Consider the following 112,479-nt stretch of genomic DNA (forward strand, 5'->3'; position numbering starts at 1 on the left):
TGAAGTGGGGAACATTCGCCCAATTATTACTGATGAAGACAGGGAGTGGGTTAGATTGCAGGAGGAACTCGCGCACGGCTCTGACAACGCATGTAGCGAAGAATCGGAAAGCCTATAGCGCAGGCGATATGGCTGCTTCAGGCCGTAGCTGCCTGTCACGATGGGCTGCTTACGGCCCAGGCTGTGTAAAAACGCAGGCACTGTTTTGAAGTCTGCGCTTCTACGTGAAATCTGCCAGCGTATGGTTAATCAGCAGATCTGAAATTTTCATAGAAGCGCGATTTTCGTTCTGATTCAGGCTGCCAAACTTGCTCGAAAACGTTTTTACACAGCCTCGGCCAGAAGCGGACAGCGGACAGTGGACAGAGACACGGTAAAATGACTAGTTTCCGCTGCGCTCCATTCGCGCAGCTTATGGGTGGCGGATGCTGACACATAGTGCAAAGTGCCTAGGAAGGACTACTCTTGTGCTCTCATCGACTGCAACCGGAGCGTCGCTATGAATATCACTAAGTTCGGGCCGCCAGAGTTTCATGGAATCGACCTTGACTGCGATGTCTACTTCACCCTCAACAAGCCGGAAGTGGATACACTGAGCAACCCTGTCACTCAGGCTGCGATCGTGGCAGAGCTGGCTCCCGGCGCGCCGCCATTTGGAGCCATCGCGGCGGCACTGATTCTGAACTACATCAATCTGATGAAGGAGCGTGCTGGTCCCAACGGTGTTTCGGTAAAGTCCACGATCCGACAAGGCGCCGGCGCGCTTATGCAGATGAAGGAGTTCATCGCCGAGCCGATCTGAGGGGCTAGTTAGTGGCAATACGCGTTCAGGATGGCCTTCACCAGGACGGAACGGACGATGTCGTCTTTGGTGAACTCGCCCCCCGGGCCTGGTCCGAGTGGCTCAAAGCCAAAAAGGGACACCCATTAGCCGGTCGCGGCAGGCCGGAGTCGGCCAAAAGCAGACACTGGCCAGACATACAGCGCTGTAGTAGCGTTGTGCCCACATCTTCGTCGAATACCACGACAAACGACCGGCCTCATGCGTGACGTATAACACCCGTGTACCTCCACCGAACCGCTGTAATGTGCAGCCTAGACAGGGATAGACGAGAGAGTGAGGAATGTTATCCACCACGCCCGCAAAAGCGTTATCGCACCATTTGGTGTCTATTTATAGTTAAGCACCACCACAGAACAAGGACGCCCATGAAAGACCTGAACGAGCACAAGAAAATTGCAGTGCTGATTGACGCCGATAACGCACAGCACTCGAAGATAAAGGCAATAATCAGCGAAATATCTGTTCATGGGCACATTGTAATAAAAAGAGCATACGGGGATTGGTCAAAAGACAATTTGAAAGGATGGAAAACATCTTTAAACGAGCTGGCCATACAACCAATTCAGCAATTTGCATACACCACGGGCAAGAACTCTACAGACGCCTCAATGATTATTGACGCAATGGATCTGCTGTACTCGAACAAGTTTGATGCCTTTGTTCTAGTATCAAGTGATAGCGATTTTACAAAATTAGCATCCAGGCTTAGAGAGGCGGAGATAGTCGTTTATGGTGTCGGGGAAAAGAAGACTCCCATTTCTTTTCGAAACGCTTGTGACGACTTCATTTATACGGAGAATATCGGCGTAGAAATAGCTGAAGAAGCACAAGAACAGCAAAGAACTAAGGACTACAGCAACGCTGAAGACCTTGTACCTGCTCTAACTAAAGCCTGGGAACGTTATCAAGACGATGAAGGGTGGGCAAACGTTGCACCTGCCGGAAGTTTTGTTAAACGCGCCATGCCAGACTTTGATCCTCGATCATATAACGCCAGCAAATTTCCAGACATAATTTCACGCCTTACCAGTCATTTCGAAATGAAGAAATTCAAGGGTAAAGGCACAGTTAATATCGTTGCATACAAACCTCTTACAGACGCTTAACAACTGGTTCAAACCGTTCGCTTCGCTCACTGGGACGGGCTAAAGCCCGCCCCTTAACCAAGCGTTAGATTTCCTGGAGCCCCACTCATGGCCGACATACCGAGATCCGAACTGCGCGAAGTACTGCGAGCACTTTCGAACGACGTCGAGCTGTACTTTGCCACCGCTGCTATTGCGCTTCAGCAAGAGGCTGAGTCTCCCTTCCTCTCCAGTTACGAATCGGCCAATCATTACTGGGATCTACTGCCCAAGGAGTTGCAGTCAACTGCAAACACCCTCATCGACCGACTCCTTCCACCTTGCGCGGCACTCGCTGATCTGGCGCGTTCCTCCCCCCTCACCGGATCGGAAGACCTACAAGACGTCAAAATTGCTACGAAGGCAATGCGGGCCGTGCTAAGGCTTCGTCGGTACAGCTATCGTGAACCGGATGCCATACACGATGAAGGCACCGTTCTCGGGTTCCGCCCAGCCGAGCAGTTCGAGAACCAAGGCCTTTCGCCCAAGGCGGCTGAAAGCGAGTTCTTCGAGCACATGTCAACACTCGGAGCAGTCCTTAAGCTTGTTGAAGCCGCCGTGTCGGCCAGTCCAGAAGCCTCTTCGAGCGCCGCAAGCGAGCCGGCAAAGTACCGGACAGGCACCGCCTTCATAATGATGTGGATGGATCCGCAGCATCCCGAACTCACCGATGTCGCCGATGCGGTTAGGTCGGTCTTTCGATCGTTTGGAGTACGAGCAGTACGCGCGGACGATATCGAGCACGAGGGCCTCATCACCGAGCGTGTATTGAACGAAATTCGAACGTCGGAGTTCCTCTTCGCCGACCTGACAGGCATGCGACCGAACGTCTACTACGAAATCGGCTACGCACACGCACTCGGGAAGCGAGTAATTCTCTTCCGCAAGTCCGGCACAGGTTTGCACTTCGATCTGGCCGGGTATAACTGCCCTGAATATGAGAACCTGCGCGATCTTCGAGAGAAGCTGAGCAAACGGCTAGTCAACGTAACCAATCGGAATCCATCCGAGAGCACGGAAATCTAACATGTCGTTCAACAGGACGTCGCCGCCTGTTAACTCAAACGTTAGGTCGCAGAGGGAACATGCACCAGATCAAGTCCAATTTATACCCTTGCGCTCATTGCTCTGGCGTGGGTACCTGCAAAAATGGCATCAATGAGTCTTCTTGCGCTGTTTGTGTAAAAGAATATGAACTAAAAGGCAAAGAATTCGCAGGGCTTCCATGTGGTGTTTGCGGTGGTATCGGGCAAGCAGAACCTCGGACTGAGCGCATCAATAAACGAATGCCTGCCATATTAGGCTTTATGGTTGTTTTCCTTTTAATGTTTGGCGTATTCCTCAGTGCGGCTTTGAAAAGTCCATACTTCAGCGAGGTGTTAGCCTTCTCTGGCACACTCATTGGTACAGTTTTGGGTTTCTATTATTCAGACCGCAGCAAGGCAACCTAACTAGTGGTTCAAATCGTTCGCTACGCTCACTGGGACTGGCTAAAGCCAGCCCCTTAACCAAACGTTATACCCTTACCATCAGGAACTGCGCATGGAATTCAGTGAGCTGACCGTTGACGTAGAATCCGCAATTGCAGCAGCTTACGACTCTAAATTGTCTACCAAAGAGCAAAAGAAACTTATATAAGGGGAAAGCTCAGGGGTGAAAACGCGCTCATCCAGCCAATTGAAGCAGCGATTATTGTTATGCGCCCGGCGAAAGGACAACGACACACGGCAATGGTAACTATCGAGGTTCTTACTTCTAAGCTCGACACTTTCAGAAGTCTCAGCGAAGAGCGCAAGAATTGGGTCGACGAAGCTTTGGCACGCGTCAAAGAGGAAGACTACCACCCTAAATGGTCTGGATTCATACGTTTGTCGGAGCTATCTGTATGAATACTCATGCGATTACATTTTCATCAATTGGGGTTATACATCCGACGAATACGCCATCCTCACCCAATTTCAAACTACCATCATGGCCACCTCCCGCGGACTTTCCAGTAGTGGTAGACCAAGATGGGAACGTGATCAGCAGGATATCTGATCACATTTGGAATATAAGTATCTGGGCAGGGAAATCGCTTCATCTAAATTTTGGAGACGGCCCTCAACGCCGCTCATCGGATCCAGTAATTAGTAAAGAGAATGCGGATATTCTAAGGCTCGTTTCCGCATTTTGGCTTTGGGGCCCTAAACCCTCAATATCAGCCGACTCTCTCAAGGCCAGATTCACGAGCATATTTAACGTGTTTCGTTTTTGCAGCAGCCGGAATATTGTTGCGACTCAGCTTTCAGAGTCTTCGGCAATCGACGAGTTACACACGAGCTTTACAACAGCAGCGGGCGAAAAAGCACTAGTACTTCTTCATGATTTATTTGAACAGAGCAAAGCATTGCAATTTGTGATTCTCAATAAAGAATGCCTGCGTAGGTTTGCTGTCGCGCTCCCTGAACACCAGGTTAAACAAACTGCCTACATACCCCCCCGTATTTGGTCGTACCAAGTAACACGGCTAAAAGAGCTAATCGACGACTATCTCAACCATGAGGAAAATATTAAAAATTGCTACATGGATTGCTTAGCCCAGTACCTCAACAAGAAATCTAAATACACTTCACCCTTTGGTGGGTATAAGCCCGCCGAAAAATTTCAGGATGTCACCGACCGGTATGGAATTTCTCATTTACTCTACAAATGGATACTTCCCCCCGGAAACAATCTCCACGACCGGGGCCGTGGGTTAATCGCTTTTTCATCCTTTTTAACACTCACCAGCCGATCAGCATTAAATTACACCCTTAACTTTTCCTTGATGAGAATTGACGAGGGATGGAACCTTCGAAGTGACTGTTTCAGCAAAGAAGTTGATCCACACTTTGGCCACTTCTGCCTTTTACGTGGCGAAACGACAAAAACCATTCAAGACTCTGACGCAAATTGGATCACTTCCCCGTCGGTGGAGCTAGCTGTAAATGTCATGGCCTCGATAGCCAAACTTCGCATGGCCGCCGCCAAAGCTCGTAATATCAAACTCCCACAGGACCATTTCGATAATCCGTACCTGATTACAAGAAGCTTTGAGCCCTGGAGCAACCACAGACCCAAGAAACACGTCGATTTCCAACCGTCATATGCGTCATACGACGGGATACTAGATACATATCCAAAACTTTTTGATAAGGACATATTAACTATCACGCCAGAAGATTTGCAGATTGCAAAAATCATCACCCCATCTCTAGACCTTAGCACACACAATGTGGGAGCACCGTGGAGGTTTTCATGGCATCAGCTTAGAAGAACAGGTGCAGTCAACATGCAAGCTTCTGGGCTTGTTTCAGACTCGTCAGCTCAATATCAACTGAAGCACAGTACACGCTTTCAAACATTGTATTATGGACAAGGTTATTCACACGTACGCTTAAATGAGAGCGCACGAGTCGAATACCTCACCGCCATGTATAGATTCATTGGCAGAGAGGTTTCGAAACTTCTATCTAATCAATTTGTTAGCCCTTACGGTGAAAACCATAAAAGCGAACTTCTTAAGCTGGTATCTAACTCTGACGACCAGAAACTGACGGCCGCAGCCAAAAATGGCCAAGTGAGTTGGCATCCAATCCTTCTGGGAGCCTGTTGCTACAAAGGAGTATGTGCTCACGGTGGTATTGACAACATTATTAGGTGTGGCGGCGGCGACGGGCAACCGCCGTGTGCGCACACTTTATATGACAAAGAGAAAAGGCCAGAAATTATAGAGCTCCAAAATGAGGTCAGCTCCAGCCTGAAGTCTGCCGAGCCAGGATCACCCTTTTACCAATCTTTGCAAGCTCAATACAAAGCAGCGGAGAATGCTCTAAATGTCATCGCCAAAAGTAAATAACTCATCCCTGAGCAAAGCCGAGCTTAACTTTCGTGATGCTTTCATGCGGCTATGCGCAGGTAAGCCCAGAGTAATTCCAAAAGGGTCGCCTGTTTCTCAGAATAATGTAGCTCGTGAGTCCGGGGCAGACCCATCAGCGCTGAGAAAGTCACGGTACCCCCTTCTAATTAATGAAATTCAGAGATGGATCAGGGACAATGATGTTAATAATGGATCGCCCTCCGCTAGGCAGATCAAGAAAAAACATCAAGATCACACTCGATCTTTGAGAAAAAAAATTGACGATCTTCGAACCCAGCGCGACCTTGCCGCCTCCCTCTTGGTGGAGGCTGACGCAAAGATTCTCGAACTGACCCAAGAGCTGCTATACCTTCAATCAGTTTTAGAGTCGAATGGAATTACACAACCAAAAACTTTCTAACAAACGCTTGTCGTGGCGATGCCCTTCGTTCATGTTTGGCCAGGCGATTTGGCGTCCCCTTGGAACGGTGCTCATTTTAGGCCGTTCAGATTTCCTGATCTTATGGTCTCCCTCGGCCTCGTATGACGAGTATAAGCGAGTCTTTCCGACTGAAGGGCAGCCTGTAGCAAAGACCGAAATAAAGGAGGGCATCCCGCTCTCTATTCGCCTTCCGAACGGTGGCCCTAATGCTACGATCGACCTGCCTAGCTTCGTCGACTACTGGTGCCGTAAAGGCATTCTCAGCATGCCGATCAGTCAGCGCGCTAAGCCTTTCAAGGATTTTGAGCCTCGTGAACGCTTCTCCGTAGAGGCCTTGGTACGGGTGAGCTTCATATCGGAGTCGTACCGCAACACGATGCAGGTGACTACGGAGGTAGCGCAGGAACTGATCGCCACTGGACTCTTTAAACTGGTCAAGTTCGACAGCGCTCGGATGAAAGATGGGTACCCCTTCGTGCGCTCTGAGGCCTTGGTCAAGGAAGAACATGCGGTCCTGGACATCGAGAAGTACTCGCGAGCGGTCAAGTGTTTGGAGATCGTAGAGGATGTTGCGGTCCAGTACGTGAAGGAGCATAAGCCCTCCAAGCCCATCTCCGACAACTGGCACTATCGGATCCCCGGCTAACGGAAGGCCGTTCCGAGCAGATCCCCGCCAGCCGAAGGCTGCCGGGGATTTTTCCGTATGAAGTCAAGACCTCAGGCCAGGAGCAGCGGCTCAGTCACCAACAACTAAGACGCCAGTAAATCCGGATCGTCGTTGCGCGTGTAGTTCACCCGGGTGCTCACCCGATGTCCCATAAAGCCATCACGAGCGCTGGCGATAGCCGCACTGACCTCCTGAGGTGAACAACTTTCGGATAGCCACGGATCAAACTGGTGAGGCGCGAGGTCATTGTTCCAGCGTTCGCCACCACATGCGTACCTAGTCACTCCATACTTTTGGCATGCGTTAGCGTTCCGCCCTCTCCCAGCCTGAAAATGGCTATTCCGCCTTAACCGGCCATAATTGGTCCAACCGGGTTGTATAACTCTGGCTGATCATCTCCCTCCGCATCCCCCAGTCCGGCTCTTCCGGCACACCTCCCGGCCGTAGCGTCCCCCTACCCCATCTCGCATTGATAGCATCCATCACACCCATCACCCGCTCCGACGCCTCCGGCTGCGTCACGGCAAACAGGTCGTCGGTGAACTCGCCGCGCTGGCGCAGATCAAGCAGCAGCAACTCGGCCTTACTGAACGCAAAACCCTCCCGGTAGATCAGCTCCAGCCCATCGGCGGCCGCCTTGCTTATCAGGCGGGTATCGTCAGTTGGGTATGGCAGCTCGACCACCACACCCTTGGCGAATTTCGGTTCGTCTGGATTGAACATGCCGGTACGGATGCTGACCCGCACCCGCTTGCACATCGATTGCTGCGCGCGGAGCTTCTCGCAGGCGCGCGCTGCATAGGTCGCCACTGCTTCCCGAATTGGCGGCAGCTCACGCAACCGCTTGCCGAACATCCGGCTACAACAGATCTCCTGCTTAGGCGGCGTTGCCTCTTCCAGTTCAAGACAAGGCGTGCCGCGTAGTTCGCGAGCGGTCTTCTCCACCACCACGCTGAACTTCTGCCGCAGGGTCCAGGCGTCGGCCTGGGCGAGATCCAATGCGGTGCGGATGTTCATCTCGGCCAGGTGCTCGGTCATACGCCGGCCAATGCCCCAGACCTCGCTGACATCGGTGACCTTCAGCACTTTGTCGCGCCGATCCGGATCGCGCAGATCCACCACCCCTCCGGTCTGTCGCTGCCAGCGCTTGGCAGAATGGTTCGCGAGCTTGGCCAAGGTCTTGGTTGTGGCGATGCCAACGCCGACCGGGATGCCCGTCCAGCGCAACACCCGCGCGCGCATTGCACGACCCAACGCCTCCATATCACCAGGCATGCCCGTCAGGTCGGCGAACGCTTCATCGATGCTGTACACCTCGATAGCAGGCACCATACCTTCGAGCGTTGTCATCACGCGCTGGCTCATGTCGCCATAGAGGGCGTAGTTGCTGGAGAACGCCAGAATGCCGTGGCGCCGAAGTTTGTCGCGGATCTGGAAATATGGCTCGCCCATCTTGATGCCCAGCAGCTTGGCCTCGGCCGAACGGGCTATCACGCAGCCGTCGTTGTTCGACAGCACCACGATGGGGGTATGCGCCAGGTCTGGCCGGAACACTCGTTCGCAGCTCGCGTAGAACGAATTGCAGTCGACGAGCGCCAGTACCTGTTCAGCCATGGTGGCGATGGCGCCGGATGCTGTCGGTCACCACTCCCCAGATACGCAGCTCATCCCCTTCCAGGATGTAGCGCGGCGCATACGCCGGATTTTCGGCATGCAGGATGATCTGCCGGCCATGCCGGTGGAAACGCTTCACTAGCGCCTCGTTATTTAGCGCAGCGATGACGATGTCACCTGAGACCACTTCCAGCGAACGATCGACCACCAGCCAGTCGCGGTCAAAAATACCGACACCGATCATGCTGTCGCCGACCGCCTGGGCGATGTACATGTGTGGCGCGCGCAGGTTGAGCAATTCATCCAGGGAGATTTCGGCCTCGATGTGGTCAGCCGCTGGCGAGGGAAACCCAGCGGAGACCAATGAGGAGTACAGCGGCAGAGCCTGCCCGCCTAGCGCGAGCGGCCCGAGGATGGTACAGGACATGATTCACCCGAACAGAACTGTATATACATACAGTATCCGATAAAATCCACAGCCTACAATAGAGCCAGACAGACGGAATGAGGTATCAGTCATGTGCGGACGTTTCGCCCAGTACCAGGGCATGGCCGACTACCTGCGGGAATTGGACAGCGAGCAGGACGTGATCAGCGGGTACGACAACGTGCCGATCGATCATTACAACGTGCCGCCGACTACGAAGGTTCAGTTGCTGCACGCCGAAGGCGGCGGGCTGACAATCGCCGCTGTGAAGTGGGGATGGGCGCCGCATTGGGCGCAGGGGAGGATGCCGCCACCGATCAACGCTCGGGTCGAAACGGTGGCCAGCGGAAAGTTTTTTAAGCAGATTTGGCCGCACCGCGCGTTGGTCGCTGCAGACGGCTGGTATGAGTGGGTCAAGGATGAGGCGGACCCGAAGCGCAAACAGCCGTACTTTATTCGGCTGCGAGAGGGCGGCGCGATGTTCTTCGCCGCGATCGGCCAGATCCCGCACGAAGGTGAGCTGCGCGAGGGCGATGGATTCGTGATCATCACCGCCGACAGCCAGGGCGGCATGGTCGACATCCATGATCGGCGACCAGTGGTATTGGAGCCAAGCCTGGCGCGAGAGTGGATCGACCCGGATACCACTCTCGCCCGCGCCGAAGAGATCGTGCTGATCTGCGGCCGACCGACCGAAGACTTCGAATGGTATGCAGTCGATAAAGCGGTAGGTAATGTCCGCAATCAAGGTGACGCGTTGATTCATCCCTTGGGCGATAGCGAATCATAGCTACCTCAAGACATCTGCCGATTTTGCCTAAGCGGTAAAATGGAACGGCTGCAATTGGCCGAACTCGGCCAGTTTTAGGATGTCGTAATTGACTCAAATGGATACATTTTTCTCCATCTTGGAGACTCGCCACGAACCGTCTTCCTGCTGCTCGAAATTCAGTTCCTCTCCGATGCTCCAGCCTGACTCTGCCATGAATTCATCTGGAAGAATGAGCATCAAGTCACCGCTGCCATCGCCAGCATCCTGACAAGTAACCAACCATGAGCGTGATTCCACGATGATCTTCCTCAGCAAAATACCTTTTCATCCAGGCGGATAATATTTTAGCAGCCACTCTGATCTTAAACGTTTCCGTTGTTCCCCGGATCATGGCTGAGGAGACTGTTCAAGGCGGGTCGTTCTCTTGATGGGAAGAAGTTGGCCGTTTTTGACCTCATGTGACTGATCGTATAAGCCCTCTGGACAGTTCCAGTAGCTTGCCTACATTCGTATATCCGGCCTGTGTTGGGCGCTACCGCCGGGGCCACTCTGTAGCCGAGAAGGCTGCTTGTCCTGTGTCATTTCTTCCCTTTTGAAATAGCCTCTATCCGCGACCACTGAGAGCTCTTCCGTGCTCATGGCCTCTCGAGCTTTCTTGGCCATGGAACTCAACTGGTCTCGATCAATCCCGTCGTTCGTGACCTCGTGCGCCACGATCAGGTGGTGCTGCGCGTCGACCGCCGTCTGGACGTTGTAGCCGACCATTCCGGTTCCACGCGTTTTCATCGAGCGGGCATCGTTGGCTTTCAAGGTCGCGATTTTTTCGTGCAGCGTTCGGCTTTGGCCTGCGCGACTGCGGGTTCCTGGCGGACTGCGATATCGAGCGCCGTCAGGTAACGGTTGATGCTGGACTCAATCTCCGCCATTCGCCGCTGGAGCTTGTTGCCTGAGTCGGTGAGAGATTGTGATGAATCGTTATTCTTCAGAGGAGTTGTGGGTCAGGTTCGCAATAGTCTCCCTTCGAATTTTGTTCAAGAGGTCGTCCAGAGAGAGGCCGGGCTCTTTAAGTAGAAATCCGGTGGCGAGAATACTCATGGGGTGTACACCCATCACCGTTGCGATCTTTTCTATTTTCTCAAGCGAAGGGCTCTTCAAACCGCGCTCAATACTGCTGATGTAGCTCTGGCTGGCTCCCACCCCCTCCTGGGGCAGTTCTTTGCGTTCCCTCATTCGCCTGATGGCTTCACCAAATGCTTGTTTCAGTTCCATTTGCCGATCTCGCAAAAGGAACGATGAAGCCTTTCGTGCCTGAAAAGCGCTATGCTCTATTGAGCATGATTGCTGAAGCGAAACCATTTACCGAACACCGGAGCGTCGATCTGGCCCCTGGTCGGCTTGTTCGGTGAGTTTTGGCATCGGTTCGCCGTTACTTCCACGTCATAGATTGATGCTTTTGATTCAAGGAGCGCGAATGTCCGACATGCCTCTGGCTGCTAAGGCGCCAATACGTAGGGATCGCAACGGTATCCAAGTGATTGCGCGCGCAGCGGAGATACTTCGTGCATTGGAGGGTGCCGTGGACGGGGTGGGTGTCGGCGAACTCGCGAGCCGCGTGAAGCTGTCCCGGACCACAGTTGATCGAATCGTGGCCGCGCTCTCGAAAGAGGAGCTTCTGATACCCGCAGCGAGAAAAGCTAGTGTGAAACTGGGCCCTGCTCTGATTCGTTTGGGGACTTCGGCCCAGATCTCTGTAGATCAGGTCGCGAAGCCCGTAATGGAGGCGCTCTCGCTCGCTCTGAATGAAACCGTGGAGCTATCCATCTTAGGTAATGGTACGGCCGTGGTTATTCAGCAAATTACGGCGGCTCATCGCCTTCAGGCGGTGTCGGCGGTTGGAGAGAGCTTTCCGTTGCATTGCTCCGCCAGCGGCAAAGCCCTGTTGGCACTGCTCAATGCAGATCAGCTTGTGCGCCATTTGAAACATGCGCTCACTGAGCGGCTCTTCGACAACGCGCAGTTAGAGACGGAGTTGGAGCAAGTCAGGCAGGAACAGGTTGCTTGGGACTTTGAAGAGCATCAGATCGGGGTGTGCGCCTTGGCTACTGCGTTTCTCGATCTGCAAGGGTATGCATACGCACTTTCGATACCAGTGCCGACAGCGCGCTTCAGGGAGAAGATGTTGGAGCTTTCACCTCCATTACTAGCTGCACGCGAGAGTCTGCTGCGCTTGGTAAGCGGTCGCGCACGCACATAGTCATTTCGGCGTGGATACTTGCGGGGAAGGCGGTCTCGCGTGTCGCCGCGAGCTATTCACGGCACGAAATAAGTGACGCTAGTTGAGATCGACCAGAAAACCTCGCGGCAGAGGGATGAATACATGACGATGCCCGATGAGCGTACTAGATCCGTTATCCAGACACGGGAGTTCCTGGTGGAACTGAGCCGGGACTCGACTCTGCCAGAATCTGTGCGGGGCGAGGCACGGAGACTTCTGCGTCACTTTCCTTCAAAGGATGATCTAATTTTGGCGGGTAGGCTCGAAGAGCAACACCCATTTGGACCGGTGTTCAGTTCAACAATCGACGGGTGACAGATGCCCGCAAATCTGTTGCCCGAGCTTTTGCGGGCTGTCTTCTCTGTTGGCCCTGTTAGGGGGTTACTGAATCGCCCCGGGTTTTCTAGACACTTTCCAAGCTCAATAAATGTCGCTTCTCAAACTCTACCGGTGACAGCTGATTGTTGAAACCGTGCCGGCGTTTTGGGTTGTACATCTCGATGTAATCGAACACATCACTGCGAGCATCCTGTCTTGTGCTGTAGGTCTTGCGCTTGATCCGTTCCCGCTTCAGCAGCTGGAAGAAGCTTTCCGCCACCGCGTTGTCATGACAGTTACCTCGGCGACTCATGCTGCCGATTAAGTTGTTGGCTCTTAGAAAACTCTGCCAATCGGTGCTGCTGTACTGACTGCCCTGGTCTGAGTGGATCATCACTTCCTGCTTCGGCTTGCGTCGCCACACCGCCATCAGCAACGCATCAATCGCCAGGTCGCTCGTCATCTGTGGCTTCATTGACCAGCCGATAACCTGCCGTGAAAACAGGTCGAGCACCACTGCCAAATACAACCAGCCTTCATAGGTGCGGATGTAGGTGATGTCCGTGACCCAGACCTTGTTGGGCTCTGTGACGTTGAAGCGGCGCTCCAAACGATTCGGTGAAGCCACTGGCGGCTTGCCACCATAGCGGCCTGGGCGACGCCGATAACCCGTCTGCGAACGCAGTCCCTCCAGGCGCATCAGTCGGGCAACCCGATGTCTGCCGCACGGTTCACCGATCTCACGCAGGTCGTCATGGATTTTGCGGTAACCATAGACGCCGCCGCTCTCCAGCCAGGAGTGTTTAATCAGGCCGAGCAGCCGCTGATCATCCTTGGCTCGCGCTGACTTCGGCTCTGCCAGCCAGGCGTAGTAACCGCTGGCATGCACTTTCAAGGTCAAGCAAAGACGCCGAACCGAATAATCCACTGACAGCTGATTGATGAAGGCGTACTTCAGCCGCACTCCTTGGCAAAGTACGCGGCGGCCTTTTTTAGGATGTCTCGCTCTTCGGTCACGCGCTTGAGTTCAGCGCGCAGGCGACGCAGTTCAGCTTGCTGATCGTCCTCATGCGTTCGCTGTTTCTGAGGCTTGCTGTAGCGCTTGATCCAGGCATACAGGCTGTGCACGGACATGCCTAATCGAGCCGCTACCTCGGCGACGGGCAGGCCTCGTTCGGTCACTTGCTTGACCGCTTCGATCTTGAATTCTTCGGGATAACGCTGGTTGCTCATGGCACCTCCTAATGGGCCTTAGTTTAAGGCTTGGAGGTGTCTACGAAACTAGGGGCGATTCATACCGTCTCCATTTCGTGACCTTTCTCTGTCGCGCCCTCGAAGAGGATTATCCGGTGCTTTCGGGTTCTCGCAGGATTCGTTCCCAGTCTCGGGCCGCCAACATAGTGCACGCCCGGGGTGCGCCGCCAAAACAGCGCCGAGAGACGATCTCCATGTCTGCTTCGGTGCGATACCTGATGGGTTGGCCATCTTGGTCGAGTAGTACACCGGCTGCACCGCGCAGCAGCGCATGCCCCGCGACCACATCGTGTGCCGAAAGAGGGAAGATCGACACGGCGCTGACCCCGTCGCCGGCGGCGACCCTTGCTAGGCGGTAGGCGATGCTCGGCATCGCCACGAAGACGCCGGGTGCGCATAGTTCGGCGTTGAGCCGTGGCTTGGAAGCGGCGGCCGCACTGACCATTACCGGGCTGCCCATCGTGAGGTCTTGCTGGCTGAGATCTACCATGATTTCCTGGTCGTTGCGCAGCAGATGGGGCATTCCTTCTGCCCAGGCGATGCAGTCAGCACCTCGATCCTCTGTCACTGGTGCGAACACCACTCCGAGAATCGGAACGGAATCTTGTAGCAGACCAACCGAAATTGCGGAGCCTTTCAGGCCCCGAAGGAAATCACTGGTTCCGTCATTTGGATCGACTACCCAGCACAGCTGATGACCGGTGAGGCTATGACCGGTTTCCTCGCCCCAGAAGTCGCACTCCAGCAGTTGTAAGAGGTCCCTGCGCAAAACCGCTTCGATCTCGACGTCTATCTCAGCCTTGTCGCCTTGGCCACGCGGACCAGTGGGTCGCTGCCATTCGGCGATAAGCAACTGTCCAGCTGCCCTAACCCTCTCAATGGCCAAAATGAGTAGCTTGGAAAGGTCGATCGAGTGCATGAGCTGCGCCTTGTTTCCCAATGTAAGTAGTGTGGCGGAATACCGCGTCTGGGCGCTACCGCTCTTCTAGCAGGGACTGAAGACCAGATGGGTATTGGTGCAAGTCATGACCCGCGTTGACGTCGCAACACATCCGTAGAAAAGCGGATGCCAAGTACTGCGATCGCTGTATGGCGCGTTATTAGTCAATCTGTGCCTAACATTCTCCCATTGACCGCCCTACTATCGTCTGCTCCGTCTAGGTGCGTACGATGAACGAGATTCCCGGCAACATCGATTTTTCAGGTTTGACGGCCCGTCGGCTTGGGCCGAATGACCGTGAAATAATTTGTGTGCAACGCGAAACAATGTTCCTTGAGGCGGGAGGAGATCCATCGGAGTTGCGGGTGATGACTGAACATTTCCGGCCTTGGTTGCACCAGCGCCTACACGATGGCCGCTACTACGGTTTCGCGCTGATCGACACAGAGCAGCCTGTTGCAGCGATAGGTCTGATGAATATCGACTGGCCACCTCACCCGTCCCATCCGACCTTAGACCAGCGCGGTTATGTACTGAATGTTTTCGTCGAACCCGCCTACCGGCGCCGGGGCCTGGCTTCAGCCCTGATGAAGTTGGCTGAAGCCGAGTTAGCCAAACGCGGAATGAGTTTCGCCGTGCTACACGCGACCAAGGCCGGCAAGCCGGTGTATGAAGGATTGGGTTGGGCGGCTACCTCTGAGATGGCGAAAACCGTTTCGTGACTTGACTGCCTATCTCAGGAGCTTGGTCGCCGCTTCCAGCCGTTGATGAAAGGCTGCTTTGGGTCGACTCCGGCCTGTCGCAAAAGGCAGAAATCAACCAAAATTTTCCGGAGGTGAATGTAGGACGCAAACCTAGACGTGATGCTGGCTCTTTGATAGCTTCCAGATTGGCGCATAGTCCTATGCAAATGGTCAGGAACCGACTGGAAAATCAAGGAAAGAATACTTGAGCAGGCTAATAGTTGAATTTTTAAACGATAGCTTGTTGTTTGACATAACGCTTATCCGAGAAAGCTATCGTGACGTACCGAATGTACGCTTAGTTCAAGAACTGCTCTTGTACCGTGAGCACTGCACAAAGAATTTGCACGCATTAACCCTGGAAATAAAGAAAGAGCCGGAGATTTTAAGTTGCCTCGGCAGCCCAGACATGGGGAAAATAGAGTGCCTGAAGCGCTCAGCCTTGTACCTGGAGCAGATAGTTTTAGCTTGCCCAATCTTCCCGTTTTCTGAGCCTGAACATCAGTTCTCGAACACCATGTCGGAGTACATGGGTCTTGATAAAAGCAGCGAGATCGATAAAGAAAAATTGGCGCGCGCGGTGAAATATGTACTAGATCGGCGGCCGATGATTGCAGGAGGATTCGTTAAATTCTACCCTGTTAGCTACCACACAGAATTATCTATTGAAATCCCAATAACATATTCTGAGTCTGGGTATGCCGACCTGTTGCCAGAAACGATTCTTGAACTGTACCAGCGCAGAAGCGAGGCTCTATCACTAAAGAAAACCCGAAAAGGGCTTCTTGTAGAGGAAGATCTTTATCCTTGCCGCTCTATCTTTGTGCGATTCAAAGGATTAAGAGAGGCCTATGTATATAACTTGCTGCAGCAGAAGGTAATTGAGAGTCACGATGAAACAAGAGTGATGACCGTTGCCATGCATGAGCCAGCTTATCCGCCAACTACTCATGAATTTGAGCACTGGGTCTCGGAGTCAGTAAATCGATCCGCCCTTGCACATTTTAAAAGTCTCACGCAGGAACTAGGTCTGGCGAATCGCCTGGGCTCGGTTTATTCAACATCTTCAAATCTCAATAATGAGATTCTAAGAGCCCCAGTTTTAAATTCTCAGCAGGGCATAAGAGAGCACACGCTGGACTGCGTTCTCAGGATGAACCTTCCCTACATGGATAAAATTAGTGCAGAGGATCTTATGTCGCTTCGCCTAAATGACGGGGAGGAGTTTAAGAGTTTCAGGGTGGAGCTTGAAAAACAGTTCAGAGAGCTCAGGAGTGAAACCGATCCATCTACGATAAAAAAGAGAATCGAAGATGTGGAGCACGAACTTACTGTTGTCCAAGTCAGAAGCGTACAAGAAAAAATAAAGTCCGTAAGAAAATCTGCGCTGGCTGATGTTGGAGTAGCGGTATCTGGTGTGGCGGCTGGCTTTGCTACGTCTGGATTTTCCGTGCTGGGGGCGCTCGCAGGCTTGCTGCATGGATGCAAAACCTACATAGACTATCAAGAGAAGGTTAAAGGTAATCCTTGTTACTTCCTGTGGAACCTAAAAAAACATCAGAAGCCAACTAGTCCCGTCAGCAGTAAAAGAAAACAGATCCTGAGTCAGGCTGGCCGGATATCTAACGTCAAGCCAACAGATGTTTCTGCATTTATTACTCCAAAACAGAGCTAGCGCTATAAGGCAGACGTCCACTCCTGGCCTCATGACCGGCGGCTTCGGGTCGTTAAAGGCGCACGCAGCACGTTCCTATGAGCGAAGCGACCGGACTCGGGAATTCAGCTAGCTTTGATTGACTTGAGCTTTCTATAAATTTGAAACTATCTGGCCCCTTGGCTTGAGCCAACAGCGAGACACACATGCATATTGAAGACCTGAAATTTCAAAATATTACCCAAAAGTACCTGAAACCCTATGCAAAGAGGTCTCCTACAGAGACGATGCAATTTCTCAAGTGGATTCTTGAGAACATCTTCCGGCTGGATGCTCAAGATGCTGACGATGCATGTGTCGACCAAAAGCAAGACAAGGGTGTCGACGCTTTAGTCATCAACGACACATTAGAAACCATTTTTATCTTTCAGTCGAAGTTTAAAAATTCCGACAAAGCCACACTTGGCGACACGGATCTTAAAGAATTTACGGGAACCCTCGCTCAATTCAAAAACCCAGAAGGCATCGACGTACTTCTCGCTGGGAAAGCCCACGAGGGGCTAAAAGCGACTATTCGCCGGATAAACCTGAAAGAAAAGATCGAAGCTGGATATGCTATTGAAGGTGTCTTTTGCACAAACGTCAGCCTCAACGGCGAGGGTATAGATTACCTCAAAAATGTTGTCGATATTACTGTCTACGATTCAAACAGAATAGTCGCCGATTTTGTTGACCTTGATGCAGATGCAGGCGTTGATGACACATTTGAGTTAAACACGTCGGACACCGAGGTAATTGACTACCAGACTGCAGACGGCGTTACTGCGAAAATCTTTCTAGCAAACGCACTGCAATTAACCCACATGAAAGGTATTTCCGATAGCAGACTATTCAGCAGGAATGTCAGATACTCTCTTGGCAACACCAAGGTGAATAAAAGCTTGATTTCTAGTATTAGAGACAAGAAAGAGCATAAGAATTTCCCACTCTACCATAACGGCATAACTATACTTTGCGATCACATGAACGCCCCCAGCGGAGACAAGTTAGAAATCTCGCGCTATATGGTTGTCAATGGGGCGCAGAGCTTAACTTCCCTACTCAACGCAAAAGCTAGTATTTCCGCCGATCTAAAAATATTAGTAAAAATCATTGCGCTTGGTGGCGATGAAGAGCTAACCGACAAGATCACACAAAACAGCAACAACCAGAATGCGATCAAAGCCCGTGATATGCGTTCCAATCACGGCATTCAGCAACGACTTAAGAAGGAGATTTCACTAGTTAAATACGGAAGTTACGAGTTGCAGGTCAAGCAAGGCGAAGCAACCGTAAAAGGTGTTACGACAATATCCAATGAAAAAGCTGGACTCGCCTTGCTAGCTTTAGACTTAGGAGACCCGTGGAGCTGCCACCAAAAATATAAGGTAATGGATGACTCTTACTCCAAGATTTTTGGAAGATCCGATGTCACCGGCGCTAAGATAATTGCCTTTCATTCAGCGCTGGAGGCGATTACTGATTCACTTGACTCATTCGATGATAAATTATTTGGCTACTACACACTGACCACTTACTTCCTTGGATACGTCGTTTCTGAGATCATTAAGGATGACAAGGTGGGCAAGCAAGTCTTTAACAATATTAAGCAGGTCGTTGAAAAAGGGAAGCTCCAAGAATTTCTAGACGTGTTTACGTCTCTCGCGAGCACCACGGTCGCGGATCTCAATGCTGAAATCGAAGAACTCCGCGAAAACGAAGATGGATTCGACTACAAACGCGATCTCAAAAGTCCCAAATGGTGCCGAACCATGTGCGGAAAGCTCAAAGCGTCTTACAACAAAGACGTCAAACGAAAAAAGGCAGAACCGGTTTCCGCTCTGCTAGCAAACATTTTATAAGTCCGAAGCGTATCCCATCTCCTGACAGAGGTGGGTTTTGCAGAATTGCGTGTGTAGCATTACTGCACTGAGGGGAAACGGGAGCTGATAGGTTTTTTCGAGTGCCCGCTTCTGGCCGGTTGTTGCCTCTCGCAACCGGCTAAAGTCGACCCATCGAGGGCGTTACGTCCAAGTAATCATCAACTTGCATCAAAAGTCTCACGCTCTTGGTCGGCGGCCTGACTCCGCCCGACCATGAAATCGGCGCTCACGCTATCACCATCAAACCAACCATCCCAAGACTCACCCGCAGGAGTGATAACGAGAGAGCGGCCTATGGCTACCACGTCAACCCGTTTCACGTGGTCAGGTAAGGCTACCGCCTTGGGCAGGCGGATAGCCTGACACCGATTGCTTTTGAATACCGAGCCTTGCTTCATGATTACCTCCCTATTCGGGCGCTAGCCCAAGGATGCCACAGGATCGAAGCTAGCGACTGCTGACTGCCCGCTCTTGGGCCGATTTCTGCGACTCACAAACATGATGGTCAGATCGGGTGCAAATAGGTGGTCAGAATGAATGCAAATGCATGGTCAAGTCATGCAACTTCGCACTGCCGGTGTGGATACTTTTTGGTCTACCCTTCCCTTTCCAGTCTTGCTTGAGGATTGCGCCATGTGCGGGCGCCTTTCCCAGTACCATGGGCTGCATGAATTCGCCGCGGTGCTGAACACCAGCCCGGAAGAAGCCACCCGGTTCAGTGATCAGCCTATAGGCAGGTACAACGTCGCGCCCTCCACTCAGGTGGCACTATTCCACCAGGATGACGACGGCCTGCATGCCGAGCCAGTTGTCTGGGGCTGGGCGCCGCACTGGGCCACAGGCAAGGCACCCGCGATTAATGCCCGGGTGGAGACGGTGTCAACCGGCAACTATTTCCGCAGCATTTGGAAGACCGGGCGTGCCCTGGTGCCGGCCGATGGCTGGTACGAGTGGAAGACCAGCCCAGACAACCCCAAGCTCAAGCAGCCCTACTTCATTCGCCTACAGGGTGACCAGCCGTTGTTCTTCGCGTCCCTTGGCCAGTTTCCTCGAGGTGGCGCTGAGGCGCGCAAGGGTGACGGCTTTGTGATCCTTACCGGTGCCGCCGATGCCGGATTGACCGAAGTCCACGACCGCAAGCCACTGGTTCTGCTGCCGGAACTGGCCAGGGCCTGGGTAGACCCAGCCACCTCTCTGGCGGAAGCCGAGGACATTGCCCGCTATCACGTGGCGCTAGCTGACGCTTTCGAGTGGTTCCCGGTCAGCAAGGAAGTCGGCAACGTACGCAACGACTATCCGGGCGTGATCGAAGTCCGACAAGCGCGGGCTTTGTGTTTTCCGGCGATGAGCTCTACCAGAAGGCGCTGCATGCAGTGGTGACAGAACAACGCGCGACTGTCGGCTGGCTCCAGGGCGTCCTGGCGGTGACTGAGGAGCAGGCCGGCGTGTTGCTTGACCTTCTGGAAGACCAGGGCGTCGTCGGGCCCGCCAATGACCTAGGCGGCCGCTCCGTTCTCTGGGCAACGGAATAAAAGGCCCTCTTATCCCCAACTTCGACCATCTGGAGTATCGCCCCGAACGCCAGCACGTACTGTCCCGGCGACTGATCAGGTCCTGGAACGAGAACCGCCAGGCGTTGCGCGGTCCGCGCGCGGGCGAGACAAACCCGGCTACGATCAGGGAGCGGATGGTGCTGCGGGCAGGCGAAGCAGCTTCTCGACGTCACGCACGCCGTATTGGTGCATATGCGCCTACTTCGCCCGCTTGGCCGGCTCGGCTTCTTCCGCTTGCTTGGGCGGCATCGCCGGTTTGGTCTCGGCCGGCGCCCTGCGTGCGGACGCACCTTTTTTCTCGAGGCTGGCGCGCAATGCTTCCATGAGGTCGATGATCTGGGCTCCGCCCTTGGGCTCCTCGGCCATGGTGATCTCATGGCCGTCGACCTTTTTCTGCACTGCCGCTTCGATGCGCGCACCCACCTCGTCCGTGTAGGCGCTCGGGTCGAAGGTGTCGGAGGCCTGCTGCTCGATCAGCAGCTGCGCGAGCTTGAGCTCGGCGTCCTTTACTTCGGTCTTGGGGATGTCGATGTCCTTGATCGAACGAACCTCCTCGGCATAGAGCAGCTGCTGCATGACCAGGCCGTCCTCAACCGGCCGGATCATCACGATGTACTGCTTGCCGTGTGCCGCCCAGCGCCCAAGCGCGCAGCGCTTGGATTCGCGCAGCGCCCGTGTGAAAAGCGCATAGGCCTTGGCGCCGCCCTTGTCGGGGGCAAGGTAGTAGGCCTTGTCGAAGTACACCGGGTCGATCGTTTCGATCGGTACGAATTCGGTAATGTCGGCGCTGTGCGTGCCGGCTTCCTCGAGCGTCTTCAATTCTTCCGGCTCGAACATCACGTACTGGTCCTTGGCGAACTCGTAGCCCTTGACCATGTCCTCGCGCGCGACCGGGATGTCTTCCTTCGCGCAGAGGTACTGTTGCTTCAGGCGCGACCCGCAGCCCTTGTGCAGGAGGTTGAAGGAAATCGTGTGGCTCGCCTCGGTGGCCGAATACAGCTTCACCGGGATGGACACGAGACCAAACGAAACGGTCAGCGATGCAATCGAACGTGCGGTCATGACTACCTCCGACATCTTCAGGCCGTGCGGCCCGCCAAGGCGCGCGCGAGGTCCTGCTTGCGTTTCAGGGCGTCGCGCCAGCGATCGCCCGCCTGGGTTAGTTGCATTATCACATTCGTGACCCGGAAGTCGAGTGGATGGGCGCCGGCCAGCTCCTCCCAGGTCAGCGGCATCGACACTGGAGCACCCGGCTCGCCGCGCGGGGAATAGACCACGTTCAGCGTCTTCCCGCGCGCATTCATGTTGTGGTCCATGAAGATCTTGCCGGTGCGCTTGGGCACGCTCCATTCCATGGTGATGTCCTTGGGATGCAAGTGCATCAGGTGGCGGCTGACCAGTTCGGACACGTGGCGCGCGGCGTCGAAATCGATCGTGCGCTTGATCGGGACGAACACGTGCAGGCCGGTCTTGCCGGAGGTCTTGACGATGGACTCCAGCGACATGTCCTGCAGCAATTCGCGCAGCCGGAACGCGATCTCCTTGCCCTTCTCGAACGCGACCACGTTGAGCTCCGGCTCCGCGCCCGGCGCTTCCTTGCCGGAGTAGATGTAGGGATCGATGTCGAACACGACGTAGTCGGGATAGTTAAGCACCGAACTTTCCATTGCTTCGAGCGAGCTGGCATAGTCCGTGGACTTGGAAATGGCGTCGGGTCCGAGCCTGGCGCGCGAATGCCAGACGTGGAATTCGAGGGTCCCCGACTGCGCCAGCCACATCAGCGTTGGCAGATTGTTGCAGAGCAGGTACTCGTGCTTCTCGTCCTTGTGTCCCGAGAACACGGTGACGGTCTCGACGAACGCGGGACGTTCCTGCGTCCAGTGCTTCTGGAAGAAGCGTTGCCCTCGGATGCCGTCGGGCATGCGGATCATGGTGAGCGGGCGGTCTGCCAGGTGCGGCAGCATCAAGGGCGAGACCTGGGCGAGATAGCGCAGCAGGTCGCGCTTGGTCTGCGCCGGCTGCTGCAACGCTGGATCGGCGGGCCAGTAGACGCGATCGAGGTGGGTGAGGCGGATTCGATGAGGACCTACGGCGAGTTCCAAGGCGTTCTTGCTTTCCAGCTGCACCAGAATCTCTTCGACCTCAAGAATTCCAGAATCCGTTTTTGCTTTTTGTCCGTCATTCCCGCGAAGGCGCGGGAATGACGAGCTTGAGAGTTTCGGTTCTGCGGGGCGCCGCACCGTCTTCGGATCGATGTCGTCGCGTAGCCTCAGGAAAACCGGCGCACGCAGGGAGCCACCCTCAGTCCACTGCTGGAAGTTCACTTCGGCGACCAACTCCGGTTTCACCCAGGTGACGGGTACATTGACCTCGGGCTTGTCGGTGAAGGGGCAAGTGGGGGTTTGCAGCGGCGCCAGGCGCGCCCGCACATGTGCCAGCGTGCGATCGTCGAAGCCGGAACCGACGTGCGAGGCGTAGCGCAGCTCGCCCTTGTCCCAGAAGCCGATCAGCAGGGCGCCCAGTGGCGCGCGCGATCCTTTGCCCTGCGTGTAACCGCCGATAACGAAGTCGGCGCTGCGCATCGGTTTGACCTTCAGCCACAACGGCGAGCGCCGGCCGGCCTGGTAACGGCTGTCCATGCGCTTGCCGATCACGCCTTCGAAGCCGCTGGCGAGCGCCGCCGCCAGCAACGCAACCCCGTCCTGCGCGGCATGCACGAGCTGCACCAGGGGCGATGACAGCAGGCATTGCACGAGATAACGGCGGCGCTCGCGATAGGGCATGTCGCGCAGGTCGATACCGGCGAAGTACAGCAGGTCGAAGCAGAAGAAGACCGCGGGCGTACTGCGGTCGGCCGCCGCGAGTTCACGGGGCGTCTTCAGCTGGACGCGATTTTGCAGCGCGTTGAACGACGGCTTGCCGCTGGCGTCGAATGCGACGAGCTCGCCGTCGAGGATCATGCCGTCCACAGCCTGCTGGCCGAGTTCCGCCACCAGGGTCGGGAAGGCGCCGACCAGGTCCAGGCCCCGACGCGATCGCAGCCGCACGCCGTGCCGGTCGATGAAGGCGAGCACGCGATAGCCGTCGAGCTTCGGCTCCCACATCCAGTCGGCATGGTGGAACGGCGTGTCGCCGACTTCCGCCAGCATCGGCGCTAGCTTGGTGGGCATTGGTGCGACCTCGCCGGCAGGGACGAGCCGGGCGGCGGGGATGCGGTGCGCGGGAACGACCTTGAGGTCCGCGACCGCCACGCCGGAGAGCACCGAACGGTTCTGCGCGGTGACGTCATTCGTCGTCGTGAACCGGTCCTTGTGCTTGATCAGCAGCCAGCTCTTCGCGTCCTTGGTGCGCACCAGCGCGAACGATCCCTTCAACTTTTCGCCACGCAGCTGGATGCTGAGCTTGCCGGCAGCGATTCCGTCGCGAATCCGGCGCTCGGCTTCGGCGCGATCGTGGAACCAGGTGCAGCCTTCGTCCGGGCTGTAGACGCCGCAATCCCACACGATTACTTCGCCCGCGCCGTATTGCCCAGGCGGAATCACGCCCTCGAAGGAGGCGTAGTCGTACGGATGGTCTTCCACGAATACGGCCAGGCGCTTTTCGCCCGGATCGAGCGATGGCCCCTTGGGCACGGCCCAGGACTTCAGCACGCCATCGCATTCGAGCCGGAAGTCGTAGTGCAGCTGCCGCGCTGAATGCTGCTGGACGACGAAGAGCAGCGGCCCGGCCCCACCATCCGGCAGCACCGGGGCTGGCTCGGGGGTGGCTTCGAAGCGGCGCTTGGCGGAATATTCGCTGAGCTTCGACATGTCGGACTATTTACCAGTGATCAAGCATTTGCATACGGAAAGACCGCTTCCGCGAGCCACCCGGCCGGCTCACGTTTGACGGACTAGCTCTGGGGTGAAGCGGACTGTCGTGGTTCGGCTGCCAACTAAATGTAGCGTAATTGGCAGTCCGAGTTGATGCGGCTGTTAGGCAGCGACGGTGGGCAATGCTTCGCTTGCTCTTGCTTGGTGGCGTTGTACCGACCAATCGCGGGGCATTTGGTGCAGGCTATGTGGCGGGGAGCAGGGCGCACCCATGCCTTCAAACGCTGGAAGGGCGACGCCCCGGCAGTTTCGGACGAAGCGCACTTCTTGACCCTGGCATGGTGCCCGTAGCGCTACGTCCGAAGCAAGAGAAGAGACGATTGAGTACTTTTTGACCGAATACAGGAAAATGCTGGAAGAAAACCTGGATGACTACATTAATAATTTCAGTTCTTATATGCAGCTCCCAGATGAAAATGCATAACAAGTCGCTCAAATCGTTCGTTTCGCTCACTGGGACCGCGTTCCGCGGCCCCTTAGCTTAATTGTTGGGCACTAATGTAGGAGGCACATATGGACGAGGACCTTGAGCGAATGTCGCGCGAACAACTCATGGCCGAGGTTAGAAAGCTGCGGCAAGGAGTGCGTGCGCATCGTGATTGCTCCGGCCATGACCTATGCTGGCACCATCCGGCGCTCTGGGCTCTTCTACCGGAGAAGTCAGATCCTCTTCCCAAAGTACCAAGCTGGCCGCAGTTCCTGCGTGGGTGCATCAAGTATCGACAGTCCCTTGATGAGCAGGCGGCCAACGCTCCCAGAACCGATGAACCATATTCCGAGTAAGCAGCGTGCCCAACAAGCGGCAGCAGACCCACATTTCGTGTAAACAATAGCCATCAATTCCAACGGAAAGGGGAGAATCATCATGGCGGGAAATACTGTTCGTCTGCACCGAGTACTGCACGCACCGCCGGAGCGGGTGTATCGCGCATTCCTTACCGCCGAGGCACTGGCGAAGTGGATTCCACCAAATGGCTTTACCGCTACCGTCCATCACATGGAGCCCAGGGTTGGTGGAACATTCAAAATGTCATTCACAAACTTCACCACCCAGCAGAGCCATTCTTTTGGTGGTGAGTACCTTGAACTGGTTCCAAACGAGTTACTTCGCTACACCGACAAATTTGACGACCCAAATCTTCCTGGCGTCATGCAGGTCACGGTTGCGCTGAAGGCAGTTTCCTGCGGCACCGACTTGAGCATTGTGCAGGAAGGTATTCCCGACGTAATTCCGGTTGAAATGTGCTATCTCGGGTGGCAGGAGTCGCTAGTTCTGCTCGCAAAGCTCGTTGAGCCTGAAATTCAGCAGTAATGGGTGCGTCGGCGCCCAACAATTCGTTGAAGGCCGACGGTCCTGACGGCCCGCGGCCTTAACTCAAACGTTAGGCAGAAATGGAGTTCGCATCATGACCGAAGATACAAAAATAAAAGGACCAGCGTCGTACTTCCCTTCAATTGAAAAGAAGTATGGGCACCCAATAACCCACTGGCTAAATCTGCTGGAAACAGTAAGCGGCAAGAAGCATATGGAAATGGTGACCTGGCTCAAAACTGTATACGGTATGGGTCATGGTCACGCTAACGCTTTAGTTGCGCATTATCTAGCCACTGCTAAAAGCGCCTAACAATGCGCAAATCGTTCGCTTCGCTCACTGGGACCGGCGCCGGCCCCTTAGCTTAAGTACGGAGCGCCAGATTATGAGCCGCCGAAGAACACCCATTACCAAGGAGCTGCCTAAGGGCTTCGCGAACGATACGTACCGCAAGGCCTGCGCGGAGCCCTTTCCGTGGCTTGTCAAGGCAAGGGAGATGCGGCGAGCCGCCGATCTCGTCTGGGCTCAGTTCTCCTCTGAACTAACGGCATTCGCATCGGGTGGCGATGACAGTGGGGAACCGTTCACCGGTAGTGTTGCGGTGATGCTCTATGCCTTCGCCTTAGAAAACCTACTCAAGGCAGGCCTTGCGGCAAAGGGAGTAGCAGTCGGTCCGAACGGCAACTTTGCTCTCAAGTCGCACAAACTCGAAGACCTTGCGGATGATCTTGCTCTCACTCTTGAGCCAGACGAAAGAGAACTCATGGAGAGGCTCGAGCACTTTCTTGAATGGGCCGGGCGCTATCCGATTCCGCTTCTTGCCGAGGCGCTCTACCCTCGTGCCATGCTTGATGGTAGTAAGGCAGCCATGTATGGTCTTTCGAGCGGCGATCGAGTGCGAGTTGACGCTCTACTCGCCAAAGTCCATGCAACCCTACCAACAGAAGAGGAAGCGCTGGTTCGGTATGTGCGAACGATCGGCGCCTAACCCCTCCATCGAGCGAACAGCCATAGGCGGGCTTCGCCTACCCGCGTCTGCCGCTCATGTCGAAAGTTAGGCCTATGAAACGACACTCGGAGCACTCGCCTATTCTTGAAGTCGACGCGTCCGGCTTTGCCACGCAGGTTGGCACAACGTCGGCCTTCACAACTGTCGATAGCTCACCGTATGCCGGCATCAAGGCGAGGGCATTGTCCCTTGTTGATGTAATCAAGTCCCACGGGCTGAACCCGAGGAAGAGTCAATCGCTGCAGCAGCTCATCGATATGACGGTTGCAATGTCGGATTCGTGGGACAGTGGCTCCAAAGAGGATGTCACCTTCGCGCAGTTGCTGGCTGCAGCTCAAGTCGAACGAATTTCCACGGCAGTGCTGTCGGCAGCGCGCTGTGAAGCACCGAGTAGCACCTTGCGAAGCCTGTTGACGGGAAGCCTCGACCTCCTTGGTCGCGAACAATCGAAGGCGAAAGATACGCTCTGGGAACTTGAACTACTCCGGATCCTCGTCGGCCACAAGATCGACGCAAGACTGGACGAGCCTGATCTCTCAGTTCGCTTCTCCGGTGCACCCGTGGGGTTCGCCTGCAAGAAGATCTACTCCGAAGGCAACGTTTCAAAGGTTCTCTCAAACGCCGTGGCGCAGATCGAACGGGAGGGTGAGTTCGGAATCATTGCCCTCAATCTCGATGACCTGCTGCCTGAGAATGCGATCTTGAAAGCGCCCACGCTGGCGGTCATGTCGTCAATGCTGGAGGAAAGAAACAACGCATTTCTTCGGGCCCATGAACGCCACCTACGCAAATACCTGACTCCGGGCCGCGCAATATCCGCTCTGGTTTCCTGTGCCGCTATCGCAGACGTGGAGAATGCGGAGAATAGATTCATGAATGCGAGGCAAACCACTCTGTGGCAGATACCAGGGATACCGGACGCGAAGGCTGAGCAAATGAATCAATTCCTTGCTGCCATGAGCGCTCGGCATAGGCCTAACCCTTCCATCGAGCGAACGTTCAAAAGGCCGCGCGACTAACCGCAAAGGGTCGACTCCGGCCTGTCGCGAAAGGCAGAAGTCGACCCTTTGCAGACGGTCGAATCTGCCTACGAAATCAGGGGTGATTCACTGCTACCTCAACCGCCCCATATGCGCTCGCTGGTAAATGTCCTGACCCTGCCAAGTTGCGAATCGTAATAAACCTCGTCGCCACAGAAGATATCTTCTTCATGTGGGCCATATGCTTTGTCAATTTCGTCTTCAGCTCCTGGTTGGTTGTAGCCAAGGAAAAACGAGTCTTGAATAACGGCGGAAAGCGCAAATTTTTTATTAGGGCGCCTTTTTAAGTAAGACAGCAATTGCTCAGATGACGAAAAATATCGTGGCGGGTCATTAGTGCCTATCGCCGAGCAATGTGTTAGCTTCACCTCAAAAAGTTGGCGACCACTGTATGTTAGTATCATTTCGATTCACCTGATTTCTAAATTTTTCATTATTACTCACAGCTGAATTAAAAACACTTCAGCAAGAGCCAGTTGTAATCCTCAATATCAGACATTGCTATAGGAGAGCTAAAAGCTTCCATTCCCATTCAGCGAGAAATAACCATAGCCCAAGTGCAGAAATTCCTGTGGTTCGATTGTAGTTTTCGTATCTACGTCGACAATCAGATCGATATCAACGTAGTGAATCATACAATCACCTCCGCATGTACACTCATGACTCAATCAAAAAGGTTAGTACATAGAAAATATGGCCAGAGATTGTTTCGCGATTATATATAAAGCAAATAGCTGTTTAGGTAGGCGCGAGACAACGGATGGAATTTTTAAGCGTCAGCATAAAAGCTCCGCATATCAGACTGAGTGAAAACCTAGCAGTCTAAGGACGGCCTGAAGACAATGCCCGTATCGACCGATACGGGCATTGTCGTTTATGCGCTACATCCACGGAGAGGGGCGCCAGCAGAGCAGCCTGTTTCCGCCGTTGTTGGACGAGCTGGTTCCCGAGGACCATCTGGTGCGGGTGGCCTGCTGTGAATTTTCGCAGTAGTAGCGCGCATTTGTATGTCCGATTCTGGCCGATTTCTGCCTGTCTTGACGGGCAGCAATCCAATTCAGCCAGTCATCAGTTGTTTTCGAGCCACTCATAGGCTTGGTATGGAAGAGAGTAAATCGCCTCACTCAACTGGCCAGCGGGTCAATGCGGCTGACCGTTACCTCGCCTGTCGAGGCATGCCAGGCAATTTCTTTGTTTTGGGCCAGAAGCCATTCGCTCAAATCAATGCAGACGACCGGACAAATTTATTTTCAAAAAACGAAATGTTAGGAGGGCGTGGAGGCTGTTACTGCTGCTCATGCAGAAACGGTAGGTTTGTCTCCAAAATGAAATTGTACGCCAGGAGCGTCACACATGAATGCGTCCCCAACTGATCACACACCTGACCTCATGGCTGCGGCGGAGGACGTCCTCGTCGCCGAGCAATGGGCTTCCATCTCGTTGTTACAGCGCAGACTCAAGCTAGGCTACAGTGTTGCCCGTTCATTGATGGACGCACTCGAGAGAAACGGAGTGGTCAGTACCCTGCATGTCCATGGTTTTCGCACCCTTACCCCGACGTATATGAGGAAAACAGAGTCTGCACCGCAGATGTCAAGGCGTGAGAAATATACTCGCAAGGTTTTTGAGACGGCACTTTTTCTCTGGGAGACTCACGAGGAAGACGGATATGGCGATACACGAGCCATTAATTTTCTCTCGCCCGCCGGAAGAGAGGCAGTAAAACAGCGCAACGCTGTATTTAAGGTGCTTGATGGCGCACCCAATGCGTCGCTGTTTAGTGCCGCTGGCGCGCTTGCTGGGTGGCTGCTAGAAAATTTTCTCCCAGCTGTGGAGTACGGGGATATCAAGGCTGAGCTTGCGACGTTGTGTGCTGCCCAAGAATGGAGATACCAAAAGGTCACGGATACCGAAGAAAAATTGGAACGGTCTTATCTTCGCCTCGCTAGATACATTCGACGGGTATTAACTGAAGAGGCTCCGCCGAACACAAATATATTTATATATTTCATTTGGGATGGCTTCATTCCTAAAGGGCACGGAAAGAACGGTCCGGGTAGGGGGGAGCATGTGGTGCCACGAAAGTTTTTATTACACGCGGGTGTTGGGTTGTTCAAAGCAGGTTGGCCGATTGAGGGCGTGGCACGCGTGCTGAGGCACAGCCTGGCTATCGTACATATCACATTGGATGAAAGTAAATTTCTGGATGCCAGCAGGATAAACGGCGGCTTGGGGCTCAAAGAGCTGATGCCAGAGGGTTGGCGCATAGGTGTTGACTGTATATACGAGCGTCTCCACAAGGCCGGGATTGCTTTTGATCCGCCAGCGGAACACGATGTATGCACGTGTGCCTTGTAAATAATGAATCGCCACTCGTTTGCTAGACCTCGCTCCCGGCTGTTTTGGGTCGACTGTCGTTTAATGCCACCGGCAGAAGTCCACCCTTTGCAGACATTCATAACGTCCTCTCGATTGAAGGGTTAGGTGCCCGCATCGGTTTTGGGACTTGATAGTGCATTTCGCACAAGCTGAGAAACAGATTCTTCGTGTATGCCCTTACGCCAGCAGTACTTTGACTGAAGCCACAACTTTAGCTCCTTGGCTCCTTTGCTCGCATTGCAGGACATGCAGCACCTGGCGATGTTTCCGCGGGTAACGATTCTAGCGTCGTTGATGATGTGTTCCCAAGAGGGCTTGTTGCCACGAGTTTGTGCTGGAAGCAAAAAATCTACGCCGCAGTAAACACAGGCTGTATCTCGCGCCAACACCTCTTGTTCGAGCCAGTCCGGGATGTTCCATCTGTTCACAGTGAGCCTCCTTGCGGCATCTGTTACGAGGCGCCTAACGATCAGGTTAAGGGGCGGGCTTTAGCCCGTCCCAGTGAGCGCAACGAACGATTTGAACCAATTGTTATACGCTTTAGCTAAACAGTATCGGTAACGCCTTTTTTAGAGGCTGCAATTCTTCTATCGTTGTCGGCAGCAGCTTCGTTAAGTAGCTCCCGTATAGCACTTACATGCCAAACTATCCCAAGGTCAGATTCGGAGTTTACTCGGCCTGAGTAGACCCCAAGAAACTCCCACACCTTATTTCCCGATAGCGTGCTGGAAGTTTTACCGTCTTTTGTAGACCTATAACCTGACGGGCGAAAGGCAATAACTGGTGAGCCTGATTGTCCCTGGCGTGTTCTACAATCAATTAAAAATACAGGCTTATCATGGTTTATTAGGCTTAGCTCCTGAGCCAAATAACCAGTAGCCCAAATAGGTAATTTTCCATAGGATGACAATCCAAATGGAAACCCAATGACACTAATGTTTTCGGCTGGACTTATGACCAAATTAAAATTATCAAGATTAGTGTCAAAATAGTATGGGTACTTGGCTACATCACTGGCCCAGGTTAGATTGAGCGCCACAACATCTGCGCTTTCGCCTAATCTTGGGTGCTCAATCCAATATGGCGTTCCGTCATTCCGATACAGTGGAAGCTTTATTTTTACCCACTCTTTTCCAATATCTTCAAAATTTTCAATATTTTTGTGAAAGTGGATGACTATATTGTCGGGCACTGCTGCATGTGGAGATATGCATTTTCCTGTTTCTTGGTTTCGCCCGGTAACATTGTGTCTATTGGTAATTAGTGCGCAATGTGACTCCCTGTCGTTGGCTGCTAAAAATGCAGTTCCAGAGCTAAGTAGTGTCTCTCCAAAATACATTTCTATATACAGGGATTTCGCGGTGGGGATTTCGATTTCCATATTGCGCTCTGATGATCGCTTGATTTTGATGTGTCGTATGGGGAAGCGTATAACTACTATTAGAGGACATGCCATGTCGCGTTTCTTGTCGTGATGGCGCGTCGTATAACGTTTCTTGTCGTCCTGTAAGTCCTCGTCTAGCTTAGAGGTGGTCGCGGCAAACGCGACATCGCCCAGAGAGAAACACGACAATGGTGACGGCAAGCCCTGCGGCCTTCTAGATTCGAAAGCAGCGTCGGTGACGCTACCCATTTGCCTTCTCTGTGTCCACCGTCCGCTCCTGGCCGGTAGCTGCCTGTCACGATGGACTGCAATCGACCCACTGCGGTCGTTCAATTCGAAAGTTACCTGCCTTCGTCTATGAGCGCTTGGCCCCCAGCCCGTTTACAAGCGGAAGTCTATGGGGAATGATCTTCGTTGATTTGAGCAGATCAGATTTATGTAAAGCTCTTTTATCAATAGCTGCGCCGCCATAATACAATAGGGGCTCTAACGTCCAGGGAACTTCTCGGAGACCATAGTGAACGCCGGGGAATGTAAGGTCTGGGATTTTGGTTCGCATGGCCGTGACCAAATGAGGCTGATGCTAAAGATTTTCATCTTGCTTTGAGACTAGCCCAAGGAACTCCGTGGTGAACTCATTTGCGGCCTCTTCTTTTATTGGGCTTTTCTCAAGGAACTTTATGTATTTAAGCGAGGAGGATTCGCTGCGGTGCAGGAGCGCTTCCTTGACGATGGCTATGGCATGAATCGCACCGCCAACCCTAATGGCGAGTCTTGCAAGCTCGGTTGCAAATGTGCAGCGTGACTGGTGAAAATGGAAATTCTGCAAAACGCTTAACTGACGGTTCCTTGCCTTTTCTCTGAGATGAAAAAGCTCCACATTTATTGCAGGGCTTTTGTCGCTTGCGCGCCGCGCATATGGATTTCCAAAGCGAGTCAGAAACAGAAGGTCCTTGTTATTGGTGTCTGCAAGAGCTTCACGTTTCAACCGTCGGGTGTCATATGCATATTGCTTTAGACGCTCCAATAGTGATTTAGTAATCCAAACGAAGCCGGATACGTTATATTTGGTTGCTACTCTAGGTGTCGCGTCTGGGCCAACATGTATTTTATAAAGTCCGCTAACACCAGGCTCCGGCAATGCATTATTTATAGTTTGAATTTTTAAGTCGGAAATAGTCTGTATGCGCAGGCCGCTGAAGAATCCGAGCAGCAGCATAAGATATAATTCTTGTGACCCGTGAGTACGAGAAAACTCTAGAAGAGAATCCCGATCATTTGCGGAAATGGGAAGAAGGCCATCCTCGAGGCGATCTGAGGTAGATCTCCGATTCGGTATCATAAGATCAGTTGAAACGCATTCGATTGCACGCTTGAACCCGAAAACGTCGTGAACATGAATTCCGATGTTGCGCTCGGTCCACAGCGGCCAGTCGGAAGATATGATCTTATTTGTTTGAAGCCAACGGTATAGCTGTATGGCTACTCTCATTCTTTGGGTGACGGTTGCAGGGGCAAGGTGTCCGTCACCACGCTGTTTGATTAGAAAGCCGCGGTATCTATTCAGACATCTGTCGGCTTTTCTAACTGGAAAATGCCACCAGTCAACGCATGAAAACTCTAGCCAGTTCGCGTAGGACAATAGCGATACGGCTTTAGCATCGACTGTGGCGAGCGTAAGGTCTCGATCTAAAGCCTGCTCCATGAGCCATAAGTTGACTTCGCGCCAGGGCTTCCCGTCAGCCCAAAATAACTGCGGTAATGAATTAATCGGATTTGTGTGTTGAACCGCTGACCAAGTTACTTGTTTGTCCAGAACTACCGCTCTGTGCTGTTTGAAATTAATCGCTTCGATAGTCGCCATAGTTGTCTGCCTCTGATCAGGCGCGGCCCTGATCAAACGACGGATGTAGGCCAGCCTCTAAGGAGTCTTTCTACGTTAGGCGATATCGACGGCCTGTCCATGGTTGTACGATGAACGGTGCGCTGCGATGTGGGTAACTAATCCGTACCCGCCATCCTTGGGTAGGTCGGCGGGCGCCAGGTTCAAGGTGATGCGGCGCGGGGGGAAGTCGAAGCCGGAATTGAGGATGGCGCTGCGCACCCGATCCTTACTTTCCTTGACCGCCGTTTCCGGCAAGCCGACCAGTGCCAGCGACGGCAGGCCGTTGGCCAGATGGGCTTCGACGGTGACCGCCGGGGCTTCGACGCCGACTTGTGCGCGGCTATGGACGATGGCCAGAGACATGGATCATTCCTTGATCACATGCCGCTCACGCCGAGTGCGTTACTCGGTGGGCGGCGAAAGTTTGGCTTCGAGCTCGGTGACTTTGGCTTCCAGGGCCTCCAAGCGCGCGCGAGTGCGCGCCAGCACGGCCATCTGGCTGTCGAACTCTTCCCGGCTGACTAGGTCCAGCTTGCTGAAACCGCTCTGCAACAGGGCTTTGAACTGAGTTTCAAACTCGCTACGCGGCAACGGACTATCGCCGTTGAACAGACGGGAGGCGTGAGCGCTGAGGGCATCGAGCAAGGCTTTTGGCGGCAGCATGGCGGGGTTCCAGACAAGACGGTCGGCAGTGTAACACGCAGCGCCCGGCCTAAACGGGCGCGGCGTTTTGCACGATTTTGAGCGCTGGCGGGGCGCACCGTGCACTGTTGTTGTGCGTGACTCGCTTGCGCAATCCGGTCACGACACGGTTTTCAGGCAGTAAATGCCTGAAAACTATGCTTTTCATTGAGCTGGCAAGCTTTCTGCTTAGTGACCTATGACGCATGCACCGATGCAGTTCGGTGCGTAAGGCGAAGCGGGGAGTTGTTTCGCCAAGAGCGATTGGCTGTTGTCGGAGTAGCCACAGCGAGGGAGCCCGACGCGTTACAAAGCCAGACACTGCGCTTAGACTTGAGTCGGGTTCGTTTTTCCTGGGGCAAGTCCACCAATACGGGAGAGAGTTTCATGAAGTTAGTCACTGCCATCATCAAACCGTTCAAGCTGGACGATGTGCGCGAGTCGCTGTCGGAAATCGGCGTGCAGGGCATCACTGTTACTGAAGTTAAAGGTTTCGGGCGGCAGAAAGGCCATACCGAGCTGTATCGCGGCGCCGAATACGTGGTCGACTTCCTGCCCAAGGTGAAGATCGACGTGGCCATCGCCGACGACCAACTGGATCGCGTGATCGAGGCCATCACCAAGGCTGCCAACACCGGCAAGATCGGTGACGGCAAGATCTTCGTGGTCAACCTGGAACAGGCCATCCGCATCCGTACCGGCGAAACCGGCACCGACGCAATCTAAGCCGCCGAACCCAACGCCCCAGGAGAAAACAATATGACTCTGCGTAAGCTCGCAGGGCTAGGAGCCCTGTTGTCCCTCGTTACCCCCACCCTGGCCATGGCCGCTGACGAGGTTGTGTTGAATAGCGGTGATACCGCGTGGATGCTGACCGCCACCGCACTTGTACTGTTTATGACCGTCCCCGGCCTGGCGCTGTTCTACGGCGGCATGGTTCGTTCGAAGAACGTCCTCTCGGTGATGATGCAGTGTTTCGCAATCACCGGTCTGATCAGCATTCTGTGGGTCATCTACGGCTACAGCATCGCGTTCGACACCACCGGCATGGAACAAGGGGTGATCAACTTCAACTCCTTCGTTGGCGGCCTGTCCAAGGCCTTCCTCGCCGGCGTCACGCCCGCCAGCCTGACCGCAGCCTTCCCGGAAAGCGTGTTCATCGTCTTCCAGATGACCTTCGCGATCATCACGCCAGCGTTGATCGTTGGTGCCTTCGCAGAGCGCATGAAATTCTCCGCCATGCTGATCTTCATGGCCGTGTGGTTCACCCTGGTGTATGCACCCATTGCCCATATGGTGTGGAGCGGCAACGGCGGCTTGATGTGGGACTGGGGCGTGCTGGACTTCGCCGGCGGCACCGTGGTGCACATCAACGCTGGTGTCGCCGGTCTGGTCGCCTGCCTGGTGTTGGGCAAGCGTAAGGGCTACCCGACCACCCCGATGGCGCCGCACAACCTCGGCTACACCCTGGTCGGCGCCGCCATGCTGTGGATCGGCTGGTTCGGCTTCAACGCCGGCTCCGCGGTCGCGGCCAACGGCACCGCCGGCATGGCCATGCTGGTGACCCAGATCGCCACCGCTGCCGCTGCCCTGGCTTGGATGTTCGCCGAATGGCTGACCCACGATAAGCCGAGCGCTCTGGGCATCGCCTCGGGTGTGGTGGCCGGTCTGGTGGCCATCACTCCGGCGGCCGGCACCGTTGGGCCGATGGGCGCCCTGGTGATCGGTCTGGCGGCTGGCGTGATCTGCTTCTTCTGCGCCACCAGCCTGAAGCGCAAGCTCGGCTATGACGACTCCCTGGACGCTTTCGGCGTGCACGGTATCGGCGGCATCGTCGGCGCTCTGCTGACCGGCGTGTTCGCGGCGCCGGCGCTGGGTGGCTTCGGCACGGTAGAAGACATCGCCGCACAAGTCTGGATCCAGTTCAAGGGTGTTGGCTTCACCGTGGTCTACACCGCCATCGTTACCTTCGTGATCCTCAAGGTGATCGACCTGGTGATGGGCTTGCGCATCAGCGAAGAGGAAGAGACCGTCGGTCTCGACCTGGCTCAGCACAACGAGCGAGGCTATAACCTGTAAGCGTTCGGCGCTGCAAAAAAATGCCCGGCACTGCCGGGCATTTTGCTTTTTGCGGCAAGCTTGAGGATCGCTTTCGCGTCGAGCCGTGGCTGCCGCATGGCGGAACTCCGGCAATAAGACAAAAGCGTCTAACAAGCACTCTTTGCTTTTTCTCGCAGCGCGCTAGAATGCGCGCCGAAACTGCGGAGATCCGTATGTGGCAGCAAAGCGTGATCACCTTGCGTGCACGGCCGCGCGGCTTTCATCTGGTGACTGACGAAGTGCAGGCGGCTTTGCCGGAACTGCGCGCTTGTCGGAGAGGTCTGTTGCACCTCTGGTTGCAGCACACCTCGGCCTCGTTGACCATCAACGAGAATGCCGACCCGGCGGTGCGCCGCGATTTTGAGCGTTTCTTCAACCGTCTGGTGCCGCAAGGTACGAGCGGTTATGAGCACGATGATGAAGGCCCGGATGATCTACCGGCGCATTTCAAGGCCAGTTTGCTCGGCTGTCAGTTGAGTCTGCCGGTGGCGGATGGGTGCTTGGCGCTGGGCTGGTGGCAAGGGATTTATCTCGGCGAGCATCGCGATCACGCGGGTTCGCGCCGAGTGCTCGCCACCTTGCAGGGCGAGACTCTTTGAATTTTTTCCGGCAATGTTCGAAAGCGGACGCAGCTGGGCTATAACTAACCTGCTTTTCGCAAGTCATGAGGTTAAACATGAGCGACGAAGATCTGGAACAAGACGAGCTGGAAGGTGGCGCCGAGGATGAAGGCGAGGAACTGGCTGCCGCGGATGACGGCGCCGATGATGACGGTGATAGCGATGGTGAGCCGCTGGTCAAGTCTGGCAAGAAAGCCAAGGCGGCGGTCGACATCGACGAGCTGCCGAGTATCGAGGCTAAGCAGAAGGAACGCGATGCTCTAGAGCGGGCCATGCAGGAGTTTCTCTCGCGTGGCGGCAAGGTGCAGGAAGTCGAGCCGAACGTGGTGGCCGACCCGCCGAAGAAGCCGGACAGCAAGTACGGCAGCCGGCCTATTTAAGTGTCCGGATGCTGACGAAAAAGCCCGCCGTTTGGCGGGTTTTTTCTTTGTGCGCCAGGCATGGCGCGTTGCGCGTAAGCGCAGCCAGCTTGGCTGTGGTGGCCACGCTGGTGACTTGGAGGTGAAAGTCCTCTGCACACCCGGCAAGGGGAAGTGTTAGTCGAAGGCAAGGGTGTCGCGGGCGACTGCGAATCTGAAGGAAGCCCTAGGCAAAATGCTGGCCTGACGAACAGGAAGCGGATAGAGGCGGCGTGGTGGGGTGAGGTGGCAAAGATCACTAAAGCCCAATACTTGCACGGAACGCTACGACGTAGATCCGACAGGCATAAGCAGGAAGGTCGCGCGAATTACCCTGGGAGATCTGTACGTTTGCCACTGTGCTACCTCGCGCCGCGAGGCGCCGGGATGAGCGTGCAGAAGTCAGCCGAGGCCATAGTAAGTGGCGAATAACCGCGCCACCAAGGGCCGAACAGGTTATGCCGCCAGTAGGCGTCAGAGTCTCGTTGAATACCGAAATGCAGAAATTTCTCCCAGAGAAGACTGTTACTCCGAGTCCCGGACAAAATCCGAGGGCAACGACTGACAGCGTGCAGGTATCGACGGCGTCTGTGGCGTGGACGAAAGCGGAGCCGGACACGCTGATGGCGCGGGTACTTGCACCGGCCAACCTCAAGCGTGCGTATCACCGCGTGGTCAGCAACAAGGGCGCGCCGGGTGCCGATGGCATGACGGTCGACGAATTAGCGGGCTACGTGAAACAGTATTGGCCAACCCTCAAGGCAAGGCTGCTGGCCGGCGAGTATCACCCACAAGGTGTACGCGCCGTCGAAATTCCCAAGCCCAAAGGCGGCACAAGACAGCTGGGTATCCCCAGCGTCGTGGACCGCTTGATCCAACAGGCACTGCTGCAACAGCTCACGCCGATCTTCGACCCACTGTTCTCAGATTACAGCTACGGCTTCCGTCCGGGCAGAAGCGCTCACCAAGCTATCGAAACAGCCCGTGCCCATGTGGCGGCGGGTCACCGCTGGTGCGTGGAACTCGATCTGGAGAAGTTCTTTGATCGGGTCAGCCACGATGTGTTGATGGCCCATGTGCAGCGTCAAGTTGAAGACAAACGGGTGCTCAGGCTTATTCGCCGTTATCTCGAGGCCGGAGTGATGTCGGGCGGGATCGCCAGTCGACGGCAGGAAGGGACGCCGCAAGGCGGCCCGCTCTCGCCGTTGCTGTCGAACATTCTGCTCAACGAGCTCGACCAAGAGCTGACGCGGCGGGGCCATCGCTTCGTGCGTTATGCCGATGACGCGAACATTTACGTGCGCAGTCAGCGGTCTGGCGAACGAGTGATGGCCAGCGTTGAGCGCTTCCTGAGTCAGCGACTGAAACTGGTGCTGAACCGGGATAAGAGCCGAGTGGCACGCTCGTGGGTTTGCGACTACCTGGGCTATGGGATGAGCTGGCATCAACAACCAAGACTGAGAGTGGCCCCCCTGAGCCTGCGTCGCTTGCGCGACCGACTCAGGGGGCTGCTGCGCCGCGCGCGGGGCTGCAAGATGGCGACTGTCATCGAGCGGATAAACCCAGTGCTGCGCGGCTGGGCCGGCTACTTCAAGCTGAGCCAGAGCAAGCGGCCACTTGAGGAGCTTGATGGCTGGGTTCGCCATAAACTTCGTTGTGTCATTTGGCGCCAATGGAAACGGCCCTCTACGAGGGCGCGCAACCTGTTGCACCTAGGACTCAGCGAAGCGCGGGCCTATACATCAGCGGGCAACGGTCGAGGCCCATGGTGGAACTCGGGAGCGCCACATATGAATCAGGCGTTACCGAAGAAGCTGTGGGATCAACTCGGAGTGGTCTCGATACTGGATACGATAAACGGGCTTAGCCGCATAACTTGAACCGCCGTATACGGAACCGTACGTACGGTGGTGTGAGAGGACGGCGGCTGTGAAGCCGCCTCCTACTCGATTTAGCGCGGCGGCTCTAGCCTTGTAAGCCTTGTAGGCTGGGTAGAGCGAAACGACAAAACGGCAGGGAAGCCGTTTTGCACAGCTTTAGCTGCCCGCAGGGCGAGGTGCATGAATGCACCTCATGAAACCCAGCGGCGAGCAGAACTGGGTTTTGGCGCAAAGCACCTTTACCCAACCTACGTCTTGGCCCATCCGCGCAGCACGGCCGGTAGCTCGGCCAGGCTATGAATCTCGGCGTCGGGGCGCTCGGTGGCGCTCCAGTCCTTGTGCTCGGGGTTGAACCAGATCGCGCGCATCCCGGCCTCACGGGCGCCTTGAATGTCGTCACTGGGATGGTCGCCGATATGCACGGCGGCGCTGGCAGCCACGCCGGCACGCTGCAGGGCGGCACGAAACGGTCGTGGATCGGGTTTACCGACCCCCAGCTCTTCGGCGCACAGCGCGAACTGGAAGTAATCGGCCAGGCCCAGGCGGCGTACGTCGGCATTGCCGTTAGTGATTACGCCGAGGATGAAGCGGCCGGCGAGGAGCTCCAGGGTCGGCACGGTTTCGGCAAACAAGGTGATGCGATGGCGGGCATGGAGCATCGCCTGGAATGCGCCCTCGGCCAGGGCCATGGCTTCCTGATGAGGGTAGCCGACACCTTCCAGGGCGTGGAATAGCGTGCGTCGGCGCAATTCGCTGAGCCGGTGCTTGAGCGTCGGCTCGCTTTCCAGCAGCTTGCTGCGGATGGCCCACAAATGCTCGACTGGCAATGCGCCCAGCTGCGGTGCATGGATTGTCAGCCAGTCGCGCATCGCGGCTTCCGCGCCTTCAATCACCGGGCGGTTGTCCCAAAGGGTGTCGTCGAGGTCGAAGGTGACCAGTTGAATACTCATTTAGTCTTCTCGGGCAGAGCGAGAGCTGCTGCGCTTGTTGATCTGGCGTTGAAAGCCGGCTCGGCCTGCTCATTTACGCTTTGTAGACTCTGCGGCTTCACCTGTTTTTGCCTTGTCCCATCTTCGCTCGGAACGCTCTCGCGCTGCCCGGCTTTGGCTCGTTTGGCCCGAGGGTGGGCGCTGTCATAGACTGCGGCCAGATGTTGGAAGTCCAGATGGGTGTAAATCTGCGTCGTGGCGATATCGGCATGCCCGAGCAACTCCTGCACGGCGCGCAGATCTTGCGAGGACTCAAGCATATGGCTGGCGAATGAGTGTCGCAGCATGTGTGGGTGCAGATGCTGACCCAGTTCGCGGACCCCGGCTTGGCGCACCCGTAGCTGAATCGCCCGCGGGCCCAAACGGCGGCCCTGCTGGCTGATGAAGACCGCACCATCCGAGGGATTGGCCAGGGCGCGCAGCGGCAGCCAATTTTCCAGCGCCTGGCGAGCCATGCGACCGACTGGCAGCACGCGCTGCTTGCCGCCTTTGCCGAGCACCTGCACCAGGCCATCGGCCAGATCGAGTTGCTGCAGGTTCAATCCGGTCAGTTCGGACAGGCGCAATCCGGAGGAATAAAACAGTTCGAGGATGGCCTGGTCGCGACGGGCGATAAAGTCGTCCTCCACCGCGCCGTCGAGCAATTGCAGGGCGCGGTCGGCATCCAGCGTGCGCGGCAAACGGCGTTCGCGCTTAGGTGGGGACACACCGCTGGCGGGATCATGCAGGCAAATACCTTGGCCGATCAGAAACTGGTAGAGACCACGGGTTGCCGAGAGGAGCCGCGCCAGGCTGCGGCCCGACAGGCCTTGCTGGTGCAGGCGGGCGATGAAGCTACGCAGGCTACGTACATCGAGCTTGGCCCATTCGGCGATGGCCTGCTGGTCGCAGAGTTCGAGCAACTTCAGCAAATCACGCCGGTAGGCTGCGAGGGTATTCGGCGACATTTGCCGTTCACTGCGCAGGTGTTCCAGGTAGGCGTCGAGACAGGCTTGCATGAAGACTCCGGCGCTGGCGGTGCGGTGCACCGTTGGTGGGTTACGCCCTGCGGGCTAACCCACTCTACAACCTCAAGCTGCTTTCAGCGTACCGAGCGTAGCGGTGTGGCGAAGCGCGGCAAGACGCGGGCAAGGACTTCGGCGATGTAGCCGAGAAACAGCGTGCCTAGGGAGCTTTTGTAGTGCTGCGGATCGGGGCTGCCAATCGCCAGGACGCCATGCAGGCCTTGATAAGTCAGGGCGACCACGGCGACGGAGCCGACGTTCTCGCGTTCTTCTTCGCCGAACAGGAAGGCCAGTTCATGGCTACGCAGCACGCCACAGATGGTCTTGCCGCCAGCCAGCAGCCCGCCGATGGCTTGATGGGCCTCGGCACTGCTGACCCAGCGACCGACCGGCATCGGCGTTTCATTGAACAGAATCAGACTGACGAAAGGGACCTGGAACTCATGGCGCAGGCTGTCTTCCACCGCACTGACCACTTCTTCCAAACTCACCGCGTCGAGCAAATCGAGCACCAGGCGGCGAGTCTTGTCGAACAGGCGGTCGTTGTCGCGCGCCACGTCCATCAGCTGTGACAGACGATGGCGCATCTCGATGTTGCGCTCACGCAGCAGTTTGACCTGGCGCTCGACCAGCGACACTGCTTCACCGCGTTGATGCGGGATGCGCAGCTCGGGAAGCAGCTCGTCGTGATCGACGAAAAACTCTGGATGGGCACGTAGATAAGCGGCGACCGCCTCGGCATCGAGGGGCTGCGGCGGGTCCTGGCGCTTGTCGGTCATAGACGAACCTGTCCTTCGTAAACCCGGACGGCGGGTCCGGTCATCATAACCGGCTGCCCAGGCCCTGCCCACTCGAGGGAGAGACGACCGCCGGGTAGCTCGATCTGCAGCGGCGAGTCCATCCAACCCTGGTTGATGGCCGCGACCGCCGCGGCGCAGGCGCCAGTACCGCAGGCTTGCGTCTCGCCGGCGCCACGCTCCCAGACACGCAATTTGGCATGCTGGCGGTCGAGGACTTCGAGGAAGCCGACATTGACCCGCTGCGGAAAGCGCTGATGGTGTTCGAGTTTCGGCCCCAGGCTATGAACCGGCGCGCCGTTGACATCGTCCACACGCAACACCGCATGCGGGTTGCCCATGGATACGGCGGCCAGCTCGACGCTTTGACCGTCGACTTCGACCTGGTAGCTCAAGGCTTCGCTGTCGGCCTGGAATGGGATCTGCGCCGGAGTCAGGCGCGGGGCGCCCATGTTGACGCTGATCTGCCCGTCCGGGCGGACATCCAGTTCGATGATCCCGCCAGAGGTTTCGACGCGGATTTGCCGCTTCATGGTCAGGCGCTTGTCCAGCACGAAACGGGCGAAGCAGCGGGCGCCGTTACCGCACTGCTCCACTTCCGAGCCGTCGGAGTTGAAGATGCGGTAGCGGAAATCCACGTCGGGGTTAGTCGGCGGTTCGACCAGCAGCAACTGATCGAAGCCAACCCCAGTATGACGGTCGCCCCATTGTTTGGCGTGCTTGGGCAGGATGTGCGCGTGCTGGCTGACCAGGTCGAGGACCATGAAGTCGTTGCCGAGGCCGTGCATCTTGGTGAAACGCAGCAACATGACCGTCACTCCGGCAGCAGGCTTTCGCCGGCATAGAGTTCTTGCACGGTCTCGCGGCGCCGCACTTCGAAGGCCTGCTCACCATCCACCAGCACCTCGGCGCAGCGGCCACGGGTGTTGTAGTTGGAACTCATGACAAAGCCGTAGGCACCGGCCGAGCACACAGCCAGCAGATCGCCTTCGGCCAGCGCCAGTTCGCGCCCCTTGGCGAGGAAGTCGCCGGTCTCGCAGATCGGCCCGACGATGTCGTAAAGGCGGGGCTGGCCGTCGCGCGGCTGCACGGCGACCACGTCCATCCAGGCCTGATACAGCGCCGGGCGGATCAGGTCGTTCATCGCCGCATCGACGATGGCGAAATCTTTGTGTTCGGTGTGTTTGAGGTATTCGACCTGGGTCAGCAGCACCCCGGCGTTGGCCACGATGTAACGGCCCGGTTCGAACACCAGGGCCAGATCGCGTCCGGCGGTACGTGCGCGTACGGCCTGGATGTAGTCGCTGACCAGTGGCGGTGTTTCATCCTTGTAGCGCACGCCGACTCCGCCGCCGAGATCCAGATGGCGAATGCGGATGCCGCGCTCGGCCAGCCGGTCGATCAGCGCCAGCAGGCGATCCAGCGCATCGATGAACGGTGGCAAGCTGGTCAGCTGCGAGCCGATATGGCAGTCGACGCCGATCACCTGCAGATTCGCCAGTTCGTTCGCGCGGGCGTACACGGCCTCGGCATCGGCAATGGCGATGCCGAATTTGTTTTCTTTCAGTCCGGTGGAAATGTACGGGTGGGTGCCGGCGTCGACGTCCGGGTTGACCCGCAGCGACACCGGGGCTTGCACGCCCAACTCGGCGGCGACCAGTTGCAGGCGCTCCAGCTCGTCGGTGGACTCGACATTGAAACAGTGCACGCCGACTTGCAGGGCGCGCCGCATATCATCGCGGGTCTTGCCGACGCCGGAGAAGACGATCTTGCTCGGCTCGCCACCGGCGGCCAGTACGCGCTCCAGCTCACCACGGGAGACGATGTCAAAACCTGCGCCGAGACGCGCCAGAACATTCAGTACCGCGAGGTTGGAGTTGGCTTTTACCGCGTAGCAGACCAGATGCGCGACGCCATCCAAGGCATCGGCATAGGCGTGGTATTGCGCGGCGATATGCGCCCGTGAGTAGACATAGGTCGGCGTGCCAAAGCGCTCGGCGATGGCAGACAGCGCCACACCCTCCGCGAACAGCTGGCCTGCGCGGTAATTGAAGGCGTGCATACCGCCTCCTTATTGGGTGTGTTCAGCAGCGGGTTTATCTTCGTCTGGCAGGTACAGCGGGCCTTTCTGGCCACACCCGGTGAGCAACGAAGAGACGGCGACGAGCGCAATAAGGGCAGTAAGTAGCCGCTTCATGGCGGATTCCTTGTAAAAGCAGTGATTGCGCCGGAGTATACCGGCCCCCCGACGCCTTGCCTATGCGCCAAGGTTCCCGTCCGACGGGGCTTGTGGCTAGGATTAAGGACTAAAAAGGAGCTTCGATGGAGAATCCCGCGCCGCTCGCCAGCTCGGTTTCGGTCGCCTATTTGCAAGGTTTGCTGGATTACCTCGGCCGGCAGGGTGTCGAGCCCTGCGCGTTGCTGGCCCAGGCGCAGTTGACCCCGGCGATCCTCGCCCAGCGTGACCAGCGCGTCGCCGCGATGGCTTATCTTGAGCTCCTTAGCCGGGGCGTGGCGCTGACCGGCGATCAGCACCTCGGTCTGCACCTGGGCGAGGCGGTGCGTCCGGGTTACTACGGTGTGCTCGGTTATCTGCTCATGAGTTGTGCGACCCTGGCCGATGCCTTGCACCGCCAGGCGCGCTATGCCGCGTTGGTTGGCAACCTGGGCCGCGTGGATCTGGCCGATGAGCCACCGCGCCCTGGTCTGGAACCGCAGGTGGCGCACAGCTGGCAGCCGTTGTTGCCGCAGCAGCAACGCCTACTGAGCGAAGAAACCCTGGCCGGTTGGACGACCTTTGGCCACTGGATTACCGGCCTGGATATGCCGCCGACCGAAGTGCGTTTTCAGCACCCGGCGCCCCCTGATACGTCGGAACACCAGCGAATTTTCCGTTGCCCGGTGCTCTTCGCCCAGGCGGACAACGCGCTGGTCTTCCCCAAGCGCCTGCTCCAGGCCCCGCTCGGGCAAGCCGATGCGCAAGTACGACAGATGCTCGACGGTTATGCCGACCGGCTGCTCAACGAGCTCAAGCAAGGCCAGCGTCTGCTCGACCGCGCGCGCTTCGAGCTAGCCCGCCAGTTAGCGGCGCAAGGGCCTGACCTGGAGCAGTTGGCGCAGGTTTTAGCGCTGAGCCCGCGCACCTTGCAGCGCCGTCTGCGCGAGGCCGGGTTATCATTCAGCCAACTCGTCGATGAAACGCGCCAGCAGTTAGTGTTGCACTATCTGCGTGATCCGACGCTGGAGCTGGCGGATATCGCCTTTTTTGTCGGTTTCAGCGAGCTCGGCTCGCTGGTCCGCGCGTTCCGCCGTTGGACCGGACAAAGTCCCGCCGAATACCGTCGTCACCTGTGACCCACATCCTGTGGCCGATGCAGCAAGCCCGCAGGCTGCGGGTGCTGCCAACCCTTTCCCTGAGGTAACGCGTAATGAGTTTGACCGAAGCCCGCTTCCACGATCTGGTGGATGCCACCCAGCAGGCTGTTGAAGACATATTCGATGACAGCGGCCTGGATCTCGACCTGGAGAACTCGGCGGGCATTCTCACCGTCCGTTTTGCGAACGGCACCCAACTGATCCTCAGCCGTCAGGCACCGATTCGGCAGCTATGGGTAGCGGCGCGTTCGGGTGGTTTCCACTTCGATTACGATCAGGACAGCGACCGCTGGATCTGCGATACCAGTGATGAGCTGCTAGGTGAGATGTTGGCGCGCATTGCCCAGGAACAGGCGGGCGAGGCACTTGAGTTTGAAGAGCTCTGATTCCTCCATGGCATCGGAGTCGGTGAGCGTTACAGCGCCAGCGGCGGATGAGGTTGTTGTCTCACCCTGCCGCCGCGAGTGCTGCCTGGATGAGCAGGACATCTGCGTCGGTTGCGGGCGTCTGCTCGCGGAAATCCGCGAATGGAAGGCGGCCGACAGCAGCCGCAGGCGGGAAATCTGCCGGGTCGCACAGACCCGAGTGCGCTCGTCATTGCTGAGTGGGCGCTGACCAACACAGCCTTGTTTATTTGTTCGGCTGTGATACGGTCGACCTACACCTCGCCCACCTGAGGTCCGTCAAAACCCCGTCTTCGGTCGGGGTTTTGCTTTTTCTGCGTCCGTCGTAAGGAGAGTCGCACTCATCATGACCACACCGTCGATCACTATCACCCGTCTGGATTTGCAACGCCTGGAGAGTTTGCTCGAGAGCTTGGAAGATTTCGGTCCCGGCGCTAAGGCCCTGGAAGATGAGTTGGCGCGCGCCCAAGTGGTCGGTCACGACGAAGTGCCGGCGGGGGTGGTGACGATGAACTCGCGGGTGTGCTGCCGCGACGAAGGCAATGGCAAGGAATATCACCTGACCCTGGTCTACCCGCAGGACGCTGGTGCCGAAGGTACGGTGTCGATCCTCGCGCCTGTCGGTAGCGCGCTGCTCGGCCTGACGGTTGGCCAGCATATCGATTGGCCGACGCCCGCTGGCAAGCTGATCAAACTGACCCTGCTGGCGGTCGAGTATCAGCCGGAAGCCGCCGGCGCTTACAGCCGCTGAAGTGGCGTTGCGCTGGCCGGCGCCTGGGGGTAGAACTCAAGCGCTCTGTAAGGCGCTATTCAGCGCGGCTTCCAGTTTGGCCTTGTAGCGCAGGTAATGAATGGTCTGTGTCTGCCCATCGCCGAGGATGCGGGAGAGGTCGAGGTCGCTGATGTAGCAGGGGTAGCGTTCGGGCTCGCTGCGCTGGGCGAGAATATGCCGGGCCACGGCGCTGAACAGCTCGGCGCCGTATTCCAGCTCGGAAAATTCGCGATGATTGCAGTACAGGGTGACGTGGATACGCTGCGAGTCCGCCGGCTCGACTATCGCCTGCACATCGTAGAACGGGTGGCTGACCGCCGACTGCGGCGCGGGGCGGCGCTCCAGGCACTGCGCGCGTTGCGGTGCCGGCGGCAGCACCTCGTAGTAGAGGATTTCCAGCGCCGTCGACGGCGCGGAATCATCCAGCGGCAGTTGGGCGTCACGCCGGTACAGCACGGACTGCAGGAAGCGTTGCAGCGGAGTCAGCAGGCTCTGTTCGTCGCGAAACGGCAGACGCTGGCGCCACAGGGCGTTGTGTTCGTCGAGTACGCTCAGTTCGGCTTGGCCTTCCTGTACGCGGTAGAACACCTGAATGCAATCGGGTCTGCCGAATGGCAGGATCAGCGCCAGGTCTTCGCCTTCCAGGGCATGGCGGTCGAGGTGCAGCGGGCTGTAATCCGCCAGCTCCGCGCCGAGCTGTTCGAGTAGCGCCGAGAGGCTAGCTAAGGCGACATGGCTGACTTGCCCGGGGTTCAGTTGCAGCATGTGGTACTGCTGCTGGATCTGCAGCAGGTAGCGCGGGCTACGGTCACCGGCAAAGTGTATGAGGATGTCGCGAAACAGCTCTTCAACCCGCTCGGCAATGGCTTGCGCACGGTTGCGGCAGAAACAGCGCACCCGCAAGGTGGGTTTCTCGCCGCTGGCCGGCAGACTGTTGAGGAAATCGCGCAAGCAATCGAGCAGCGCGTGCGGGCCTTCATAGCGGCTGGTCAGCAACTCGTTCCAACTGTTCAGGCTGACCTGGTCGAGGGTCAGCACCAAGTTTTCGCGAACCCCGGAATACCCCAACGAGTCGGTGCGCCCGCTGGTCATGTGCACGTTCAACTGGCTGTGTTGCTTGAGTGGGTCGAGGCCGACGTTGATCAGCAGCAACACCTCGCTCGGCGTGCTGGCGTGCAGCAGGGCGCGCTCGGTCACCGCAGGCAGCGGCAGGGGCGCCACTTGTTGCAGGCTGGCGAGCAGGTTAGCCAGTTCGAATTCGGTCAAATCGCTGTTGCCTGGATGCAGCGAGAGGCGGGTGCTGCTGTCGATCACGCCGTTGCGTTGACACCAGGCGAGCAGTTCGATCAGCTCGCGTGCGCGCTTGAGTGGCGCGAAGTCCCGCCACTCCTGGCCGCTCAAGTTGCCGTTGAACAGCGCCCACTGGCTTTCGCCGGCCGCTTCTGGGCTCGGGCTGTGCACCAGGGTCAGGTTGTCTTCGGCCAGATCCGGGGCGATCCCCGGATTGATGAATTCGACCTTGCCGGCTTTGCGTTCGAAGGCCGCGTACAGGCGGCGGCCGAGGATGCCGAGGTCGCGACTGTTCAGCGAGCTGGCGGCCTGCTGAGTGCGGGCGAACTGCGAGAGAAAGCGGTAACTGTAGGTCAGTTCGTTGACCAGCAATCGGCGCTCGGCGCTGACCTGGCGGACTTTCCACTGGCTGCGGCTGTCGAGCATCGCCAGTTGTCGGGTGTTCCAGTGCCAGTCGGCGGTCAGGCGTTCGAGCAGCAGCCGTTGCCAGCTCTTGCGGCGGTTGCGCGGTGGGTTGCTGAGTTTCTTGTTGACCTTCAGGTACAGGCAGCGCCGGATCAGCTCCAGCCGTTCGCTTTCGCCCCGCCCGCCCAGGTACTCCTCCAGGCGCCGATAGACCACGATGTACGGGTCCAGCTCATCCAGATCGAGCTGATTGCGGTACACCGCCTGCTTGAAGCGCAGGCTCAGGCATTCCACCTGCGGGTGTTCGCTGGCGTAGACCTCGGTGAGCAGCAGCTTGAGCACGGACTTGTACGGCGACTCGATGCCCTTGAACAGCTGCCACATGCCGGCCCCGATAAACTCGCCGGGCGGGATGTGCGCCAGGTGGCCGAGGTCGAGCACTTCCTCGGCGCGGATAAAACGCTTGGACAGCAGCAGGTGGGTGTACTCGGCGTAACGCTGCTCCTCATACACCGGCACCAACCACCAGAGCGGCGTGCGCCCGGCCAGCCAGAGTGCGGTGCGGTAAAACTCATCGAGCAGCAGGTAGTGCTGGGTGGTGCCGCAGTCGTCGGAGGTCAGCTGCGCCTCGCGGTCGCCAACGGTGAAGCGTGCCGGGTCGATCAGGAAAAAGTGCGCCTCGGCACCTTGGCTCGCGGCCCAGGCTCCGAGCAGGTCGCACTTCTTGCGCAGCTCCAGCAGTTCCTGGGTGGAAAAGCCTGGCGCGTGGCAGACCCAGACGTCCATGTCGCTTTGCTCGGCCTGTGCCACGGTGCCCAGGCTGCCCATCAGGAACAGGCCGTGGATTGGCAGCGGTGGATTCCCTCGGCGCGCCTTGTAGAGGAAGGAGCGGGTCAGGCGCTGGGCTTCGGCAAGCAGTTCGTCGTCCGGCTCGAAACCGGACAGGCCGGCCGGAGTGGTGCTGGAGACATAGCCTGGCAGCAGCGGATGATTGACATGAAACAGCAGCGGCAACAGCTTGAGCACCAGTTGCTGGCGCGTCGACAGCGCCTGCATGGCCCGCTCCAGGCGGCCGCTGTTGACCTTGAGAAAGCGTGCGCGTAGCTGTGCCAGCACCTTACGGTCGATACCCTCGTCGATTTCTGGGCGAATTTCCTGGGTGCGCGTCATAGCCAACTCATGCCGGGTGGTGGCCTAAGGTTATCAGCCCACGAATACAGGTGGCAGAGTCTAGGAGTCGGTCGGATTTAGACGTCCGTAACGAGACAGTCTGGGGTTGAGACCGGGTTTTCACTCAGTCGAGGCGAATAGCCATTCTCTTTAACGAGGTTGAGTGGAAAAACGGGCCAATCTCCAGGCCTTCGCAGTAGGGTAGTTCTAAGCCCGACAGACGCCCAGGATCGCCCGCGTCGCCGGCAGCTTGAGGGCTGCGACGACGGGAGATGAGAGGTGTTTAGGCGGGCTCTTCGACCGCCAGGATGGTCAACAGACTTTGCGCATGCTCCGCGGCATCCAGGCCTAGGCTGGTCAGGTAACCGCCATCCGTTTGGGTGATCAGACCTTTATCGTGCAAGCGTTGCGCGGCGGCAACGGCCTTGGGTGAGGCAATCTGATGAACCTTGAGACCCTCCTGGGTGTTGGCCAGGTTGAACAGCGCAAGAATTTCCAGTTCGGCAATCAGCTCGGGGGTAAAGGACATGTTCGCTCCAGGCTCTTGTAGTAGTACGCCGGCCATCAGCGATGTCCGGCTGGAGTAGCCCCGGCAGCAACGGGCAGGGGGTTTTGCCAGTGTAGCGAGGAGTCGCTCGTTGTGTTGGGTTTTACGACTGTCGCCAAGTTTCAAGAGTTTGCCGATGGTGAATGAGACCGTAGGCTGGGTACCGTGTTGGGTCAGACACTCAGGACTCTGCCGGCAGTTCCGGTAACGCGCGCAAGGCTTGTTCATACCAGGCGCTGTCGAAGGGTCGATCCTCGTCCAGCATGGCGTCGATTTCGTGGGCCAGCACCAGCGCCATCAACTGCAGGATCTCTTCGCGCGGGTAGCCGACCAGAGTCAGTTTATTGAAAGTGGCTTTGGCTGCCGGCGGGTTATCGGTTTCGATCTGGTTTTCGATGGCTTGGGTCAGAGTAGCTTCGGCGAAGGCTTCTTCGCTCTCATCGTGCTCGCTCATGGGCGGACTCCTGCGGAATGAACCGGCAGTGTGCCACGAGCGGCTGCCGGATGCTGTGGCGCGAGCATTCATGGCTCTGATGCTACTGGGCGCCAGCACGCAGTCAGTTTATAAAAGCGGACGCCCACCCCACACGGATCGGAGATTTTCATGCTCAAGCTCTACGGCTTTGCGGTCAGCAACTACTTCAACATGGTCAAGCTGGCGCTGCTGGAGAAGGGCGTGCCCTTCGAAGTGGTCGACATGCATGGCGGTCAGGGCGACGAGTTCCTCGCCATCAGCCCGCGCGGCAAGGTGCCGGTGTTGCAGACCGAGCAGGGCTTTATCAACGAAACCAGCGTGATCCTCGATTACCTGGAAGACCGCCAGAGCGGCCAAGCCCTGCTCCCGGCCGAGCCTCACGCGCGCGCCTATGTCCGTTCGTTGATGCGCGAAATCGAGCTGTACATCGAACTGCCGGCGCGTGCCTGCTACCTCGAAGTGTTCTTCGGTGGGCGGGTCGATGAGGCGATCAAGGCCAAGGCCAAAGGCGATCTGCTGGCGGGGGCCGCCACCCTCAAACGCCACGGCAAGTTCAGCCCCTATGTGGCCGGTGAGCGTTTTAGCCTGGCGGATATCTACTTTCTCTACAGCTTCGACCTGGCTTGTACGGTGGCGAAGAAGTTGTTTGAAATCGACCTGCTGGCCGACTTCCCCGCAGCCAAAGCGCTGTTTGCTCTGCTCAACCAGAACCCGCATGTACAGCAGGTGGCGGCGGACAAGGATGCCGAGATGGCGGGTTTTTTGGCGAAGGTACGGGGCGGGAAGTAAGGGGGGTGGTTATACGGCGCAATGCCTATCGGTCATTGCGCCGTATGGATCAGCACGGATCCATACCCTGGGGGCAATCAGCGTCGCGGCTTAGCGTCCGGCTAGTAACGCCTTGCCGCGCAGCACTGCCGCCCTTACCTGATTCGGCGCGGTCCCGCCGATATGGTCGCGGGCATTCACCGAGCCTTCCAGGGTCAGCACGGCAAACACGTCCTGATCGATCTGGTCGCTGAATTTGCGCAGTTCTTCCAGGCTCATCTCGGCAAGGTCTTTGCCGGACTCCACACCGTATTTCACCGCATGGCCGACGATTTCATGGCAGTCGCGGAACGGCAGGCCTTTGCGTACCAGGTAGTCGGCCAGGTCGGTGGCGGTGGAGAAACCGCGCAGGGCCGCTTCGCGCATGATGGCGTGCTTGGGTTTGATCGCCGGGATCATGTCGGCGAAGGCACGCAGGCTGTCGCGCAAGGTGTCGGCGGCGTCGAACAGCGGCTCCTTGTCTTCCTGATTGTCCTTGTTGTAGGCCAGCGGCTGGCCTTTCATCAGGGTTAGCAGGCCCATCAGCGCGCCGAACACGCGGCCGGATTTACCGCGCACCAGCTCCGGGACGTCGGGGTTTTTCTTTTGCGGCATGATCGAGCTGCCGGTGCAGAAGCGGTCCGGCAGGTCGATGAACTGGAACTGCGCGCTGGTCCAGAGCACCAGTTCTTCGGAGAAGCGCGACAGGTGCATCATTGCCAGACTCGCGGCGGCGCAGAACTCGATGGCGAAGTCGCGATCCGAGACGCCATCCAGCGAATTGCCGCCAACGGCATCGAAACCGAGGAGTTCAGCGGTGATCTCGCGCTGGATCGGATAGGTGGTGCCGGCCAGGGCGGCGGAACCGAGTGGCATCCGGTTGGTGCGTTTGCGGCAATCGACCAGGCGCTCGTAGTCACGCGAGAGCATTTCGAACCAGGCCAGCAGGTGATGGCCGAAGGTGACCGGCTGGGCAGTTTGCAGGTGGGTGAAGCCGGGCATGATGGTTGCCGCTTCGCGCTCGGCCTGCTCCAGCAGCCCCTGTTGCAGGCGGGTGATTTCGCCAAGGATCAGGTCGATCTCGTCACGCAGCCACAGGCGGATGTCGGTGGCGACCTGGTCATTGCGGCTACGGCCGGTGTGCAGTTTCTTGCCGGTGACGCCGATACGGTCGGTCAGGCGTGCTTCGATATTCATGTGCACGTCTTCCAGATCGACGCGCCAGTCAAAGTTGCCGGCCTCGATTTCGCTCTGGATGGTTTGCAAGCCGGCGATGATGCTGTCGCGCTCGGCATCGCTGAGTACGCCGACCTTGGCCAGCATGGTGGCATGGGCGATGGAACCCATGATGTCGTGGCGGTAGAGGCGCTGGTCGAAGTTGACGGAAGCGGTGAAGCGGGCGACGAAGGCGTCGACGGGCTCGCTGAAGCGGCCGCCCCAGGATTGGTTGGTCTTCTCAATGCTCATGGGATTCGCTCGGCTGATGCGCAAAAACGGGCGGGCCGCGAGTGGCAGCCTGCTTGGCGGACAAAGTGTGCCGATAATAGCAGGGTAAAAGGCAAATTCGCCGCGGCGCTTTGTCGTCTTGCGTCGCGCGCGGCTGACTGGACACTGTTGTGCCGGTCACAGTTTTTAGCGCTGTCAGGTATTTCAGTGCTTTATTTAGCCCAAGCGGCGCCAGCTCGCTTGCCGCCATGCCGGCTCCCACGGAAACTGTGCCGATGCGTATCGACTGGTTCAAAAATAATAACAACACGGCCGCCAATGGCGAATTCTTCCTGCCCGAGCTGTGCCTGCCCGAAGCGTTGCTGGTGCTGGTGCTGCTCGCCGAGCTGCTGGTGTTGGTGCTGGTGCTGGCCGAGCCGATGCAACCGGGGTTCAACTGGGTGCGCCTGGCCCTGACCTCCTTGTTCGTGCAGTGGATCGTGCTGCTCTCGGCCGCCTTGCTCTGTCGCCTCCGCCCGCAGCTGGCGCGTTTGCCCGCCGCCGTCGCGGGCATTCTGTGTTGCCTGATCGTGGTCGCGCTGGCGCTGGGCTGCACCGCAGTCGCCGATTATTACGATCTGGGCGGACCCTTGCCACGCAGTGGCGAGGTCAACCTTTATCTGCGTCATGCACTGATCAGCCTGATCATGTCGGCGCTGCTGCTACGCTATTTCTATCTGCAGAGCCAATGGCGTCGGCAGCAACAGGCGGAACTCAGGGCGCGCATCGAATCGTTGCAAGCGCGGATCCGCCCACATTTCTTGTTCAACAGCTTGAACAGCATCGCCAGCCTGGTGGTGATCGATCCGTATAAGGCCGAGCAGGCGGTGCTGGATTTGTCCGATCTGTTTCGCGCCAGCCTGGCCAAGCCCGGCAGTCTGGTGCCGTGGAGTGAGGAGTTGGAGCTGAGCAGACGTTATCTGTCGATCGAACAATATCGCCTGGGCGAGCGTCTCCAGCTGGAGTGGCTGGTGGCGGGCGTGCCGGAAGATTTGCCGATCCCACAACTGACCTTGCAGCCGCTGCTGGAGAATGCCTTGATTTATGGCATTCAGCCGCGCATAGAGGGTGGCATGGTGCGGGTTGAGGCCGACTATAACGAGGGGGTATTCCAGCTGTGTGTCAGCAATCCCTATGACGAGGGCGGTGAGCAAAAACCCTCGCGGGGTACTCAGCAGGCGTTGGTGAATATAGATGCGCGTCTCGCGGCACTTTTTGGCTCGCGCGCGAGTCTCAGCGTGGATCGCCGTGACGGGCGCCACTTCACCTGTCTACGCTATCCTTGTGCGAGACCTACGCAGGAAGCCAGAGCAATATGAATGTCCTGATCGTCGATGATGAGCCCCTTGCCCGTGAGCGCCTGAGCCGAATGGTCAGTGAGCTCGATGGCTATCGTGTCGTGGAGCCCAGCGCCAGCAATGGCGAAGAGGCGTTGACGCTGATCGACAGCCTGAAACCCGATGTGGTGTTGCTCGATATCCGCATGCCAGGGCTGGATGGCTTGCAAGTGGCCGCCAAACTCTGCGAGCGCGAGGCGCCGCCGGCGGTGATTTTCTGCACCGCCCACGATGAGTTTGCGATCGAGGCGTTTCAGGTCAGCGCGGTCGGCTATTTGGTCAAACCGGTGCGCCCGGAGAGCTTGATCGAGGCCTTGAAGAAGGCCGAACGGCCCAACCGCGTGCAACTGGTGGCGTTGACTCGGCCGGCGGCGGAAAGCGGCAATGGCCCGCGCAGCCATATCAGTGCGCGTACCCGTAAAGGTATCGAGCTGATTCCGTTGGATCAGGTGATCTTCTTTATCGCCGACCACAAATACGTAACCCTGCGCCATGAAGGCGGCGAAGTATTGCTGGATGAGCCGCTGAAGGCGTTGGAAGACGAGTTCGGTGACCGCTTCGTGCGTATCCATCGCAATGCACTGGTCGCCCGCGAGCGCATCGAGCGCCTGCAACGCACGCCGCTTGGGCATTTCCAGCTGTTCCTCAAAGGTCTTAACGGTGATGCGCTGATCGTCAGCCGCCGGCATGTGGCCGGCGTGCGTAAACTGATGAGCAACCTCTGATCGTGCGTCACCGGCCGGGCTGACTTAAGATACGTAGGTTCCCTACGTTCGAGAGTCGCCATGCCGTCCCGCGAAATCCGCATTGCCACCCGCAAAAGTGCCTTGGCCCTCTGGCAGGCCGAGTACGTCAAAGCGCGCCTAGAAGAATTTCACCCAGGGCTGAAAGTCAGTCTGGTGCCGATGGTCAGTCGCGGCGACAAGCTACTCGACTCGCCGTTGTCGAAAATCGGCGGCAAAGGCCTGTTCGTCAAAGAGTTGGAAACCGCACTGCTCGAGCATGAAGCGGACATTGCCGTGCACTCGATGAAAGACGTGCCGATGGATTTCCCCGAAGGTCTTGGTCTCTACTGCATCTGCGAGCGCGAAGACCCTCGCGATGCCTTCGTTTCCAATCGCTATGACAGCCTGGCGGCGCTGCCGGTCGGTAGCGTGGTCGGCACCTCCAGCCTGCGTCGCCAGACTCAACTGCTGGCGTTGCGACCGGATCTGCAAATTCAGTTCCTGCGTGGCAACGTCAACACCCGGTTGGCCAAGCTGGATGCTGGTGAGTACGACGCCATCATCCTCGCCGCGGCGGGCCTGATTCGACTTGGCTTTGGCGACCGTATCCGTTCCAGTATCAGTGTGCTCGACAGCCTGCCGGCAGGTGGTCAGGGCGCGGTCGGCATCGAATGCCGCAGCGCAGACAGCGACATTCAAGCCCTGCTGGCCCCCTTGCACCACCGCGATACCGCCCTGCGGGTGAGCGCCGAGCGCGCGCTGAACAAACGCCTCAACGGCGGCTGTCAGGTACCAATCGCCTGCTATGCCGAGCTGGAAGGCGAGCAGCTGTGGCTGCGCGGTTTGGTCGGTCAGCCGGATGGCGGCCTGCTCCTGCGTGCTGAAGCCCGCGGCCCGATTGCCGAGCCGGAAGTGTTGGGCGTGCGGGTCGCCGAAGACCTCTTGGCGCAGGGCGCGGCGGCCATCCTCGAGGGCGTCTACGGCGAGGTCGATCACCCGTGACCGCCTGGCGGTTGCTGCTGACCCGTCCCGCCGAGGAGTGCGTGGCGCTGGCGGCCAGTCTGGCCGAACAGGCAATCTTCAGCAGCAGCCTGCCGCTATTGGAGATCGAGCCGCTGGCAGAAACCCCGCAGCAGCGTGCGACCATCCTCGATCTGGATCGCTACTGCGCGGTGATCGTGGTCAGCAAACCGGCCGCCCGCTTAGGGCTTGAGCTGCTCGACCGCTACTGGCCACAGCCCTTGGCGGACCAGCCATGGTTCAGCGTCGGTGCTGCCACGGCGCAGATACTTGCAGATTATGGTTTGCCCGTGACCTGCCCGCCGGACGGTGACGATAGCGAGGCTCTGCTCGCGCTGCCGCAACTGCGCGCGGCCTTGGCGGTACATACGCCGCGGGTGTTGATCCTGCGTGGCGAAGGTGGCCGAGAAGCCCTTGCCGAGTGCTTGCGCGGCCAAGGTGTGACGGTCGATTATCTGCAACTCTATCGGCGTCGCCTGCCGGACTATCCGGCTGCCGTTCTACTGGAGCGGATCGCCGCGGAACGCTTGAATGGCCTGGTAGTCAGCAGTGGACAGGGGTTTGCGCACCTGCGCCAACTGGCTGCCGATGCCTGGCCCGAACTGGCGCGACTACCCTTGTTTGTACCGAGCCCGCGGGTCGCCGAGTTGGCACGTGCCGCCGGCGCTCAATCGGTTGTGGACTGTCGTGGCGCGAGCGCCGCGGCGTTGCTGGCAGTCTTGCGGACTCAGTCCGCGCCTGCCCTCTGATGCACAGGATGGATACGTGAGCGAAGCAACCTCCCCGAAAGACGACACTCAGCCCGCGCTCGATGCGCCCACTTCGACTGCCATAACCCCCGTGCGACGAGGGAATGGTCTGGCCGTGCTGGCCCTGTTCCTCGGCGCCGCGGGAGTGGCGGCGGGCGGCTGGGGCTTGTGGCAGATGCGCAGCTTGCAGGCTCATGACCAGCAGCAACTTGCGCAGTTGGAAGATGCCCGTGGCCAGACTCAGGCGCTGGCGCAGCGCGAGCAAGGCCTGGCTGCACGCCTGGCAGAGCTGCCATTGGCCGAGGAGTTGGAAGCCCGCCGGCGTCTGCTGGCCCAGTTGCAGGGTGATCAGCAGCACTTGAGTCAGCGCCTCGAAAGCGTGCTCGGTGCCAGCCGTCAGGATTGGCGTCTGGCCGAAGCCGAACACTTGCTGCGCCTGGCCAGTCTGCGCCTGTCGGCGCTGCAGGACATCAACAGCGCTAAGGCCCTGGTGCAGGGCGCCGATGACATTCTCCGCGATCAGGATGACCCCGCCGCCTTCGCGGCGCGTGAGCAACTGGCGAAGAGCTTGGTAGCCTTGCGTAGCCTGGCAGCCCTGGATCGCACTGGCCTGTTCCTGCAACTCGGCGCACTACGCGCTCAGGCCGCGCAACTGAGCGCGCTGGCGCCGATGTTTGCCAGCACTGGCGAGCAGCTCGGGCTGGCCGCCGAAGGCGATGGCAGCAGCCTTTGGGCGCAGTGGTGGGAGAAGATTTCACGCTACATCCGCATCGACTTCAATGCCGATCAGAATATCCGCCCGCTGCTGGCCGGTCAGGGCCTGACGCAGGTTCGTCTGGCGCTGACGCTGGCGCTGGAACAGGCGCAGTGGGCCGCGTTGAACGGTCAGCCAGAGGTGTATCAGCAGGCGCTGAAACAAGCGCGCAGTGTGCTGGAGAGTCACTTCAATCAGGACAACCCGGATAGCCAGGCCCTGCTCGCACGCCTCGACGAGCTGAACAGCCAGCCGGTGGCTGTCGAGATGCCGGATCTGACCCCTGCGCTGAGTGCAGTGCAAGCCTATCTGCAACAGCGCCAGGCGCCGGCAAAAGCCGCGCAGCAGCCCACGAGCAACGAGCTGGAGGAAGCCAGCCCATGAAGCGCCTGTTGTTGATTCTTCTCGTGCTCATCGCCGCGGCTGCGTTGCTTGGCTTGGCGATCGCCGAACACGCGGGCTATGTGCTGATCGCCTATAAGGGCTTTCGCTACGAGTCGAGCCTATGGGCTGCAGTGGCAGTGGTGGCGCTGCTCTGGCTGCTGGTTTACGGCGTGCGCTGGCTGTTCAGTCTGGTGTTTGTCTCGGGGGGAGTGGTTAATCCCTGGTCGCGGCGTAATCGTAATCGCCGCGTGCAGTTGGCGGCGGAACAGGGTTTGCTGGATCTTGCCGAAGGTCGCTGGGCTCGCGCCTTGCGGCACTTACAACGGGCCGCGGAAGGCGAGCGGCAGCCGCTGACCTATTACCTCGGCGCTGCTCGGGCGGCCAATGAACTGGGCCAGCATGAGGAAAGCGACTCGCTGCTGGAGCGGGCCCTGGAGCGCCAGCCGCAGGCCGAGCTGGCCATCGCGTTGGCACATGCCGAACTGCAGTTGGCGCGGGGGCAGGCAGATGCGGCACTGGAAACCTTGCAGGTTATGCGTGAGCGCCATCCTCATCATCGACAAGTGCTGCGCCAGTTGCAGCAGTTGCATCAGCAGCGTGGCGACTGGTCGGCATTGATTGCCTTGCTGCCGGAGTTGCGTAAGGACAAGGCGCTAGCGGAGTCCGAGTTGGTAGCACTCGAACAGCAAGCCTGGAGCGCTCGGCTTGCGACTGCCGGGCAGGATGGTTTGAACAGCGGTGAAACGGCGCTCCAGCCGCTGACACAGGCCTGGCAGCAGCTGTCCAAGGCGCAACGCGGTGAACCGCAGCTGATCGCCGTTTATGCCGAACAGCTGCGTGCATTAGGTGCCCAGGAAGAGGCCGAAGAGGTGTTGCGCACTGCATTGCAGCGCAACTATGACAGCCACCTGGCGAGCCTCTACGGTTTGGTGCGTGGTCGTGATCCGGCGCGCCAACTGCAAGCTGCCGAAAGTTGGCTGAAACAACAGCCCACTGATGCCGGCCTGCTGCTGAGTCTCGGCCGTCTATGCCTGCAGAACCACTTGTGGGGTAAGGCTCGGGAATACTTCGAGAGCAGCCTGAGCTTCGCGCGCAATCCGCAAGCTTGCGCGGAACTGGCCCGGTTGCTGGCTCAGCAGGGCGAGGTCGAACGTAGCAACCAGTTGTTCCAGGAAGGTCTCGGTCTGCTGGATCAGCGCTTGCCGCTCCTGCCATTGCCCAAGCCTGCGCGCGTCTGAGGCCTCGTAGGTTGGTGGTAGGTTAGTGCTGAGCAAAGCGATGCCCAACAAGGAGTCGCCTAGCGACTCCCTGTCTCGGTCCCACGCACAAACAAGCCCGGCCTTGCAGGCCGGTTGTTGGGCATCGCCTTCGGCTCAGCGCCAACCTACGGAATTGCGCATTGCCCGCATAGCATTCAAACACTTAAGTGAGGGGCATTAACTGACGCAGGGTGGCTTTCGTCGGATGGTTACCCTCACTCGTCTAGAGGCTTGGCTTGTAAGCCCCTGGCGCTTTCCACTACCGTAACGACCTTTCCCAGCCTCCTTTGGAGTCGTCATGCCGCTGGCCAGCCCGCGTTCGTTGTTTCTTCTCGCCTTTCTTGCTTGCGTCGCCCTGATGGGCGGAGCGCTGTATCTGGAACATGTGCTGGGGCTCGAGCCTTGTCCGCTGTGTATGGTACAGCGGGTCTTCGTGATCGCCTTTGGCTTGGCCTGCCTGCTGGCGGCGCTGCATGCACCGGCACGTGGCGGTCGGCGTGTCTACTCGGCAGTGGCCTTGCTGATGGCCGCGGGTGGTGCGGCCAGCGCCGGCCGGCAAGTCTGGTTGCAGAACGTGCCGGCGGAGCAACTGCCCGCGTGTCTGCCAGGCCTGGATTTTATGATGGAGTCGGGCTGGCCCATCCTGAAGATCATCGGCACGGTGCTGCACGGCACCGCCGATTGCGCCGAGGTCAGTTGGACGTTGTTTGGCATGAGCATTCCGGAGTGGAGCTTACTGGCCTTCGCCGGCATGCTTTTGTTCGCCGTGTTCCAATTGCTTCGGCGTGCTTGAGCCGGTGAGGGGTAATTGCGCTTGCGCGGTATTGCTCTCGAGCGGGCGCGTTATCCTGAAGCTATAGGTTTGCTCCGCGGTGTTGTTGGACTTGGGGTAATTCGGGTGGGTTTCTAGAAGCCAAGCCGTGTGCGGGGTTCCGATTAAACGCTCGTATGAAATTTTCTCCGTGAGTGCCTTGAAGGCTCTGCCGGGCGAGCTTAATCTGGCCTGCACGTGCCGCCGGAAATTTGCCGTTTCGGCGTTGCCTTCCCAAGACCAAGCACCGATTGACAAAAAACCGTCTCGGAGCAGACGTATAACAGCATTATCGATAAGGGAAGTGAGGTCATCATGCTCGAGAGCTGTCAGAACGCCCAAGAACGCTGGGGTGGGGTTCATCTGCTAATCGACCGTTGGTTGCAAGAACGCCATGAACTGGTGCGCACCTACGATGTTCTCAACGACAGTCCACAGCCGCCTGCCGCCAATGCGCTAGCCCTGCAGAGATTCTGTGAAGTGCTGGTCGACTATGTCTCGGCCGGGCACTTCGAGGTCTACGAACAACTGACCAGCGAGGCGAAAGCCTTCGGCGATCAGCGTGGGCTCGAATTGGCCAAGCAGATCTACCCTCGGATTGAAGCCATCACTGAGGTCGCGTTGTCGTTCAACGACCGTTTCGATAACGGCGACTGCCGTGACAGTGTGTCGCTGGGGGTTGAACTCAAGCGTCTCGGTCAGCTCTTGCACGAGCGCTTCGAGTTGGAAGATTGCCTGATCGAAGTCCTGCACAACGCGCATCAACAACAGACTGCTCCCACCGTCTGAGTTGGCTTTGGCGGAACCGCTGCTCAGTCGGCGGTTCCGAGCAACTCCAGTTCAAATACCAGTGGCGCATAGGGTGGGATCAGATCGCCCGCACCGTCGGCGCCATAGGCTTGGGCTGCCGGAATCACCAAGCGCCACTTCGTGCCGACGGGCATCTCTTGCAGCGCTGTACGCCACCCCGTGATCACGCTGTCCAGGCGGAACCACTGTGGTTCTGCGCTCTCGTCGAACACACTGCCATCGGCCAAGCGGCCGACATAAAGTACCTGCACTTTGCTGGTTGCCTTTGGCTTGCTGCCGTGTCCGCGCTGCAGCTCGATGCGCAGCACGCCGCCAGGCAATTCGCGCACGCCGGCTTTGGCTTTTTCATTGGCGAGAAAGCGCCTCTCTGCCGTGATCGCGCGTTCTGCGCTGGCCGGCGAGTCAGCCTGCTGTGCTTCATGCTCTGCGAGTATCTGTTCTATGCGTTTTTCCTCCAGTCGCAGCGGCTCGCTGCGATAGGCTTGGCGCAAGCCGTCGAGCAGTGCTTGGAGCTGTAAATCCGGCACTTCTTCACGCAGCCGTTCGCCCAGACGCACGCCGAGGCTATAGGCCAGATCGCGCTGATTTTCGCTGGCGTGGGCGAGGAGGGTGAACAGGCAAAACAGCAACACGAGGCAACGCGGCATGGGTGTTCTCCGGCCGAAGAGGTCGGCGATTATGCCAGCCATCGGTGTCAGCTGAATGGAGGAACTGGCGAGAGGCGAATCAGGGGTCTAGTATGGGCCGCACCTACGTTCGCCAGGAGGCGCGTTATGTCGGCCAATAAGAAGTCGGTTACTACTCCCTTGCATCTGCTGCAGCAGCTTTCTCAAAGCCTGCTCGAACATCTCGAAAGTGCTTGCTCCCAGGCGTTGGTCGATGCAGAAAAACTGCTGACCAAGCTGGAGAAACAACGCGGCAAAGCCCAAGAAAAACTGCACAACTCCCGCAGCAAATTGCAGGATGCCGCCACGGCCGGGAAGGTCAAGGCACAAGCCAAAGCCAAGGCGGCGGTTGCCGAGCTAGAAGAGTTGCTCGACAGCCTCAAGACCCGCCAAACCGAGACCCGTGGTTATATCGTCCAGCTCAAGCGCGACGCTCAGGAAAGCCTGAAACTGGCGCAGGGTGTTGGCAAAGTTAAGGAGGCGGCGAGCAAGGTTCTCAGCAGCCGTGCGGCTAAGCCAAAACCAGTTGCTGGCGCTAAGCCAGCGGCCAAACCGCTGGCGCGCACAGCCCCGGCTAAAGTTGCAGTCGCAAAAGCTCCGGCCATGGTTGCAAGCAAGCCCGCTGCGAAACCTGCGGCTAAAGCGTCGGCAAAACCGGTGGTCAAACCTGCGGCTAAACCAGCTGCCAAGCCGGCGGCGAAGAAGCCAGTCGCCGCTAGCAGTGCCAAGCCCGCCGCGAAGCCAGTTGCCGCCAAGGCCCCGGTGAAGACTGCGAGTAAGGTCGCGGCCAAACCGGCTGCGAAGCCCGCTGCTAAAGCCCCGGCAAAAGTTGCGGCTAAGCCAGCAACTAAACCTGTAGCGAAGAAGCCCGTCGTTGCTAGCGCCGCCAAGCCTGCAGCGGTCAAACCGGCTGCGGCAAAAGCGCCAGTGAAAGCTGCGAGCAAGCCAGTGGTGAAAGCCGCCACTCAGCCGGCAGTGAAAGCCGCGGCAAAACCTGCCGCCAAGCCAGCAGCAAAAAAACCGCCAGTGAAGTCTGCGGCAAAACCGGCTGTTGCTAAACCGGTTGTGGCAAAACCGACTGCGGCCAAACCTGCGGCGGCTAAGCCCGCCGTCGCCACGCCGGTAGCCGGTGCGACGCCGGTTAAGCCTGTCGCTCCAGCGGTACCGGCGGCACCAGCCGTAGCTGCAACCCCAGCCAGCAATGGCGGTAGTGCGCCGACCAGCGCGTCCTAAGCTTGGCTGGCCGCGACGCGCAGCACCTGCAGCGCGTCGCGGCCTTGCTCTGCAGCTTGCGCCGCGAGGCCGTTTAGCCAAGCCGGCAAGTCTTTGGCTTCACCCGTCGGCCAGGCCTGCGCCGCAGCCTCCAGCCTCAGCAGCAGTTGCTGTTCGGCTTCCAATTCCAAGCCCTTCACCTGTTCACGCAGCTTGGCCAGCGCGCTATCCATAGTGGCCGTTGCGCGCCAGCTTTGGCGCAATTGCCGCAGTGGCATTATCACCGTGCTTTGCCAGGGCTGAGCCAATGCCGTCAGCTGTTGCAGGCGCTCTACTGTGCAGCTCGCTTCGCGCTGGCCGAGCCAGGCACCGCAGAGCAGCAGACAGACATCCGCGCCTGCCTGTTGCAGCTGCAGGCAAGCCTGCTCGACTCCGGGGCGGGCGTAGACACGAATGGTAAAACTCCACAGGTCAGGGGGCATGGTGCTTTCCGGGCGATGCGTGGGCGAAGCTGATAAACTCCGCCGCCATTATGATTCGACTACAAAATCTCACTCTACAGCGTGGCCCGCAGCGTTTGTTAGAAGACGCCGAGCTGACCCTGCACGCCGGTCAAAAAGCCGGCCTGATTGGCGCTAACGGCGCCGGCAAGTCCAGTCTATTCGCCCTGCTGCGTGGCGAGTTGAGCCCGGACTCCGGCGATTGTCTGCTGCCAGCCGATTGGCGGATCGCTCACATGCGCCAAGAGGTCGACACCCTCGAGCGCGTGGGGGTGGACTACGTTCTGGATGGCGACATTCGCCTGCGCCAAGTGCAGCGTGACTTGGCCGCAGCCGAAGCCGCACATGATGGTGCCGCGCAAGCGCGCCTGCATGCGGAACTGGACAGTGCGGACGGCTACACCGCCGATGCGCGCGCGCGCAAGCTGCTGGCCGGCCTTGGCTTCAGCAACGAGCAGATGGATCGCCAGGTCGGTAGTTTTTCCGGTGGCTGGCGGATGCGCCTGAACCTGGCGCAAGCACTGATGTGCCCGTCGGACCTGTTACTGCTGGATGAACCGACCAACCACTTGGATCTCGATGCGATCTTGTGGCTGGAGGACTGGCTGAAAAGCTACCCCGGCACCTTGCTGCTGATCTCCCATGATCGGGATTTTCTCGATGCCGTGGTCGATCACATCGCGCATGTCGAGCAGCGTAAGCTGACGCTCTATCGCGGTGGCTACTCGGCTTTCGAGCGGGCCCGTGCCGAGCGCCTGGCGCAACAACAGCAAGCCTTCGACAAGCAGCAGGCGCAGCGCGCGCACATGGAGAAGTTCATCGCGCGCTTCAAGGCGCAAGCGACCAAGGCCCGTCAGGCGCAAAGCCGGATCAAGGCGTTGGAGCGGATGGAAGAGCTTTCCGCCGCCCACGTCGATTCGCCGTTCGATTTCACCTTCCGCGAGGCGGATAAAATTTCCAGCCCGCTGCTCGATCTGGCCGAAGGCCGCCTCGGCTATGGCGAGAAAACGGTCTTGGAGAAGGTCAAGCTGGGCTTGGCGCCCGGTGCGCGGATTGGTCTGCTTGGCCCCAACGGCGCGGGTAAATCGACCCTGATCAAGACCCTGGCCGGTGAGCTAGAGCCGCTCAGCGGTCGGCTGGTGCGTGGCGAGAATCTGGTGGTCGGCTATTTCGCCCAGCATCAATTGGATTCGCTCGACGATAAGGCCAGCCCGCTGCTGCACTTGCAACGCCTGGCGCCGACCGAGCGTGAGCAGACGCTGCGGGATTTTCTCGGTGGTTTCGATTTCCGCGGCCCGCGTTGCGATGAGCCGGTGCTGAATTTCTCCGGCGGTGAAAAGGCCCGGCTGGCCCTGGCTTTGATCGCTTGGGGCAAACCCAACCTGTTGCTGCTGGATGAACCGACCAACCACCTCGACTTGGAAATGCGCCTGGCACTGACCATGGCCTTGCAGGACTTTGCCGGTGCGGTGCTGGTGGTTTCCCACGACCGTCACCTGCTGAAAAGCACTACCGATGAGTTCCTGTTGGTCGCCGAAGGGCGCATCCAAGAATTCGAGGGCGACCTTGAAGACTACGCGCGCTGGCTGGTTGATTATCGTGCGCGTCAGGCTCCGGTCAGTTCGGCGGCACCGTCGGCGGACAAGACCGACAAGCGCGCTCAGCGCCAAGCCGCAGCGGCACTGCGCCAGCAATTGGCACCGCATAAGCGTGAGGCCGATAAGCTGGAGAAGGAGCTCGGTGTGCTGCATGAGCGGCTTGCCAACCTGGAAGCCCGCCTCGGCGATGCGGCGATCTACGAAGCGGCGCGCAAAGACGAGCTGCGGGACTTGCTCGCCGAGCAGGCCAAACTGAAAGTTCGCGAAAGTGAGCTGGAAGAGGCCTGGATGGCGGCGCTGGAACACTTGGAAAGCCTGGAACAACAGTTGGCCCAAGTCGATTAATCCTTACTTACCCCCCCTTTATTGAGGCATACACATGGAATGGCTAATGAGCCCGGAGATCTGGGTCGCTTTTCTGACCCTGACGGCTTTGGAAATCGTCCTCGGCATCGACAACATCATCTTCATTTCGATTCTGGTCAGTCGTCTGCCGGTGCATCAGCAAGCCAAGGCACGTTTCTTCGGCTTGGCCCTGGCGATGGGTACGCGGATTCTGCTTTTGCTGTCGATCACCTGGGTCATGCGCCTGACCAATGATCTGTTTACGGTAATGGAGCAGGGGATTTCCGGGCGTGACCTGATCCTGTTCTTCGGCGGCTTGTTCCTGTTGTTCAAGAGCACCGCGGAGATCTACCACGGCCTGGAAGGCGCCGAGGAAGCGCAGCAGGCGGGCGGCAAGGTCTATGGCTTCATGGGGATCATCACGCAAATCGCCATCATCGACATCATCTTCTCCCTCGACTCGGTGATCACCGCAGTCGGCCTGGTGCAGAACGTACCAGTGATGGTCGCAGCGATCGTAATTTCGGTCGGTGTGATGATGCTGGCCGCTGGCACCATCAGCGCTTACATCGACAAGCATCCGTCGCTGAAAATGCTCGCGCTGTCGTTCCTGATCGTGGTCGGTACCGTGCTGATCGCCGAGGCGTTCGAAGTGCATGTGCCGAAGGGTTACATCTACTTCGCCATGGCTTTCTCGCTGGCGGTGGAAGCGATCAATATCCGCATGCGCACTGGCAAAGCCAAGCAAATTGAGCCGGTACATCTGCGTAAGAACAGCCCGGACGCCTGATCTGCGGAGAATCTGACGACCACCCGCTCCGGCTCGCTAGGCAGCCGGAGCGGGGCGGCGTAAGGTAAACGCCTCATTCCAAACTTCCTGAGGTCAGCGCCATGCTGCTTGAGACCTGGCTCGCGTTTTTCATTGCTTGTTGGGTGATCAGCCTGTCGCCGGGTGCCGGCGCGATTGCCTCGATGTCTTGTGGCCTGCAATACGGCTTCTGGCGTGGCTACTGGAATGCCCTCGGCCTGCAATTGGGCTTGGCCTTGCAGATCGCCATCGTCGCAGCTGGCGTTGGCGCGATTCTCGCGACTTCGGCACTGGCCTTCAGCCTGATCAAGTGGTTCGGCGTTGTCTATCTGGTCTATCTGGCGTACCGGCAGTGGCAGGCGTTGCCCAGCGATCTGGCCAGTAACTCTGCAGAACGACCATTAGGCCGGCCACTGACCTTGGTGCTACGTGGCTTTTTGGTCAACGTCAGCAACCCCAAGGCGGTGGTGTTCATGTTGGCGGTGCTGCCGCAATTCATCGACCCGCATTCGCCACTGCTGGCTCAATACCTGACCATGGGCGTGACGATGATCACGGTCGACCTGATTGTCATGGCCGGTTACACCGGTTTGGCCGCAAGGGTCCTGCGTTTGCTGCGTACGCCGCGCCAGCAGCGGCTGATGAATCGGACCTTCGCCACTTTGTTCGTCGGCGCCGCGGCGCTCTTGGCTACTGTGCGTCGGGCGGCGACCTGAGTCACCGGTAGGCGTCGCAGCACGGCGGCGCCAGGCCTTAGGTCGTTGCAAAGCACTTTACGGGTGCTTCACCGCAGCACTTTCCCGCGGAAGTCCAGCATTCACGCTGCCTAGCTATTGCCGGTTGATCCCGTCCGAGAGTCCTTGCCTGTGGTAAATCGCTGGCTGCGGCCTGGGTTCATGCAACCACTGGTGATCTCAAGCCGCACATCAACTCTTGAGTGAGAACGTTAGGGAGGCAACAATGCCACCCATTCTTATTCGGGATTGAATTATGTTCGCATCTCCCCGCTTGCTGCTCTGGCTGCTCCCGCTGCTGGCTTTGTTCAGCCTGAATGCCCTGGCCGACCCGGTCGAGGGGGCGGCACAAGCGCTGCATCTGCTCGACTATATCGGCGCCGACTACCCGGCGACGGTGAACGCCGGTCAGGTGATCGATGAGGCGGAATACCGCGAGCAGCTGGAATTTCTGGGCGTGCTGCAGGGGCTGATCGTGGCCCTGCCGGCCCGTGCCGAGCGTGCGGAACTGGAACAGGGCGTGGTTGGCCTACGTCAGGCCATCGCCCAGCACCAGGACGGTACTGCCGTGGCGCGGCAGGCACGGCAGATCGGCGCACAACTTGCGGTGGCCTATGAAGTCAGCCAGGCGCCGGTGATCACCCCGGATCCGGCCCGGGGGGCGCCGCTGTATGCCCAGCATTGCGCTGTCTGTCACGGCGACAGTGGGGTCGGTGATGGCCCCGCCGGGATTGGCCTGGAGCCGCCTCCGGCGAATCTGCGCGACCCAGCGCGGCTGGATCGCCTGAGCCTGTACGACCTGTTCAATACCCTCGGGCTGGGTATCGAGGGCACCGATATGCCGGCCTTCGCCGATCAGTTGGATGAGCGGCAGCGCTGGGACCTGGCGGTCTATATCGCCGGATTCAGCGCAGACGCCGGGGTGCCCAAGGACAAGACCTTCAACCTGGCAGAGTTGGCTCGACAGACCCCTGGTGAGGTCAGCAGTGCACAAGGCGAGGCCGCCGCGGCAATCTTCCGCGCCCAGCGCGCGCAGCCACCCCTGGTGCAGCGCGGGCCGAAACAACTGCTCGACTACACTCGCGCCACGCTGGAGCAGAGCCTGGCGGCCTATCGGGATGGCGAGCGTGATCAGGCCTATGACCTGTCAGTGGCTGCCTACCTGGAAGGCTTCGAGCTGGTGGAGAGCTCGCTGAACAATATCGATGCCGAGGTGCGCAAAGACACCGAAAAGGCGCTGATGGCTTACCGGCAGTCACTGCAGGATGGCCTGCCGCTGGCGCAGGCGGCGCAACGCCTGGAGTTGGCCAAGGGCAAATTGCAGGAGTCGGCAAAATTGCTCGGCGGCGATGGTCTGAGTCAGTCGCTCAGCTTTGTCTCCAGCCTGTTGATCCTGCTGCGTGAGGGCTTGGAAGCGATTCTGGTGCTGGCGGCGGTGCTGGCCTTTTTGCGCAACACCGGGCAGCAATCGGCGCTGCGTAGCGTGCATATCGGCTGGAGCCTTGCGTTGCTCGCCGGACTGCTGACCTGGGGCGCGGCGGCGTATTTGCTCGACGTCAGCGGGGCCCAGCGGGAGTTGTTGGAAGGCGCCACGGCACTGTTCGCCAGTGTCATGGTGCTGTGGCTCGGGGTGTGGATGCACGACCGCCGGCATGCCGCAGCCTGGCAGGATTACATCAAGAGCAGCCTGGTCGGCGGCGGTGGCCGCTTCGGTTTCGCCGTGCTGGCGTTCTTCTCGGTGTACCGGGAGTTGTTCGAAGTCATCCTATTCTACGAAACCCTCTGGTTGCAGGCCGGCCCTGCCGGCCATGGCGCGGTGCTGGCGGGTGCCGCCACGGCAACCGTGCTGCTGGTCGGTCTGGCCTGGGTGATTCTGCGTGGCTCTGCGCGCCTGCCATTGGGAATCTTCTTCGGCATCAACGCCGCTCTGCTGTGCGCGCTCTCGGTGGTCTTCGCCGGGCATGGCGTGAAAGCCTTGCAGGAAGCCGGGGTGTTCGGCATCCACCCGGTGCCGTTCTTCGACTTCGATTGGTTGGGCATTCACGCCGATGCTTACTCGTTGCTGGCGCAAGCTATCGCCTTGTTGGCCATCGCCGTGCTGTTCGGCCGCAGCCGCTTGGCCGAACGTCGCCGGATCAGCGCCAGCTGAGGCGGAGCGGGCGAGCAGTGGCATATTGCTCGCCCGTTTTCGCAAGCGCTCTTAGGTTCTTTACGAAAAGTGCCTGCGCATCGATGATGCTGCGTTAAAAGCAGGCTCAGCCGACCGTTAGGGAGAACGTCCGAAGGACGGCCCGTAGGGCGAGCGAAGCGAGTCATGCTTACTTACAGCGCGTAAACTGCGCTTCTTCGCCTGTTTTGACTCGCTGGCGCTCGCCCTTCGGGCCAGCCTGCGGCTGTTACTCCGCTTCGCTGCGTTGCGCCTTGCCTGATCTTCGCTCGACGACTTTTCGTACAGAACCTAGGATATTCCCCCATGCGAGTCTGGATCGACGCGGATGCCTGCCCGAAGGCCGCCAAGGATCAATTGATCAAGTTCGCGTTGAAGCGCCGGTTTGAGGTGCTGCTGGTGGCTGGGCAGAGCCAGATCAAGCCGGCTTTCGCCTGTGTGCGCCTGATTGTGGTGCCGAGCGGTCCGGATGCTGCCGATGATTACCTGGTCGAACATGCGCTACCTGGCGAGTTGGTGATCTGCAGCGATGTGCCGCTGGCCGATCGGCTGATCAAAAAAGGCGTGGCGGCGCTCGATCCGCGAGGGCGTGAGTTCGACGCAGGGAATATGGGCGAGCGCCTGGCGGTGCGTAATCTGTTCACCGATTTGCGTGAACAAGGCCAGGTCGGTGGCGGCCCGGCGCCATATGGCGAGCGAGAGAAGCAGGCCTTCGCCAATGCGCTGGATCGCATCCTGACCCGCCTGGCACGTCAGGCCAGGCAGTGAGGCGGCCGCGCTTTGCGCGTGATCCAACCAGACCTGCAGCTCGGCCAAGGGTAATGGCCGGCTAAACAGATAGCCTTGGATGAGGTCGCACTGGTTGTCCCGCAGGAAGTCCAGTTGGGCCGGCGTCTCCACTCCTTCGGCGACCACTTTCAGTTGCAGCTTGTGGGCCATGGCAATGATCGCCGCGGTGATTGCCGCCGCCGAGGGTGCAGGCGCCAATCCAGCGCCACGCCTCACGGCCGAGCAGGCTGCGGCTGGCACTGACCCGGTTAGCCATGGCCGAGGCGGTAAAGCCGGCAGCGCTGGCAACCAAATAGGCAAGCAAGACCAGGGTTGGGTTGTGGCTGCAGTCGAGTAGGACAGTCTGGTCGGCGGGTAGATCGGCAATAAACTGCAGCAGGGGCATCGCAAACTCCGACCAGGGTGGTCTGCCTCATGTGCTGCCTGGTCTTGTGGTGCTGGCAGTGTGCTAGCGGCCGCGGTTTAGGCGCCGCGGTCAGACAAAACCAAGCCCGCCGAGTAGAGACTCTTCACTGCTTAGGCCGTGCTTAACCGCACAGGTAGGTGCCGGTACCGACCGCCACCAGAGTGCCGTCGTCGGCATGCAGCTCTGAACGTACCACCGCGACTTTATTGCCAGAACGCAGCAGCACGGCCTGCGCGGTGAAGTGTTGGCCGCGTCCGGGGCGCAGATAGTCGATGCGCAAGTCGATGGTGCCGAGCTTGGACAGCCGTGCCATGCGCTCGGCGCTGGGCAATTGCTGATGGCGCTCGAAGGCGCCGATCAGTGCCATGGCTCCACCGGCGACATCCAACAGCGAGGCGATCACGCCGCCGTGCAGAATGCCGTGGACAAAGTTGCCGATCAGCTCTGCTTTCATCGGTAGATACATCACCACCCGCTCGGGCGACAGTTCGCCGAGTTGGATGCCGAGCACCTGGTTGAAGGGAATGCGCTGAAAAAAGCTGCTCACCGCCTGCTGCAGTTCTGCGGAGAGTTCGAAGGGCTGCTCGGGCATGTCGATTCTGCGTCGGTGGGATTGGCTTCGCACGCTGAGGCAAGCACGCCGGCTTGGCCAGAGGCGCGGCGCGAGTGCCGCGAATATTGGCCGGATCGGCCTGCTTCGGGGTTTATGTAGGGTGGGTTGGGCCAAAGGCCGTAACCCCACCACCGGGCGTCACCGGATGGCGGCGCCTCTCTGCACCGATGGTGGGTTACACCGCTGCGCGGCTAACCTACCCTACGCTCAGCTCTGTGGAACGGTCAGCTCGAGTACGCGGTCGACCAGCTTGTTGATGCCGGAGGCGGCCTCGCTGATCGATTGCGCGAGCATATATGCCGGGGTGCTCACCAGTTTGTGCTGGGTGTCTTCGATGATCTCGCCGACCGTGCACTCCGCATGCTGCGCGCCCATCTCACTCAGCACCGCGGCGGTGTCGGCATCGTTGCCGATGGTGCAAGTCACGCCGAAGCCATAGATTTTCGCAGCCAGCGCCGGGGCGATGCAGATCAGCCCCACCGGCTTTTGGGCGGCGGCAAATGCTTTGGCCAGCGCCAGCACGTCTGGCTGCACGCTGCAGTGGGCACCCTTGCTGGCGAAGTCGGAGAGGTTCTTCGCCGCGCCGAAGCCGCCGGGCAGAATCAACGCATCGAAGTCTTCGGCCCTGGCTTCGCGCACGTCCTTGATCTGGCCACGGGCGATCCGCGCGGCTTCTACCAGCACGTTGCGCGACTCAGGCATTTCCTCACCGCTGAGGTGGTTGATCACATGGTGCTGGGCGATGTTCGGTGCAAAGCACTGCACCTGGGCGCCACGTTGGTCGAGGCGCAACAGGGTGATCACGCTCTCGTAGACTTCGGCGCCGTCATAGACACCGCAGCCGGAGAGGATTACAGCAACTTTTTTGTGCATGGCGACTCCTCGTCACTCGATGGGCTGGTGGCCAAGGTTCTCACGCAGGAAGTTCCTGGCTGGGCATCCTTGGCTCGCTGAGGTTGGTAAATACTTAGAACGCTGCTTGGGTCGAATAAGTGATCGGCGTTGCCGTATTGCAGCACCTGCACCGTGGCGAAGGAGTTTGCGCATGCTGTCGTCAAATGCCGCTCAGGTTGTCACGCCACGCCCGCAGAAGAGTACGGGGCTTGGGCTAGGATCCTCTGCAACAATCCTAGCCTTCGGCCAGGCATAACGATACGGGTGAGCCATGAATTACGTTCTTTACGCCGTGCCCTTTTTTATCCTGCTGATCGCGCTGGAGCTGCTCGCCGATCGCTGGCGCGGAGTCAGTACCTACCGCCTCGCCGACTCGATCAACAGCCTCAGCGCCGGAGTGCTGTCGACCACCAGCGGCCTGCTGACCAAAGGCCTCGGTCTGCTCACCTACAGTTTCGCCTGGCAGCATTGGGGGCTGGTCGAGTTGTCGGCGCAGAGCCTCTGGGTCTGGCTGTTCGCCTTCGTCTTTTACGACTTCTGCTACTACTGGAACCATCGACTCGGCCACGAGCGCAATGTGCTCTGGGCGGCGCACTCGGTGCACCACCAGAGCGAGGACTACAACCTCTCCACCGCACTGCGCCAGACCAGCAGCGGCTTTATCTTCGGCTGGATCTTCTATCTGCCGATGGCGCTGCTCGGGGTGCCGCCGCTGGTTTTCCTTACTGTGGCGGCGCTGAACCTGCTTTATCAATTTTGGGTGCATACCCGCCATGTGCCCAAGTTGGGCTGGTTCGAATGGATCTTCATTACGCCCTCCAACCATCGCGTGCACCACGCGCAAAACGCCGTGTACATGGATCGCAACTACGGCGGCGTGTTCATTCTTTGGGACCGGCTGTTCGCTACCTTTCAGGAGGAGTTGGACGATGAGCCGGTAATCTTCGGGGTGACTACGCCACTGGCCAGCTGGAACCCGCTGTGGGCCAACCTGCAATTTTATGTCCAGCTGTGGCGCGATGCCGTGCGTGCGGAGTCGCGCTGGGACCAGCTGCGTATCTGGTTTATGCGCACCGGCTGGCGTCCGGCCGATGTCGCGGCGAAATACCCGCAGAACAAGCTGGAGCTGGCGCAGTTCGTCAAGTTCGAGGTGCCGCTGAGCGGTGCCCAGAAGCTCTACGTCGCGCTGCAATTCGTGCTCTATGTGGGCGCCGGTAGCTACCTGCTGGCGCTGGGCGAGAGTCAGGCGCTGCGCGTGCTGTTGCTCAGCTCGGCCTGGATGGCGTTCGGTCTGTATGTACTGGGCGTCTGGCTGGAGAACCGCCCGGCGGCGATTTGGCTGGAAGCCCTGCGTCTGGCGCTGAACTTGCCGGCGCTGTGGCTGGCGCAGCAGGCGGGTTTATTGCCGATCGGGCTGTTGGCCTGGAGTCTGCTGGGCGGCTACAGCCTGCTTAGCGTGCTGGCCCTGGTGCGCCTGCCGCGGCCGAGCCAGAGGGCCGTGCCGGCCTGATCAGATCTTCGGCGTCTTCAGCCATCGGCGCAGCCAGAGGGCTGCGCCGAGCAGTATCAAGCCGCCGAGCACCCACAGCTCGTAGCGTTTGATATTCCCGAGCATCCCCTCCAGCACAGAGCCGAAGTGGAAGGCCGCATAGCCCAGCGCGGCCGCCCAGACCGCCGCACCGATGCCGTTCAGCAGCAGATAGCGCAATGGCGGGTAGCCGGACAGACCGATGGCTACCGGCATCACGGTGCGCATGCCATAGACGAAGCGAAAGCTCAGCACCCAGATATCCGGGTGGCGCTGAATGTAGCTCAGGGCCTTGACACCCATCAGTTGCAAGCGTGGCTTGCGGGCGAGAAATCTGCGCCCGTGTTTGCGGCCGAGGAAGTACCAGAGTTGGTCGCCGGCATAGCTACCGAAAAAGGCCGTGGCAACCACCGCGTTGATGTCCATATAACCGCGGAACGCGAGAAAGCCGGCCAAAACCAGGATGGTTTCGCCTTCGAAAAAGGTGCCAAGAAACAAGGCGAAGTAGCCGAAATCCTGCAGGAATTGTTGGAGCATTTTCAGCGTTTGCGGCGAAATGAACGCGCAGCCTAACCCGCCTGGGCGTCAGGGGAAAGCGTGGCGATGGCTCTCGACGTGATTCGTCTGGGCGCTGAGAATATCTGCGGCGTGCCGTCGCACGGGCGCCCTGGCTGTCATTCTTTAGTCATAATGGCGGCCTATAACTGTCACACTCGCCCGTCTGCGCGGGCTCTGGAGTCTGCCGTGAGCTTTACCCCCGCCAATCGTCTGTTCCCCGCTACCCGCCTACGGCGTAATCGCCGTGACGACTTTTCCCGGCGCCTGGTGCGGGAAAATGTCCTGACGGTCGACGATCTGATCCTGCCGGTATTCGTGCTGGACGGCGACAATCGTCGTGAAGCCGTTCCCTCTATGCCCGGTGTCGAACGCCTGTCGATTGACCTGCTGCTGCAAGAGGCGCAGGCCTGGGTCGCCTTGGGCATTCCGGCGCTGGCGCTGTTCCCGGTGACGCCGCTGGAGAAGAAGTCCCTGGATGGCAGCGAGGCCTGGAACCCGGATGGTATTGCCCAGCGTGCCATCCGTGCGCTGCGTGAGCGTTTTCCGGAGCTGGGGGTGATCAGCGACGTGGCGCTCGACCCGTTCACCACCCATGGCCAGGACGGCATCCTCGATGAGCAGGGCTATGTGCAGAATGACATCACCGTCGATGCGCTGGTCCGGCAGGCCCTCTCGCATGCCGCGGCGGGCGCGCAGGTGGTTGCGCCGTCGGACATGATGGATGGGCGCATTCAGGCCATTCGCGAAGCGCTGGAGCTGGCTGACCACACCAACGTGCGGATCATGGCTTACTCGGCCAAATACGCCAGCGCCTATTACGGGCCGTTCCGCGATGCAGTGGGCTCGGCAGCCAATCTCGGTAAGGGCAACAAGGCCACTTATCAAATGGACCCGGCCAACGGCAACGAAGCCTTGCACGAAGTCGCCGCCGATTTGGCCGAAGGCGCGGATATGGTCATGGTCAAACCAGGCATGCCCTACTTGGACATCCTCTGGCGGGTCAAAGAGGAATTCCGCGTGCCAACCTTTGTCTATCAGGTGAGCGGCGAGTACGCCATGCACATGGCGGCGATCGAGAACGGCTGGCTGAGTGAGGCGGTGATTCTGGAGTCCCTCACCGCCTTCAAACGTGCCGGCGCCGATGGCATCCTCAGCTATTTCGCCATCCGTGCGGCAGAACTGTTAAAACGGGGGCAATAAGCCCCCTGGGAAGACGTGATGAATACCGAAGGACTCAGCAGTACTGAATTGCTTGAAGCGCAACCTCTAGAGGAGCTGGCCCTAGTGGAACCGGTGGCGATAATCCTGCCGTCGGTGGAGCTGTTGCCGGAGCCGATTCCTGCGCCAGCACCGATCAGCGTGCCGAGCCTGGATGACAGCAGCCTGTACATCCACCGCGAGCTGTCGCAGCTGAAATTCAATATCCGCGTGCTGGAACAGGCGCTGGATGAGTCCTATCCGTTGCTGGAACGGCTGAAGTTTCTGCTGATCTTCTCCAGCAACCTGGATGAGTTCTTCGAAATTCGCGTCGCCGGTCTGAAGAAGCAGATCACCTTCGCCCGTGAGCAGGCCGGTGCCGACGGCTTGCAGCCGCACCAGGTGCTGGCGCGGATCAGCGAGCTGGTGCATGAGCAGGTCGGCCGCCAGTACGCCATTCTGAATGACGTGCTGTTTCCCGAGCTGGCCAAGCACCACATCAACTTCATTCGCCGCCGACATTGGACGGCCAAGCTCAAGGCCTGGGTACGCCGCTATTTCCGCGATGAAATCGCGCCGATCATTACGCCGATCGGCCTCGACCCAACCCATCCGTTCCCGCTGCTGGTGAACAAGAGCCTGAACTTTATCGTCGAACTGGAAGGGGTGGATGCCTTCGGTCGCGACTCCGGTCTGGCGATCATTCCGGCACCGCGCCTGCTGCCGCGGGTGATCAAGGTGCCCGAGGAGGTCGGTGGGGCCGGCGATAACCACGTGTTCTTGTCCTCGATGATCCATGCGCATGCCGACGATCTGTTCCAGGGCATGAAGGTCAAGGGCTGCTACCAGTTCCGTCTGACCCGCAACGCCGATCTGTCGGTGGATACCGAGGATGTCGAAGACCTGGCCCGCGCCCTACGCGGCGAGCTGTTCTCGCGCCGCTATGGTGATGCGGTACGCCTGGAAGTGGCCGATACCTGTCCGAAGCACCTGTCCGATTACCTGCTCAAACAGTTCACCCTGAGCGAGAGTGAGTTGTATCGGGTCAATGGCCCGGTCAACCTGACGCGGTTGTTCAGCATCACCGGTTTGGCCAGTCACCCGGAGCTGCAATACACGCCGTTCACCCCGGTGATCCCCAAGCTGCTGCAGAACAGCGACAACCTGTTCAACGTGGTCAGCAAGCAGGACATCCTCCTGCTGCACCCCTTCGAGTCCTTTACCCCGGTGGTCGACTTGCTCCGCCAGGCGGCGAAAGATCCGCAGGTGCTGGCGGTCAAGCAGACGCTGTACCGTAGCGGCGCCAATTCCGAGATCGTCGACGCTCTGGTGGACGCGGCGCGCAACGGCAAGGAAGTCACCGCGGTGATCGAGTTACGCGCGCGCTTTGACGAAGAGTCCAACCTGCAACTGGCCAGCCGCCTGCAAGCGGCGGGGGCGGTGGTGATTTATGGGGTGGTCGGCTTCAAGACCCACGCCAAGATGATGCTGATCCTGCGGCGTGAGAATGGCGAGATCGTCCGTTACGCCCACCTCGGCACCGGCAACTATCACGCCGGCAATGCCCGCCTGTATACCGACTACAGCCTGATCACCTCGGATGATGCACTCTGCGAAGATGTCTCCAAGCTGTTCAGCCAACTGATCGGCATGGGCAAGACGTTGCGCATGAAGAAGCTGCTGCATGCGCCCTTCACCCTGAAGAAATCCTTGCTCGACATGATCGCGCGGGAAACGCAGTTGGCCAGCGAGGGCAAGTCCGCGCACATCATGGCCAAGTTCAACTCGTTGACCGACCCGAAAATCATCCGTGCGCTGTACAAGGCGAGCCAGTCCGGGGTGCGGATCGACCTGGTGGTGCGCGGCATGTGCTGCCTGCGTCCGGGCATTCCGGGGGTGTCGCACAACATTCATGTGCGCTCGATCATCGGACGCTTCCTCGAGCACACGCGGGTCTTCTACTTCCTTAACGACGGCGACGAGAAGATTTACCTCTCCAGTGCCGACTGGATGGAGCGCAACCTGGACAAGAGGGTCGAGACCTGTTTCCCGGTGGAAGGCAGGAAGCTGATCCTGCGGGTGAAGAAGGAACTGGAGTCCTACCTGACCGACAACACCCAGAGCTGGGTGCTGCAGCCCGACGGGCGCTACCTGAGGGTGAGCCCGACCGGCAATCAGAACGCGCGCAATGCGCAGGCGGGTCTGCTGGAGAGGCTGACCAACCTGCCGCTCAGCATACGCTGAGGCTGAGGCCGATGCGCTTCAGCCATTCGGCCTCCAGCTCAAAGTCGGCCTGAGTCAATGGGTTGGCGGCCAGCCAGCCCTCGGGGAACAGCACATCCAGGCTCTGCGCCCCGGCCTGTAACTGCACCTGCGGCATTTCTTGAGAGCCGCGGATGTGGTGGATGAGGATGGCGAAGCGCAGCAGTACGCATAAGCGCAGCAGTTTGATGCCTTCGTCGCCGAACTCGGCGAACCTGTCCTTGGGGATGTTGCGTCGGTGGCCACGCACCAGTAGCGCAAGCATTAGTTGATCTTCGCGGGAGAAGCCAGCCAGATCCGAGTGCTCGATCAGGTAGGCGCCGTGCTTGTGGTATTGGTAGTGGGCGATGTCCAGGCCTACCTCATGCACCTTGCTCGCCCAGCTCAGCAGCTCGCGGTGCCAGTCGTCGTCGAGCTCCCAGGCCTCGGCCACGTCCTCCAGCGCTTGCAGCGCCTTGTCTTCGACCCGTAACGCCTGCTCCAGATCGACGTGGTAGCGCTCCATCAGCGCGCTGAGGGTGCGTTCACGGACGTCCTCGTGGTGATGGCGGCCGAGCAGGTCATACAACACACCTTCGCGCAGCGCGCCTTCGGAGTGATGCATGCGCTGCAGTTCCAGGGCATCGAAGATGGCTTCGAGGATCGCCAGGCCGGCCGGGAAGATGGCCCGGCGATCCGGTTTGATGCCGTCCATCTCCAGCTTGTCCACCTCACCGAGTTTGAGCACCTTGCGCTTGAGCCAGGCGAGGCCCTCGGCATTCACTTCGCCGCTGCCAAGGCCGCCGGCTTTGATCGCCAGACCGACGGCGCGAATAGTGCCCGAGGCGCCTACCGATTCCTGCCAGCTGAGGCGGTGCAAGCCGTGCTCGATCCCCATCAGTTCCAGACGCGCTGCGGTATAGGCTTGGGCATAGCGCGCCGGGGTGATCTTGCCATCACGGAAATAGCGCTGGGTGTAGCTCACGCAGCCCATCTGCAGGCTTTCGCGCAGCAATGGCTCGAAGCGCTGGCCGATGATGAACTCGGTACTGCCGCCGCCGATATCCGCCACCAGGCGTTTGCCGGGGGTGTCGGCGAGGGTGTGCGAGACACCCAGGTAAATCAGGCGGGCCTCTTCGCGGCCGGAGATGACTTCCACGGGGTGGCCGAGGATTTCTTCCGCGCGGCGGATAAACGCCGTGCGGTTGCGCGCCTCGCGCAGGGCGTTGGTGCCGACGACCCGCACGGCGCCTGGCGGCAAGCCGTTAATCAGTTGCGCAAAGCGGCGCAGGCAATCGAGGCCGCGCTGCATCGACTCTTCGTTGAGCTCGCGCTGCTCATCGATGCCGGCAGCCAACTGAACCTTTTCACCGAGCCGCTCAAGAATGCGGATTTCACCGTGATCGACTTTAGCTAGAACGATATGGAAGCTGTTCGAGCCGAGGTCGATGGCGGCGATCATTGAGAAGTGCTTGGCTGGCGTTAGCGGCATGGTCTGGGAATCTCGATGCTTGAGCGCGTCATCCTGCCACGATAGGGCTGCCACGCCAACGCGGAGCATGGCACGAGGCAGTCGGTTGGCGATGACTGGTGGTCTGTGGCTGGGTTAATGGCTATTTCTTTATAGGCTTTTGCCGGGGTGGTGCGGCTTGCTGAAGCGGCTGCTGGCGAGCATTCTTATCAAGGTTTTAAATTATGCAGGGCGCTGCGCGGTCGGGGTGTTGCTGCGTTCAGGGCGGGAGTGGCGGCAGCCGTTAAATGGCCTCGCAACCTTGGATCGATCAGCTTTTGCATCGCGCGCCATAGCAAAGCTCAATCGGCCGCTGCTTTCGGTCACTGCAAAGCCGGGCTATGATGGCGGCCACTTTTATGCTTCCGACCACGGAGAGTTTCCATGAGCGAATTCATCACCCACGTCAGCGACGCCAGCTTTGATCAGGACGTGCTCCAGGCTGATGGCCCGGTGCTGGTCGATTATTGGGCTGAGTGGTGCGGCCCGTGCAAAATGATTGCCCCGGTACTGGACGAAATCGCCCAGACCTACCAAGGCAAACTGAAAGTCTGCAAGCTGAATATTGACGAAAACCAAGACACCCCGCCGAAGTACGGCGTGCGTGGCATCCCGACCCTGATGCTGTTCAAGAACGGCAACGTCGAGGCCACCAAGGTCGGCGCCCTGTCCAAATCGCAGCTGGCCGCCTTCCTCGACAGCAATATCTAAGCTGCTGTCAGGAAATCTGAGCCTTTGTTAAAAAGCCCCGCACATTGCGGGGCTTTTTTCATGGCGCGAGACTAGACGCTCCTCTTAGCCGGTGGTACATTCGGCCTCGTAACGGCTCCTCCGTTGCTCTCTGCAAGCCGTCGCCGACGCACTCCTACTCGAATACTTTCGATAAACAAGCAGGCGATCCTGTCGCCTTCTCCGCGGCGCGGCCTCTTAAGCTAAACGCTTATTCCCCCTCCTTCACGACTACGTCATTCCTATATGAATCTGACTGAACTCAAGCAAAAGCCGATTACCGAACTGCTGGAAACGGCCGAACAGATGGGCATAGAAAATATGGCCCGTTCGCGCAAGCAGGATGTGATTTTCTCCCTGTTGAAAAAGCACGCGAAAAGCGGCGAGGAAATTTCCGGTGATGGCGTGCTGGAGATTCTCCAGGACGGCTTCGGCTTCCTCCGTTCCGCGGACGCCTCGTACCTGGCTGGTCCGGACGACATCTACGTCTCGCCGAGCCAGATCCGCCGCTTCAACCTGCGCACCGGCGACACCATTGTCGGCAAGATTCGCCCGCCGAAAGAAGGCGAGCGCTACTTCGCTCTGCTTAAGGTCGACACGATCAACTACGATCGCCCGGAGAACGCGAAGAACAAGATCCTGTTCGAGAACCTGACCCCGCTGTTCCCCAACCAGCGCATGAAAATGGAAGCCGGTAATGGCTCCACCGAAGACCTCACCGCCCGGGTGATCGACCTCTGCGCACCGATCGGCAAGGGTCAGCGCGGCCTGATCGTATCACCGCCGAAAGCCGGCAAGACGATCATGCTGCAGAACATCGCGGCGAACATCACGCGCAATAACCCGGAAGTGCATCTGATCGTGCTGTTGATCGATGAGCGCCCGGAAGAAGTGACCGAAATGCAGCGCACCGTGCGCGGCGAAGTGGTGGCGTCCACCTTCGACGAACCGCCGACCCGCCACGTGCAGGTCGCCGAGATGGTGATCGAGAAGGCCAAACGCCTGGTCGAGCACAAGAAGGACGTGGTCATTCTGCTCGACTCCATCACCCGTCTGGCGCGCGCCTACAACACCGTGATCCCGAGCTCCGGCAAGGTCCTTACTGGTGGTGTCGACGCCCACGCGCTGGAGAAACCGAAACGCTTCTTCGGCGCCGCCCGCAATATCGAAGAAGGCGGCTCGCTGACCATCCTCGCCACTGCGCTGGTGGAAACCGGCTCGAAGATGGACGAAGTGATCTACGAAGAGTTCAAGGGCACCGGCAACATGGAGCTGCCGCTGGATCGTCGCATCGCCGAGAAGCGTGTGTTCCCGGCCATCAACATCAACCGCTCCGGCACCCGCCGCGAAGAGTTGCTGACGGCCGAGGACGAGCTGCAGCGCATGTGGATTCTGCGCAAGCTGCTGCACCCGATGGACGAGATCGCCGCCATCGAGTTCCTGCTCGACAAGCTCAAGCAGAGCAAGACCAACGATGAATTCTTCCAGTCGATGAAGCGCAAGTAAGCGCTGGAAGTTTTGCGAAAGCCGGGGTAACCCGGCTTTTTGCTACCTGCGTATCTGCTCTGCAAGTAGATACGCTCTTCTGAGTGATCGGGTTCGGCGCTAAACTTTGCGCCCGACTTGCACGCCGCTATGAGACTCAAGCATGCAGTATCGCGACCTACGCGACTTTATCCGTGGCCTGGAACAGCGCGGCGAGCTGAAGCGTATCAGCACTCCAGTTTCGCCCGTCCTGGAAATGACCGAAATCTGCGACCGCACCCTGCGGCGTGCTGGCCCGGCACTGCTGTTCGAGAACCCGACCGGCTTCGACATGCCGGTACTTGGCAACCTGTTTGGCACGCCCGGGCGCGTGGCCCTTGGTATGGGGGCCGAGGCGGTCAGCGAACTGCGTGAGATCGGTAAGCTACTGGCCTTTCTGAAAGAGCCAGAGCCGCCCAAGGGTTTGAAGGATGCCTGGTCGAAGCTGCCGATCTTCAAGAAGATCATCGCCATGGCGCCCAAGGTGCTCAAGGACGCGCCCTGTCAGGAAGTGATCGAAGAGGGTGAGGATGTCGACCTCGGCAAGCTGCCGGTGCAGACCTGCTGGCCCGGTGACGTCGGCCCGCTGATTACCTGGGGCCTGACCATTACCAAGGGGCCGAACAAGGAGCGGCAGAACCTCGGCATCTATCGTCAGCAGGTGATCGGCCGCAATAAGGTGATCATGCGCTGGTTGAGCCATCGCGGCGGCGCGCTGGATTTCAAGGAGTGGTGCGACAAGCATCCAGGGCAACCGTTTCCGGTCGCCGTGGCGCTGGGTGCCGACCCGGCGACCATTCTCGGTGCGGTCACCCCGGTGCCGGACAGCCTCTCCGAATACGCCTTCGCCGGCCTGCTGCGCGGTAATCGCACCGAGCTGATCAAGTGCCGTGGCAGTGAGTTGCAGGTGCCGGCCAGTGCCGAGATCGTCCTCGAGGGCGTGATCCACCCCGGCGAGATGGCCGATGAAGGGCCCTACGGCGACCACACCGGCTACTACAACGAGGTCGACCGCTTTCCGGTGTTCACCGTCGAGCGCATCACCCGTCGGCAAAAGCCGATCTACCACAGCACCTATACCGGGCGTCCGCCGGATGAACCGGCGATTCTCGGGGTGGCGCTAAACGAAGTGTTCGTGCCGATCCTGCAAAAGCAGTTCCCGGAGATCACCGACTTCTACCTGCCACCGGAAGGCTGTTCCTACCGCATGGCGGTGGTGACCATGAAGAAGCAGTACCCGGGCCACGCCAAGCGCGTCATGCTCGGCGTCTGGTCGTATCTGCGACAGTTCATGTACACCAAGTTCGTTATCGTCACCGACGACGATGTGAATGCGCGCGACTGGAACGACGTGATCTGGGCCATCACCACGCGCATGGATCCCTCGCGCGACACGGTATTGATCGACAACACGCCGATCGACTATCTGGACTTCGCCTCGCCAGTCTCCGGCCTCGGCTCGAAGATGGGCCTGGATGCCACCCACAAATGGCCTGGCGAAACCACCCGGGAATGGGGTCGGGTGATAGTTCAGGACGAGGCGGTCAAGTGCCGGGTCGATGAGCTGTGGAAGGATCTTGGAATAGATTGATGAAAGTCACCTTGCAACCCTCAGGTGCAGTGCTCGAGATGCTCCCCGGCGAGCGGATTCTCGATGCTGCGCGCCGGCTCGGCTACGACTGCCCGCAGAGCTGCCGCAATGGCAACTGTCATATCTGCGCGGCGCTGTTGGTCGAGGGTCGCGTGCGCCAGAACGGCGATGCACGTGATCACGGCGAGTTGTTCACCTGCCTGGCCGAGCCGCTGGAAGACTGTGTGCTGCATTGGGATGGAGTGCTGGCACCGGGCGAGTTACCGCTGCGCAAGCTCAGCTGTCAGGTCAGTGAGTGCGTGGAGGTGGGCGGAGATGTCTGGCGCGTGCGCTTGCGTGCGCCGGCCGGTAAGCCGCCGCGTTATCACGCTGGGCAGTACCTGCTGTTGCGGCGCGAGGATGGCGAGCAAGCGGCCTTCTCCCTGGCCTCGGCGCCTGCCCAGGGGCGCGACCTGGAGCTGCATATTCTCGGACGCGAGGCGAGCGCCTTGACCCTGCTCGAACAGCTGCGCCGCAAACCCATGGTTCAGGTGCAACTGCCATTCGGCGATGCGCACCTGGCGCAGTTGCCGGACGGGCCGCTGATCTTGATCGCCGCCGGTACCGGCATGGCACAGATGCACAGCTTGATCGAGCATTGCCGCGCGGCGGGTTTCAAGCATCCGGTGCATCTGTACTGGGGTGCGCGGCGGCCCGAGGATTTCTACCAGCTGCCGCACTGGGCCGACTGGCAACGGCAGCCCAATCTATACCTGCATAAAGTCGTCAGTGATGTCTGCAGTTGGGAGGGGCGTTGCGGTCTCTTGCATGAGGCCGTGCGGGAAGACTTCAGCGATCTCTCGCCGCTGTACGTCTATGCCAGCGGCTCGCCGACGATGGTTTATGCGACCCTTGACGCACTGGTCGAGGCCGGGATGGGTGCTCACCAGATGCGCGCCGATGTGTTCGCCTATGCGCCGCGAGTTTAGAAGGAGCTATCCGTGGAAGATACTGCGTTGTTTCGCGTTTTTAGAACCCTTGCGGGTATTGCCTGCGTGATCGTGGTGGGCGAGAGTTTTCGTACAGGCAGCACAATTTCGTTTGGCCGCTCTAGCATCGGCTGGGTCAGCAAAGATGTCGCACCTGTCGGATTTTGGGTTGCGAATGTAACTTTGCTGGCTTTTGCTGTACTGGGCTTTACAGGCGGCACAGTACGCAAGAAATAGATGCAATCCTTTGGGCTAAGCACCGCGAAGCCCAACGCTGTGCCGCGGCTTTGATCGTTCCCACGCTCTGCGTGGGAACGCAGCCAATGACGCTCCGGCGTCACGCTTTTCTGCCCTACGAACTGCGAACTCCCCCAGCGAGGTAGCCTGGACGACCCATGGTGGAAAACCGCTTTGCGGATTTTCCACTCTACGCAACCGAATTTAGCCGTCACCCCCCGCGTGCTTAACGCACCTGCACCACGACTTTACCCACCGCCTTGCGTTGGCCCAGCGCGTTGATCGCCTCGGCGGCTTGTTCCAGCGGGAAGGTCTGCGATACCAACGGCTTGACCTTGCCTTCAGCATGCCATTGGAACAACTGCTGGAAGTTGGCGGCATTGTCCACTGGTTGGCGCTGAGCGAAGGCGCCCCAGAACACGCCGACCACCGCTGCACCTTTGAGTAGCGCCAGGTTGACTGGCAATTCTGGGATGCGCCCGCTGGCGAAACCGACCACCAGCAGCCGGCCGTTCCAGGCGATGGAGCGAATGGCCTGGTCGAACAGGTCGCCGCCGACCGGGTCGTAGATCACGTCCGCGCCCTGGCCACCGGTCAGTTCTTTGACCTTGTCTTTCAGGCTGACTTCGCTGTAGTTGATCAGCTCATCGGCACCGGCGGCTTTGGCGACCGCCAGTTTCTCGGCACTGCTGGCGGCGGCGATGACTTTGGCGCCCATGGCCTTGCCGATTTCCACCGCGGCCAGGCCGACGCCGCCGGAGGCGCCGAGCACCAGCAGGGTTTCGCCCGCTTGCAGGTTGGCGCGTTGCTTGAGCGCGTGCATCGAGGTGCCGTAGGTCATGCCGAAGGCGGCAGCGCTGGCGAAGTCCATGCTGGCCGGGATCGGCATGACGTTGTAGCCGGGCACGGCGACCTGCTCGGCAAAGCTGCCCCAACCGGTCAGCGCCATCACTCGATCGCCTGGTTTGACGTGGCTGACTTTCTCACCGACCGCCGCGACGATACCTGCTGCTTCGCCGCCAGGGGAGAACGGGAATGGCGGCTTGAACTGATATTTGCCCTCGATGATCAGGGTGTCCGGGAAGTTGACCCCGGCGGCGTGCACGTCGAGGAGAATTTCATTTTTCTTCGCTTCTGGGCTGGCGATTTCTTCCAGCACCAGCGTTTCGGCAGGGCCGAAGGCTTTGCACAACACGGCTTTCATCGGGGACATTCCTCGCAGAGTTATGGCCAAGCAGTGTAGGTGCATGGGGCGGCCGGTCAACGAGCATGGCCTGGCTTGATAGGCGCGTATAAGCGTCGGACTTGGGCCAGCGCCACGCTATCGCTATGCTAGGGGGCTGTCGGACTTAGAACTGTCCTACTGCGAAAGCCTGGCTATTGGCCCGTTTTTCCATTCAGCCTCGTTAAAGAGAGTGACTATTCGCCTCGGCGGAATGAAAAAACGGTCTCAATCCCAGACTTTCTCGCTACGGACGCCTAAGCTCGACAGCCCCCCTAGGCAGCATACTTTGTTGAGGATGTGCCCCTGTGAAAGCCTGGATCCTATTGTTGTTGGCTCTATCCCTGCCGTTTTCAGCGTTGGCCAATGAAGAAGAGGAAGGCAAAGAGGGCGAGGCGCCTAAGGTGGCCTATGTCAACTTGGTGCCGGCGCTGGTGGGTAATTATGGTGCGGGCCCACGGCTGAAGGTGTTCAAGGCCGATATTGCGCTACGGGTATCCGGTAGTGAGGCGCAGGAGCGGGTCGAGCACCATGAGCCGCTGATTCGTAATCAGTTGGTGATGCTGTTCTCGCAACAAACCGACGAGAGCCTGGGTAATGTTGAGGCCAAGGAGAGGCTGCGCCAGGAAGCGTTGAAGCAAGTGCAGCAGGTACTGAGCCAGGAAGAGGGCAAGCCGCTGGTGGATGATCTGCTGTTCAACAACCTGATCGTTCAGTAGCCGGCCCTGGCTGTAGAGCCAGGCGAAACCGCGCTCATGGTGCGGTGAGGCGTTAGTTCGCGGGGTTCCAGATGCAGGTGCGGTTGCGCCCCTGGTGTTTGGCTTGATAGAGCGCCTGGTCGCTGTGTGCCACCAAACTGTCCGGCTGGTTGTTCTGGCTCGGGGTGGTGGTGGCCAGGCCGATGCTCAGACTCAGACGACCCAGTGGGCTGGCTGGATGAGCCAGGTTCAGCTCCTCGATCGCTTTATGGACGCGCTGCGCCACATGCTCGCCACCGTCCAAACCGGTGTTGACCAGGATAATGGCGAACTCCTCGCCGCCGTAGCGACAGGCCACATCGCCCTCACGCTGCAGGCAGCCTTGCAAGGCCGTAGCCACCCGCCGCAAGACGTCGTCGCCGGCCAGGTGGCCGAGTTGGTCGTTGTAACGCTTGAAGTGGTCGACATCCAGCATGAGCAAGGCCATGGACGCGCCGATCCGCTGCAGGCGCCGCCACTCGCCGTGTAATTGATGATCAAAAAAGCGCCGGTTATAGAGGCCGGTCAGTCCGTCCTGCTGCGACAGGTGTTGCAGTTGCGCTTCCAGTTGCAGGCGTTCGTTGTTGTCGCGGGAGACGCCGATCAGGTATTCGTGGCCATTCAACTGCACCAACTGAGCGCTGATTTCTGCCGCCTGAATGCTGCCGTCGCGTCGACGCATCTCTCGCTGAAAGATCTTCGTCGAGTTGTCCCGATGCGCCTGGCGTACCAGTTCCAGCCAGGCATGGAAGCCCAGCAGCAGTTGTTCGGGCTGTTCTTTTAGCTGTCGGCTGAACTCTTCGCTGCTGTAACCCAGGCTGCTGTAAGTGGCCTGGTTCATATGCAGGATGTTGCGGTTCTGCGGGTCGATGATGAACAGGCCGTCGCGGCTGGAGTCGGTCAGATCGACCACCAGTTGCAGGCGCTCGCGGCTGTCGCGCAGCACCTGTTCGATCTGCTCGCGATGGCCGACTTCCTCGTTCAAGCGCCGGTTGCCGGCTTGCAGAGCGCGCGCGCGACGGGAGTTTTCCAGGGCCAAGGCGAGGGCGGCCACCAGCAGCAGGCTGATCGTCAGGCTGGCGCCGAGCACCACTTGCGGCAGTGGGCTGACCAGTTGTTGCGTGAGCTTCTGCGTGGGGCTGAGCTGCAGGGTGAAATTGCGGTTGTTTAGCAGGTGGAGCGGCAACTCCTGCTGAAGGGGGGCGCTTAGGTCGGCTTGGTCGCGGCTGTAAAGCGGGTGGCCGAACTCCAGCAGACGGACATGGAAGTCGGCGCTGTCGACCGTGTCGAGCAGTTCGTCCATCAGTGCTTCGACGCGAAACACGCCTTGCAGGAAGCCATCGAAGACCGGCCTGTCCTGTTCGCCGCGAATATACAGCGGGGTGTAAAGGATGAAGCCGCGGCCGCCCTGTACCAGGCTGAAACTATTGGAGAAGCTCGCCAGGCCACGGGCTTTAGCCTGCATGGCCAGGTTGAAGTTGGGGTGTGCGGGTGTCAGTTGAAAATGCAGCGCTGCTTGATTGCCTTCGAGGGGCAGCAGCCAGCGCATCTTCAGGTCGGGGCCCAGCCACTGAATGGCTTGGTAGCCTCTGAAGTGCTGCAAGGAGATGCGCGCCTCCAACTCCCACTCCTCGCGGGAGAGGCGGCCGTGATGGTTCCAGAGCTGGGCCATGCGGTACAGGTCTTGAGCTTGGGCGTTGAGACTGCTTTCTAGCTGGCGGGTCAGCAGGCGTGCTTGAGACTCGACCCGTTCACGTACGTGCTCCCGCTCTGTGCTCTTCAACTGGTGCCAGAGCAACAGGCTGGCGCCGCACAGCAGCAGAGCCAGCAGGGCGAGCGCTAGCCGGGCCGGCCAAGCGGAGCGTGAGAATGGCAGCTGAGAGTCGTGCAAGGTTTCTGTTCCCATTGCCCTTGGCCCATCGCCCGTGCTGCTTAACGCAGGGTGCAGACTGCCGCCCACTCGCTGGTACTGACGGGCATCACCGAGAGGCGGCTGCCTTTCTGTACCAAGGGTAGTTCAGCCAGCGCTACCGCGGCCTTCAGTCGTGCCAGTGAGAGTACTTGCGGGAAGGCTTCGACGAATTCCACGTCGAGGGCGCTCCAGGGATTTTTCTCCGCACCGGCTTTGGCGTCGAAGTAAGGGCTTTGCGGGTCGAGCGCCGTCGGATCAGGGTAAGCCGTGGCGATAATCCGGCCGATGCCGGCGATACCCGGCTCAGGGCAACTCGAGTGATAAAAGAAGAACAAGTCGCCGACGGCCATGCTGCGCAGAAAGTTGCGCGCCTGATAGTTGCGCACGCCGTCCCAGCGTGCGCGGCCGAGGCGTTGCAGGTCGTGAATGGATAATTCTTCGGGTTCGGACTTCATTAACCAATGAGGCATGAACTTTGCTCGTAAGTTGCCGGTCAGTCTAGCGGGCTCACTATCGTACAGGCAGACGACAGCCGGTTGGCGCCATAAATTGCGCAAGCTTTCACCTTGCTGGAGAATGCCTCGGTTTTAAATGTGACGCCGCCGTACGGCCTAATAACAACAACTACAACCGCCGCCGGTCATCGTGCGAGGTTTGCCTTGAAGGGGGAGGCAGTCGATGAAACGTAAACCAGATCTATTGTGGGTATTGGTCATTCTGTTCGGCCTGGGCGTGGTAACTACGGGTTACACCCAGAGCTTGTGGGAGCGTCAAAGCGATGCTCCCGTCAACCTGTCGCAACAGCCTTAAGGCTGTTTGACGACACCAGTGGGCGCCGCAGGGATCGCGGTGCTAGCTCCTGACGGCGTACCAAGCCTGATCCGTGACCGTCGCGTGCAGCGGCACATCCCAGATGGCCAGCGTCAGTTGATCGACCTTCTGACATTCATGCGCGAGCCCCAGTAAGGTCGGTTTGTGCCAATTTTTGCGCATGCTCAGGTACGCCAGGCTGCGGTCATAAAAACCGCCACCCATGCCGAGGCGGCCACCGCCGCTATCGAAGCCCACCAGCGGCAACAAGACCAAGTCCAGGGCCCAGACTTTGCGCTGCTGCTTGCGGTTGGCATGCGGTTCCTGAATGCGGAAGCGGTTAGGCGTCATCCGCTCGTGTGGGTGGATACGCTGGAACACCATCTTGGTGCGCGGCCAGGCGCTCAATACCGGTAAGTAGGTGGCCTTGCCGCGGCGCTGGGCGGCGCGCAGCAACAGGCGTGGATCAATCTCACCATCCGTTGGCAAATACAGCGCGATATGCCGGGCGCGGCGAAAGCGTGGATCTTGGGCGAGTTGGCGATACAGGCGCTGGGCGGCCTGGCGCTGTTCGTTCGGGCTAAGCGCGCGGCGGGCTTTGCGCAGTAGGTGCCGAAGTTGTGGGCGGGAAAGAGCGGCTGAAGTCATCATCGAAGGGCGGCAACTGCAGTCGTTAGTGGCTGCTGCTGGGTACAGTCGACAACATCATTGCCAGCGCTGATGGCTGGCAATGACGGTAAAAATAAGACCCCCCGGAGTGCCGCTGTCGGCTTGGCCCTTGAACCCGAAAGTTCAAGGTGGAGGTTGCAGGGAGCGTTAAGGCTTTCCGTCAGGCGGACATGCACACCGGCTCCAACTTGCAACCCCCGGGTTTGTGCGTATCGGCTCAGGGACATCACCAACTGGCGCACACTCCAGGGAGCGGGGGCCAGTATACCCCAATCCGCCGCTCTGCAATCAGCTATGGCCGGCATCCGGATCGGTGGCCAAGGCATGATCGACGCGCTCCAGCAGGTCACGCACGTGCTCGCGGGTCGAGCTGGCGTCCTGATCCAGGCGCTGCTGCTTGTGCAGCAGATCGTGGGTGATGTTCAGTGCCGCCATCACGGCGACCCGGTCGGCACCGATGACTTTGCCGCCGCTGCGGATCTCGCGCATCTTGCCATCCAGATAGCGCGCGGCGCTTTCCAGGTTGGCGCGCTCATCCGTAGGGCAGGCGATGCAGTATTCTTTGTCGAGGATGTGAACGGTAACGGTATTCGAGGTCATTAATCCTGCTCCAGGGCTCTCAGGCGCGAAATCATTGATTCGACCTTATGCCGGGCCATTTCGTTCTTTTCGATCAGATGGGCGCGCTCCTCGCGCCAGGCCTTTTCATGCGCACGTAAGACTCGGTTGTCGGCTTTAAGCTGCTCGACGCGCTGGATTAGCAGTTCCAGCTTGGTGGTAAGCGCGTGCAGATCGGCGTCTTCCATGGGTTCTCACTAGGGCGTTGAATGACCAGAACTATATAGGATCAGTTCGGTGAAGGTGCAAACCTGTCGGCGGCCTTCGATGGTCTTGGCGCGCCTGCCGGTGCTAGGATACGAGGCCTTCATTCTAGTCATTGCGCCCTCTGGCGCCTAGTTGCCAATGCCCACTCAAAATTCCCCGTATAGCGCTTTCGCCGCCCTGCTCGCCAGCAGTGGCCAACCCGTCTCACCGGCTGAGCTGCATGGCCTGTTGCTGGGCCGTAGTTGTGCCGGTGCCGGCTTCGAGAACGATCCCTGGCTGGTAGATGCCGCCGAACTGCTCGGCGGCGCGCCGCAGGACAATGTGCGGCAGGCGCTGATCGGCCTGCAGGAGATGGTCAAAGGCGAGCTGACCGGTGACGACATGGCGGTTGTGTTGCTGCTGCCGTCGGATGATGCGCCGCTGGCTGAGCGCGCTGTGGCGCTTGGCCAATGGTGCCAGGGTTTCCTCGGCGGCTTCGGTTTGACCGCGCGCGATGCGGCGTTGAGCGGCGAAGCGGTCGAAGTGTTGCAGGATCTGGCGGCGATTGCCCAGGTGCAGAGCGCATTGGAAGAGTCCGAGGACGGCGAAAGCGACTATATGGAAGTCATGGAATATCTGCGTGTCGCGCCCTTGCTGCTGTTTACCGAGTGCGCAAAACCGCTTGCGCCAGCACCCAAACCGTCCCTGCACTGATTTTTCAGCCGTTATATAAGTAGGTCGAGTCTGCCCATGATCAGCATCCCCAAGTCGGAATACGCCCGTCGGCGCAAGGCGCTGATGGCGCAGATGGAACCCAACAGCATCGCCATTCTGCCGGCGGCGCCGGTGTATATCCGTAACCGCGACGTCGAGCACGTCTATCGTCAGGACAGTGACTTCCAGTACCTCAGCGGCTTCCCCGAGCCGGAAGCGGTGATCGCACTGATTCCGGGGCGTGAACATGGCGAGTACGTGCTGTTCTGCCGTGAGCGTGATCCCGAGCGCGAGCTCTGGGATGGCCTGCGCGCTGGCCAGGATGGTGCGATCAGTGCGTTCGGTGCCGACGACGCGTTCCCCATCGGCGATATCGACGACATCCTCCCGGGCTTGATCGAAGGCCGCGAGCGAGTCTATTACGCCATGGGCACCAATCAGGAGTTCGATCGGCACCTGATGGACTGGATCAACGTGATCCGCTCCAAGGCCCGTCAGGGCGCACAGCCGCCAAACGAATTCGTCGCCCTCGACCATCTGCTGCACGACATGCGCCTGTACAAGTCAGCCAATGAAGTAAAGGTGATGCGCGAAGCCGCACAGATTTCTTCCCGTGCGCATATCCGTGCGATGCAGGCTAGCCGCGCCGGTTTGAGCGAGTATCACCTGGAAGCCGAGTTGGACTACGAGTTTCGCAAGGGTGGGGCGAAGATGCCGGCCTATGGCTCGATTGTCGCCGCGGGGCGCAATGCCTGCATCCTGCATTACCGCGAGAACGATGCGCCGCTCAGAGACGGTGAGCTGGTGCTGATCGATGCCGGTTGCGAGATCGACTGCTATGCCAGCGATATCACCCGCACCTTTCCGGTCAGCGGCAGGTTTTCCGCTGAGCAGAAGGCGATCTACGAGCTGGTGCTGAAATCCCAGGAAGCGGCGTTCGCCGTGATTGCCCCCGGCAAGCACTGGAACGAAGCCCACGAAGCCACTGTGCAGGTGATCACCGCCGGGCTGGTCGAGCTGGGTCTGCTGGAAGGCGACGTCAGCGAGCTGATCGCCAGCGAAGCCTATAAAGCTTTCTATATGCACCGCGCCGGGCACTGGTTGGGCATGGACGTGCATGACGTCGGCGACTACAAGGTCGGCGGCGAGTGGCGTGTCCTGGAAGTGGGCATGGCGCTGACCGTCGAGCCCGGCATCTACATCGCCGTGGACAATCAGCACGTGGCGAAGAAGTGGCGCGGAATCGGCGTGCGGATCGAAGACGATGTGGTGGTGACCAAGACTGGCTGCGAGATTCTGACCAGCCACGCGCCGAAGACGGTTGCCGAGATCGAGGCCTTGATGGCTGCTGCACGAATCCAGGCGGCTTGAGCCGGTGAACCGGGCGAATCTGGCGATCATCGGCGGCGGTCTGGTCGGCGCGAGCCTGGCTTTGGCCTTGCAAGCGGGTGCCAAGGCGCGGGGCTGGACGATCGTGCTGATCGAGCCGTTCGCCCCGGGCGACGGCTACCAGCCCAGCTATGACGCGCGCTCGACCGCACTGTCCTTCGGCAGCCAGCAGATTTATCAACGCCTGGGCCTGTGGCAGCGCATCGCGCCACGTGCCGAGCCGATTTTGCACATCCATGTGTCTGATCGCGGTCGCTTTGGCGCGGCGCGGCTGAGCGCTGAGGAAGAAGGCGTGCCGGCGCTCGGTTATGTGGCCGAGAATGCCTGGCTTGGTCACTGCCTGTGGCAGGCGCTGGATCATGAGGTGGTCAGTTGGCGCTGCCCGGCGGAAGTCAGCGGCATGGAGACGCTGGGCGATGGCTACCAGCTGACCTTGAATGACGAGACGATCTTGGATTGCGACCTGGCGGTTCTGGCCGACGGTGGTCGATCCGGTCTGCGCGAGCAGCTCGGGATCAACGTGAAGCACACGCCTTACCAGCAGAGCGCGCTGATCGCCAACATCACACCGAGTGAGGCCCATGCTGGCCAAGCCTTCGAGCGGTTTACCGACGATGGGCCGCTGGCCTTGCTGCCGCTGGCGGACAACCGTTGCGCGCTGATCTGGACCCGTCCGGGCCAGGATGCCGAGCGTCTGGCCAAGCTGGATGAGCGCAGTTTCCTGGCCGAGTTGCAGCAGGCCTTTGGGTATCGCCTGGGGGCTTTGCGCCAGGTCGGTGCGCGGCATGTCTATCCGCTGGCGCTGATCGAGGCGCAAGAGCAGGTGCGGCCCAACTTGGTCGTGCTCGGTAATGCGGCACACAGCCTGCATCCGATTGCCGGGCAGGGTTACAACCTGTCGCTGCGCGATACCCAGGCCTTGGCCGAGGCGCTGCTGGCCAGTCCGGCGGCGCCTGGCGAGTTCGCCACGCTGCAGCGTTATTACGCGCGCCAGCGGCTGGATCAGCACCTCACTGTAGGCTTCTCCGATCGCGTTACCCGCTTGTTCACCAATGCCGAACCGTTGCTCGCCACCGGGCGCAACCTCGGCCTGCTCGGACTCGATCTAGTGCCGCCGGCCAAACGCTGGTTTGCCCGCCAGGCCATGGGCCTCGGTACCCGTGCGGACAGTTAAGGGCGCGTTGCACGTCGCGGCGCCGGCATAAAACTCTTTGGATGTGGCGCAAGCCGCAAGCGAGATAGGCTCAAAGCATGGACATGCGTGCGGATCTGATAATCGTCGGTGCTGGCATGGTTGGCAGCGCCCTGGCGCTGGCCTTGCAGGACAGTGGCCTGGACATTTTGCTGCTGGACGGCGGCCCGCTCAGCGTCAAACCCTTCGACCGCGCCGGCGCGTTTGAATCGCGTGTCAGTGCCTTGTCGGCGGCCAGCCAGCGCGTGCTGGAGCGCCTTGGGGTGTGGCCCGGGATCGCTGCTCGGCGCAGCAGCCCCTACGCAGAGATGCAGGTGTGGGATGGCTCGGGCACTGGGCACATCCATTTTTCCGCGGCCAGCGTGCATGCCGAGGTGCTCGGTCATATCGTCGAGAACCGGGTGATTCAGGACGCCCTGCTCGAGCGTCTGCATGACAGCGATCTCGGTTTGTTGCCGAATGCCCGCTTGGAACAGCTGCGCCGCTCTGGCGATGACTGGCTGTTGAGCCTGACCGATGGCCGCCAACTGCGCACGCCGCTGGTGATTGCGGCGGATGGCGGCAACTCTGCGGTACGCCGCCTGGCCGGCTGCGAAACCCGTGAATGGGATTATCTGCACCACGCCATCGTCGCCAGCGTGCGTTGCAGCAAGCCACATCAACGCACCGCCTGGCAGCGGTTTACCGACGATGGCCCGCTGGCCTTTCTGCCTCTGGCCGTCGCGGCGCAAGGGGAGCCGGGCGAGCAAGACTGGTGCTCGATTGTCTGGTCAACCACCCCAGTGGAGGCCGAGCGCTTGATGGCGCTAGACGACGCGGATTTTTGCCAGGCGCTGGGCAAGGCCTTCGAGTGGCGTCTGGGCGAGGTGCTGGAAGCCGATCCGCGGCTGTGTATCCCGCTGCGCCAACGGCATGCCAAGCGTTATATCGAGCCTGGGCTGGCGTTGATCGGCGATGCTGCGCACACCATTCATCCGCTGGCGGGGCAGGGGGTCAACCTCGGCTTCCTCGATGCCGCGGTGCTGGCCGAGGTGCTGCAACATGCGCTCGAGCGTGGTGAAGGCCTGGCCGATGAGCGAGTGCTCAGCCGCTATGAGCGGCGGCGGATGCCGCATAACCTGGCGATGATGGCGGCGATGGAGGGCTTCGAGCGACTGTTCCAGGCCGATCCGCTGCCGCTGCGCTGGTTGCGTAACACTGGCCTCAACTGGGTCGACGGTTTGCCCGAGGCCAAGGCGCTGTTCGTTCGCCAGGCGCTGGGCCTGTCCGGTGACCTGCCGGAGCTGGCGCGCGCGTAGGGTGGATGCAACCCGCCAGCGACTCCTTAGGCCGCCTCCGTGGTCGGCCCAGGATGGTGGGTTACGGCCGTTGGCCTAACCCGCCCTGCGAAGAGCGGTCGCCTATCCGGGAAACACTTCGATATAGAAATCACTACAAGGTGCAACTGAGGTTTACTATCATTCGCACCTTTAGGGCTATTACGAGACAACCGTGATGCAGCTACGCAACCCACTTTTCGCTGTGCTGGCGCTGAGCGTCGCCGCCACCTCGGTTCAGGCCGCCGACGAGGTGGTCGTCTACTCCTCGCGAATCGATGAGCTGATCAAACCGGTATTCGATGCCTATACCGCGAAAACTGGGGTGACGGTGAAGTTCATCACCGACAAGGAAGCGCCGTTGATGCAGCGGATCAAGGCCGAGGGCGAGAACGCCACAGCCGATCTACTGCTCACGGTGGACGCCGGCAACCTCTGGCAGGCCGAGCAGATGGGCATCCTGCAGCCGTTCAAATCGCCGGTCATCGACGCCAACATTCCGCCGCAATACCGCTCCTCCAGCGATAGCTGGACCGGCTTGTCGCTACGCGCGCGGACCATCGCCTACTCCACCGAACGGGTGCAGCCGCAAGAACTCTCCACCTATGAGGCGCTGGCCGATAAAGAGTGGGAAGGTCGGCTTTGCCTGCGCACGGCGAAGAAGGTCTACAACCAGTCGCTGACCGCCACCCTGATCGAAACCCATGGTGCGCAGAAGACCGAGGAAACCCTCAAGGGCTGGGTCAACAACCTCTCCACCGACGTGTTCTCCGATGACATCGCCGTGCTCCAGGCGATCAATGCCGGCCAGTGTGATGTCGGCATCGTCAACACCTACTATTACGGGCGCCTGCACAAGCAGGAGCCGAGTCTGGCGGTGAAGTTGTTCTGGCCAAACCAGCAGGATCGTGGCGTCCATGTGAATCTCTCGGGTATCGGCCTGACCCAGTACGCGCCGCATCCAGAGGCGGCCAAGGCGCTGATGGAGTGGATGACCGGGCCGCAGGCGCAGGCCTTGTTTGCCGGGCTCAACCAGGAATACCCGGCCAACCCGAGTGTGCCACCGTCGGCCGAAGTGGCCAGCTGGGGCACGTTCAAGGCGGACAGCATTCCAGTCGAGGTGGCCGGCAAGCGGCAGGCCGAAGCGATCAAGCTGATGGACCGCGCCGGCTGGAACTGACCGCTACGGCAGGTCCCCGCAATGGCTAGCCGCGGTTATACTCGGCGCCCCGATTGAAACCCGGGGCGTTGTGTTTTCTGCCTGATGAGGATTTTGTGGCCCATCCTGCCCAGCGTCGCTGGTATCCGATTGCCTTTGCGCTCGCCGCGCTGGTGCTGTTGCCGCTCAGCGTCATGGCGCTGTCCTGGCAGTCGCTGGATATGCAGATATGGTCGCATCTGTGGCAGACGCAGATGCCGCGCCTGCTCGGCAACACGCTGACGCTGGTGCTCGGCGTCGGCGTTGGGGTGACGCTGCTCGGCGTCAGCCTGGCCTGGCTGACCAGCCTCTGCGAATTCCCCGGGCGACGCTGGCTCGATTGGGCTCTGATGCTGCCCTTCGCCATCCCCGCCTACGTGTTGGCCTTTGTTTTTGTCGGTCTGCTGGATTTCGCCGGGCCGCTGCAAAGCCTGCTGCGCGAGTGGTTCGGCGCTGGCCTGCTGCTGCCGCGGGTGCGCTCCACTGGCGGGGTGATCATCGTCCTGGTGCTGGTGTTCTACCCCTACGTCTACTTGCTGGCGCGCACGGCTTTTCTTGCCCAAGGCAAGGGCCTGATGGAGGCCGCGCGGGTGCTCGGGCAGTCACCCTGGCAGGCGTTCTGGCGCGTGGCGCTGCCGGTGGCGCGGCCGGCGATTGGTGCCGGCTTGGCCTTGGCGATCATGGAAACCCTGGCCGACTTCGGGGCGGTCTCAGTGTTCAACTTCGATACCTTCACCACCGCCATTTATAAGACCTGGTATGGCTTCTACAGTCTGTCCAGCGCGACCCAACTGGCCAGTCTGCTGCTGTTGGCAGTGATGCTGGTGCTGTATGGCGAGCGCCGCGCGCGTGGCATCAGCCGGCCTTCCAGCGAGCGCCCACGGGGTAAGGCGCTGTATCACCTGCGGGGCTTGCGGGCGCTGGCCGCGAGCGCCTGGTGCGGCCTGGTGTTCGCCTGCGCCTTCGTCATCCCGCTGCTGCAATTGCTGGTGTGGTTTTGGCAGCGAGGCCGTTTCGATCTGGATGAGCGCTATGCCGGGTTGATCCTGCACACCGTGTATCTCGGTGCGCTGGCGGCGGCGATCACCGTCGCCGTCGCGCTGTTGCTGGCCTTCGCCCGGCGCTTGGCGCCGACCCGGGCGATCCACTCGGCGGTCGGTCTGGCCAACCTCGGTTATGCCTTGCCCGGCTCGGTGCTGGCGGTGTCGATCATGCTGGCGTTCAGCTATCTCGATCGTGAGTTGGTGATACCGCTGTCGAGCTGGCTAGGCGGTGCCGGTAAGCCGTTGCTGCTGGGCAGCCTGGCGGCGTTGCTGCTGGCTTACCTGATCCGCTTTATCGCCGTGGCCTACGGCCCGCTGGAAAGCAGCCTGGCGCGGATTCGGCCGTCGCTACCGGAGGCATCGCGCAGCCTCGGCGTCGGTGGTCCCGGGTTGTTCTTCAAGGTCTACCTGCCTCTGCTGGTGCCTGGTACCTTGAGCGCCGCCTTGCTGGTATTCGTCGATGTATTGAAGGAAATGCCGGCGACCCTGCTGATGCGTCCCTTCGGCTGGGACACCCTGGCGGTGCGGGTTTTCGAGATGACCAGCGAAGGTGAGTGGGCACGTGCCGCGCTGCCGGCGCTGACCCTGGTACTGGTTGGGCTGCTGCCGGTAATCGGCTTGATTCGCCGCTCGGCCCGGCGCCACGGGCACTGACTGAGCGGCCGTCGGCCGAGGTGTCCAGCCGGCAGTCTTGCGGCTACAATGCGCGCCATTCGATGTGGCCCGTCATTCAGACCGGGCACGTGATACGTAGTCGCCAGTGTCTTGTCAGTGCAAGCGCAGCCGCGTTTCAGTGCCTGTCCGCATCTTCGCCAAGCCCGGAAGGAGAAACCCATGGGACAGCGCACGCCCCTCTATGATCAGCACCTTGCCCTGGGTGCCAAGATGGTCGATTTCGGCGGTTGGGATATGCCGCTGCACTACGGCTCGCAAGTCGAGGAGCACCATCAGGTGCGCCGCGATTGCGGGGTCTTCGATGTGTCGCACATGACCGTGGTCGATGTGACTGGCGCCCAGGCCAAGGCCTATCTCCAGCACCTGCTGGCCAATGACATCGAGCGCTTGCAGGTTTTGGGCAAGGCCCTCTACAGCGGCATGCTGAATGAGCAGGGCGGGGTGATCGACGACCTGATCGTCTACCTCACCAGCGAGGGCTACCGCGTGGTGGTCAACGCCGCCACCCGCGACAAAGACCTGGCCTGGATGCAGGCGCAGACCGCCGGTTTCGCCGTCGAACTGCATGAGCGCGCCGAGTTGGCGATGCTCGCCATTCAGGGCCCGCAGGCCCGGGCGAGAACCGCCGAACTGGTCTCTGTGGCTCGCGCTGAGTTGATTGGCGAACTCAAACCGTTCGAGGGTTTCCCGGAAGGTGACTGGTTCATCGCGCGGACCGGCTACACCGGCGAAGACGGTCTGGAAATCATGCTGCCGGCCGAGCAGGCACCAGGCTTTTTCAGTGAATTGGTCGGCGCCGGCATCGCCCCGATTGGTCTGGGCGCGCGCGATACTCTGCGTCTGGAAGCCGGGATGAACCTCTACGGCCAGGACATGACCGAAGACGTCTCGCCGCTGGCCGCCAACATGGCCTGGACCATCGCCTGGGAGCCGACCGCGCGTGGCTTCGTCGGCCGTAAGGTGCTGGAGGCGCAACACACCGCCGGCAATCAGCCGAAACTGGTCGGCCTGGTGCTGGAAGAGCGTGGCGTATTGCGGGCGCACCAAGTGGTGCGGGTCGAAGGCGTCGGCGAAGGTGAAATCACCAGCGGCAGCTTCTCCCCAACGCTCGGTAAGTCGATTGCCCTGGCCCGCGTGCCGGCGGCGACTGGCGAGCGCGCCGAGGTGGAAATTCGTGGCAAATGGTACCCCGTGCGTGTGGTTCGGCCGAATTTCGTGCGCCACGGCAAGGCCTTGATCTAAGCAGTGCCCGCTCCTGGCGGGCACTGCTGCATGTTCCTCGGCCATGTGCTTCTAGTGCGGCCTGAGCGAGCGCAGTAATTTTCGGGCCGGTTCTAACAACCTGCTAAATTTTCTAGGCGGGCCACCCGCCTCCCAGTCTTTGAGGACACCGACATGAGCAATATCCCCAGCGAACTGCGTTACGCCGCCAGCCACGAATGGGCTCGCCTGGAAGCCGATGGCAGCGTGACGGTGGGCATTTCCGACCACGCTCAGGAAGCCTTGGGTGATGTGGTGTTCGTTGAATTGCCGGAGCTGGGCAAGCAATTGGCGGCAGGCCAGGAAGCCGGCGTGGTGGAGTCGGTAAAAGCCGCCTCGGACATCTACTCGCCGATCAGCGGTGAAGTCATCGCCATCAACGAGGCACTGACCGACTCGCCTGAGAACGTCAACAGCGACCCCTATGGCAGCTGGTTCTACAAGTTGCAGCCGGCCAACGCCGCGGAGCTGGACAAGCTGCTCGATGCGGCTGCGTATCAAGCCGCCTGCGACGCCGACGCTTAATAACTAGCTATTCTGACAAAAGCCTCGATTCACACGGCCTGCGAATCGAGGCTTTGCCTTTTTCTGAGAGCCATACCATGTCCCCAAAGCCCAGCCTTGCTCAGCTCCAGCAGTCCGACGCTTTTCTGCGTCGCCACCTCGGCCCAGACGCCAATGAACAGCAGGCCATGCTCGAGGCGCTCGGCCTCACCAGCCGCGCCGAACTGATCGAGCAGACGGTGCCGCCGGCGATTCGTCTGAATCGCCCGTTGGAACTGCCGGCGGCGCTGGACGAAGAGGCTGCGCTGGCCAAATTGCGTGGTTACGCCGAGCAGAACCAGGTCTGGACCAGTTTGATCGGCATGGGCTACCACGGCACGCTGACGCCGACGGTGATTCTGCGTAACGTGCTGGAAAATCCGGGCTGGTACACCGCCTACACGCCGTATCAACCGGAGATCGCTCAGGGGCGCCTGGAAGCGCTGCTGAACTTCCAACAGTTGACCATCGACCTGACGGGGCTGGATCTGGCTAGCGCCTCCTTGCTGGATGAGGCGACCGCCGCTGCCGAGGCCATGGCGTTGGCCAAGCGCGTGGCGAAGAGCAAAAGCAACCTGTTCTTCGTCGACGAAAACTGCCATCCGCAGACTATTTCCGTGGTGCAGACCCGTGCCGAGGCCTTTGGCTTCGATGTGGTGGTGGCGGCCGTCGAGAGCCTTGGCGAGCACCAAGTGTTTGGCGGCCTGTTGCAGTATCCGGACACTCACGGCGAGATCCGTGACCTGCTCCCGCTGATCGAGCAGCTACACGCCCAGCAGGCCCTGGCCTGTGTCTCCGCCGACCTGCTTAGCCTATTGCTGCTGACCCCGCCCGGTGAACTGGGTGCCGACGTGGTGTTCGGCTCGGCGCAGCGTTTCGGTGTGCCGATGGGCTACGGCGGCCCGCACGCGGCCTACTTCGCTACCCGTGACGAGTTCAAACGGGCGATTCCCGGACGCATCATTGGCGTATCGAAAGACGCTCGCGGCAACATCGCGCTGCGCATGGCCCTGCAAACCCGCGAGCAGCATATCCGCCGCGAGAAGGCCAACTCGAACATCTGCACCGCCCAGGTCTTGCTGGCCAACATCGCCAGCTTCTATGCGGTCTACCACGGGCCGCAGGGTCTGAAAAACATCGCCCTGCGCGTCCATCGGCTGACCTCGATCCTGGCTGCCGGCCTGGAACAGAAAGGCATACAGCGAGTCAACGGGCAGTTCTTCGACACCCTGACCCTGGACGTCGGCGGCAGCCAGACGGCAATCATCGAAAGCGCCAAGGCCGCGCAGATCAACCTGCGCATCCTCGGTCGTGGCCATCTCGGCCTGAGCCTGGACGAGACCTGCAACGCGGAGACCGTTGCGCGGTTGTTCGACGTGTTCCTCGGTGCCGGCCACGGTCTCGACGTTGCCGAGTTGGACGCCACTGGGGTGCCATCCGGCATTCCTCAGTCGCTCCTGCGCAGCTCCAGCTACCTGAACCACCCGGTGTTCAACACCCATCACAGCGAAACCGAGATGCTGCGCTACCTCAAGCAGCTGGAGAACAAAGACCTGGCGCTGAACCAGTCGATGATCCCGCTCGGCTCCTGCACCATGAAGCTGAATGCCACCAGCGAGATGGTCCCGATCACCTGGCCGCAATTCGCCAACCTGCATCCCTTCGTGCCGCTGGAGCAGGCGACCGGTTACAAGCTGATGATCGACGAACTGGATGCCTGGCTGCGCGCCATCACCGGTTTCGACGCCATCTGCATGCAGCCCAACTCCGGCGCCCAGGGCGAATATGCCGGCCTGCTGGCGATCCGCAAATACCACGAGAGCCGCAACGAAGGGCATCGCAATATCTGCCTGATCCCGGCTTCGGCGCACGGCACCAACCCGGCCTCGGCGCAGATGGCGAGCATGCGCGTGGTGATCGTCGAGTGCGACAAGGACGGTAACGTCGACCTGGAAGACCTCAAGCGCAAGGCCGCCGAAGCCGGCGAGCAGCTAGGCTGCCTGATGGCGACTTACCCGTCGACTCACGGCGTGTACGAGGAAGGCATCCGTGAAATCTGCGAGGTGATCCACGCCCACGGCGGCCAGGTTTACATGGACGGCGCCAACCTCAACGCTCAGGTCGGGCTGGCGCGTCCGGCGGACATCGGCGCCGACGTGTCGCACATGAACCTGCACAAAACCTTCTGCATTCCGCACGGCGGTGGCGGCCCAGGCATGGGCCCGATTGGCGTGCGTGCGCACCTGGCGCCGTTTGTCGCCAACCACCCGGTTATCCAACTGGAAGGCCCGAACCCACAGAACGGTGCAGTCAGCGCGGCGCCTTGGGGCAGTGCGAGCATTCTGCCGATCAGTTGGATGTACATCGCCATGATGGGCCCGCAACTGGCCGATGCCACCGAAGTGGCGATCCTCGGTGCCAACTACCTGGCGAGCCAGCTGGGCGGCGCTTTCCCAATCCTCTTCAGTGGTCGCAATGGTCGGGTAGCGCATGAGTGCATCTTGGATCTGCGGCCACTCAAAGCGCTAACCGGGATCAGCGAGGAAGACGTGGCCAAGCGTCTGATGGACTACGGCTTCCATGCGCCGACCATGTCTTTCCCGGTGCCGGGCACGCTGATGATCGAGCCGACCGAGAGCGAGTCGAAGCACGAGTTGGATCGCTTTATCGAAGCGATGTTGAGCATCCGCGCGGAGATCAGCAAAGTGCAGAGCGGCGATTGGCCGGCCGAGGACAACCCGCTCAAACGTGCACCGCATACCCTGGCGGATGTCATCGGCATCTGGGAGCGGCCGTACAGCATCGAGCAGGCGGTTACTCCGTCCGCCCACACCCGTGCGCACAAGTACTGGCCGACGGTGAACCGCGTGGACAACGTCTATGGCGACCGCAACCTGTTCTGTGCCTGTGTGCCGGTGGACGAATACCGCGAGTAAGCGTTACCCAGAAACAACTAGGCCGCCCGAGGGCGGCCTAGTTGTTTCTGGGTGAAGCGCCTGACAATTGTGCAGGCACTCTGTAAATCCATCGGGAGAGCGCAGAGGTAGGTGCGTAGGTTGGCGCTGAGCCAAAGGCGATGCCCAACAACCGACCTGCAAGGCGGAATTTTAATCTTGAGGCCGAGAATTGGGAGTCGCTAGGCGACTCCTTGTTGGGCATCACTGCGTTCAGCACCAACCTACTTCAGCACCGACCTACTTCAGCACCAACCTACTTCAGCGCCAACCTACGAGTCATCCTCCGCAGTCAGAATCGCGTTGGCTAGTTCCATATCGCTGGCGCTCGGCCCTGGCTGCTCGGTACGTATCTGCTGCAGCGCTGCTTCTAGATAAGGGCCGCGGATGGTGCCGTCACTGGCGATATAGGCGCTGGCATCGTCCTGGGCGGCGACGATCAGCTTGTGGTCGTGGTCCTTGCGGAAGGTCAGATAGGTCGAACCGGTAAGCGCGGCGGATGACAGCACATCGCGGACGAAATCACTGTCGGCCAATACCGGGCCGGCTGGCACGGCGATAAGGGCGAGGGTGGCGACAGCAAACTTAAGGCGCATAGCGGGAACCCCTGCAGTTACTACCTGAAATTAAGACTGCTGGCGCGGGTTGGGAGTTCAGTCGGCGGGACGGCAGGTCTAGTCGCGGGGCCTGCCTCAGGTCGTCCGTGCGGGTGCAGGTATTGGCTCAGGCTAGTGCAGCGCTCGTGGTGAAGGCGATCGTAGCCTCGGCCTGTCTAGTGGTGCGAAGTACCGCGCTGTCATGCGGCGGCTTCGACCTTAAGCAATACGCCGTCTTGGCCGGTCACCTTGATCGGGGTACCGGCTGGAAGGTCCGGGCCGCTGACCAGCCAGACGCTGTCGCCGGCCTTGATCTTGCCGCGGCCGTCGACTATGGCTTCGTGCAGTTGGAAGGTGCGGCCGACGAACTCCTGACCGCGCTGGTTCAGGCCTGGCTGGTCGGAGGGTTTGGCGGCGTGGCGCTGGCGGCGCCACCAGAGCACCGCTGTGAGCACCGACATTATGCCGAACAGCAGGAACTGCCAGGTCCAGGGCAGCGTCGGGAACAGGTAGGTGATGACGCCGACGCCGGCGGCGGCCACGCCTACCCACAGCAGGTAGCCGCCGGCGCCGAACACTTCGAGGATCAGCAGCAGGGTGCCGAAGGCCAGCCAGTCCCAAAATGACAGGTGTTGCAGGTAGTCCCACATGCTCCGGGTTCCTCTTAGGCTTTTTTGCTGTCGAAGGTGGCTTTGACGATCTCACCGATGCCGCCCACCGCGCCTATCACTTGACTGGCTTCCAGCGGCATCAGGATCACCTTGCTGTTGTTCGCGGACGCCAGTTGGCCGAGGGCCTCGATGTACTTCTGGGCGACGAAGTAGTTGACCGCCTGCACGTTACCGGCGGCGATGGCCACGGAGACCATGCGGGTCGCTTCGGCTTCCGCCGCGGCGGCACGCTCGCGCGCTTCGGCTTCGAGGAAGGCCGCGGCCCGCTCGCCTTCGGCGCGGAGGATTTCGGCCTGCTTGTGGCCTTCGGCGGTGAGGATGGCCGCCGAGCGTGAGCCCTCGGCCTCGAGAATCTGTGCGCGCTTCAGGCGTTCGGCCTTCATCTGGCTGGCCATGGCCTCGACCAGATCGGCCGGCGGGCTAATGTCCTTGATCTCGATGCGGGTGATCTTGATGCCCCAGGGCGCGGTGGCCTCGTCGACGGTCTTGAGCAGGCGCTCGTTGATCGAGTCGCGCTGGCTGAGCATGGCGTCCAGTTCCATGGAGCCGAGCACGGTGCGGATATTGGTCATCACCAGGTTGCGGATGGCGTGCTCGAGGTTGTTCACCTCGTAGGCCGCCTGGGCCGCATTGATTATCTGGAAGAAGCAGATCCCGTCGATCTGCACGATGGCGTTGTCGGCGCTGATGACTTCCTGCGGCGGGATGTCGAGCACGCTTTCCATCACGTTGAGCTTGCGGCCGATGCGGTCCATCACCGGGACTATGATGTTCAGCCCCGGCTTCAGGGTGTTGGTGTAGCGGCCGAAGCGTTCCACCGTCCACTCGAAGCCCTGCGGCACGACCTTGAAGCCCATAAAGACCATAGCCAAGGCGAGGCCGACGAAAAGAAAGATCACACTGCCGATTTCCATAAAAACTCCATTTTCCTGGGACATGGTTGGTCATTCGTAGGGTGGGTTAGCCGCTGCGCGGCGTAACCCACCGGTGCTGCCGCAAGGCATTGCACCATACCGGTCTGCCGACCGGTCGGTGGGCTACGGCCTGCTGCCTAACCCACCCTAGGTTTATTTCTGTTCGCTCTGCGGGGTGACCCTGAGCACTTCCTCAATCGTCGTCAGGCCGGCGGCAACCTTCTGCGCGCCGGACAGGCGCAGGCTGCGCATGCCTTCCTTGAACGCCTGGCGGCGCAGTGTCAGCAGGTCGGTGTCGGCGGTAATCAGGGGTTTGACGCTGTCCGTCAATTGCATGATCTCGTAAACCCCGGCGCGCCCGCGGTAGCCGGTATCGCGGCATTCCAGGCAGCCGACGGCCTTATGCGCGCCGCTGGGCAGTGGTGCGCTCCAGGGTTTGGTCAGGGTCTGCCAGTCATCTTCGCTAAGCTCCACCGGCGCCTTGCAGTGCGGACAGAGGGTGCGCACCAGGCGCTGGGCCATGACCCCGAGCAAGGTGGCCTTGAGCAGGTAGTACGGCACGCCCAGTTCGAGCAGGCGGGTGATGGCGCTGGGGGCGTCGTTGGTGTGCAGGGTCGACAACACCAAGTGCCCGGTGAGCGCGGCCTGGATCGCCATTTCGGCGGTTTCCAGGTCGCGGATTTCGCCGATCATGATGATGTCCGGGTCTTGCCGCATCAGCGCGCGCACGCCGCTGGCGAAGGTCAGGTCGATATTGTGCTGGACCTGCATCTGGTTAAAGGCCGGCTCGACCATCTCGATCGGGTCTTCGATGGTGCAGAGGTTCACCTCCGCCGTCGCCAGTTTCTTCAGTGAGGTGTACAGCGTGGTGGTTTTGCCCGAGCCGGTTGGCCCGGTGACCAGGATGATGCCGTTCGGCTGGCTGGTCATGTCCAGCCAGCGGCGCAGGTCATCGGGGGAGAAGCCTAGTTGATCGAAGTTTTTCAGCAGCACTTCCGGGTCGAAAATCCGCATCACCATCTTTTCGCCGAAGGCGGTGGGTAGCGTCGACAAGCGCAACTCGACTTCTCCGCCGTCCGGAGTCTTGGTCTTGACCCGGCCATCCTGCGGTTTGCGCTTCTCGGCGACGTTCATCCGCCCCAGGCTTTTCAGGCGGCTGACGATGGCCATGGTCACTTGCGGCGGGAATTGATAGACGTTGTGCAGCACGCCGTCGATGCGAAAGCGCACGGTGCCCTGCTCGCGGCGCGGCTCGATATGGATATCGCTGGCGCGCTGCTGGAAGGCGTATTGGAACAGCCAGTCGACGATATTGACGATATGCGCGTCGTTGGCGTCCGGCTCCTGATCGCTGGCGCCGAGGTTGAGCAGTTGCTCGAAGTTGCCGAGGCTGCTGTTTTTCATATCGACGGCGGTGGCGCCGCTGACCGATTTGGCCAGACGGAAAAACTCCACGGTGAAACGCTGAATATCCGCCGGGTTGGCCACCACGCGCTTGATCGGGCGCTTCAGGACATGGGTCAGGTTGGCTTCCCAGCTGCGCACGAAGGGTTGCGCGCTGGCGATGGTTACCGCTTCGCTGTCCGCCGCCACGGCGAGGATCTTGTGGCGCTGGGCGAAGGCATAGGACATCAACGGCGTGACGGCGGCGACGTTGATCTTCAACGGGTCAATGCGCAAGTAAGGCTGTCCGGCATGGTTCGCCAGCCAGACGGTCAGGCCTTCCAGGTCGAGCTTCTTGCCCGGCCGGCTAAGGTCGTCGACCTGCTGCACGGCGAGAAACTCCAAGGGATGCAGCTGAGGGGTCGCCGAACTGCGGCGGATGGCCAAGCAATGCTCGGCCGTTTCCTGGGCCAGGTGGCCCTGGGCGACCAATTCGCGCAGCAGGTCGTTGAGATCCAGCGTGCGATCCTGGGCCGGTGAAGCGAAGGCGGACATGCGAACTCCTTGTCAGACGGCTCTGCTGCGCAGCATCGAGCACGCCCAACGGCTGCTCGGCTCGCAAAGAATAGCCCTAAGCATGCCCGATTGCGCCGCCCGGCGCGATGCTGCTGGTCCGCTCTTGTGCTCAGGCTCGCACTCGCAGCAGCACGCCTCTCAGGCGGTGCATCCGCCGCGGCTCAGGCTCGGACTTTGAGGGAGTTCAGCCAAGCGCTCCAGCTCGACCGAGCAGACGCTGGTCAGCGAGCGCATCTTCTGGGCTATGACTTCTGCCCTGTGCCAGCTGATATCGGCCTGCTGCACTTCGATCAATAAGTCCTCCTGCAACTGCTGGACACTGACCTGCTGGGGAATCATCGACTGTTGAGCGAAATAGCTGAGCAGTCGGCACAGAATGTTCGGCTCGGCCTCGGCCAGGATGCGGTACTGCACCTGGGCGCGTGCCGCGTTAGCGGCCCAGACATCGCCCCTCGATGGCTCGACAGCCGCTTGGCTGAGGCCGGCAAAGGGTTGGCTGAAGGCTTCGAGGTTGGCCATGCTGATCTCCACAGTTGATGCGGAAAATTTTTACATGCTAGGGGCGAAATTTTTACTCTATGATCGAGCTTGTTCGAATTTTTTTAGATTGTTTATGTTTTGTATGTGATTAGTGAGGTTTTTTTATGTTGGTCGCTCTGGATGCCTATGATCGCCGGATTCTGGCCTTGCTGCAGGAGGACGCCTCGCTCTCCAGTGCCGAGATTGCCGAGCAGGTCGGCTTGTCGCAGTCCCCCTGCTGGCGGCGGATTCAGCGCTTGAAGGAAGAGGGGGTGATTCGCCGGCAGGTGACCCTGCTCGATCGCAAGAAGATCGGCCTCAACACGCAGATTTTCGCTGAGGTCAAACTCAACGCCCACGGTCGTTCCAACCTCACCGAATTCGCCGAGGCCATGCGCGAGTTTCCCGAAGTACTGGAGTGCTTTGTGTTGATGGGGGCGGTGGACTTCCTGTTGCGCATCGTCACCCAGGACATCGAGGCCTATGAGCGCTTCTTCTTCGAGAAACTCTCGCTGGTGCCGGGGATTCAGGAAGTGAACTCGATCGTCGCGCTCTCGGAAATCAAGTCGACCACCAGCTTGCCGCTGTTGGGCTGACCCGCAGTTGCTGGGTGTTCCAGGTGGGACAGATTCCCATGCAACTGCGGGCGCGGCGGATTACAAACGCAGCAAGACTTTCCAGGCTTTGCTGGTCAGCACGGTTTGCGCCTGCTGCACGCGCGCGTCGAGGCATTCCTCGTCGAGCGCGCGGTTGGCCAGTTCGCGCAGTTTGTTCAGCTCGCCATACAAGCGGTCGACTTCCGGCACTTCCAGTAGCACCTGGCGGGCCAGGCGCAACCAGACCTGCAGACGCTCGATGCGCGGCAGCTGCTCGGCCAGGTCTTCCGGCTGCTGCTGATAACGACCCAGTTGCAGGGCCACGGCTTCTTCGGCCAGCAGATGCGGCAACCAGTTGCCGAGCACCGCCGCGCCCTGGCGATTGCCGCGATTATTGCGCTCGCTAGTCCAGGCGTGAGCCAGCAGCCAGCGCGAGGTATTCAGCGAGAACAGGCCCCAGCGATTGCCTTGCAGTTCTTCGGCGAACTGCGCAGGGGCGGCTTGGCGCACTGCTTCGTCGAGTTGCCCGGCCAGTACCCGTGGGCGCCAGACACTGAGCAGGGCGTCGAGACTCAGGCGCAGTTCGTGGCTGCTCGCCCGTGGCGCGGCCTGGCCAAGGCTGCCGACCAGCGCCCGGAGTTCGACCAGTTGCTCGACCCAGTCGACCAGCAAACGCCAGTGGCCGTTGAAGCGGTATTGCTCGGCGAGGCGCTGGCTGCTGCCGAGCAGGTGCCAGGCCAGCGCGGCGAAGGCCTGGTCTAGTGCCAGTTCGGGGTTGAGTTCGGGCAGTGGCAGGCTCAGCGAGTAGCTGTTGGCATCGAACAGGCGATAACCGCGTTCGGCCTTGCTGATATCGCAGGGCATCAGCGCGAGATCCGCCGCCAGCTCCGCGGCCAGTTCCAGGAGCGCTTGCGGCTCGCCCTGTCTAAGTTCAAGCTCCAGCTCGCAGATGTCTTCTTCCTGGCCGGCGGCGATGACTTTGCCGAGATCGAGGGCGGCTTCGATCACCACTTTGCTCTTGCCGCGGCCCCAGGCGATTTCAGCGCGTTCGCGAATGAAGTCGGTGGTGAAGATGGCCTGTAGCTGTTTTTTATCCAGCTCCGCCAACGCTTCTGGCCAGCATTCGTCGTTCAACTTCTTCAGATCCAGCTTGGCCTTGCTCAGCGCCCAATCGTACTCGTGGCGTTCGGACAAGCCGGCGACGCTCTGGCCGCGCGTCTTCAGGGTCTGGATGAACTCCTCGCCGTCACGTCGAATGCGCAGTGCGATCTTGGCTTTGGCCAGGTCGCGTTCCGGCGTATCGAAGTACTGGTTGAACAGTTCGCGGCGTTCCCAGCCAGCCTTGTTGCGCTTTTTCAGCAACGGGTGCTCACGCAGGGCGGCGAGGGTTTCGCGGCTGACGCGGAGTTTGATTTCGGTTTCTTTCTGCATGGCCGGGGAATCCAAACGCTAATAACGGGTGCGCAGCCGCAGAGTGCCAGTGGGCGAGGGCTGCTGAAGCCGTGGAGTGTACAGGACATGCAGGCCTACCGCGCCGGCAGCCGGCGCTTGGCGGTTTATTCCTGGGGCGCGATGGCTCTATGATGGGACTCGCTTGTGGAGACCGCGAATGCCCCAGCTTTCCCTCAAAGAGCAATTTGCCGCGCTGATCGCCACGCCGTCGGTGAGCTGTACCCAGCCGAACCTGGATCAGTCCAACCGTGGGGTGATCGAGTTGCTCAGCGCCTGGCTCGGCGACCTGGGATTTGCCTGTGAGGTGCAGGAAGTCACGCCGGGTAAATTCAACCTGCTCGCCAGCTACGGCAGTGGCCCTGGCGGTCTGGTGTTGGCCGGGCACAGTGACACCGTGCCGTTCGATGCGGCTTTGTGGAAAACCGATCCGCTCAAGTTGACCGAGGTCGATGGCCGCTGGGTCGGTCTCGGCAGCTGCGATATGAAGGGTTTCTTTGCGCTGATTATCGAGGCGGTTAAACCGTTGCTCGCACAGCGGTTCCAGCAGCCGCTGCTGGTCCTCGCCACCTGTGATGAAGAAAGCTCGATGGCCGGCGCCCGTGCGCTGGCTGCGGCGGGCCGGCCCTTGGGGCGGGCGGCGGTGATCGGTGAACCGACCGGGTTGCGGCCGATTCGCCTGCACAAAGGCGTGATGATGGAACGCATCGATATTCTCGGCCAGAGTGGCCATTCCTCCGACCCGAGCCTCGGTCATAGCGCCCTGGAGGCCATGCACGGCGCGATTGCGGAGCTGTTGCAGCTGCGCCAGCAATGGCAGCAGGAGTACCGCAATCCGCAGTTCAGCGTGCCGCAGCCAACCCTCAACCTAGGCTGTATCCACGGTGGCGATAATCCCAATCGGATCTGCGGCCAGTGTTCGCTGGAATTCGATCTGCGGCCCTTACCGGGGATGGACCCCGAAGTGCTGCGCGCGGCGATTCGGCAAAAACTGCAGCCACTGGCGATACAGCATCAGGTAACCATCGACTTCGCCCCCCTGTTTCCCTGCGTGCCTGCGTTCGAGCAGGCGGCCGACGCCGAATTGGTGCGGCTGGCAGAACGACTGACCGGGTACAGCGCCGAGGCGGTGGCATTCGGCACCGAAGCGCCTTATCTTCAGCAACTGGGTTGCGAGACCCTGATCCTCGGCCCTGGCGATATCAGCTGCGCTCATCAGCCGGGGGAGTTCCTGGAAATGTCACGTTTGCAGCCGACAGTGCGTCTGCTGCGTGAGTTGATTCAGCACTATTGCCTGAGTCCAGCTACAGCTTCGTAGGCTGGGTCGAGGGCTTGGCCGAAACCCGGCGTTTTGTTTGTGTCGCCCCATTGAACGGTAAGGAGAGCACGCGTGTTGCAGCCCCAACTTCGACGATAAAGCTGACGTTTCACCGCTTGCTGATGCTCGCTCAGGCTTTCTCTTCACGAATCAAAGGCTCATTACGCTATGCCGGAATACGTCAACTGGCTCCGCCACGCTTCGCCCTATATCAATGCCCACCGCGATTGCACTTTCGTCGTCATGCTGCCCGGCGAGGGCGTGGCGCATCCGAACTTCGGCAATATCGTCCATGACCTGGTGCTGCTGCATAGCCTTGGCGTGCGCCTGGTGCTGGTCCACGGTTCGCGCCCACAGATCGAGGCGCGGCTGGCGATACGTGGGCTGACGCCACATTTTCACCGCAATCTGCGGATCACCGACGGGCCGACCCTGGAGTGCGTGATCGACGCCGTTGGCCAGTTGCGGATCGCCATCGAAGCGCGCCTGTCGATGGACATGGCCGCCTCGCCGATGCAGGGCTCACGCCTGCGCGTGTCCGGCGGTAATTTTGTCACCGCGCGGCCGATTGGGGTGCTCGAGGGTGTCGACTATCACCATACCGGCGAAGTCCGGCGGGTCGATCGCAAGGGCATTGGTCGCTTGCTCGACGAGCGCTCGATCGTGCTGCTCTCACCGCTGGGCTACTCACCCACCGGAGAGATCTTCAACCTCGCGTGTGAGGACGTGGCGATGCGCGCGGCGATCGACCTGGATGCCGACAAGCTGATCCTGTTCGGCGCCGAGCGTGGCCTGCTCGATGAGGGCGGCAAGCTGGTGCGTGAGTTGCGCCCGCAGCAGGTGCCGACCCATCTGCAACGGCTCGGCAACTGTTATCAGGCGGAACTGCTGGATGCCGCCGCCCAGGCCTGCCGGGGCGGGGTCAAGCGCAGCCATATCGTCAGCTATACCGAAGACGGTTCGCTACTCACCGAGCTGTTTACCCGCGACGGCGGCGGCACCCTGGTCGATCAGGAACAGTTCGAGCAATTGCGCGAGGCGAGCATCGAGGATGTCGGTGGTCTGATCGACCTGATCAGCCCACTGGAAGAGCAGGGCATTCTGGTGCGCCGCTCACGCGAAGTGCTGGAGCGCGAGATCGAGCAGTTCAGCATCGTCGAGCGCGACGGGCTGATCATCGCCTGCGCAGCGCTATATCAGATTGCCGATTCGGACTCGGGTGAGCTGGCCTGTCTGGCGGTCAATCCGGACTATCGCCACGGTGGTCGCGGCGATGAGCTGCTGGAGCGCATCGAAGAGCGCGCGCGGGCGCAGGGCTTGAAGACCTTGTTCGTGCTCACCACGCGCACCGCCCATTGGTTCCGTGAGCGTGGCTTCGAGCCGAGCAGCGTCGATCGTCTGCCGGCGGCACGGGCCTCGCTGTACAACTATCAGCGCAATTCACAGATTTTCGAGAAGCAGCTGTAGAGACGTAACAGACCGTAGGCAGAGCGCAGACCGTAGGCTGGGTAGAGCGCAGCGACAAAACGGCAGGAAAGCCGTTTTGCACAGCTTCAGCTGCCCGCAGGGTGAGGTGCATGGATGCACCTCATGAAACCCAGCCTACGGCCAGCATGTACTTATGCTGTCTTCTGAATCAGCAGTTGGTACTGCTCTTCGCCATCGTCCCAACCGGCTTCCCACGCCGCCGCGAGTACCTCCGCGCGGTGCGGTTGCTGGCTGGTCGGGTGGCCGGTGAGGCCGGCCATATAGCCTTGTTGGTAAGCCTTGTTCAGGCTTTCCAGGCTCCAATGTCGGTCTTCGTCGGGTCGGTCTTCGTCGGGGAGGGCCTCGGGGGGCGCCATGGGCAAACTCACATAAACCAAACTGCGCTTATGCTAACCCCACTGGCCGGCGGCGACTGAGCCGCCGATCCCGGCTTTTGGCCCGCTGGCGGCTTTTGTGACGGAGTCGACGCACAGGCCGTTGAAAAAGGTAGCGAGCGACGGCTAGGGCCGCACCCGTTCCCTACGGGTGGCGGCATTCCCCACATCCATGTGGGTCACAAGGCGCAACGCGGCGTAGGCTAGCGCAGTAGTTTTTCAACGACCTGCTAAACCGCGAGGGTGAGGATGCTCGCTTGGTAGGCGGCGACAAAGGTGTCGAAATCACTGACTGGTGCGCGCTCCAGCTCAGCCTGTTCGGCCAGCGACTGGCGTACCGATTCCTCGAAGGCGGCTTGCTCCGTGCTGCTCAGCGGTTGGCTGCGGAAGTATTCGGCATGTGCCTGGCTTTGCCGCAGGGCGAACTCTGTGAAGCTTTCACCGTGCTCCTGCAGGCTGGCCAGCACCTGTGCCGAAGGCGTCAGCGCTGGGTCGTCGACCTTGGCCCGTTGCGCTGCCAGCGCTTGGGTGTGGCTATCACCGCCGTGGCTGTTGTCGAGCAAGGTCGCGAGCTGCTGGATGCTGTCGAGTAGTTGATGGGCCCAGGCTTGCAGTTCGACGGGTTCGCCATGGCGCTGCAGGTGCAGGCCCGGGCGGCGGCCTTCTTTAACCACTTTGAGGAAGTTGTCGGTGCAGTCGCGGCATTCTGTGCCAGCCAGTTCCGGGCTGTCTTGCAGGGTACAGAACAGCAGGAAGGCGTCGAGGAAGCGTGCTTCCGTCAGGTCGATACCCAGCGGCAGGAACGGGTTGATGTCCAAGCAGCGCGCTTCGACATACTGCACGCCACGCGCCATCAGCGCCTGGATTGGTCGCTCGCCGCTGTAGGTCACGCGTTTCGGGCGGATGTTCGAGTAGTACTCGTTTTCGATCTGCAGGATGTTGGTATTGAGCTGCAGCCATTCGCCATTTTGCTTGGTACCAATT

110 protein-coding genes, 1 other RNA gene and 5 pseudogenes (2 of these 116 cut by a window edge) are annotated in these 112,479 nt (G+C 59.7%); 69 read left to right on the top strand and 47 right to left on the bottom strand.

What is annotated here, in order from left to right:
• From D3879_RS06420 to D3879_RS06445, 7 genes are all read left to right on the top strand, one after another.
• Positions 1–118: the end of a hypothetical protein gene (locus D3879_RS06420; protein WP_147411102.1), read on the top strand. It extends 392 nt beyond the left edge of the window; only the last 118 of its 510 coding nucleotides appear in the window; its start codon lies off the left edge, out of view; the stop codon is at positions 116–118.
• Between the two features lie 381 nt (positions 119–499).
• Positions 500–802, top strand: a complete 303-nt coding sequence (locus tag D3879_RS06425) for a hypothetical protein (protein ID WP_119953234.1) — start codon at positions 500–502, stop codon at positions 800–802.
• Between the two features lie 407 nt (positions 803–1,209).
• Positions 1,210–1,950 (top strand): NYN domain-containing protein, encoded by a 741-nt coding sequence (locus D3879_RS06430; RefSeq protein WP_119953235.1) that lies wholly within the window; start codon positions 1,210–1,212, stop codon positions 1,948–1,950.
• Between the two features lie 87 nt (positions 1,951–2,037).
• Complete coding sequence (locus tag D3879_RS06435; RefSeq protein ID WP_119953236.1) at positions 2,038–2,994, top strand: TIR domain-containing protein; 957 nt, start codon at positions 2,038–2,040, stop codon at positions 2,992–2,994.
• Between the two features lie 59 nt (positions 2,995–3,053).
• Complete coding sequence (locus tag D3879_RS06440; protein ID WP_119953237.1) at positions 3,054–3,419, top strand: molecular chaperone DnaJ; 366 nt, start codon at positions 3,054–3,056, stop codon at positions 3,417–3,419.
• Positions 3,420–3,853: 434 nt separating this feature from the next.
• Positions 3,854–5,848: a hypothetical protein gene (locus tag D3879_RS26905; protein ID WP_147411104.1), complete on the top strand. Its 1,995-nt coding sequence runs from the start codon at positions 3,854–3,856 to the stop codon at positions 5,846–5,848.
• A gap of 392 nt (positions 5,849–6,240) precedes the next feature.
• On the top strand, positions 6,241–6,936 hold the full coding sequence (locus tag D3879_RS06445) for a hypothetical protein (RefSeq protein ID WP_147411106.1): 696 nt from the start codon (positions 6,241–6,243) through the stop codon (positions 6,934–6,936).
• A 357-nt stretch (positions 6,937–7,293) separates the two neighbouring features.
• On the opposite strand, the gene umuC is transcribed toward D3879_RS06445, so the two are convergent.
• Both umuC and D3879_RS06455 read right to left on the bottom strand, forming a co-directional pair.
• Positions 7,294–8,571 (bottom strand): translesion error-prone DNA polymerase V subunit UmuC, encoded by a 1,278-nt coding sequence (gene umuC, locus D3879_RS06450; protein ID WP_119953239.1) that lies wholly within the window; start codon positions 8,569–8,571, stop codon positions 7,294–7,296.
• Positions 8,564–8,998 carry a LexA family protein gene (locus D3879_RS06455; protein ID WP_119953240.1) on the bottom strand — a complete coding sequence of 145 codons (435 nt, stop codon included), beginning with the start codon at positions 8,996–8,998 and terminating at the stop codon, positions 8,564–8,566. Before D3879_RS06455 ends, umuC begins: the two co-directional genes overlap by 8 nt.
• Before the next feature lie 91 nt (positions 8,999–9,089).
• On the opposite strand from D3879_RS06455, the gene D3879_RS06460 reads away from it, so the two are divergent.
• Entirely contained in the window at positions 9,090–9,788 is a 699-nt protein-coding gene (locus D3879_RS06460; protein ID WP_119953241.1) for an SOS response-associated peptidase family protein, read from the top strand.
• Positions 9,789–9,881: 93 nt separating this feature from the next.
• Here the strand turns inward: D3879_RS06460 and D3879_RS06465 are convergent, their stop codons facing one another.
• The 3 genes and pseudogenes from D3879_RS06465 to D3879_RS06475 form a co-directional block, all read right to left on the bottom strand.
• Positions 9,882–10,067, bottom strand: a complete 186-nt coding sequence (locus D3879_RS06465) for an AbrB/MazE/SpoVT family DNA-binding domain-containing protein (RefSeq protein ID WP_238474212.1) — start codon at positions 10,065–10,067, stop codon at positions 9,882–9,884.
• Positions 10,068–10,349: 282 nt separating this feature from the next.
• Positions 10,350–10,711: pseudogene (locus D3879_RS06470) on the bottom strand (transposase); the annotation flags it as partial.
• A gap of 34 nt (positions 10,712–10,745) precedes the next feature.
• Positions 10,746–11,039 carry a helix-turn-helix domain-containing protein gene (locus tag D3879_RS06475; RefSeq protein ID WP_119953242.1) on the bottom strand — a complete coding sequence of 98 codons (294 nt, stop codon included), beginning with the start codon at positions 11,037–11,039 and terminating at the stop codon, positions 10,746–10,748.
• Positions 11,040–11,241: 202 nt separating this feature from the next.
• Here D3879_RS06475 and D3879_RS06480 point away from each other — a divergent pair, with 202 nt between their 5' ends.
• Complete coding sequence (locus tag D3879_RS06480; RefSeq protein WP_158592068.1) at positions 11,242–12,024, top strand: IclR family transcriptional regulator; 783 nt, start codon at positions 11,242–11,244, stop codon at positions 12,022–12,024.
• 129 nt (positions 12,025–12,153) lie between these two features.
• A complete protein-coding gene (locus D3879_RS26910) occupies positions 12,154–12,360 on the top strand; it encodes a BPSL0761 family protein (protein WP_338014877.1) in 207 nt (68 codons plus the stop codon).
• A gap of 88 nt (positions 12,361–12,448) precedes the next feature.
• On the opposite strand, the gene D3879_RS06490 is transcribed toward D3879_RS26910, so the two are convergent.
• A protein-coding gene (locus tag D3879_RS06490) for an IS3 family transposase (RefSeq protein ID WP_119953244.1) occupies positions 12,449–13,596 on the bottom strand; the annotation gives its coding sequence in 2 pieces (ribosomal slippage) (positions 12,449–13,353 and positions 13,353–13,596; 1,149 coding nt in all).
• A 109-nt stretch (positions 13,597–13,705) separates the two neighbouring features.
• On the bottom strand, positions 13,706–14,536 hold the full coding sequence (locus D3879_RS06495) for an inositol monophosphatase family protein (RefSeq protein ID WP_177412376.1): 831 nt from the start codon (positions 14,534–14,536) through the stop codon (positions 13,706–13,708).
• Between the two features lie 251 nt (positions 14,537–14,787).
• Here D3879_RS06495 and D3879_RS06500 point away from each other — a divergent pair, with 251 nt between their 5' ends.
• The 3 genes from D3879_RS06500 to D3879_RS06510 all read left to right on the top strand — a co-directional run bounded on the left by D3879_RS06500 (position 14,788) and on the right by D3879_RS06510 (position 18,855).
• Positions 14,788–15,279 (top strand): GNAT family N-acetyltransferase, encoded by a 492-nt coding sequence (locus D3879_RS06500; protein ID WP_119953245.1) that lies wholly within the window; start codon positions 14,788–14,790, stop codon positions 15,277–15,279.
• A gap of 226 nt (positions 15,280–15,505) precedes the next feature.
• A complete protein-coding gene (locus D3879_RS06505; RefSeq protein ID WP_119953246.1) occupies positions 15,506–16,975 on the top strand; it encodes an LYR motif-containing protein in 1,470 nt (489 codons plus the stop codon).
• Positions 16,976–17,160: 185 nt separating this feature from the next.
• Positions 17,161–18,855 carry an AIPR family protein gene (locus D3879_RS06510; protein WP_119953247.1) on the top strand — a complete coding sequence of 565 codons (1,695 nt, stop codon included), beginning with the start codon at positions 17,161–17,163 and terminating at the stop codon, positions 18,853–18,855.
• Between the two features lie 179 nt (positions 18,856–19,034).
• Here D3879_RS06510 and vapB read toward each other — a convergent pair whose 3' ends face one another.
• Complete coding sequence (gene vapB, locus D3879_RS06515) at positions 19,035–19,274, bottom strand: type II toxin-antitoxin system VapB family antitoxin (protein ID WP_119953248.1); 240 nt, start codon at positions 19,272–19,274, stop codon at positions 19,035–19,037.
• A 235-nt stretch (positions 19,275–19,509) separates the two neighbouring features.
• Between vapB and D3879_RS06520 the strand changes: the two genes are divergently transcribed.
• On the top strand, positions 19,510–20,256 hold the full coding sequence (locus D3879_RS06520; protein ID WP_119953249.1) for an SOS response-associated peptidase family protein: 747 nt from the start codon (positions 19,510–19,512) through the stop codon (positions 20,254–20,256).
• Positions 20,253–20,408, top strand: coding sequence for a DNA translocase FtsK (locus D3879_RS27785; RefSeq protein ID WP_420800919.1), 156 nt, complete (start codon positions 20,253–20,255; stop codon positions 20,406–20,408). The genes D3879_RS06520 and D3879_RS27785 overlap by 4 nt, the downstream gene beginning before the upstream one ends.
• A gap of 219 nt (positions 20,409–20,627) precedes the next feature.
• Here D3879_RS27785 and ku read toward each other — a convergent pair whose 3' ends face one another.
• Both ku and ligD read right to left on the bottom strand, forming a co-directional pair.
• Positions 20,628–21,491 (bottom strand): non-homologous end joining protein Ku, encoded by an 864-nt coding sequence (ku, locus tag D3879_RS06530; protein WP_119953251.1) that lies wholly within the window; start codon positions 21,489–21,491, stop codon positions 20,628–20,630.
• Between the two features lie 17 nt (positions 21,492–21,508).
• Positions 21,509–24,238, bottom strand: coding sequence for a DNA ligase D (gene ligD, locus D3879_RS06535; RefSeq protein ID WP_119953252.1), 2,730 nt, complete (start codon positions 24,236–24,238; stop codon positions 21,509–21,511).
• A 364-nt stretch (positions 24,239–24,602) separates the two neighbouring features.
• Here ligD and D3879_RS06540 point away from each other — a divergent pair.
• The 5 genes and pseudogenes from D3879_RS06540 to D3879_RS06565 form a co-directional block, all read left to right on the top strand.
• Positions 24,603–24,725: pseudogene (locus tag D3879_RS06540) on the top strand (DUF3144 domain-containing protein); the annotation flags it as partial.
• 441 nt (positions 24,726–25,166) lie between these two features.
• On the top strand, positions 25,167–25,613 hold the full coding sequence (locus D3879_RS06550) for an SRPBCC family protein (RefSeq protein WP_119953255.1): 447 nt from the start codon (positions 25,167–25,169) through the stop codon (positions 25,611–25,613).
• A gap of 94 nt (positions 25,614–25,707) precedes the next feature.
• Positions 25,708–25,926 (top strand): DUF4287 domain-containing protein, encoded by a 219-nt coding sequence (locus tag D3879_RS06555; protein ID WP_119953256.1) that lies wholly within the window; start codon positions 25,708–25,710, stop codon positions 25,924–25,926.
• A gap of 73 nt (positions 25,927–25,999) precedes the next feature.
• Positions 26,000–26,602 carry a hypothetical protein gene (locus D3879_RS06560; protein WP_119953257.1) on the top strand — a complete coding sequence of 201 codons (603 nt, stop codon included), beginning with the start codon at positions 26,000–26,002 and terminating at the stop codon, positions 26,600–26,602.
• 74 nt (positions 26,603–26,676) lie between these two features.
• Positions 26,677–27,642 (top strand): hypothetical protein, encoded by a 966-nt coding sequence (locus tag D3879_RS06565; protein ID WP_119953258.1) that lies wholly within the window; start codon positions 26,677–26,679, stop codon positions 27,640–27,642.
• Between the two features lie 98 nt (positions 27,643–27,740).
• Here D3879_RS06565 and D3879_RS26260 read toward each other — a convergent pair whose 3' ends face one another.
• Complete coding sequence (locus tag D3879_RS26260; RefSeq protein WP_147411109.1) at positions 27,741–28,067, bottom strand: hypothetical protein; 327 nt, start codon at positions 28,065–28,067, stop codon at positions 27,741–27,743.
• 949 nt (positions 28,068–29,016) lie between these two features.
• Between D3879_RS26260 and D3879_RS06570 the strand changes: the two genes are divergently transcribed.
• Positions 29,017–30,021: a DNA translocase FtsK gene (locus tag D3879_RS06570; protein ID WP_119953259.1), complete on the top strand. Its 1,005-nt coding sequence runs from the start codon at positions 29,017–29,019 to the stop codon at positions 30,019–30,021.
• Between the two features lie 565 nt (positions 30,022–30,586).
• On the opposite strand, the gene D3879_RS06580 is transcribed toward D3879_RS06570, so the two are convergent.
• The 4 genes and pseudogenes from D3879_RS06580 to D3879_RS06600 all read right to left on the bottom strand — a co-directional run bounded on the left by D3879_RS06580 (position 30,587) and on the right by D3879_RS06600 (position 33,974).
• Positions 30,587–31,423, bottom strand: a complete 837-nt coding sequence (locus tag D3879_RS06580) for a trypsin-like serine peptidase (protein ID WP_119953261.1) — start codon at positions 31,421–31,423, stop codon at positions 30,587–30,589.
• Between the two features lie 586 nt (positions 31,424–32,009).
• Positions 32,010–33,290, bottom strand: a complete 1,281-nt coding sequence (locus D3879_RS06590) for a site-specific integrase (RefSeq protein WP_119953262.1) — start codon at positions 33,288–33,290, stop codon at positions 32,010–32,012.
• A 147-nt stretch (positions 33,291–33,437) separates the two neighbouring features.
• Positions 33,438–33,674, bottom strand: a pseudogene (locus tag D3879_RS06595) (magnesium chelatase domain-containing protein); the annotation flags it as partial.
• Between the two features lie 39 nt (positions 33,675–33,713).
• Positions 33,714–33,974: an accessory factor UbiK family protein gene (locus tag D3879_RS06600; protein WP_119953263.1), complete on the bottom strand. Its 261-nt coding sequence runs from the start codon at positions 33,972–33,974 to the stop codon at positions 33,714–33,716.
• A gap of 405 nt (positions 33,975–34,379) precedes the next feature.
• Here D3879_RS06600 and glnK point away from each other — a divergent pair, with 405 nt between their 5' ends.
• The 5 genes from glnK to ltrA all read left to right on the top strand — a co-directional run bounded on the left by glnK (position 34,380) and on the right by ltrA (position 38,990).
• Entirely contained in the window at positions 34,380–34,718 is a 339-nt protein-coding gene (glnK, locus tag D3879_RS06605) for a P-II family nitrogen regulator (RefSeq protein ID WP_003457590.1), read from the top strand.
• Positions 34,719–34,751: 33 nt separating this feature from the next.
• Positions 34,752–36,071 carry an ammonium transporter gene (locus D3879_RS06610; protein WP_119953264.1) on the top strand — a complete coding sequence of 440 codons (1,320 nt, stop codon included), beginning with the start codon at positions 34,752–34,754 and terminating at the stop codon, positions 36,069–36,071.
• Positions 36,072–36,265: 194 nt separating this feature from the next.
• The gene (locus D3879_RS06615; protein WP_119953265.1) at positions 36,266–36,691 is read left to right on the top strand and encodes a secondary thiamine-phosphate synthase enzyme YjbQ; all 426 of its coding nucleotides are present in this window, start codon (positions 36,266–36,268) and stop codon (positions 36,689–36,691) included.
• 77 nt (positions 36,692–36,768) lie between these two features.
• Entirely contained in the window at positions 36,769–37,092 is a 324-nt protein-coding gene (gene sutA, locus D3879_RS06620) for a transcriptional regulator SutA (RefSeq protein ID WP_119953266.1), read from the top strand.
• 476 nt (positions 37,093–37,568) lie between these two features.
• Positions 37,569–38,990: a group II intron reverse transcriptase/maturase gene (gene ltrA / locus D3879_RS06625; RefSeq protein WP_119953267.1), complete on the top strand. Its 1,422-nt coding sequence runs from the start codon at positions 37,569–37,571 to the stop codon at positions 38,988–38,990.
• Positions 38,991–39,238: 248 nt separating this feature from the next.
• On the opposite strand, the gene D3879_RS06630 is transcribed toward ltrA, so the two are convergent.
• The 6 genes and pseudogenes from D3879_RS06630 to lptM all read right to left on the bottom strand — a co-directional run bounded on the left by D3879_RS06630 (position 39,239) and on the right by lptM (position 43,977).
• Positions 39,239–39,940, bottom strand: a complete 702-nt coding sequence (locus D3879_RS06630) for an HAD family hydrolase (protein ID WP_119953268.1) — start codon at positions 39,938–39,940, stop codon at positions 39,239–39,241.
• Between the two features lie 158 nt (positions 39,941–40,098).
• A pseudogene (gene xerC / locus D3879_RS06635) lies at positions 40,099–40,977 on the bottom strand (tyrosine recombinase XerC); the annotation flags it as partial.
• A gap of 83 nt (positions 40,978–41,060) precedes the next feature.
• A complete protein-coding gene (locus D3879_RS06640; protein WP_119953270.1) occupies positions 41,061–41,762 on the bottom strand; it encodes a DUF484 family protein in 702 nt (233 codons plus the stop codon).
• The gene (gene dapF / locus D3879_RS06645; RefSeq protein ID WP_119953271.1) at positions 41,759–42,589 is read right to left on the bottom strand and encodes a diaminopimelate epimerase; all 831 of its coding nucleotides are present in this window, start codon (positions 42,587–42,589) and stop codon (positions 41,759–41,761) included. The genes D3879_RS06640 and dapF overlap by 4 nt, the downstream gene beginning before the upstream one ends.
• A 5-nt stretch (positions 42,590–42,594) precedes the next feature.
• On the bottom strand, positions 42,595–43,842 hold the full coding sequence (lysA, locus tag D3879_RS06650) for a diaminopimelate decarboxylase (RefSeq protein WP_119953272.1): 1,248 nt from the start codon (positions 43,840–43,842) through the stop codon (positions 42,595–42,597).
• A 9-nt stretch (positions 43,843–43,851) separates the two neighbouring features.
• Positions 43,852–43,977: an LPS translocon maturation chaperone LptM gene (gene lptM, locus D3879_RS06655; protein ID WP_119953273.1), complete on the bottom strand. Its 126-nt coding sequence runs from the start codon at positions 43,975–43,977 to the stop codon at positions 43,852–43,854.
• Positions 43,978–44,102: 125 nt separating this feature from the next.
• Between lptM and D3879_RS06660 the strand changes: the two genes are divergently transcribed.
• The 4 genes from D3879_RS06660 to rnk all read left to right on the top strand — a co-directional run bounded on the left by D3879_RS06660 (position 44,103) and on the right by rnk (position 46,310).
• Positions 44,103–45,134 carry an AraC family transcriptional regulator gene (locus tag D3879_RS06660; protein ID WP_119953274.1) on the top strand — a complete coding sequence of 344 codons (1,032 nt, stop codon included), beginning with the start codon at positions 44,103–44,105 and terminating at the stop codon, positions 45,132–45,134.
• 74 nt (positions 45,135–45,208) lie between these two features.
• Entirely contained in the window at positions 45,209–45,541 is a 333-nt protein-coding gene (gene cyaY / locus D3879_RS06665) for an iron donor protein CyaY (RefSeq protein WP_119953275.1), read from the top strand.
• A gap of 7 nt (positions 45,542–45,548) precedes the next feature.
• Positions 45,549–45,770: a DUF1289 domain-containing protein gene (locus D3879_RS06670; RefSeq protein ID WP_119953276.1), complete on the top strand. Its 222-nt coding sequence runs from the start codon at positions 45,549–45,551 to the stop codon at positions 45,768–45,770.
• A 135-nt stretch (positions 45,771–45,905) separates the two neighbouring features.
• On the top strand, positions 45,906–46,310 hold the full coding sequence (gene rnk, locus D3879_RS06675) for a nucleoside diphosphate kinase regulator (RefSeq protein ID WP_238474214.1): 405 nt from the start codon (positions 45,906–45,908) through the stop codon (positions 46,308–46,310).
• Between the two features lie 36 nt (positions 46,311–46,346).
• Here rnk and D3879_RS06680 read toward each other — a convergent pair whose 3' ends face one another.
• The 3 genes from D3879_RS06680 to D3879_RS06690 form a co-directional block, all read right to left on the bottom strand.
• A complete protein-coding gene (locus D3879_RS06680; RefSeq protein WP_119953278.1) occupies positions 46,347–49,196 on the bottom strand; it encodes a class I adenylate cyclase in 2,850 nt (949 codons plus the stop codon).
• 283 nt (positions 49,197–49,479) lie between these two features.
• Positions 49,480–49,725, bottom strand: a complete 246-nt coding sequence (locus tag D3879_RS06685) for a TIGR02647 family protein (RefSeq protein ID WP_119953279.1) — start codon at positions 49,723–49,725, stop codon at positions 49,480–49,482.
• A 199-nt stretch (positions 49,726–49,924) separates the two neighbouring features.
• Positions 49,925–50,197, bottom strand: a complete 273-nt coding sequence (locus tag D3879_RS06690; protein WP_119953280.1) for a hypothetical protein — start codon at positions 50,195–50,197, stop codon at positions 49,925–49,927.
• Between the two features lie 150 nt (positions 50,198–50,347).
• Between D3879_RS06690 and D3879_RS06695 the strand changes: the two genes are divergently transcribed.
• On the top strand, positions 50,348–51,007 hold the full coding sequence (locus tag D3879_RS06695) for a glutathione S-transferase family protein (protein ID WP_119953281.1): 660 nt from the start codon (positions 50,348–50,350) through the stop codon (positions 51,005–51,007).
• A gap of 90 nt (positions 51,008–51,097) precedes the next feature.
• On the opposite strand, the gene argH is transcribed toward D3879_RS06695, so the two are convergent.
• Positions 51,098–52,492 (bottom strand): argininosuccinate lyase, encoded by a 1,395-nt coding sequence (argH, locus tag D3879_RS06700; RefSeq protein ID WP_119953282.1) that lies wholly within the window; start codon positions 52,490–52,492, stop codon positions 51,098–51,100.
• 254 nt (positions 52,493–52,746) lie between these two features.
• Here argH and D3879_RS06705 point away from each other — a divergent pair, with 254 nt between their 5' ends.
• The 8 genes from D3879_RS06705 to rsd all read left to right on the top strand — a co-directional run bounded on the left by D3879_RS06705 (position 52,747) and on the right by rsd (position 60,338).
• Entirely contained in the window at positions 52,747–53,829 is a 1,083-nt protein-coding gene (locus D3879_RS06705; protein WP_119953283.1) for a sensor histidine kinase, read from the top strand.
• Positions 53,826–54,572: a LytR/AlgR family response regulator transcription factor gene (locus tag D3879_RS06710; RefSeq protein ID WP_119953284.1), complete on the top strand. Its 747-nt coding sequence runs from the start codon at positions 53,826–53,828 to the stop codon at positions 54,570–54,572. Before D3879_RS06705 ends, D3879_RS06710 begins: the two co-directional genes overlap by 4 nt.
• A 60-nt stretch (positions 54,573–54,632) precedes the next feature.
• Positions 54,633–55,574 carry a hydroxymethylbilane synthase gene (gene hemC / locus D3879_RS06715; protein ID WP_119953285.1) on the top strand — a complete coding sequence of 314 codons (942 nt, stop codon included), beginning with the start codon at positions 54,633–54,635 and terminating at the stop codon, positions 55,572–55,574.
• Positions 55,571–56,341, top strand: coding sequence for a uroporphyrinogen-III synthase (locus D3879_RS06720; protein ID WP_119953286.1), 771 nt, complete (start codon positions 55,571–55,573; stop codon positions 56,339–56,341). Before hemC ends, D3879_RS06720 begins: the two co-directional genes overlap by 4 nt.
• 16 nt (positions 56,342–56,357) lie before the next feature.
• Positions 56,358–57,479 carry a uroporphyrinogen-III C-methyltransferase gene (locus D3879_RS06725; protein WP_119953287.1) on the top strand — a complete coding sequence of 374 codons (1,122 nt, stop codon included), beginning with the start codon at positions 56,358–56,360 and terminating at the stop codon, positions 57,477–57,479.
• Positions 57,476–58,717 carry a heme biosynthesis HemY N-terminal domain-containing protein gene (locus D3879_RS06730; RefSeq protein WP_119953288.1) on the top strand — a complete coding sequence of 414 codons (1,242 nt, stop codon included), beginning with the start codon at positions 57,476–57,478 and terminating at the stop codon, positions 58,715–58,717. Before D3879_RS06725 ends, D3879_RS06730 begins: the two co-directional genes overlap by 4 nt.
• 319 nt (positions 58,718–59,036) lie before the next feature.
• The gene (locus D3879_RS06735; RefSeq protein ID WP_119953289.1) at positions 59,037–59,531 is read left to right on the top strand and encodes a disulfide bond formation protein B; all 495 of its coding nucleotides are present in this window, start codon (positions 59,037–59,039) and stop codon (positions 59,529–59,531) included.
• Positions 59,532–59,864: 333 nt separating this feature from the next.
• Positions 59,865–60,338: a sigma D regulator gene (gene rsd / locus D3879_RS06740; protein ID WP_119953290.1), complete on the top strand. Its 474-nt coding sequence runs from the start codon at positions 59,865–59,867 to the stop codon at positions 60,336–60,338.
• 23 nt (positions 60,339–60,361) lie between these two features.
• On the opposite strand, the gene D3879_RS06745 is transcribed toward rsd, so the two are convergent.
• On the bottom strand, positions 60,362–61,006 hold the full coding sequence (locus tag D3879_RS06745; protein WP_119953291.1) for an FKBP-type peptidyl-prolyl cis-trans isomerase: 645 nt from the start codon (positions 61,004–61,006) through the stop codon (positions 60,362–60,364).
• Positions 61,007–61,132: 126 nt separating this feature from the next.
• Here D3879_RS06745 and D3879_RS06750 point away from each other — a divergent pair, with 126 nt between their 5' ends.
• Positions 61,133–62,257 carry an AlgP family protein gene (locus tag D3879_RS06750; RefSeq protein WP_119953292.1) on the top strand — a complete coding sequence of 375 codons (1,125 nt, stop codon included), beginning with the start codon at positions 61,133–61,135 and terminating at the stop codon, positions 62,255–62,257.
• Here the strand turns inward: D3879_RS06750 and D3879_RS06755 are convergent.
• On the bottom strand, positions 62,254–62,718 hold the full coding sequence (locus D3879_RS06755) for a TIGR02444 family protein (RefSeq protein WP_119953293.1): 465 nt from the start codon (positions 62,716–62,718) through the stop codon (positions 62,254–62,256). The genes D3879_RS06750 and D3879_RS06755 overlap by 4 nt on opposite strands.
• A gap of 50 nt (positions 62,719–62,768) precedes the next feature.
• Here D3879_RS06755 and D3879_RS06760 point away from each other — a divergent pair, with 50 nt between their 5' ends.
• The 5 genes from D3879_RS06760 to D3879_RS06780 all read left to right on the top strand — a co-directional run bounded on the left by D3879_RS06760 (position 62,769) and on the right by D3879_RS06780 (position 69,156).
• A complete protein-coding gene (locus D3879_RS06760) occupies positions 62,769–64,679 on the top strand; it encodes an ATP-binding cassette domain-containing protein (RefSeq protein WP_119953294.1) in 1,911 nt (636 codons plus the stop codon).
• A gap of 34 nt (positions 64,680–64,713) precedes the next feature.
• Positions 64,714–65,469 carry a TerC family protein gene (locus tag D3879_RS06765; protein WP_119953295.1) on the top strand — a complete coding sequence of 252 codons (756 nt, stop codon included), beginning with the start codon at positions 64,714–64,716 and terminating at the stop codon, positions 65,467–65,469.
• A 101-nt stretch (positions 65,470–65,570) separates the two neighbouring features.
• Positions 65,571–66,203: a LysE family transporter gene (locus D3879_RS06770; RefSeq protein WP_119953296.1), complete on the top strand. Its 633-nt coding sequence runs from the start codon at positions 65,571–65,573 to the stop codon at positions 66,201–66,203.
• A gap of 274 nt (positions 66,204–66,477) precedes the next feature.
• Positions 66,478–68,370 carry an FTR1 family protein gene (locus D3879_RS06775; protein ID WP_119953297.1) on the top strand — a complete coding sequence of 631 codons (1,893 nt, stop codon included), beginning with the start codon at positions 66,478–66,480 and terminating at the stop codon, positions 68,368–68,370.
• Positions 68,371–68,694: 324 nt separating this feature from the next.
• Positions 68,695–69,156, top strand: a complete 462-nt coding sequence (locus D3879_RS06780; RefSeq protein ID WP_119953298.1) for a YaiI/YqxD family protein — start codon at positions 68,695–68,697, stop codon at positions 69,154–69,156.
• Between the two features lie 24 nt (positions 69,157–69,180).
• On the opposite strand, the pseudogene D3879_RS06785 reads toward D3879_RS06780, so the two are convergent.
• Positions 69,181–69,363, bottom strand: a pseudogene (locus D3879_RS06785) (EAL domain-containing protein); the annotation flags it as partial.
• Between D3879_RS06785 and D3879_RS26655 the strand changes: the two are divergent.
• On the top strand, positions 69,326–69,514 hold the full coding sequence (locus D3879_RS26655; protein WP_119953299.1) for a hypothetical protein: 189 nt from the start codon (positions 69,326–69,328) through the stop codon (positions 69,512–69,514). The pseudogene D3879_RS06785 and the gene D3879_RS26655 overlap by 38 nt on opposite strands.
• Before the next feature lie 190 nt (positions 69,515–69,704).
• On the opposite strand, the gene D3879_RS06795 is transcribed toward D3879_RS26655, so the two are convergent.
• Both D3879_RS06795 and elbB read right to left on the bottom strand, forming a co-directional pair.
• Positions 69,705–70,175, bottom strand: coding sequence for a thioesterase family protein (locus D3879_RS06795; RefSeq protein ID WP_119953300.1), 471 nt, complete (start codon positions 70,173–70,175; stop codon positions 69,705–69,707).
• 228 nt (positions 70,176–70,403) lie between these two features.
• Positions 70,404–71,069, bottom strand: a complete 666-nt coding sequence (gene elbB / locus D3879_RS06800) for an isoprenoid biosynthesis glyoxalase ElbB (RefSeq protein WP_119953301.1) — start codon at positions 71,067–71,069, stop codon at positions 70,404–70,406.
• A 292-nt stretch (positions 71,070–71,361) separates the two neighbouring features.
• Here elbB and D3879_RS06805 point away from each other — a divergent pair, with 292 nt between their 5' ends.
• Positions 71,362–72,600: a sterol desaturase family protein gene (locus tag D3879_RS06805; RefSeq protein WP_119953302.1), complete on the top strand. Its 1,239-nt coding sequence runs from the start codon at positions 71,362–71,364 to the stop codon at positions 72,598–72,600.
• Here the strand turns inward: D3879_RS06805 and D3879_RS06810 are convergent, their stop codons facing one another.
• Positions 72,601–73,155 carry a DedA family protein gene (locus D3879_RS06810; protein ID WP_119953303.1) on the bottom strand — a complete coding sequence of 185 codons (555 nt, stop codon included), beginning with the start codon at positions 73,153–73,155 and terminating at the stop codon, positions 72,601–72,603.
• Between the two features lie 207 nt (positions 73,156–73,362).
• On the opposite strand from D3879_RS06810, the gene hemB reads away from it, so the two are divergent.
• Positions 73,363–74,376: a porphobilinogen synthase gene (gene hemB / locus D3879_RS06815; protein ID WP_119953304.1), complete on the top strand. Its 1,014-nt coding sequence runs from the start codon at positions 73,363–73,365 to the stop codon at positions 74,374–74,376.
• An 18-nt stretch (positions 74,377–74,394) separates the two neighbouring features.
• Positions 74,395–76,617 carry a polyphosphate kinase 1 gene (gene ppk1, locus D3879_RS06820; protein ID WP_119953305.1) on the top strand — a complete coding sequence of 741 codons (2,223 nt, stop codon included), beginning with the start codon at positions 74,395–74,397 and terminating at the stop codon, positions 76,615–76,617.
• On the opposite strand, the gene ppx is transcribed toward ppk1, so the two are convergent.
• The gene (gene ppx, locus D3879_RS06825) at positions 76,604–78,106 is read right to left on the bottom strand and encodes an exopolyphosphatase (protein ID WP_119953306.1); all 1,503 of its coding nucleotides are present in this window, start codon (positions 78,104–78,106) and stop codon (positions 76,604–76,606) included. The genes ppk1 and ppx overlap by 14 nt on opposite strands.
• A gap of 157 nt (positions 78,107–78,263) precedes the next feature.
• On the opposite strand from ppx, the gene D3879_RS26265 reads away from it, so the two are divergent.
• The 6 genes from D3879_RS26265 (at position 78,264) to D3879_RS26270 (ending at position 83,173) form a co-directional block, all read left to right on the top strand.
• Positions 78,264–78,512, top strand: a complete 249-nt coding sequence (locus tag D3879_RS26265) for a hypothetical protein (RefSeq protein WP_147411111.1) — start codon at positions 78,264–78,266, stop codon at positions 78,510–78,512.
• The gene (trxA, locus tag D3879_RS06830; protein ID WP_119953307.1) at positions 78,509–78,835 is read left to right on the top strand and encodes a thioredoxin TrxA; all 327 of its coding nucleotides are present in this window, start codon (positions 78,509–78,511) and stop codon (positions 78,833–78,835) included. The genes D3879_RS26265 and trxA overlap by 4 nt, the downstream gene beginning before the upstream one ends.
• Before the next feature lie 264 nt (positions 78,836–79,099).
• Positions 79,100–80,359 carry a transcription termination factor Rho gene (rho, locus tag D3879_RS06835; RefSeq protein ID WP_119953308.1) on the top strand — a complete coding sequence of 420 codons (1,260 nt, stop codon included), beginning with the start codon at positions 79,100–79,102 and terminating at the stop codon, positions 80,357–80,359.
• A 142-nt stretch (positions 80,360–80,501) separates the two neighbouring features.
• A complete protein-coding gene (ubiD, locus tag D3879_RS06840) occupies positions 80,502–81,968 on the top strand; it encodes a 4-hydroxy-3-polyprenylbenzoate decarboxylase (RefSeq protein ID WP_119953309.1) in 1,467 nt (488 codons plus the stop codon).
• Positions 81,968–82,936, top strand: coding sequence for a CDP-6-deoxy-delta-3,4-glucoseen reductase (locus D3879_RS06845; protein WP_119953310.1), 969 nt, complete (start codon positions 81,968–81,970; stop codon positions 82,934–82,936). The genes ubiD and D3879_RS06845 overlap by 1 nt, the downstream gene beginning before the upstream one ends.
• A 12-nt stretch (positions 82,937–82,948) precedes the next feature.
• Positions 82,949–83,173, top strand: a complete 225-nt coding sequence (locus D3879_RS26270) for a hypothetical protein (RefSeq protein ID WP_147411113.1) — start codon at positions 82,949–82,951, stop codon at positions 83,171–83,173.
• 226 nt (positions 83,174–83,399) lie between these two features.
• On the opposite strand, the gene D3879_RS06850 is transcribed toward D3879_RS26270, so the two are convergent.
• Complete coding sequence (locus D3879_RS06850) at positions 83,400–84,377, bottom strand: NADPH:quinone oxidoreductase family protein (protein ID WP_119953311.1); 978 nt, start codon at positions 84,375–84,377, stop codon at positions 83,400–83,402.
• A 326-nt stretch (positions 84,378–84,703) separates the two neighbouring features.
• On the opposite strand from D3879_RS06850, the gene D3879_RS06855 reads away from it, so the two are divergent.
• Positions 84,704–85,114, top strand: a complete 411-nt coding sequence (locus tag D3879_RS06855; RefSeq protein ID WP_119953312.1) for a flagellar basal body-associated protein FliL — start codon at positions 84,704–84,706, stop codon at positions 85,112–85,114.
• A gap of 52 nt (positions 85,115–85,166) precedes the next feature.
• On the opposite strand, the gene D3879_RS06860 is transcribed toward D3879_RS06855, so the two are convergent.
• Together D3879_RS06860 and D3879_RS06865 are read right to left on the bottom strand one after the other, a co-directional pair.
• Positions 85,167–87,008: a sensor domain-containing diguanylate cyclase gene (locus D3879_RS06860; protein ID WP_119954910.1), complete on the bottom strand. Its 1,842-nt coding sequence runs from the start codon at positions 87,006–87,008 to the stop codon at positions 85,167–85,169.
• A gap of 56 nt (positions 87,009–87,064) precedes the next feature.
• Positions 87,065–87,514 carry an EVE domain-containing protein gene (locus tag D3879_RS06865; protein ID WP_119953313.1) on the bottom strand — a complete coding sequence of 150 codons (450 nt, stop codon included), beginning with the start codon at positions 87,512–87,514 and terminating at the stop codon, positions 87,065–87,067.
• A 208-nt stretch (positions 87,515–87,722) separates the two neighbouring features.
• Between D3879_RS06865 and D3879_RS27435 the strand changes: the two genes are divergently transcribed.
• The gene (locus D3879_RS27435) at positions 87,723–87,854 is read left to right on the top strand and encodes a hypothetical protein (protein WP_256657860.1); all 132 of its coding nucleotides are present in this window, start codon (positions 87,723–87,725) and stop codon (positions 87,852–87,854) included.
• Positions 87,855–87,896: 42 nt separating this feature from the next.
• Here the strand turns inward: D3879_RS27435 and D3879_RS06870 are convergent, their stop codons facing one another.
• The 4 genes from D3879_RS06870 to D3879_RS06885 all read right to left on the bottom strand — a co-directional run bounded on the left by D3879_RS06870 (position 87,897) and on the right by D3879_RS06885 (position 89,329).
• Positions 87,897–88,505 (bottom strand): 5-formyltetrahydrofolate cyclo-ligase, encoded by a 609-nt coding sequence (locus D3879_RS06870; protein ID WP_119953314.1) that lies wholly within the window; start codon positions 88,503–88,505, stop codon positions 87,897–87,899.
• 94 nt (positions 88,506–88,599) lie between these two features.
• Positions 88,600–88,778: non-coding RNA, 6S RNA (gene ssrS / locus D3879_RS06875), on the bottom strand.
• A 33-nt stretch (positions 88,779–88,811) separates the two neighbouring features.
• Positions 88,812–89,123, bottom strand: coding sequence for a cell division protein ZapA (locus tag D3879_RS06880; RefSeq protein WP_119953315.1), 312 nt, complete (start codon positions 89,121–89,123; stop codon positions 88,812–88,814).
• On the bottom strand, positions 89,123–89,329 hold the full coding sequence (locus tag D3879_RS06885; RefSeq protein ID WP_119953316.1) for a TIGR02449 family protein: 207 nt from the start codon (positions 89,327–89,329) through the stop codon (positions 89,123–89,125). Before D3879_RS06885 ends, D3879_RS06880 begins: the two co-directional genes overlap by 1 nt.
• A 157-nt stretch (positions 89,330–89,486) precedes the next feature.
• Here D3879_RS06885 and D3879_RS06890 point away from each other — a divergent pair, with 157 nt between their 5' ends.
• From D3879_RS06890 to gcvP, 9 genes are all read left to right on the top strand, one after another.
• The gene (locus tag D3879_RS06890; protein WP_119953317.1) at positions 89,487–90,041 is read left to right on the top strand and encodes a YecA/YgfB family protein; all 555 of its coding nucleotides are present in this window, start codon (positions 89,487–89,489) and stop codon (positions 90,039–90,041) included.
• Between the two features lie 36 nt (positions 90,042–90,077).
• Positions 90,078–91,412: a Xaa-Pro aminopeptidase gene (gene pepP / locus D3879_RS06895; protein WP_119953318.1), complete on the top strand. Its 1,335-nt coding sequence runs from the start codon at positions 90,078–90,080 to the stop codon at positions 91,410–91,412.
• A gap of 4 nt (positions 91,413–91,416) precedes the next feature.
• On the top strand, positions 91,417–92,604 hold the full coding sequence (gene ubiH / locus D3879_RS06900; protein WP_119953319.1) for a 2-octaprenyl-6-methoxyphenyl hydroxylase: 1,188 nt from the start codon (positions 91,417–91,419) through the stop codon (positions 92,602–92,604).
• A gap of 83 nt (positions 92,605–92,687) precedes the next feature.
• On the top strand, positions 92,688–93,920 hold the full coding sequence (locus D3879_RS06905; RefSeq protein ID WP_177412419.1) for a 2-octaprenyl-3-methyl-6-methoxy-1,4-benzoquinol hydroxylase: 1,233 nt from the start codon (positions 92,688–92,690) through the stop codon (positions 93,918–93,920).
• A 196-nt stretch (positions 93,921–94,116) separates the two neighbouring features.
• A complete protein-coding gene (locus tag D3879_RS06910; RefSeq protein ID WP_119953321.1) occupies positions 94,117–95,118 on the top strand; it encodes an extracellular solute-binding protein in 1,002 nt (333 codons plus the stop codon).
• 95 nt (positions 95,119–95,213) lie between these two features.
• Positions 95,214–96,833 (top strand): ABC transporter permease, encoded by a 1,620-nt coding sequence (locus tag D3879_RS06915; protein WP_119953322.1) that lies wholly within the window; start codon positions 95,214–95,216, stop codon positions 96,831–96,833.
• A gap of 180 nt (positions 96,834–97,013) precedes the next feature.
• Complete coding sequence (gene gcvT / locus D3879_RS06920; protein ID WP_119953323.1) at positions 97,014–98,096, top strand: glycine cleavage system aminomethyltransferase GcvT; 1,083 nt, start codon at positions 97,014–97,016, stop codon at positions 98,094–98,096.
• A 153-nt stretch (positions 98,097–98,249) separates the two neighbouring features.
• Positions 98,250–98,639: a glycine cleavage system protein GcvH gene (gene gcvH, locus D3879_RS06925; protein WP_119953324.1), complete on the top strand. Its 390-nt coding sequence runs from the start codon at positions 98,250–98,252 to the stop codon at positions 98,637–98,639.
• A gap of 77 nt (positions 98,640–98,716) precedes the next feature.
• On the top strand, positions 98,717–101,593 hold the full coding sequence (gene gcvP / locus D3879_RS06930; protein ID WP_119953325.1) for an aminomethyl-transferring glycine dehydrogenase: 2,877 nt from the start codon (positions 98,717–98,719) through the stop codon (positions 101,591–101,593).
• A gap of 290 nt (positions 101,594–101,883) precedes the next feature.
• Here the strand turns inward: gcvP and D3879_RS06935 are convergent, their stop codons facing one another.
• From D3879_RS06935 to D3879_RS06955, 5 genes are all read right to left on the bottom strand, one after another.
• Complete coding sequence (locus D3879_RS06935) at positions 101,884–102,207, bottom strand: DUF2388 domain-containing protein (RefSeq protein ID WP_119953326.1); 324 nt, start codon at positions 102,205–102,207, stop codon at positions 101,884–101,886.
• Between the two features lie 200 nt (positions 102,208–102,407).
• Complete coding sequence (locus tag D3879_RS06940) at positions 102,408–102,857, bottom strand: NfeD family protein (protein WP_119953327.1); 450 nt, start codon at positions 102,855–102,857, stop codon at positions 102,408–102,410.
• Positions 102,858–102,871: 14 nt separating this feature from the next.
• Complete coding sequence (locus D3879_RS06945; protein ID WP_119953328.1) at positions 102,872–103,792, bottom strand: SPFH domain-containing protein; 921 nt, start codon at positions 103,790–103,792, stop codon at positions 102,872–102,874.
• A 153-nt stretch (positions 103,793–103,945) separates the two neighbouring features.
• Positions 103,946–105,730, bottom strand: a complete 1,785-nt coding sequence (gene tfpB, locus D3879_RS06950) for a type IV pilus assembly ATPase TfpB (protein ID WP_119953329.1) — start codon at positions 105,728–105,730, stop codon at positions 103,946–103,948.
• 159 nt (positions 105,731–105,889) lie between these two features.
• Entirely contained in the window at positions 105,890–106,270 is a 381-nt protein-coding gene (locus D3879_RS06955; RefSeq protein ID WP_119953330.1) for a hypothetical protein, read from the bottom strand.
• Positions 106,271–106,395: 125 nt separating this feature from the next.
• Here D3879_RS06955 and D3879_RS06960 point away from each other — a divergent pair, with 125 nt between their 5' ends.
• Positions 106,396–106,866, top strand: a complete 471-nt coding sequence (locus D3879_RS06960) for an Lrp/AsnC family transcriptional regulator (RefSeq protein WP_119953331.1) — start codon at positions 106,396–106,398, stop codon at positions 106,864–106,866.
• 60 nt (positions 106,867–106,926) lie between these two features.
• Here the strand turns inward: D3879_RS06960 and D3879_RS06965 are convergent, their stop codons facing one another.
• Positions 106,927–108,297, bottom strand: coding sequence for a CYTH domain-containing protein (locus tag D3879_RS06965; protein WP_119953332.1), 1,371 nt, complete (start codon positions 108,295–108,297; stop codon positions 106,927–106,929).
• A 178-nt stretch (positions 108,298–108,475) separates the two neighbouring features.
• Here D3879_RS06965 and argE point away from each other — a divergent pair, with 178 nt between their 5' ends.
• Together argE and argA are read left to right on the top strand one after the other, a co-directional pair.
• Positions 108,476–109,633, top strand: coding sequence for an acetylornithine deacetylase (gene argE, locus D3879_RS06970; protein ID WP_119953333.1), 1,158 nt, complete (start codon positions 108,476–108,478; stop codon positions 109,631–109,633).
• A 168-nt stretch (positions 109,634–109,801) separates the two neighbouring features.
• Positions 109,802–111,100: an amino-acid N-acetyltransferase gene (argA, locus tag D3879_RS06975; RefSeq protein ID WP_119953334.1), complete on the top strand. Its 1,299-nt coding sequence runs from the start codon at positions 109,802–109,804 to the stop codon at positions 111,098–111,100.
• A 152-nt stretch (positions 111,101–111,252) separates the two neighbouring features.
• Here argA and rmf read toward each other — a convergent pair whose 3' ends face one another.
• Both rmf and gshA read right to left on the bottom strand, forming a co-directional pair.
• Positions 111,253–111,477, bottom strand: a complete 225-nt coding sequence (gene rmf, locus D3879_RS06980) for a ribosome modulation factor (protein WP_119953335.1) — start codon at positions 111,475–111,477, stop codon at positions 111,253–111,255.
• Positions 111,478–111,725: 248 nt separating this feature from the next.
• Positions 111,726–112,479 carry the 3' portion of a glutamate--cysteine ligase gene (gshA, locus tag D3879_RS06985; protein ID WP_119953336.1) on the bottom strand. The gene runs 830 nt beyond the window's last position, so the window shows 754 of its 1,584 coding nt (coding positions 831–1,584); its start codon lies off the right edge, out of view; its stop codon occupies positions 111,726–111,728.

Origin of the sequence: Pseudomonas cavernicola, from assembly GCF_003596405.1 — a bacterium.
GTDB classification, from domain to species: Bacteria; Pseudomonadota; Gammaproteobacteria; order Pseudomonadales; family Pseudomonadaceae; genus Aquipseudomonas; species Aquipseudomonas cavernicola.

Coding starts and splice junctions, on each gene's coding strand:
- vapB (WP_119953248.1), bottom strand. CDS start 19,274: ATGAAGCAAGGCTCGGTATTCAAAAGCAATCGGTGTCAGGCTATCCGC.
- D3879_RS06795 (WP_119953300.1), bottom strand. CDS start 70,175: ATGCCCGAGCAGCCCTTCGAACTCTCCGCAGAACTGCAGCAGGCGGTG.
- gcvP (WP_119953325.1), top strand. CDS start 98,717: ATGTCCCCAAAGCCCAGCCTTGCTCAGCTCCAGCAGTCCGACGCTTTT.
- D3879_RS06550 (WP_119953255.1), top strand. CDS start 25,167: ATGGCGGGAAATACTGTTCGTCTGCACCGAGTACTGCACGCACCGCCG.
- D3879_RS06590 (WP_119953262.1), bottom strand. CDS start 33,290: ATGGCGACTATCGAAGCGATTAATTTCAAACAGCACAGAGCGGTAGTT.
- lysA (WP_119953272.1), bottom strand. CDS start 43,842: ATGCACGCCTTCAATTACCGCGCAGGCCAGCTGTTCGCGGAGGGTGTG.
- D3879_RS06810 (WP_119953303.1), bottom strand. CDS start 73,155: ATGCTCCAACAATTCCTGCAGGATTTCGGCTACTTCGCCTTGTTTCTT.
- D3879_RS06905 (WP_177412419.1), top strand. CDS start 92,688: ATGCGTGCGGATCTGATAATCGTCGGTGCTGGCATGGTTGGCAGCGCC.
- D3879_RS06445 (WP_147411106.1), top strand. CDS start 6,241: ATGGAATTACACAACCAAAAACTTTCTAACAAACGCTTGTCGTGGCGA.
- D3879_RS06935 (WP_119953326.1), bottom strand. CDS start 102,207: ATGCGCCTTAAGTTTGCTGTCGCCACCCTCGCCCTTATCGCCGTGCCA.
- cyaY (WP_119953275.1), top strand. CDS start 45,209: ATGAGTTTGACCGAAGCCCGCTTCCACGATCTGGTGGATGCCACCCAG.
- D3879_RS06955 (WP_119953330.1), bottom strand. CDS start 106,270: ATGGCCAACCTCGAAGCCTTCAGCCAACCCTTTGCCGGCCTCAGCCAA.
- D3879_RS06945 (WP_119953328.1), bottom strand. CDS start 103,792: ATGGAAATCGGCAGTGTGATCTTTCTTTTCGTCGGCCTCGCCTTGGCT.
- argE (WP_119953333.1), top strand. CDS start 108,476: ATGCCCCAGCTTTCCCTCAAAGAGCAATTTGCCGCGCTGATCGCCACG.
- D3879_RS06685 (WP_119953279.1), bottom strand. CDS start 49,725: ATGTCCTTTACCCCCGAGCTGATTGCCGAACTGGAAATTCTTGCGCTG.
- tfpB (WP_119953329.1), bottom strand. CDS start 105,730: ATGTCCGCCTTCGCTTCACCGGCCCAGGATCGCACGCTGGATCTCAAC.
- D3879_RS06770 (WP_119953296.1), top strand. CDS start 65,571: ATGCTGCTTGAGACCTGGCTCGCGTTTTTCATTGCTTGTTGGGTGATC.
- D3879_RS06755 (WP_119953293.1), bottom strand. CDS start 62,718: ATGCCCCCTGACCTGTGGAGTTTTACCATTCGTGTCTACGCCCGCCCC.
- D3879_RS06425 (WP_119953234.1), top strand. CDS start 500: ATGAATATCACTAAGTTCGGGCCGCCAGAGTTTCATGGAATCGACCTT.
- D3879_RS06660 (WP_119953274.1), top strand. CDS start 44,103: ATGGAGAATCCCGCGCCGCTCGCCAGCTCGGTTTCGGTCGCCTATTTG.
- D3879_RS06765 (WP_119953295.1), top strand. CDS start 64,714: ATGGAATGGCTAATGAGCCCGGAGATCTGGGTCGCTTTTCTGACCCTG.
- hemC (WP_119953285.1), top strand. CDS start 54,633: ATGCCGTCCCGCGAAATCCGCATTGCCACCCGCAAAAGTGCCTTGGCC.
- D3879_RS06430 (WP_119953235.1), top strand. CDS start 1,210: ATGAAAGACCTGAACGAGCACAAGAAAATTGCAGTGCTGATTGACGCC.
- D3879_RS06750 (WP_119953292.1), top strand. CDS start 61,133: ATGTCGGCCAATAAGAAGTCGGTTACTACTCCCTTGCATCTGCTGCAG.
- D3879_RS06775 (WP_119953297.1), top strand. CDS start 66,478: ATGTTCGCATCTCCCCGCTTGCTGCTCTGGCTGCTCCCGCTGCTGGCT.
- D3879_RS06555 (WP_119953256.1), top strand. CDS start 25,708: ATGACCGAAGATACAAAAATAAAAGGACCAGCGTCGTACTTCCCTTCA.
- D3879_RS26910 (WP_338014877.1), top strand. CDS start 12,154: ATGCCCGATGAGCGTACTAGATCCGTTATCCAGACACGGGAGTTCCTG.
- elbB (WP_119953301.1), bottom strand. CDS start 71,069: ATGCACAAAAAAGTTGCTGTAATCCTCTCCGGCTGCGGTGTCTATGAC.
- D3879_RS06580 (WP_119953261.1), bottom strand. CDS start 31,423: ATGGAAATCGAAATCCCCACCGCGAAATCCCTGTATATAGAAATGTAT.
- D3879_RS06845 (WP_119953310.1), top strand. CDS start 81,968: ATGAAAGTCACCTTGCAACCCTCAGGTGCAGTGCTCGAGATGCTCCCC.
- D3879_RS06890 (WP_119953317.1), top strand. CDS start 89,487: ATGCCCACTCAAAATTCCCCGTATAGCGCTTTCGCCGCCCTGCTCGCC.
- umuC (WP_119953239.1), bottom strand. CDS start 8,571: ATGGCTGAACAGGTACTGGCGCTCGTCGACTGCAATTCGTTCTACGCG.
- D3879_RS06705 (WP_119953283.1), top strand. CDS start 52,747: ATGCGTATCGACTGGTTCAAAAATAATAACAACACGGCCGCCAATGGC.
- D3879_RS06805 (WP_119953302.1), top strand. CDS start 71,362: ATGAATTACGTTCTTTACGCCGTGCCCTTTTTTATCCTGCTGATCGCG.
- D3879_RS06670 (WP_119953276.1), top strand. CDS start 45,549: ATGGCATCGGAGTCGGTGAGCGTTACAGCGCCAGCGGCGGATGAGGTT.
- D3879_RS26655 (WP_119953299.1), top strand. CDS start 69,326: ATGGCAATGATCGCCGCGGTGATTGCCGCCGCCGAGGGTGCAGGCGCC.
- D3879_RS06780 (WP_119953298.1), top strand. CDS start 68,695: ATGCGAGTCTGGATCGACGCGGATGCCTGCCCGAAGGCCGCCAAGGAT.
- D3879_RS06745 (WP_119953291.1), bottom strand. CDS start 61,006: ATGCCGCGTTGCCTCGTGTTGCTGTTTTGCCTGTTCACCCTCCTCGCC.
- D3879_RS06690 (WP_119953280.1), bottom strand. CDS start 50,197: ATGAGCGAGCACGATGAGAGCGAAGAAGCCTTCGCCGAAGCTACTCTG.
- gcvT (WP_119953323.1), top strand. CDS start 97,014: ATGGGACAGCGCACGCCCCTCTATGATCAGCACCTTGCCCTGGGTGCC.
- D3879_RS06460 (WP_119953241.1), top strand. CDS start 9,090: ATGTGCGGACGTTTCGCCCAGTACCAGGGCATGGCCGACTACCTGCGG.
- D3879_RS06885 (WP_119953316.1), bottom strand. CDS start 89,329: ATGGAAGACGCCGATCTGCACGCGCTTACCACCAAGCTGGAACTGCTA.
- argA (WP_119953334.1), top strand. CDS start 109,802: ATGCCGGAATACGTCAACTGGCTCCGCCACGCTTCGCCCTATATCAAT.
- D3879_RS06960 (WP_119953331.1), top strand. CDS start 106,396: ATGTTGGTCGCTCTGGATGCCTATGATCGCCGGATTCTGGCCTTGCTG.
- D3879_RS06615 (WP_119953265.1), top strand. CDS start 36,266: ATGTGGCAGCAAAGCGTGATCACCTTGCGTGCACGGCCGCGCGGCTTT.
- D3879_RS06850 (WP_119953311.1), bottom strand. CDS start 84,377: ATGAAAGCCGTGTTGTGCAAAGCCTTCGGCCCTGCCGAAACGCTGGTG.
- D3879_RS06630 (WP_119953268.1), bottom strand. CDS start 39,940: ATGAGTATTCAACTGGTCACCTTCGACCTCGACGACACCCTTTGGGAC.
- D3879_RS06495 (WP_177412376.1), bottom strand. CDS start 14,536: ATGCACTCGATCGACCTTTCCAAGCTACTCATTTTGGCCATTGAGAGG.
- D3879_RS06910 (WP_119953321.1), top strand. CDS start 94,117: ATGCAGCTACGCAACCCACTTTTCGCTGTGCTGGCGCTGAGCGTCGCC.
- D3879_RS06610 (WP_119953264.1), top strand. CDS start 34,752: ATGACTCTGCGTAAGCTCGCAGGGCTAGGAGCCCTGTTGTCCCTCGTT.
- D3879_RS06730 (WP_119953288.1), top strand. CDS start 57,476: ATGAAGCGCCTGTTGTTGATTCTTCTCGTGCTCATCGCCGCGGCTGCG.
- ubiD (WP_119953309.1), top strand. CDS start 80,502: ATGCAGTATCGCGACCTACGCGACTTTATCCGTGGCCTGGAACAGCGC.
- D3879_RS06500 (WP_119953245.1), top strand. CDS start 14,788: ATGAACGAGATTCCCGGCAACATCGATTTTTCAGGTTTGACGGCCCGT.
- rho (WP_119953308.1), top strand. CDS start 79,100: ATGAATCTGACTGAACTCAAGCAAAAGCCGATTACCGAACTGCTGGAA.
- D3879_RS06455 (WP_119953240.1), bottom strand. CDS start 8,998: ATGTCCTGTACCATCCTCGGGCCGCTCGCGCTAGGCGGGCAGGCTCTG.
- D3879_RS06510 (WP_119953247.1), top strand. CDS start 17,161: ATGCATATTGAAGACCTGAAATTTCAAAATATTACCCAAAAGTACCTG.
- lptM (WP_119953273.1), bottom strand. CDS start 43,977: ATGAAGCGGCTACTTACTGCCCTTATTGCGCTCGTCGCCGTCTCTTCG.
- D3879_RS06520 (WP_119953249.1), top strand. CDS start 19,510: ATGTGCGGGCGCCTTTCCCAGTACCATGGGCTGCATGAATTCGCCGCG.
- D3879_RS06865 (WP_119953313.1), bottom strand. CDS start 87,514: ATGCCTCATTGGTTAATGAAGTCCGAACCCGAAGAATTATCCATTCAC.
- D3879_RS06600 (WP_119953263.1), bottom strand. CDS start 33,974: ATGCTGCCGCCAAAAGCCTTGCTCGATGCCCTCAGCGCTCACGCCTCC.
- D3879_RS26905 (WP_147411104.1), top strand. CDS start 3,854: ATGAATACTCATGCGATTACATTTTCATCAATTGGGGTTATACATCCG.
- D3879_RS06440 (WP_119953237.1), top strand. CDS start 3,054: ATGCACCAGATCAAGTCCAATTTATACCCTTGCGCTCATTGCTCTGGC.
- D3879_RS06695 (WP_119953281.1), top strand. CDS start 50,348: ATGCTCAAGCTCTACGGCTTTGCGGTCAGCAACTACTTCAACATGGTC.
- D3879_RS06735 (WP_119953289.1), top strand. CDS start 59,037: ATGCCGCTGGCCAGCCCGCGTTCGTTGTTTCTTCTCGCCTTTCTTGCT.
- D3879_RS27435 (WP_256657860.1), top strand. CDS start 87,723: ATGAAACGTAAACCAGATCTATTGTGGGTATTGGTCATTCTGTTCGGC.
- D3879_RS06940 (WP_119953327.1), bottom strand. CDS start 102,857: ATGTGGGACTACCTGCAACACCTGTCATTTTGGGACTGGCTGGCCTTC.
- trxA (WP_119953307.1), top strand. CDS start 78,509: ATGAGCGAATTCATCACCCACGTCAGCGACGCCAGCTTTGATCAGGAC.
- D3879_RS06760 (WP_119953294.1), top strand. CDS start 62,769: ATGATTCGACTACAAAATCTCACTCTACAGCGTGGCCCGCAGCGTTTG.
- ppk1 (WP_119953305.1), top strand. CDS start 74,395: ATGAATACCGAAGGACTCAGCAGTACTGAATTGCTTGAAGCGCAACCT.
- D3879_RS06710 (WP_119953284.1), top strand. CDS start 53,826: ATGAATGTCCTGATCGTCGATGATGAGCCCCTTGCCCGTGAGCGCCTG.
- D3879_RS06565 (WP_119953258.1), top strand. CDS start 26,677: ATGAAACGACACTCGGAGCACTCGCCTATTCTTGAAGTCGACGCGTCC.
- glnK (WP_003457590.1), top strand. CDS start 34,380: ATGAAGTTAGTCACTGCCATCATCAAACCGTTCAAGCTGGACGATGTG.
- gcvH (WP_119953324.1), top strand. CDS start 98,250: ATGAGCAATATCCCCAGCGAACTGCGTTACGCCGCCAGCCACGAATGG.
- sutA (WP_119953266.1), top strand. CDS start 36,769: ATGAGCGACGAAGATCTGGAACAAGACGAGCTGGAAGGTGGCGCCGAG.
- rsd (WP_119953290.1), top strand. CDS start 59,865: ATGCTCGAGAGCTGTCAGAACGCCCAAGAACGCTGGGGTGGGGTTCAT.
- D3879_RS06475 (WP_119953242.1), bottom strand. CDS start 11,039: ATGGAACTGAAACAAGCATTTGGTGAAGCCATCAGGCGAATGAGGGAA.
- dapF (WP_119953271.1), bottom strand. CDS start 42,589: ATGTTGCTGCGTTTCACCAAGATGCACGGCCTCGGCAACGACTTCATG.
- D3879_RS06560 (WP_119953257.1), top strand. CDS start 26,000: ATGAGCCGCCGAAGAACACCCATTACCAAGGAGCTGCCTAAGGGCTTC.
- ligD (WP_119953252.1), bottom strand. CDS start 24,238: ATGTCGAAGCTCAGCGAATATTCCGCCAAGCGCCGCTTCGAAGCCACC.
- D3879_RS06570 (WP_119953259.1), top strand. CDS start 29,017: ATGAATGCGTCCCCAACTGATCACACACCTGACCTCATGGCTGCGGCG.
- argH (WP_119953282.1), bottom strand. CDS start 52,492: ATGAGCATTGAGAAGACCAACCAATCCTGGGGCGGCCGCTTCAGCGAG.
- D3879_RS06680 (WP_119953278.1), bottom strand. CDS start 49,196: ATGACGCGCACCCAGGAAATTCGCCCAGAAATCGACGAGGGTATCGAC.
- ltrA (WP_119953267.1), top strand. CDS start 37,569: ATGCCGCCAGTAGGCGTCAGAGTCTCGTTGAATACCGAAATGCAGAAA.
- ku (WP_119953251.1), bottom strand. CDS start 21,491: ATGACCGCACGTTCGATTGCATCGCTGACCGTTTCGTTTGGTCTCGTG.
- D3879_RS26260 (WP_147411109.1), bottom strand. CDS start 28,067: ATGATACTAACATACAGTGGTCGCCAACTTTTTGAGGTGAAGCTAACA.
- rmf (WP_119953335.1), bottom strand. CDS start 111,477: ATGGCGCCCCCCGAGGCCCTCCCCGACGAAGACCGACCCGACGAAGAC.
- D3879_RS06435 (WP_119953236.1), top strand. CDS start 2,038: ATGGCCGACATACCGAGATCCGAACTGCGCGAAGTACTGCGAGCACTT.
- D3879_RS06870 (WP_119953314.1), bottom strand. CDS start 88,505: ATGATGACTTCAGCCGCTCTTTCCCGCCCACAACTTCGGCACCTACTG.
- rnk (WP_238474214.1), top strand. CDS start 45,906: ATGACCACACCGTCGATCACTATCACCCGTCTGGATTTGCAACGCCTG.
- D3879_RS06640 (WP_119953270.1), bottom strand. CDS start 41,762: ATGACCGACAAGCGCCAGGACCCGCCGCAGCCCCTCGATGCCGAGGCG.
- D3879_RS06880 (WP_119953315.1), bottom strand. CDS start 89,123: ATGACCTCGAATACCGTTACCGTTCACATCCTCGACAAAGAATACTGC.
- pepP (WP_119953318.1), top strand. CDS start 90,078: ATGATCAGCATCCCCAAGTCGGAATACGCCCGTCGGCGCAAGGCGCTG.
- D3879_RS06480 (WP_158592068.1), top strand. CDS start 11,242: ATGTCCGACATGCCTCTGGCTGCTAAGGCGCCAATACGTAGGGATCGC.
- D3879_RS06965 (WP_119953332.1), bottom strand. CDS start 108,297: ATGCAGAAAGAAACCGAAATCAAACTCCGCGTCAGCCGCGAAACCCTC.
- ppx (WP_119953306.1), bottom strand. CDS start 78,106: ATGCCGCTAACGCCAGCCAAGCACTTCTCAATGATCGCCGCCATCGAC.